Origin of the sequence: Chryseobacterium sp. OSA05B, assembly GCF_019970065.1 — a bacterium.
Lineage (GTDB): Bacteria > Bacteroidota > Bacteroidia > Flavobacteriales > Weeksellaceae > Chryseobacterium.
On the sequence record NZ_JAHXYH010000002.1, the window covers coordinates 922,742 to 1,038,084 of the forward strand.

Genomic DNA, 115,343 nt, shown 5'->3' on the forward strand with positions numbered 1-115,343 from the left:
GATCTGTGTAAACGGTCAGAGACATGAGTTTCTGGACCCGCCTAAATTTAATGATGCAGATCTTACCAAACCAAAATCTTTGCTGGATGAAAATGCACCTGCCGAGATTTTGTACAGATCAGTACATTTTAATATTGATCCTGCTACCGGAAACCTCCGTAAAAGTGTTTTCAGCAGAATTAAAATTTATGATAAAGATAAGGCGGAAGAATGGCTGAACCTTGAAATTCCTCTTTATCTGAGTTCGGAAAGAGAAACATTGGAAAAGATAAAAGCATTTACCTATAACCTTGAAAATGGTGCTTCTGTAGCGACAAAAGTCGATAAGAGCTCAAAATACAAAAGTAAGGAAAGTAAGTATGTTACCATCAATAAATTTGCTTTTCCCAATGTAAAGAACGGGTCTGTTATCGAATATCAGTATGAGATCTTGTCTCCGTTTTTATATTCTGTTCCACAGGTGGTAATCGAAACTGATGCACCCTCTCTATACACGGAATATATTCTGGATACACCTGTGAATATATCCTACAATGTCAATTATACAGGATCATTAGTCCCAAGATATAGAGAAATAGAAGAAAAAGCAATGTATGGGCTGGATTATAAAACATACAGGTTCGGATATGAAAATCTGAAGGGATTCAAAACTGAAAAATTTATTAAAAACGATAAAAACTACAGGACAAAAATAAGTGCAGAACTTCACTCAACCCTATTCTCAAAGCTACAAATGTATTCTTCATCATGGGATGAAATCAAGGATAAACTGTACCTCAGTAATGATTTCGGAGATGAACTGAAAAGAACAAAACTGGCTAAAGAACACATTCCTGTTGCAGTTTCAGGAATGAAATCTGAAAAAGAAAAGGCTGATGCCATTTTTGAATATGTAAAAAATGCATTTATCTGGAATAAAGACAGAGGGATTACTACAGATGAAGGAATCAAAAAGCTGTTGGAAACCAAAACAGGAAATGCTGCTGAAATTAATCTCTTTTTGGTTACCATGTTGAGAGAAGCAGGACTTAAGGCTGATCCGCTTATTATTTCCACGGTAGACCATGGTCTTATCAATTTGGCTTCTCCAAGTGTGAATAGTGCCAACCTTGTGATTGCTGCTGTTAAAATAAATGACAGCTATCAGCTATATGATGCTACCTCAAAACAGTCCTCTGCAAACAATCTTCCGCCAAGAGACTGGAATGAATACGGTATTTTGATCGCAAAAGATAAAATATTGCATATACAGATGCCCAACCTGTCTTCCAGTTTTAATTATCTTACCGCCGAAGCAAAGATTAATGAAGATGGAAGTATTTCCGGGAAATATTCTGATAAAGATACCGGGACTTATGCGATGTTTGCTAAAGAAAGCTATGATGAAAATGCTGAAAAATACAAAAAACAGTATAAAGACAACTTTTCAATAGATTTTACCGGAATTGATTCGAAAATTATAGAAAACGGAGATTTTGAAAGTACAATGAAATTCTCTTCAGATAATATGATCGATAAAGTGGGTGAAAAAATGATTATCAATCCAATGCTCTTTTTAAGCAAAAACTCTAATGAATTTGACCAGACAGAAGAGAGAAAATATCCTATAGACTTTATATCTGCCTATACTAAAGTTAAAAAAGTAATTCTGGAAATACCGGAAGGCTATGTCATAGAAAGCATGCCTAAAAGTAAAAAGATTGTTACTCAGGATAAAGAAATAGAGTACAGCTATGTTGCCGAGCAGAAAGGAAATAAGCTGGAAGTCACCTCCACAACAAAAATTGTAAGCTCGGATTATCCTAAAGAATATTATCCTGCATTTAAGCAGATTTGGGGAACCGCTTCAAAAAGTGAAAACCAGGTAATCAGTCTGATTAAAAAATCATAAAAGTACGTTTAATATAGATTTTAGATTAAATAAAAAATAATTTTGCAAAACCATTCATTTTTTGAATGGTTTTTGTATTAATATTAAAAAAATAAATTATGAAAAATACGATTGCCGTTCTGGCAGTTTCTTCTTTTCTTACTTTTTCAGCATGTAAAAAGGCAGAAAATACAACTAAACCTTCTGATAAAACTGAAGTGTCACAGCCTGAAAAACTTACAGTGGACTCTGTAAAAGTGAGTGATTCTTCAAAGATTGCAGACTCATTGAGTTTGAAATTCACTTCAAAATTGCTCGTTTTTCCAACGTTGAAAGAAAAAAAACTCTTAGACAGTATCTATTTTCATGAGCAGGGAATCAAGGATTTTTCTGAAAAAGGACTGCAGTCCTATCTTGATAATCAGAAAAATGAGTATTTCAAATCAACGAAAAGCGAAAGCAAAGACTGGATTTCAGATATCTCCTATGCCCAAAGCTGGTACACCAACTCCTCTATGGATTTAATCTCCAATGAAAATGATTATATGCATATCGGATATGTATGGAGTTCATATGAAGGAGGAGCCCATGATAATTTCGGATTTTCAGAAAGAGTTTTTGATCTTAAAAACAATAGAAAACTGGAGCTGAAAGACGTAACTTCCATGCCGAAAGCTAAACTGGAAGCGCTGTTGATGAAGAATCTTAATAAAGTTAAAAGCGGAACAACAGATGCTGAAGGAGAAGTGAAAAACTCAGATATGCTGTTGGTAGAAGTTATTCCGGCTACGAATAATTTCTATTTTGATCAGAAGAATCTGTACTTCCATTACAGCCCGTACGAAATTGCAGCTTTTGCAGCAGGAGACATTGTTATTCCTGTTTCATGGGATGAATTGAAAGGAACTCTGAATACAGAATTTAAAGAAAGAATGAAAATAAAGTAAATTAATGCTTCCGGATCAGGAAGCATTTTCTATTTTTGCGGTAATGGAAAAAGCAGCTTTTATCATTAATCCTTTTTCGGCCAAAAAAAATTATCAGCCGTTTCTTGACGAACTTAAAAAAAAGGTTGACAACCCTTTGTATTACATCTCTGAATCTATTCCGGGGACAGATGATTTTATTAAGGCTAATTTTGACAATGTCGATATTTTTGTAGCCATAGGAGGCGATGGAACAATCTCTACCGTGGCGAGAAATCTTATTAATACGGATAAAATTCTGGCTATATTTCCCGCAGGATCGGGGAATGGTTTTTCCAATGAAACTAAATTCAATAAGAATCTGGATGAACTTCTGGAGAAAATTAAAGCCAAAGCATTCAGAAAGATTGATACTTTTACGGTGAATGACAGACTTTCGATCAACGTTTCAGGTACCGGATTCGACGGAAAAGTGGTAAAAGAGTTTGAAAAAACCACCCGCGGATTCAAAAATTACATCAAAGTGTCTCTGAAGACATTCTTTAATTATAAACCTATCAAGGTTAAGTTTACCGAAGAAGCTTATCAGCAGTACAACGGAAGATATCTGATGCTGAATATTGCCAACACCCGCCAATTCGGAAATAACGCTTACATTGCTCCCAATGCGAGTAAAAGTGACGGATTGGTTGATATGGTACTGGTGAAAAAATTTCCTCTGACCTATTCAGCTCTTTTTGCCTTCAGGATGTTTACTAAAAGACTGAAGGATGATGAATATGTTACCTACCTTCCCGTTTCGGAAATTTCATTCAAAGTAACCACCAAAAACTGGCATCTTGACGGAGAATTTAATAAAATAGAGTCACCGGTTCACGTGAAAGTGTTGCCTGCAAGTCTGAATATTTTAGTGTAAGGTAAAGAAAAGCCTTTGCATTTTTCCAACACCCAAATCCTTAAATCTCCAGCTTCTTCTCAATCTCAGCCGGATGATTCAGACAATATTGTAGCTGTTCCTTATCCAACTGCTTTTCCCAGTTGGCTACGACTACCGTGGCTACAGAATTTCCAACAACATTCGTTAAAGCCCTGCATTCGCTCATAAACTTGTCGATTCCCAGTATTAATGTCATTCCTGCAATAGGGATTTCGGGAACTACAGCCAATGTAGCGGCGAGAGTCACAAATCCGGCTCCTGTAACACCTGCAGCTCCTTTTGAACTTAGCATCGCTACCAAAAGCAACATTAATTGCTTTTCCAAAGAAAGATCAATATTCAGGGCCTGGGCAATAAATAGAGAAGCCAGCGTCATATAAATGTTGGTTCCATCCAGATTGAAAGAATATCCGGTAGGAACTACCAATCCCACAATGGCTCTCGAGCAGCCTGCCTTTTCCAGCTTTTCCATAATTCCCGGAAGCGCCGACTCGGAAGAGCTGGTTCCTAAAACCAGTAGAAGTTCCTCCTTCAGATAAAACATCAGTTTAAAAATACTGAATCCGTTGTACCATGCCACTGCTCCCAAGACCAATACCACGAAAAGAATAGAGGTAATATAGAAGGTTCCCACTAAAAATATCAGATTCAGGACCGAATGAAGACCATATTTTCCGATGGTAAATGCCATTGCCCCAAAAGCCCCGATGGGTGCCAGTTTCATCAGCATATGCACAATTTTGAAGATAGGAGTAGACAGATCCTGTAAAAAGTCGGTTACTTTCTGGCTTTTTTCTTTGGTTAAAACCAGAGCAACACCCATTAAGATAGCTACCAGAAGTACCTGAAGTATATTTTCACCGACAAGTGGACTGAAAAGCGTTTCAGGAATAATATTCATGATAAAACCTGTCAGCGTCGAATCATGAGCTTTTTGCTGATATTGAGAAACATCACCGGATAGAGTAGCAGGGTCGATATTTAAACCGTGTCCCGGCTGCAGAATATTTCCGACGATAAGTCCGATAATCAGAGCTAAAGTCGAAAATGTAAAGAAATAAATCATTGCTTTTACAGCAATACGGCCGACTTTTTTGAGATCGGTCATGTGAGCAATTCCCAAAGTCAGGGTAATAAAGATCACCGGAGCGATGATCATTTTCACCAGTTTGATGAATCCGTCGCCGAGTGGTTTCATTTTTTCACCTAATTCGGGATAAAACCTTCCTAAAAGGATACCCGCTATAATAGCGATAATGACTTGAAAATAAAGCTGATGATAAAATGGTTTCGATTTCAAAGGATTCTTTTTTAGATTTTGAAGACGGAAAATTAAGAATTTTTATCTTAAAACATGACGAAAGTCAGTTAAATTGATGATTTAGGAAAGGATGGAAGTAAGGAAGATGGGAGATGGGGTTCTGAAAGTTTTCAGTTTCGTTTTAAGTATTATAGTTGAATATATAGTTATAGAAATAAAAATGCTTCGACTCCGCTCAGCATGACAACTTAGATAAATACGTCATATCGACGAGAAGAGTCGAAGCATATTGTAATTAGAACAAAATTATTCTACTGCAACAGAATCATCCCCGCGGCCATCAGCCACAGCATGAATATTTCCATTGTCGTCCATCAGAATCAGTTCTGTTTTTCCGATGTATTTTATTTTTTCGATCACGTAATTTTTGCTTTTCAGGGCTGAGATCGTACTTTCGGGGAAATTGTTTTCTACCGTGATTTTTTCCGGAAGCCACTGATGATGAAATTTCGGTGCGTTCACGGAGATATTGGCATTAAGTTTAAAATCTACAACATTCACAATCGATTGATACACAGATGTAGGAATGGTAGTTCCCCCTGGAGTTCCCACCACCATATAAGGTTTTCCATTTTTAAGCAGGATCGTAGGAGTCATGGAAGAAAGCATTCTTTTGTTAGGCTGAATTGAATTGGCCTCTCCACCCACTGCTCCAAACATATTCGGAACTCCGGGTTTGATGGAAAAGTCGTCCATTTCATTATTTAAAAAGAATCCTGCACCCGAAACCACGACTTTGCTTCCATAATATCCGTTAAGAGTAGTGGTCACGGAAGCAGCGTTTCCGTCTTTATCGATTACGGAAATATGGGTGGTTTGTGTAGATTCATTCGGTTGATTGATGATTTTTCCCACTTCAGCGCTTGGCGTTGCTTTATTGAAGCTGAAACTTTTCCATCTGCTTTTTAAGTAAGCATCAGAAGTCAGATAAGTGGTTTTGTCTTCAATGAAATCAGGGTCACCCATATATTCTGCCCTGTCTGCAAAAGCTCTTCTTTCGGCTTCTGCCATGATCTGTACGGCTTCTGTCGAATTTTGCTGGTATTTTTCCAGATTTTCGTATCCGGCCATAGTCAGCATTTGAGCAAGCAATACACCGCCACTGGAAGGCAGAGGCATGGTCACCACACGACTTCCTTTATAATCAAATTCCAAAGGTTTTCTTTCTGCCGCTTTATAATTTTTAAGATCTTCCAGAGTCATTATTCCGTTTCCTTTTTTCATTTCGGAAACCATAAGTTCAGCTGTTTTTCCTTCGTAAAATCCTTTGGCTCCCTGTTTTTGAATTAATTTAAGCGTGGCTGCCAGTTCTTTCTGTACCAGAAGATCACCTGCTTTCCATGGAGTGTCTTTTACGAATGGAATAGATGATGAGTTATGTTTCAGGAATTTTTCTCTGTGGGTATTCAGCATTTCAGCTTCCATTTCTGTGATGGCAAACCCTTTTTCGGCTAAATCAATAGCCGGCTGTATGATTTTGTCCATCGGGAGTTTACAGTATTTCAAAGTAGCATAAAAACCGGCGATACTTCCCGGTATTCCTACAGCAAGCCTCCCATATTGAGAAAGATCTGTATTGGCTTTACCGTTTTTGTCAACGTACATATCTCTGGATGCTTTTTTTGGAGCTGTTTCTCTATAATCCAGCGTAAATTTTTCACCATTATTTTTAACACCCACTAAAAAACCGCCACCGCCGATATTTCCGGCCTGAGGATAAACAACGGCAAGTGCATATTGGGTGGCAACAGCAGCATCATATGCATTTCCGCCCATCTTCATGATTTTGGCACCTGCTTCACTGGCCAGGGGATGTGCCGATACCACGGCACCTTTATTTTTTACTTTTACTTCTTTGATAATGTTGAAATCAGTGAACTGTGCCCAGTAAGCATGACCGGCAAACAGCACTGCTGCAATAAAAAACTTCTTCATAAGATTTTGTTTAGAACAAAAGTAGATAATTTTTTAATGTAAATGTTTGCTGGTTAAACAAATGGAATATCCACGTCCGCAGCTATTGATAGAGAAAAAGAAGATAAGGTCAGGTATTATTTGATGAATTTTTATTGAATGATGAATATGATTGATTTCTCTTACATATTATTTTTTCCTGACAGTTATGCAGAATCTGTTTTTAAGCACACCTTTATTATTATGATAAGCATGATTTTTTTACTTTTGTACAACTCTAAAAAAAATATCTAAAAATGGAATCCTATACGGAAAGAATATTGATTACAGGTGCTCTGGGACAGATCGGCACCGAACTGACAAACAGACTTGTTGAAATCCACGGAGCTGATAATGTAGTAGCATCAGGACTGGACAGATGGCAAAAGGGAATTACTGCTGCCGGACATTACGAAAGAATGGATGTTACCAATACACAGCTGGTAAGACAGGTGATCAAAGATTATGAGATCACTACAGTGTATCATCTGGCATCTCTTTTATCAGGAACTTCAGAAAAGCAGCCTATTTTCGCCTGGAAATTAAATCTTGAGCCTCTTCTTCATTTTTGTGAATTGGCAAAGGAAGGGCTTCTTAAAAAGATCTTCTGGCCGAGTTCTATCGCTGTATTCGGGAAAGGAATCCCAAAACATGATGTAGCGCAGGATGTGGTTTTAAATCCTACTACCGTGTATGGAATCTCCAAAATGGCGGGAGAAAAGTGGTGTGAATATTATTTTGACAAGCATGGAGTAGATGTGAGAAGTATCAGATACCCGGGACTTATTTCATGGAAAACACCTGCCGGAGGTGGGACTACAGATTACGCTGTTGAGATTTTTTACGAAGCTATCGAGGAAGGAAAATACACAAGTTTCATTTCTGAAGATACCGGAATGCCGATGCTTTATATGGATGACGCGATCAACGCAACATTGAAATTAATGGAAGCTCCGAAGGAAAGTCTTACCGTTCGTTCTTCTTATAATTTAGGAGGAATGTCATTTACGCCGAAAGAACTTGCCGAAGAAATCAAGAAAGAAATACCGGAATTTACGATCGATTACAAACCTGATTTCAGACAGGCGATTGCAGATTCATGGCCGGCATCCATCGACGATTCTGTAGCGAAAAAGGACTGGGGACTGACGTATGATTTCGGAATTTCTGAAATGTCGAAGGACATGATCAAGAATCTTAAAGTAAAATTGAATAAAAACTAATTACTTAAAGTTAATGTTTAAATTATTTTTATTTTAACATCTGATTTGTAATTAATTATTAGTATTATCTAAAATTTAATTTAAATGATTTTATTGACTTTTAACATCTTAAATATAGAGGCTGAAGCCAAAAACAGCATGCAGATTTCTGATGAAGAAAGACTGAAGATCACAGAAGATAACACCAAAGCTATTCTTCGGATTTTAGATATTCATGATATCAAAGCCAGTTTTTTTGTGGAGATTTCCATCGCAGAAAAACTGCAGAATTTAATAAAAGCAATTTCATCCAAAGGGCATGAAATTGCTTTTTATAATTTCAATTCAAATCTTCAGGAAATTGAAGAAGTGAAAAAAAATATTCAGGATCTTCTGGAAAAACAGATCAGAGGAATCCGGCAGAAAGATTGTAAGTTGCCTCAGGAAAATCTGAAATCGTTGGAGTTTAATTATGTCTCCAATATCGATAATGCGGATGTTCTTTTTCCGTTCAAACGACTGAAAAGAGATACCGAGATTAATGAGGAAGACGGACTGAGTATTGTACCGGAAAGTATCTCACCATACAGTCAGCTTCCGTATAATGATTTCGTGTTTCAGATCCTTCCAATGAACTATTATCAGAGTATGGTTTTTGAAACGCTGAAGAATGACGATTTTGTTTTGATCTATCTTAACTCCTGGCAATTCACCGACTTTAAAAAATACCGGTTTGACATTCCGTTTTACAGAAGCCTTTTCTCAGGAAAGAAAATGGAAGACAAACTCGATGCCCTTCTTACCTGGATCAATGAGCATGATATGGCGACTTCGCGGATGAAGGATTATATTTTTTAGGTAGCAGGTTGTAGGGATTAGGGAGTGTGCAGAAGGTTGAAGCTATGGTTTTTTGATGCGTGAGAACCAAGAGCCAGGAATCAAGATGTAAGATATCAGACATCAGACGACAACTCATTAATTTAATTACTACAAACCAGTAAACGTTATTTTCGACTAGCAACTAGCAACTAGCAACTAGCAACTAGCAACTAGCAACCAGCAACTGATAACCTTCTTTCTACCTCATTTAGTCTAAAGCCCTCAGACTCTCAAACCCTCTCACTCTCAAACTCAAAACTAACTCAGCTCAAACAAAGTAATTTCCGGCAATACCCCAACTCTTCCCGGATAGCCCAGAACACCGAAGCCTCTGTTGACATACAGCATTTTCCCTTCACTTTCGTAAAGATCGGCCCATTTTGGGTAACGGTATTGAACAGGAGACCATTTCACGTTTTTCAGATCTAAACCGAACTGCATTCCATGGGTGTGTCCCGAAAGGGTCAGGTGAATGTTTCCCGGGTGTTTTTTAACTACGTAATCGAAATGAGTAGGGTCGTGGCTCATCAGGATTTTTGGAGCCGATTCCGGCACGCCTTTTAAAGCATCGTCAATCTTTCCGAATTGAGGGAATGGTTTCAATCCCCAGTTTTCAACGCCGAGGATATATAATTTTTCTCCGTTTCTCTCGATCACTCTGTGTTCGTTCCTCAGCATATCAAAGCCAGCCTGTCTTTCATAGTCGATAAGTGTGTCGAGGTTTTTCTTTTTGGCATCAAGGGAAGTCCATGTTACGTAGTCGCCGTAATCGTGGTTTCCAAGCACTGCGAACTTACCGTCTTTGGCTTTTATCTTTGAAAATAGCGGAATGAACGGTTTGAATTCATCAGAAATATTATTCACCATATCCCCGGTAAAAAGGACGAGATCAGGATTCTGTTCATTGATCAGGTCAATGGCGTGCTGAAGTTTGGATGGATCTGAAAAACTTCCGCTGTGGACGTCAGAGATCTGAATCACCTTATAGCCTTCAAAATTTTTCGAAAGACCTGGAATTTTCATCTTTATTCTTCGTACAGTATGTCTGTATTTTCCGAAAGTAATGCCATCGATGAAAAGAGCAGAAAGAACGCCTCCAAGGCCTAGTCCAACAATACTCAGGAATTTCCTCCTTTCAGGGAAGAAGTTTTCTCTCGGCTGCGTTAATCCGATTAAATATCCTCCGGTTCTAAAAATATCATCAATTAATAAAAACAGAACCACAAAGATTTTGGGCAGTATAAAGATCAGGAATAGTGAAATTGTGATCTGGACTCTAACGGAGCTTTTATCTGATCTTTGGAAATGAGTAAGTTCATAGGCGAAAATCCCGTAAACGGTCAAAGATACAACCCAATACCCAAGCCTGATCCAGAAATTATCTGTTAATGTTCTTATAGCCTGATAGATATAAGCTTCCAGAGCCAGAAAGATAGCGGCAATGATCAAAAAATTTCTCTGCATGATAAATCTAAAAAAAGCACAAAGAATACGTTTCCCTGTGCTTTATATTTTTTTGTTAATTAAATATATTAAGGAAATCTGTAAACGATAGCATTGATGTTCATTCCGGCACCTACCGAAGTCATCACAATGTTACCTTTATCTTTAAACGTTTGACCTGCCATTTTTCCTTTAATTATTAAATCATACATGGTAGGAATCGTTGCTACAGATGTATTTCCAAGGTCCTGAATGGTCATAGGAGAGATCGCATGGTCGTAATCTTTCACATCATACAGCTTGTGAAGTCTTTCGATCATCGCATAATCCATTTTTGCATTCGCCTGGTGGATAAGAATTTTATCAATATTTTCGATAGAGAGTCCTGCATCTTCAATGGTTTCCTTGATGGCTGAAGGAACATTCTTAAGGGCGTACTCATAAATCTTTCTTCCCTGCATTCTTACGTAAAGACGTCTCTGATCTACGTTTGCATTAATGGAAGAAGCATTTTCAAGATAACACAGTTCCGGACCGTTGTCACAGATGGTGTTGTGCGCGATGATACCTACATTTTCTTCATCAGTAGCCTGTACAACCACTGCACCGGCACCGTCAGCAAAAATCATTCTGTTTCTGTCATGCGGATCCGTAACACGGCTTAGTGTTTCTGCACCAATCACAAGAATGGTTTTGGCCGCTTTTGCCTTGATAAGGTTGTCTGCAAGGATCATGGCTTCCACCCATCCCGGACATCCGAAGATCATATCATAAGTGATGCATTTTCTGTTCTTAATGCCCAGCTTATTTTTCACTCTTGCTGCCATATTAGGCATGAAATTCACGTATCCGTCTACAGTAACTTCTCCGAAGTTGCTTGCATAAATGATGTAGTCAAGGTCTTCGCCATCTATTTTCGCATCCTCCAGGGCTGCTTTTGCAGCTTCAGAACCGATCTGTGAGTTGGAAAGATCGTCTTCAATAAATCTTCTGTTTTCTATTTCTGTGATTTCTACAAACTTCGCGATGGTTTCTTCTGCAGGTTTTTCAATCTTAACTCCGTCTTCAGTGTAGAACTCAGAATCCATGAAATAATCTCTACCAATAACTCTGTTAGGAATATAGGATCCGGAACCAATAATGATCGTATTCGGCATTCGTTTATATGATTTTTTAAAGATGCAAAGTTAATAATTAATATTAATAACGGAGAATTAAAAATATTATTAAATTTGCAAAAATTGTACTTTACAATCGTATGAAAAACAACTCGTCTTTAAAAGGCTTACTTATTGCAGCTGTGGTGTTTATCGTTGCCTTTGGGGTCTACTTCTTTTTTTTAGCCAAGAAAAATTATTTTATAGTAGACAACCCTACACCCGATACTTATTATTTTAAGATCAATAACGGTTCTGAGGGAATAATTTCAGCGGGACAGTTTGTTCACGTGGATATCAAAAAAGGAAAAAACTCGATCCAGGTTTTCGACAAAAATAAAAAAATGCTCTATGATTCTGCATTTGAAGTAAATAAGATTCGTGGGCTGATCAACATCGCTCATCAGGATTATTATATTAATGATCAATATTATGGATACAATCTTAAAAAAGATTCATTACTTTTGGCCCTGGACAAAATCACAATAGACGGAAAAGATTATTTCGGAGGAGCGAGACGCTTCAACAAGCTTTATACTGAAGATTTTTATTACAATGTGGATGAAGATTACGACAAAGTGATCAAAAACATTCAGCAGGTGGAATCGAGATCAAAGATTTTCAGAAAGCAGGATTTCCTAAATTATTACAAAGAATATTACAAGTTTTAAGTTTTGACAAAAGATATTACCAAAGTTACTCCCTACAATTCTGAGGCTACCAAAAAAAGCCAGGTAGAGGATATGTTCGACAATATTGCACCGAAGTACGACCTTCTGAATCATGTTTTATCTATGAAAATAGATGTTTTATGGAGGAATAAATTGGTGAAAATGATGAAAAAAGACAATCCGCAGGAAGTGCTGGATGTGGCTACAGGAACGGGAGATTTAGCAATCACGATTGAAAAAGGAACCGATGCAAAAGTAATTGGTTTAGATTTATCACAACAAATGCTGAATGTTGGCGTTATTAAAATAAAAAAACTTAAATTAGACGGCAAAATTTCCATGCAAAAAGGAGATGCAGAAAATTTACCTTTCGAGGACAATAGATTCGATGCTGTTTCCGTTGCATTTGGAGTAAGGAATTTTGAAAACCTTACCAAAGGTTTGGCAGAATTAAGAAGAGTAGTTAAAGATAACAAGAGTGTTTATATACTGGAGTTTTCAAAGGTTGAGGGGTTCTTAGGTCCATTTTATATGTTTTATTTCAAAAACATATTACCTGCCATCGGCAGACTGGTTTCCAAAGATAATAGGGCGTATACATACCTTCCGGATTCTGTAAATGCTTTTCCTTTCGGGGAAAAGATGAAGCAAATTCTTTTAGATACAGGATTTAAGAAAGTAGAATATAAAAAGCTAAGTTTAGGTATAGCCACAATTTATAAAGCAACAAAGTAACCTATGAATAAATTTCTATTAAGAGCACTGGTTTTAGCCTCAGTTAATATTGCAGTTTTTGCAGATGCGCAATTCAGAACCCGAAACAGAATGGATAAGTTGGAAGACTTTGACGAGCAGAAATTCAGTTGGGGTTTTTATTTGAACGGCAACAGGCTAGACTACCGTATCGTCCTTCATCCAAGATATGGTGCGGAAGGTAATCAGAATCTTGTTAAATCCAGAGAAAGCTACAGTTTCGGGGCCGGTTTAATCGCCAAGTGGAGACTGAATGATCATTTGGACTTAAGATTGGAGCCAGGCTTGCAATTTGCTCAAAGGCAGTTAATTTTTAACACCCAGTCCAATGACCAGTATGCTGCCGGAACATTGACTAACCCACCTTTTTTCCCAATTGCTTTAACTGAAAAAGATAAAGTAAGAGAAATTAAATCCACTTTGGTAGATATCCCTGTACTATTGGAACTTCACGGTAACAGATGGTACAATTCAAGACCCTATATTGCAGGAGGGGTGAACTATATAGTAAACCTTCAGTCCAATTCAGATTCTGAAGATGACAACATGCAGCAGGTTTTCAGATCCACTACGCATAATTTTGCATGGTCAGCTGAAATGGGGATCCAGTTTTATTTCAATAAATTCAAACTGACACCGGCCATCAGAGGAACATTCTTTATGAATAACGAGAAAGTAGCGGATAATGCAACTACACCTCCATACTGGGCGACGGCAATGTCTACGCTTCAGACAAGAGCAGTGATGTTTGTTCTGAAATTCGAATAAGAAAATATACATTAAAAATACAAAAGGAGGTGCATCTGCATCTCCTTTTTTCGTATCAAATCAAAATATAGAGACATTTATTTTTGTTACTGTTATTATTTTTTTATTTTTGTTGCTAGTTAGAATATACAAAACCTGAAATGCTTCAAGATTTAGAAAACAATTTTTCAGAATTAGAGAGAAAGATTTTCCTTTTACAAAAGAATTATAAAAATCTTACTGAAAGATTATCAGACTTGACTGTGGAGCATGAAGAACTGAAAACGAAATATGATGAGGAAAGAAGAAGAAATCAGGTATTAGCAGAAGAACAAAAAAATATAAAACTTTATTCAGCAATATCAGGGAATCCTGAACACAACAGATTAATGAAAAACCATATCAACAGATTGGTAAAAGAAATTGATTTCTGTATTGCGCAGCTTCAAAACAGTGGATTATAATGGAGGTAAGAAGAATAACCATCAACATTGCAGGAAGGGTATATCCGCTGAACGTGCCGGCCGCAGAGGAGGAAACTTTGCGTAAGGTTGGAAAGCAGATCGAAAATATGATTAAAGATTTTGAACAGAACTTCGATGTCAGAGACAAACAGGATGCTTTGGCGATGTGTGCCCTTAAACTGGGAACCAACGCAGAGGTAGTTTCTCTGAACTACGAAAAAAATATAAATTCTACCAACGAAAGATTAGTGCAGATTAATCAGTCGTTGAATGAAATCGGGAAATAGAATTCTTTTCCCGCAAAACTGCCTACAATAATTCTAACACATTTAAGGTAAACTCAACGCTAAACAATTACCGAGCAAATGTCCGCTGAATGGCGTGCCGGGTCTCCCGGATTACAGACAGAGGAAATCAGTTCAAATCGTGTTGATTAGGAGTTTACTCTCAATCCCTGAATTGTTGTAGGTTTTTTTTATTTAGATAAGTGTAAGACAATTAAAACTCAATATATATTATGACAACAGCCATTATAGTCGGCGTTATTTGCTTAGTTATTGGCGCAGTGATAGGGATTCTTTTCTCTAAGAGCTCGCTGAATACCAAGGCAAAATTTATTGTAGATGATGCAAAGAAAAATGCCGAAAACCTTATAGAAAAAGCAAATGTTCAAGCTGAATCCATAAAGAAAGAGAAGAACCTACAGGCCAAAGAAAAATTTTTGGAACTGAAATCTCAGCATGATGCGGATATTCAATCCCGTGAGAAAAAAATGCAGGAGGTTGAAAAAAGAACCAAAGACAAAGAACATAAGCTTAACGACGAGCTTAGCAAGACAGGAAAACTTGAAAAAGACCTTGACAAGCAGATTGCAGATTACGCTAAGAAAAATGAAATCTTAGATAGAAAGCAGCAGGAACTTGAAGTGGCGACCACTAAAAAAGTGGAGATCCTGGAGAAAATTGCGAACTATACTGCAGAAGAAGCTAAAGCAGAATTGGTAGAAACCATGAAGGCAGAAGCTAAAACAAGAGCTCAGGCACACGTTCAGAGCATTATGGAGGAAGCACAGCTGAATGCTAAGAACGAAGCTAGAAAAATAGTTGTTCAGACCATTCAGAGAATTGGTACAGAACAGGCCATTGAAAATTCAGTATCTGTTTTCAATATTGAATCAGACGAAGTAAAAGGTAGAATCATTGGTAGAGAAGGTAGAAACATCCGTGCTTTGGAAGCAATGACGGGCGTGGAAATTATCGTTGATGATACTCCGGAAGCTATTCTTCTTTCGTGTTTTGACCCGGTAAGAAGAGAGATCGCAAGATTATCCCTACACAGATTGGTGACGGACGGAAGAATCCACCCGGCAAGAATCGAAGAAGTAGTAGAAAAAACAAAAAAACAGATCGAAGAAGAGATCATTGAAGTTGGAAAAAGAACGATTATTGATTTAGGAATCCACGGATTACACCCGGAACTGATCAAAATCGTAGGTAGAATGAAATACCGTTCTTCTTACGGACAGAACTTACTACAGCACTCTAGAGAAGTAGCGAACATCGCTGCAACGATGGCTGCTGAATTAGGACTGAACGTAAAACTAGCGAAAAGAGCAGGTCTTCTACACGATATCGGTAAAGTTCCTGAGCAGGAGTCTGAACTTCCTCACGCTTTACTGGGAATGCAGTGGGCTGAAAAGTATGGTGAAAATGCAGAAGTCGTTAACGCAATCGGAGCTCACCACGACGAAATTGAAATGAAGTCATTATTATCACCGATCATTCAGGTAGCTGATGCCATCTCAGGAGCAAGACCGGGCGCAAGAAGACAGGTCCTTGAATCTTATATCCAGAGACTGAAAGATCTTGAATCCGCAGCATTAAGTTTCGATGGCGTATCAAGCGCTTATGCGATCCAGGCGGGTAGAGAACTGAGAGTAATGGTAGAAAGCGGAAAAGTAAATGATGAAGTAGCGAACCAGCTTTCTTACGACATCTCTGAAAAGATCCAGAATGAGCTGACCTATCCGGGACAGGTAAAAGTAACGGTAATCAGAGAAACAAGAGCTGTGAATATTGCAAGATAATAACAGATAAAGATATTGTATAAAAACCTTTCAAGAAATTGAAAGGTTTTTTATTTTTATCAAAACTTAAAAATGCAAGAACTGTCCTTGTCTTCAAAACTGAAGTACATCTTTTCAATCCCCGTTATCATTTCCGCTCTGGGCTATTTCGTAGACATCTATGACCTCCTTTTATTCGGTATCGTAAGAATCCCAAGTTTAAAAGCTTTAGGCTTAAATCCCGACGCTGACGGAACCTTTATTCTCAACTGCCAGATGGTAGGGCTACTTATCGGGGGCGTGTTCTGGGGAATTTTTGGAGACAAAAAAGGAAGGCTTTCTGTACTTTTCGGATCCATCCTGGTATATTCCCTAGCGAATATAGCCTGTGGATTCCTGCCTTACTTCCCGAAAGAGCATCTCGTGTACCAATATGCGGGTTTAAGATTTATTGCCGGAATAGGACTCGCCGGAGAGCTGGGAGCCGGAATTACCCTAGTTTCTGAAAGCCTCCCGAAGAGTTTAAGAGCTATCGGAACTTCCGTAGTAGCGGGATTTGGACTAATGGGTGCTGTTGTGGCACAGCTTACTGTAGAACTGGCCGGTGGCTGGAATATTTCCTACATCATCGGAGGGATTATGGGAATTATGCTGCTGCTGTTGAGAATAAGCGTTTCAGAATCCGGTATTTATAAAAATATCGTTCATAAAAGTGTCTCAAAAGGAAATTTTCTCTCCTTCTTTACCAATAAAGACCGCCTGACCAGATATCTCAAATGCATTGCCGTAGGATTGCCTACCTGGTATTGTATAGGGATTCTTGCTGTTTTAGCCAATCAGTTTGCCCCTGAATTAGGCATTAAGGATCTGAATCCCGGAAAAGCCATTATGTGGGCATATATAGGCATTTCTGTCGGTGATCTGATGAGCGGTTTTATTTCCCATGCTTTGAAATCCCGGAAGATGGCTATTTTTTATATGCTGCTGTTCACTATAATCGGTGTGGCGATCATGTTGTTTGGGAATACCAATACAGAAACGAAATATTATATGTTCTGTGTCTGGCTGGGCTTGGGTACCGGATATTGGGCGATGTTTGTGACTCTTGCTGCAGAACAGTTTGGCACAAATATCAGAAATACGGCAACCACTACCGTTCCCAATATGGTAAGAGGTCTGGTGCCGGTGATGATCCTGGCGTTTGATCTGTTGAAAAATAATTTCACGGTGATCATCAGTGCGGCAGTTGTTGGAATTGTTGTTTTTGGACTTGCGTTTTATTCGGCACTTACGATTTCCGAAACGCATAATAAAGATCTTGAATTTGTAGAATAATTTATTTTAATTATTAGATATAATTTAAAATTATACTTATTGTTTTATTATTTATATAATAAAATAAATTTATTATTATTATTTATTTGATTTATTGAATTAATCAATGTGAATTTTGTTTATTTAGATTTGTATTTGTTTAGTTTTGAGATGTACAAAATAAATATCTAATCTTATAAAAAAAATTATTATGAAAAATGCAAAAAAACTTCAAAAAGAAGATTTGAAAAACATTAAAGGAGGAGGTAAAGCTCCGGATTTATCTAAATGTTTTTGTATTTGTGGTACGCTGCATGGTCCTGCATATTGTGACGCATATGTTATATGCAATTAGCGGATATTTTTTTAAAAGGAGTATTAGTTATTAGAAACTTTTTAATCAAAGACCTTTCGATCATCGAGAGGTCTTTATTTTTAATAAAACTTAAAAAGCAGGTATGCTTGTAATTGTCAACAAATAAATTTATGTAGCTTCTTCATTAAATGAGCGAATTAACATTTTGTTGTGCTTTAAATAATTATTATTTACTTATTTTTGAAATAAATCAGATTTAATTCTATTGTTTAATTAAAACCAAAACATCATGTCACAGGAAATTTTAAAAAAAGCAAAAAAGTTAAAAAAGGATGATCTTAAAAACATCGTAGGAGGTGTGCAAGAAGCAACCACTCCGGATCTTTCAAAATGTGGTTGCAGCTGTACGGGAGCAGTAACAGGTCCGTCATATTGTGTAAAGTATAAAAAATGTTTGCAGGTAATAACCTGTTAATAAAAAGAATCAGTAAAACCTTTCGAGTAATTGAAAGGTTTTTTTTTATTAAAGTTTAAGAGTCCTGGAAACATTTCACAACATCTTTCAAAAAATTAGGTTGTCTACCGGGCGGTTGGTAATACAGCTGTTTAAAATAGCCGGATAATATAACTGTTTAAGAAATATTAGAGATCAATATTTCGTTTATAATGTAATAAATACAATGGTATCAGGGAATTATTGAAAATTTATTTAAATTATGTTGCGAATAATTAATATTTGTTTAACTTTGGAGGGTAACAAAACTATATTGTTTAACCCCAAACCAAATCACGTAACACTATGAAAAATGCTAAGAAATTAAGAAAAGCAGACCTGAAGAACATTATCGGAGGAATCAGCGGAAAACCTGATTTATCACTTTGCGGATGCAGTTGTTCTGGTTCTGTAACCGGACCTTGGTATTGCGTACAGCACATCGCTTGTACACAAGGATACAACTGTGGTGAGTCTGCTATTTAAGACATCAGTTCAGTAAGAAAACTAAACATTTCCACATTTAATACGCAAAAGCCTTTTGGGACCTTCCAAAAGGTTTTTGTCATTTAAAAACTAGGGTAGAAATGGCTTAAAAACAAATTTATTTTGTACAATAATGTTTCATATCGGCCTTCCAGCCTTGAATTTTTGGTTCATTTTATTTCAAAACAAAGAATTAGAAAAGTTTTCATCAATTAGGTTATTTAAAAATTTGTACGGTAAGTAATAGACATAAACATCTGTGAAAATCTGTGGTTTAAAAAAAACACAAAAGAGAACTAAAAAAATCAGTTGATAATATAAAGCAAACTCCCCACACTTATCGTAATCCATAAAATAACAGCCACAGCCAGCGGCTTAATTCCTATCGTTTTTAAAGTCCGGATCGAAAGAGTAGAACCTATAAAGAATAAAGTAAGATTCAGACCCGATTTTGCCACGGCAGTGACAGAACTGCTCAGACCATCAAAAACCGGAAAATAAGTGTTTAAAAGAATAGCTAAAATAAACCATCCTATAAACCACGGGATTTTAATTTTCGATTCTTTGTTTTTAAAAATAAACATCGTGATCACAGAAACCGGAATAATCCATAAAGCACGGGCCAGTTTCACTGTTGTGGCTATTTTTAAAGCCTCATTTCCATATTTGCCGGCTGCACCCACTACAGAACTGGTGTCATGAATGCCCACTGCACACCACAGTCCGAACTGTTCCTGAGAAAGGTGCAGTATATGCCCGATAGCCGGATAAATAAACAGTGCGACAGAATTCAATGTGAAAATAATAGCAAGGCCTAAGGAAATTTCCTTCGTACCCGGCTTGATTATAGGAGAAACAGCTGCAATAGCACTTCCGCCGCAGATCGCAGTTCCGGCAGAAATCAGATAAGAAAGCTTTTTCTCAAGCTTAAATACCTTTCCTAAAATATATCCCAGAACCATTACCGTAAAAATACTGACAACCGTTAAAAAAAATCCTGTCTTTCCAGCCTGGAGCGCTTCATTCAGTTTGAGCCCAAAACCCAATCCTACAATAGAGATCTGAAGCAGCAGATGAATATATTTGTGCAAATGCTTTTCAAACGGATTACCAATGAGAACTGCCAGACCAAAACCTACAGCCAGAGCTATCGGAGAAGAGACTAACGGGGTAAGGCATACAGCACTGAGTATAATAAAAATAGTTTTTCGGATCATTTCATTTTGGATAAGCTCTTTCATATGATAAGTTTTGAAATCAGACTCCAAAATTCCGAAATATAGTATTACAAAGTAAATCGTATTTTATTATGATGGATAACTTTTGGTTATGAGTTATGGGTTATGAGTTATGAGTTATGAGTTATGAGTTATGAGTTGCGGGTTTCGAGTTGGGAGAGTTTGAAAGTGGGAGGGGTTTGAGTAAATGATTTGGAAGAGGGTTGCCAGTTGCGGGTTGCAGGTTCGTAGTAATTAAGCTAATGGATAATCGTCTCATGCTTGATATCTATCACCTGAAATCTGACGTCTGGTATCTGATGTCCAGATGTCTTGATTCTTGGCTCTTACAAAAAACCATCCTTTCAAACTGCGTCACCAACCCTAATCCCAACCCTAATCCCAATCCCTAATCCCTAATCCCTACTACCTACCTAACTCCTCACAAACTTCAGAAATAGTCTAATCACGTCCGACTGTTCTCCTTTCGGAAGAATAAAGTGGAAATTTCTTTCAATACTGAAATTCCTGATATCTACGATGGTGAGGGTGTTGTTTTTTAATTCATTTAAAATGGTACTGATCGACAGAAATGCCATGCAATCCGAATGTAAGAGATAATTTTTGATGCTTTCGCTGCTTCCCAGCTGCATAACCGTGTGGAGTTCTTCGATGTTGATTCCTTTTTCCTTTAATCGGTTCTGGATAAATTCCTGGGTCCCGGAGCCCTGTTCCCGGAAAATCAGGTTTAAATCGTAAAGGTCTTTTAAATTCAAGGTTTTCTGAGCCAGCGGATGATTGGCCTTTGCGGTAAGCACAATTTCATCAGCTTTAAAGATTTTATAATCAAAAAAAGACGACTGAGATTCCCCTTCGATAATTCCGAGATCTATTTTCCCTTCTTTTAAAAGGTCGGAAATAATTTCGGTATTATGGGCGATCAGTTCGATCTTAATGTCTCTATAATACATATTAAATTTGGCCAGAATTTCCGGCAAAACATATTGTGCAACGCTGGTGCTGGCTCCGATAATCAGTTTTCCTTTGTGTTTTTCATTCACCTGACTGATCTCAAATTCCAGATCACGGTAAAGATTCCGGATCTTTTCTGCGTATTCATACAAAATTCTTCCACTTTGGGTAAGGTGTACAGAAGTTCCTTTTCGGTCAAACAGTTTTGTACCCAATTGACTTTCAATTTCTTTAATGTGTTTGGTCACAGCAGGTTGGGAAATATAAAGTTCCTCCGCAGCTTTTGTGAAGCTCAGTCTTGAGGCAGCGGTATGGAAAACTTTTAATCTATAGTCAAACATGGGTGGGAGCTTGTGATAACAAATTTAGTGAAATTATACGGGTTGGGGAGTTTGAGAGTGGGAGGGTTTGAGGGTTGGAAATTGCCAGGGTTGGAGAGTTTGAGTTGTATGGAGTTTTAGGAAGAAAAAAGCAAGAGTAAAGAATTAAGATTCTAGATGTCAGACATCAGATATCAGACAATGATTCATTAAATTAATTACTGTGAACCAGCAACTTGCAGCCAATCAACAACCGTAACTCTCATACTCTAAAACCCTCCAACTCCAACTCTCCTACAAATCCGAAAAAGACCTGCCTCCATCACTGTCATACCTCCGGTTTTTAGCTTCACCGATCTTTTGTTTTGAATAAATACTGTTGTGGCCGGAAAGTAAATAGGAAACGATACATGCGATAGCGATATAAACGCCGGATTCTGCTCCGAACAGCTCAATTCCCATCAGCATACAAGCCAGTGGAGTATTGGTAGCTCCGGCAAATACAGCCACAAAACCCATTCCTGCCAGCAAGCCAAACGGCAACGGAATAAACAGAGATAATGCGCTGCCGAGCGTGGCTCCGATGAAAAATAATGGAGTGACTTCGCCGCCTTTAAACCCTGCAGAAAGGGTAACGATCGTAAAGATCATTTTTAAAGCAAAATCGCAGAACGGAAGCTGTTGTTTAAAAGATTCCAGAATGACGGGAATTCCCAGTCCGATGTATCTTGTGGTTCCCATCGCAAAAACTGCCAGAGCAACAATAATCCCACCAACGATGGGGCGAAACGGAGGATATTTAATCTTAGATTTAAAAACAGAACCTGTCCAGTGAATCATTCTGCTGAATCCTGCTGCACAGATTCCAAAGGCAATTCCGGCGACAACACTGTATAAAATGGGCAGAAATTCAAGTTTCGGAATAAGATCTATATGATAATGGGTATGTTTGACATTCCAGAAATTAGTAGTCAAATCTGCGAGAATAGCCGAAGCAAAAGCCGGGAAAATAGCGTTATACCGTATTCTTCCGATCAGGAAAACTTCGAGTGCAAAAACAGCTCCGGCCAATGGTGTTCCGAAAACAGATCCGAAGCCTGCAGCGATTGCGGCAATAAGGAGAATTTTTCTTTCATTTTTGTCAAGTTTAAAGGGCCTGCTGAGCTGGTCTGCAATAGCTCCTGCCATCTGGAGGGCTGTTCCCTCACGACCGGCCGAACCTCCGAAAAAATGGGTAACAATCGTTCCTAAATAAACAAATGGAGCCATTTTAAAAGGAATAATCTCTTTCGGATCATGAATATTGTCGATGAGCAGATTGTTTCCCGCCTCTACGTCTTTTCCGTAATAGTGGTATAGAAGTCCAATGAGAAAACCGGCAACAGGAAGCAAGGCAATGAGCCAGATATGACTTTCTCTGAATTGGGTAGCCCACTCCAGGGACTGTAAAAATCCTGCAGAAGCCGTTCCGGCTAAACCACCAATAATCATACTGATGCACAGCCACTTTAAAATATAGGGCAGGGCAGGGTATTTTCTGAAAAATAATTGGGTATGAAAAACTGCTTTTCTATGAAGGGGCCGTTGTTTTTTTGACATAATAATCCTGATCAGTTATTGGTTAATAATCTCTTAATCAGGCGTCATCAGCTTCTGTAAAGCGGTTGGGTAAGGAAGAGCACCATTTCCTTTTGTGATGCAAATATAGAAATAAGAATTTATTTTCAAAATACTTATTTTTTGTAATGAACAGCTTTGTCTGCTTCTATGGGGTTGTTGTATTTTCTGATTACCTCCTGCATATTTTTAGTTTGGGTATTCAGTTCATCTACTGTGTGAATTTCTTTTCCGTTGATATTAATCTTTAGGTTATTATTCGATTTGTTGAAATTGTTTCTTTCAAATGCAAAAGGATCATTATAAAAATCCATTATAAGTTTGTTCTTCTGCTTTTCATTAATCGGTACCGCTTTATTTCCGAAATTGGATTCTACAAAATTGTCCGTAGAATAAATATCAGGGAGTTTCTGGCTTTTAACCAGATGATAGATGAAATTTTTCGTGGAATCGGAAAGTTCAAAAATCAGCCCAGGAAGTCCCCGGAATTTGTAGGGCCCTTCATTAAAAGGAATATCCTTGCAAAACCAGGCTGTCCATGTCCTGCCACCAAAATGGGTGGATGCTTTTTGAAGGGTATAATTTTCTACTTTCTTTGTTTCATCCGAAATAACCCAGCTGATCTTGTCTGTTGTTTTAAAAGAATAATATCCTTCCTTAATTGCAATATAATTTTCGTTGTCAAAAGTATTGATCTTTCTTTTCACCACCTGTCCGGACATATCGGTATGGCTATTGTTGGTGCCGAATTTTGTATTAATGGAGTCTGTTACGGCTAAATTCTGACCATAAAATTTTACCTCTTTGGGACTTATATCCAGAAGCATATTCAGTTTTTCATAACCGGTTTCCGTAGAATCCATTTTATATTGTAACTCATAAATGAATCTATGGGTCTGAGATTGAACGAATGCCAAACAAAAAAGAGCAGATAGTGCAAAAATACTTTTCATACAGCGATTATTTATGGGAAAAGGTGGTGTAATCAAGTCTATAAGAACGGTTTCATTTCATCCTCAATCTGCGTTCTGAGATCCATCAGGCGTTTCGCATAGCGTTCCTGCTGTTTTTCTTCCTCAGTTTCAGGGACCCATGCAGGGACCGGAAGTTTTTTGCCGTTTTCATCTACCGCAACAAAAACAATGATACAGTGGGTCTTTTTATCGAAAGTAGGCTGTTTCAGATTTCTTGAAAAAACATTGATCGAAATATGCATGCTCGATTTTCCGGTATAAATCACCTGGGCATCCACTCTTACTACTTCCCCGATTTTGATGGGTTCATAGAAGCGTATCCCGCCTACATAAACGGTTACGGAATAATTTCCGCTCCATGTCGTGGCACATGCATAACCTGCCTGATCGATCCATTTCATGACGCTTCCTCCATGTACATTTCCTCCATAATTCACGTCTGAAGGCTCCGAAATAAACTGAAAAGTGATGGGCTTGTTCTGCATCTTTATAAAATTTTAATAAAGTTATTTAATAATTTCCAGAATTTTAGATTAAATCCTACTTTTGAAAGGCGAAACTTCAATGATGAAGGAAATTTAACGAATAACAGATTTAAAAAATAACAATGAAGAAAGTATTCTATCTTAATACATGCGATACCTGCAGAAAAATTTTGGCACAATTTGACCTTACAGATTGGGAACTCCGTGAGATCAAAAAAGAACCCATTACCAAAGAAGAGCTGACAGCGATGTATAAAAAAACAAAATCATACGAAGCCTTGTTCAGCAAGAAATCTACCCAGATCAAATTAAGAGGGCTGGATGCAAAATCTCTTGAAGAAAAAGACTTCAAAGATCTGCTTCTTGATCATTATACCTTTTTAAAACGTCCGGTTTTTATAACGGATAGTGAAATATTTGTAGGAAATGATAAAAAGAATGTGGAGGCTTTAAGAGAATTCTTTGGAGTGAGTGAATGAGGTATCTGATTTCCATACTGATATTTACTTCATTCATTCTCTATGGACAAACGGTTTATAGAACACCTTCGGGTACAAAATATCATTTATCATCATGCAGAATGGTCAAAAATGTTTCTTCAGGTATGGAGGTAAGTAAAGCTGTGGAAACAGGACTTCAACCCTGTAAAATTTGTAATCCTCCCAAAGCATCGGTGTATGGCATAAGTTCCACTTCTAAAAAAGTAAATGGGACCAATAAGGGAAACCAGTGTCTGGGAAGAACTAAAGCAGGAACGAGATGTAAGCACTATACACGAATAGGAAATGATTATTGTTTTCAGCATGTGCCTAAATAGTAGTTTTATCATTATTTTGTGATTTATTTTTAATGGATTCATTATTAAATACTTATCTTTAATATCATCAAAAAATAAAATCATGAAAACAAGCTTTTTAAAAACAAAGAATCTTAAAAGATCAGCATTAAAAGAGATTAACGGAGGCGTAAGACCACCAATTGTTAACTGCTTTACTCTTTGCGGGCCGGGTGGCGGTGTTATTTCCAATACTCCGGGAGTTGGCGATGCCTGCAGTCCGGACAGAAAAGTTTGCTGTATCTGCTATTAATCACAAAAAAATAGGCTGTAATTTATTTTACAGCCTATTCTTTTTATATTTTTTGAACAATTATACGAAAGGAGCTTTCACTACTTTTGCAGGAATGTTCTTGTTTCTTACCTGAATAAAGATTTCAGAACCCAGTTTGAAATGAGGTTTGTTTACATAAGCAAGACCTAAACCGATCTTTTTCATTGGAGACTGTGTCCCTGAAGTTACTTTTCCGATTACATTTCCTTCTGCATCCACTACAGGATAATCATGTCTTGGAACCCCTTTGTCCTGAAGTTCAAAGCCTACAAGCTTTCTCGTAACGCCTTCTTCTTTCTGTTTTGCAAAGGTCTCTTTAGAAACAAAATCTTTATCGAATTTAGTAATCCATCCCAATCCTGCTTCAATAGGAGAAGTTGTATCATCAATATCATTTCCGTAAAGACAGAACCCTTTTTCCAATCTTAAAGTATCTCTTGCAGCAAGACCGGCAGGAACGATTCCTTCAGCTTCACCTGCATTGATGATGGCATCCCAAAGCTCAACAGCATTTTCGTTGTTGAAATAGATCTCAAATCCACCGCTTCCAGTATATCCTGTGTTCGAAATGATCACGTTATTTACACCTGCAACGCTTCCTACGGCAAAATGGTAGTAAGGGATTTCAGAAAGATTGGTCTCCGTAAGCTTCTGAAGGATTTCCGTAGCTCTGGGTCCCTGAACGGCTAATAAAGACATATCATCAGAAGCATTGGTCATCTGAGCACCGAATGTGTTATATTTTGAGATATGATTCCAGTCTTTTTCAATATTTGACGCGTTTACCACTACAAAATATTTGTCGTCTTCCATTTTGTAAACAATAAGGTCGTCCACGATTCCTCCGTTTTCGTTAGGAAGGCAAGAGTATTGAGCTTTTCCGTTTTCAAGAGCATCTACATTATTGGTCGTCACAAACTGTAAAAGATCTTTAGATCCCGGTCCTTCAATAAAAAACTGTCCCATGTGCGAAACATCGAACAATCCTGCTTTTTCTCTTACGGCAAAATGTTCTTCCGTTACACCAGAATACTGTACTGGCATTTCAAAACCTGCAAAAGGTACGATTTTAGCGCCCAAAGAAACGTGTTTATCGTATAAGGCTGTTTTCTTCATATTTAATTTTTATTTCTTTATTTTAAAGCTGTTGAAAGTTTCGTTGAATAGGCTCATATAATTTCCGTTCCAGAACTTCTGGCCGCAGTTGATGGAAACAAGATACAGATCTTTGTCCTTCTGAAAAGCCCTGGTGATCCAGAACAGTTTTTCTTTTTCATCAAAATATTCGTAAAAATATTCTGTATATCCTTTTCTGCCTTTGTTTTCCTTTATTTTACTTTCCGGCTCTTCAGATTTATAAAGTGCCAGGATAAACTTTTTCATATCTGCTTTGGGAAGTTCAAGGCCGTGATATTCCGAAATGGTAATCGCTCCAATCTCATTGGATGGGAAAATATTCACAATATCGCTGTCATTGGTAGATCGCCAGCCCTCCGGAACATTGATGGAGTAGCCGGGACTGTCATAGACTTTTGCTTTCTGGGCAAAAAATAAGCTTGCCGATAAAAAAGCGGATACGAGCAGTATTTTTTTCATCAATTAAAAATGGTGTTTATATTCTTCAAGGATAATTTTAAACCACTCTGTAAAATTGCCGGGATTTTCAGCGATTTCTTTATCCAGATCTTCGGTGGAAATGAATCTTACTTCTTCCACTTCTTCCGGATTTAAATTGAAATCTGCCTCATGGTTTCCTACAAATACGTGGTCGAGTTCGTGTTCCCAAAGACCACCTCCTACATCTGCTTTGTAGATAAAATTAAACTTTTCCGAAAGCTCAGCTTCAATTCCAAGTTCCTCTTTTATTCTACGCTGGGCTCCTTCAAGATAAGTTTCACCTTCTCTCGGATGAGAACATACTGCATTGGTCCATTGATTGGGAGAATGGTATTTTCCGGACGCTCTTTTCTGAAGAAGCATCTCTCCTTTGCTGTTGAACAAAAAGACGGAAAAAGCACGGTGCAGAAGACCGTTGATGTGAGCCTGCTGCTTTTCCATAAGACCCAGAACTTCATCTTCAGGATTTACTAAAACTACAAATTCTTCCATTTCTACAAATGTAAGCCTTATAAATGTATTTTGAAAATTTTTGGAGAAACATCATAGGACTGAAACGAATGTAGAGGTCATGAAAATGAAATAAGCTGAGTTTTGGCTAGATTAATAACTCATCATTTAAAACTCATCACTCTTTAATGATTTACCGATACGGATCAGAATAGCAGACAGCGTCGCAAAAAATAGAACAATCCAGAAAGCATTGATTAAAACCTTCAGGATCCCAAACTGAGAAACATCAATGAAAGGATAAGGATAAAACCCGGAAAACGGGCCCTGAATCAAAATGTATATAAAATAGAGCAGAGGATAGACTGCCCATTTTGGAATCATACGGTAATTCAAGGCGTTCTTATTTTCATAACAGCACCAGTAAACCAACACGAGAACAGGGATGATGGTATGAAGTGTTTCATCTGCGATTCGTTGCATACCCTCAGGATTCCAGGTCTGTCTCAGGAGAATCTGATAGATTAATCCTACCATAAGAATATATACCGTAACTGCAGATAAAATACCTGAATTTTCAGGTTTGGAGGGGGTGTTTCTTAAGGCCTGATAAGTAAAATAAACGGTCACCAGCAAATTGGTAAGAATCGTAAAATAGCTGAAAAATCTGGCAGTAGTTTCCCAAAACGAAAGCTTACTGGTCTCAAGCATTAAATAATATTGAACCGTGAGGGCAAACCAACCCGTAAAACAGAAGAGAAGGGATAAGAATCTTTTCATAAAAAAATGTGTTTTAAAGGTATGTAAAGATAATAGGTGGAATTTAATTTAGACCAATTGTGGAAATGAAATTATAAATGAGAAAATTTTTAACCATAAACGGTCAAATTGCGAATAAATTATTTATATTATACATTAAATACTAGTTTTAGTAGTAAATTTTTAACTTAAACTAAGTTTAATGCTTCGTTTACTTATAAAAGCCTTAACTTTGCATCTTAATAATTACGGATGGAATTAGAATACAAAGAGCATTTAAGTCCTATTCTTAAGGACGGGGTAAAAAATTATTTAATTGACATAGACGGTACCATTACAGACGATGTTCCGAATGAAGAACCGGAAAGAATGGTTACCTGTGAACCTTACCCTGATGCACTTGAAACAGTAAACAAGTGGTATGACGAAGGACATCAGATCTGTTTCTTCACTTCAAGAACAGAAAATCTGAAGCAGATTACCATCGACTGGCTGGACAAGCACGGCTTCAAATACCACAGCGTACTCTGCGGCAAACCAAGAGGAGGCAACTATCACTGGATAGACAACCATCTGGTAAGAGCTACTCGATACAAAGGCAGATTTACAGACCTTGTAGAAAAGCAGGTAACTATTGAAGTTTTCAAAGAAGATTAAGAAAACATATACGAAGATTTAAAAATTGAATGATCAAAGTGTACGCACTGAAATTCTTTAATTTTTAAATCTTTTCACTTTTAATATCAATTGTATTTATGAAAGTTTTAGCAAATGACGGTCTGGATCAATCTGGAATTGATGCCCTGGCTGAGAAAGGGTTTGAAGTGATCACTGCAAAAGTTCCGCAGGAGTTTTTGGTAGATTACATTAATGAGCATAAGATCCGTACCCTGCTGGTAAGGAGTGCTACACAGGTGAGAAAAGATATTATTGATGGATGCCCGTCGATTGAGATTATCGGACGTGGTGGTGTAGGAATGGATAATATTGATGTGGATTATGCAAGAGAAAAAGGAATTCATGTGATCAATACGCCGTCTGCTTCTTCAGAATCGGTAGCTGAGCTTGTTTTTGCTCACTTATTTTCAGGAGCGAGATTTCTACAGGATTCAAACAGAAAAATGCCTTTAGTAGGGGATACGGAATTTGCCGGTCTTAAAAAAGCATATACTGCCGGTATCGAATTAAGAGGAAAAACCATCGGTATCGTTGGAATGGGAAGAATAGGACAAGAGGTTGCAAGAATTGCTCTTGGGTTAGGAATGAGAGTAGTGGCAGCAGATAGCAATGTAGGAAAAGCAAGCATTAAAGTAAAATTCTACAACAATCAGTTCATCAATGTAGATATTGAAACTGAACCTCTTCAGGATGTACTGAAGCATTCAGACTTCATAACACTGCACGTTCCGGCTCAAAAAGACGGATACATGATCGGGAAAAATGAATTTGATATGATGAAAGACGGTGTTGCGATAGTGAACTGCTCGAGAGGTGGTGTTATCGACGAATCTGCTTTGATTGATGCCTTGGATTCAGGTAAGGTAAAATTTGCAGGATTGGATGTGTTCATCAATGAGCCAACGCCTTCTAAAGCTATATTGAATCATTCAAAGATCTCCCTGACTCCTCACACCGGTGCTTCTACGTTGGAAGCTCAGGACAGAATCGGGCTTTCTCTGGCAGAACAAATTTCAAGTATTTTACAGATTCAGTAATCGCTGAACACGATAAAAATAGGAAGCACCTCAATTTGAGGTGCTTTTGTTTTTATATATTGTTTCTACTTTTAAGAAGATCTCTGATCTCCGTCAGCAATTGTTGGTCTGCAGTAGGTCCAGCAGGAGCAGCCTCCTCTTTCTTAATGATCTTATTGGCTCCTTTAATGATCCAGAACAGAACCAAAGCAATACAAAGGAAACTGATCACTGCAGAAAGGAAATTACCGTACGTAACACCGTTCCATGACAGCTTCGAAATGTTTTCTGCCCCTGCAGCTTTCAATGCCGGATTAAGTAAAAGAGGCGTGATAACGTCTTCTACCAGTGAGGAAACAATTTTTCCGAATGCTCCACCGATGATCACACCGACAGCCAGGTCAAGTACATTACCCTTGAAAGCAAAGGCTTTAAATTCATTAACAAATCCCATAATTTATATTTTTTTTAATTAGTATATACACAAAAATATAATTAAAAAATGTAAAAAACGCTACTTTTCAGAGTTTTTTTATTCCATAAATATTGAATTATTCATGACGTTTATTAAGATTTTAGGTGTGAAATTATTCATTCAATTAAATATTTCATAGAGACTATAATATGAGTGGATTTTTATTAATATGATTGGCTTTGAAATAGAACTTTCGTAATTTGGTTAAAAGTTTGAGACCATCTTATGAAAATCTTTACTGCAGAACAAATACGCCGCTGGGACACATTTACGATTTCTCACGAACCCGTTTCCTCCATACAACTTATGGAAAGAGCTTCAGAAGCTTTGGCGGGCTGGATCTCTGAAAATTGCAAAAACCACAAAAAAATTGCTGTATTCTGCGGTAACGGGAACAATGGCGGTGATGGATTTGCCGTTGCACGAATATTATATATGAAAGGTTTCGATGTAGATGTTTTTGTAAAATATACTAAGGGTAAGTTTTCAGATGATGCTTCGGTCAATGTAAAACGATTGCGGGATCTTTCCGGAATTTCGGTCCGAGAATTTAAAGAGACGGAGCAATATAATTTCGACGCTAAGACTGTTATTATTGATGCCCTGTTCGGAACCGGTTTGTCACGACCTTTGGAAGGTATTTTTAAGGAATTGGTTGAAGTGCTGAATGAGGAAAGCTGTATTAAAATTTCTGTTGATATTCCTTCAGGATTGCCTGCCGATCATATGCCTGAAAATGATACGGCGATCTTTAAAGCAGATTATACATTAAGCTTTCAAAGCTGGAAAAAAAGTTTTCTCCATCCCGAAACGGGAAAATACACAGGAAAAGCGATCATTTTGGATATAGGACTGCATTCAGAATATCTGCAGAAAGAAACTACGGCAGATTTTGTCATTAATGAAAAGCTAGTCGATGATATCTTTAAGCCCAGACAGGATTTTTCGCACAAAGGAACCTACGGAAAAGTGACCATTGCCGGTGGAAGCTATGGTACAATAGGAGCAGCAGTACTGGCTACCCAATCTGCCCTGAAAACAGGAGCCGGTCTTACTTTTACATTAGCACCAAGATGTGGGTATGAAATTTTGCAGATATCCTGTCCTGAAGCGATGTTTACAGAAGGCGGGAATGAATTTATAGAAAATTTTGAGACAGAAAATGAGACAGTTTATGGAATCGGGCCGGGATTGGGAACCCATGAAGAAACAGAGAAAGGGCTGCTAAATTTTCTAAAAGGATACAATAAACCGCTGGTTTTGGATGCCGATGCATTGAATATCATCTCAAAAGACCACAAAAATCTAAAACTAATTCCTGAGAAATCTGTGATTACACCTCACCCCAAGGAATTTGAAAGATTATTCGGAAGTACGGAGAACTCTTTTGAAAGACTGAAGTTGGCTAATGAAAAATCTGCAGAATGGAATATCTATATTGTACTGAAAGACCACCACACACAGGTAGTAAGTCCCGAAGGCAATGTATTCTATAATATCACAGGAAATGCAGGACTTGCCAAAGGCGGTAGCGGAGATATTCTTACCGGAATTCTGACTTCACTTCTAGCGCAGGGGTATTCTCAGGAAGAGGCCTGTATTTTAGGAGTCTGGCTTCACGGAAGAGCGGCTGATTTAGCGGCTCAAAAGTATTCTAAAGAATCTATGCTTCCTACGGATGTCATTAATACGTTTGGAAGTGTCTTTGAAGAGTTGAACAGGAGAAACGGCGTGAAACTTTAGAGCTAGAGCGTTTGAGAGTAAATAGTTTTGCTAGTTGCTAGTAAATAATATACTTAATCTCAGTGTAAACTTTTGTCTCAGCCTTAGTCTGATGTCTGAAATCTGAAATCTGATGTCTGATGTCTAGCATCTTGACTCGTATCCTAACAGAAAAAGGGCAAATTAACCGGATGTCAATTTGCCCTTTCATTTTTGTATTTCTTATTATTCAGGTTTTTCGTTTTCTGCTTGAGTGATTTTGAATTTCTTAGAAATAATCATAATAACTACCCCTGCGATCATAAACGGAATGGAAAGTACCTGTCCCGTATTCAGTCCGCCGATCTGGATAAACTCATCGCCCTGAGGTTCTTTAAGGAATTCTACAAAGAATCTGACAGCCCAAAGAATGATAAAGAACAGTCCAAATAGCCATCCCTGCTGATATTTTTTGTTTGTTTTTCTGTATAATATCCATAGCAGTACAAACAATAGGAAATATCCAGCAGCTTCAAGAAGTTGTCCCGGATAGCGGGGAACTGTAGGACCATATTCACTGCTCTGTTGCGGGAACAGTATAGCCAATGGAGAATTAGGATCAACTGCCTTTCCTACGATTTCAGAATTGAAGAAATTACCGATTCTTACAAAGGCACCGCCTAAAGCAACCACAATTCCGATTCTGTCATAAACCCAGAAAGGATTTTTCTTAATGATCTTGAATGAATAATATAAAGTAGTGAAAATCAAGGCTATTGTAGCACCGTGGCTGGCAAGTCCTGAAAATCCTGTGAATTTAAATCCGTTTTTAGTGCTTATCGGTAAAAATACACTCCAGAAATCCTGCTTAAACAATTCCGGCTGATAGAAAATAACATGCCCTAATCTTGCACCAAGAATAGTTCCGATCAGTGTCCATGTGAAAAGAGGCTCCAGATATTTCTGGTTAACATTATCGATTTTGAAGATCCTCAGCATTAAAACATACCCGAAACCAAATGCAAAGACAAACATTAAGCTATAAAAATGCAGTGTAACCGGTCCCAACTGAATACCTTTTGAAGGATCCCAGATTTTGAAAGGCGTTTCCAGCGCTACGGATTCAGATTCTGTGATAGGTTTTGCTGACTTTACGGCATATTTGAAAGCGGTGATATTGTCTTTTGTAGGAGCAGTTTCAATCAGTTTGAAATTTTTATCGAACAACTGATATTTGAATGTCTTGTATTTCGCTAAAGTGATGATGCTTGATTCGAAATAAGCGGGCTCAAAATTGGACTCGTTAAAAATAACCAGAACATTGCTGTCCGTCGTTTTCTCGGGAAAAGCATTAAGATCAATGACTTCTGTGGTGGAATAGATCTTTACCGGAATACCGGCTCCGTTTACTTTCAGAGTTCCGTCCGATAAGCCTCCCGGATATTCCTGGGCCCATGCGAACTGGGTAATTAATGCAAATAAGACGAGATAAATTCTGAAAAATAGGTTACTCATTTCTATTGATTTAATAGTTTATTACTGATTTAAATTTTTCGGTGGAACAGGGTCGTAGCCACTGCCTCCCCATGGGTGACATTTTGAAATTCTTTTAATGCCCATCCACAATCCTTTGAAAATACCATGCACCTGAAGCGCTTCCACCATATAGTGAGAGCAGGTAGGTTCGTAACGGCAGTTTTTGGGAAGTAAGGGCGAAATAAACCACTGGTAAAATTTTATCAAAATTACCAAAGGAAAACTAATGATTTTATTGAGTGTAAGTTTCAAAACAATGCAAAAATAGGGTAAAAAATTTAAAATTAGTTTAATTTTGTTATAAGTTTCAGGGACACAAAACCTGAATCTGTTCATCAAAAAAAATAAAATATCTTGAGCCAGAATACTCCGTTAGCCGAAAAGTTAAGACCAAAAACCCTGGATGAAGTTCTTGGGCAGGAACACCTTACCGGCGAAAAAGGCACGATCAGAAAGATGATCGAAAACAATGCACTGAATTCACTGATTCTTTGGGGACCTCCCGGAACAGGAAAAACAACGCTGGCCGAAATTATTTCTGAAAAATCAGGGCGGAAGTTTTATAAGCTTTCAGCGGTTTCTTCAGGGGTGAAGGATGTCCGGGATGTTATTGAAGATGCTAAAAAACAGAATTTATTTTCAGGAAAATCTCCTATTTTATTCATAGACGAGATCCACAGGTTCAATAAATCGCAGCAGGATTCGCTTTTGCATGCGGTGGAGAAGGGCTGGATCGTTTTAATCGGGGCAACTACGGAAAATCCAAGCTTTGAAGTGGTGTCTGCTCTCTTATCAAGAAGTCAGGTGTATATTTTGAAAGCACTGAGCTACGAAAAACTTGAGGAATTGATTGACACAGCTTCACAGAGATATAATAAAGACGAGGGAACTCATTTTAAAATTATAGAAAAAGAAGCCTTCATCCAATACTCCGGTGGGGATGCGAGAAAACTGATCAACTCAGTGGAACTGGTTCTTAATCAATACATGAATTCAAATAAGGAAGAGATCACCAATGCAGATGTCCTGGATATTCTGCAGGAAACGATGGCGCTCTATGATAAAAATGGGGAGCAGCATTATGATATTATCTCAGCTTTCATAAAATCTATGCGTGGTGGTGACCCGAACGGTGCTGTGTACTGGTTGGCCAGAATGATTGCAGGAGGCGAAGACATTAAATTTATTGCCCGCAGAATGCTGATTCTTGCCGCTGAAGATATCGGATTGGCCAATCCTAATGCTTTGGTTATTGCGAATAACTGTTTCCAGGCGGTGAATGTGATCGGAAACCCGGAATCAAGGATTATTTTAAGCGAAACAGCAGTATACCTGGCCGTTTCTCCAAAAAGCAATTCAACGTATATGGCGATCAATGATGCACTGGCTCTGGTAAAACAAACCGGTAATCTGCCTGTACCATTACATTTGAGAAACGCACCTACCAAACTGATGAAAGACCTGGACTACGGCAAAGAATATAAATATGCCCATTCTTACGAAGGGAATTTTGTAGATCAGGATTTTCTGCCGGAAGAAATTAAAAACGCAAAGCTTTATCAGCCGGGCAATAATGCTACAGAAAAGAAGATTTATGAAGAGCTCAAGAAAAAATGGATCAACAGATATTAAATGACAAAAGGATACCGCAAGAGTATCCTTTTATTATAATGGAGTTGTTTACAATCTATTTGAGGTTGCTTACTGTTAAGAAAAGGGTTTTCTTACCGTTATAATCTTTAACTTCAGTACCACCCATAATGTCACCGTAGATCTTTACGCTGGTGTCAGGAAATTCGTAGCCTTCGATCATAACAGGGGTGTTTTCAGGAAGTCCGTTTTGTTCGTTCAGTTGAGCAAGAGATATTCTGTCCAGACCTTCAAAACCGCTTTTGATTTTTACTTCTGTAAGTCCTCTTTCGGCAAGGAAACTGTATTTTTTTAAACCTTGAGGAAGTCCTGCAGCACTTTTGTAGGCATTTGAACTTTGAACGATGGCTTTTCTTGCATTGAACATGCCAACCGTACCGACAATATCATTGGCAACTGCAAATTTTACAGCAGGATTCTTCTGTGCAGATAAGGCTACAGATGATAATATTAAAAAAGAGTAGAGTATTTTTTTCATAACCGGAATATGTAACTGTTAAAAACTGGATAAATATAATTAATTTTTACAAAATGTGAATGAAATTTTATGATATTTTAAATATTGCTTAGAAATAAAAACTTTTGTTAAGGATTTTCAATTTTGGAGATATGCTGTTTAAGCCTCTGTTTTAAGACAGAATGATGATGGCTGAAAGAGATGAATAGTAGCCAATTGGCCGACAGCTCAATCATTTTCCTCCTTCCAGCTTAATTCTCGTGTTCCTCCCCCTTCTTATCCACTATATTTTTAATAATATTCTTCAGTCTCTGGAATGTAAAGGAGCTTAATAATAAAATAACACCCAGTATAATAAATGCGGTGATTCTTGAGATATTATCCATCTGCCAGACATCATAGCTGTAGAGTTTCAGAATCATGATTCCGAAAAGGATAAACCCGATTCTGCTGTATTCGGGGATGTTCTTTTTTAAACTTATATAAATGAAAATACTGGCCAGAAGAGTCCATATAATAGGAAGGTACAAAATGTTGAAATGTTCTTTAGCTTTATAAAGAAGGGATATGTCATGCACAGAACTTACAAGGTAGGTGTTGTAAAATCCAAAGCTTACTGCAATGACGATGGTCACTGAAATAGCCCAGTACGATAGATTTGTTTTATAAAAATCCGGAATTGAAGAAGCATTCCATACCATATATATAAAAGGAATCCAGTGAAGAAAATTGATCATATAAAAACTGAAATCAAGTTCTTTGGATACAACTGCCGAAGCAACTTCTGATGCAACAAATGAAGCGTTGAAAGCAATCAGAATAAGGAACATATACATAAGCCCTGTCTGGATAGTACTGTCGATATCCAGTTTTTTTCTTAACAGAATCAATACGAAAATATAATAGATGCTGAACAAAAGCCAGATACTGGTGATAGCCGACCACAGCATATGCGAATTATGATAAACGATTTCCAGCAGCAAGGCAAGATAGATGACCCCGTAACTTACAACAGCGAAAACGTTTTCAAAGAAACGGTCTTCCTGTTTTCTGGTCTCATTGATTTTCTTTAATAAAAACAGATTCAGGATTGTAGTAGCAATCGTCACAAGACTCGTTAAAAATACAGGATTGAAAACAATACTCATCTTGTCTGTGTTGAAATATTCCGACCAAGTCATCAGTTGTGCGATGATGACCAAAGGGAACAGAATATAGAAACATGTTTTGAAAATACCCTGTCCGCTTTTTTTCCAGATATAGAGAAGAAGGGAAGCTTCTACTGCCCAAACGCTTGTGATAAGATGGGTTTTGAACTGAAGCGCAACTGATACCGTGATCAGGCTGATCGTCAATGCTGCAAAAATGGAGTAGCTGAAGCCAAAACTTTTCCTTCCGTATTCTCTTGCCAGAAGGACAGCGTTGACTGCAGCAAAAACAAGCGGAAAGACAATCACCGGTTCATAGCTTAATGTTTTAAATATGTAGATCAGCCCGATAATGCTAGAAAAATTGATAAGGACCAGCATTAATGTATCCCAGGGCGATAGAATGTTTTTTTTGAAATAGTCCTGAAGGGCAAATAGGTAGAAAATAATATAATTGATAATATAAAATACAATACTGAGCAATTGAGCCTGCTCCGAAGTCCAGTAAAAAAGATAAATAGTTGTAAAAGCATAAGCCGTCCATCCCACACTTTTCCAGTGTTTAAGAAAGGAAGCTGCAAGCATACCCAAATTGAGAAGGGTGAGATAAGTGAAAAGGAAAGGGTAGTTGCTCTGTCCGGTACTGATCATCAGCGGAGCGGTAAATCCTCCCAGTAAAGCAATAATAATTAATACCTCACTTTTATAATAATAGGCAAGAACGATCGAAATAAGGGTGATCAGAGTGGTAATAAAGAACGCTTTATTCTGAGTAAACAGATGGTATTCCCGGAAAGCGATGGTGGTTGTAAAATACAAAACGGCAATACCACCTCCCGTGATAATAGAAGCAAATACTGCATAATTCTTCCGTAGAAAATGCCCAACGAGCATAATTCCTGCTCCGGCAGCCAGACCAAGCCCTGCCCTCGGGGCTTCTCCGATCCAGTTTTTATCTATAGCATATTTGACAAAATAACCGATACCAAGAACGAGTGTGAAAATTCCAACAATGGTCAGAATGTTTTGCTTTAAAAAGTCAAAAAAAGGTTCCAGCCTGTCTTTTTGAGGCTGAGGTGGTAAGGGTGTTTCTGTGATGATTTCCTCGTGCGCTGTGTGTTGTTCCTGCACATGAAGGGCTGCTGTTTCTATGACAGACGGATGCTCCTGTTCTTTCTGTTGCTGAACAAGAATATTTTGATGAGGCTGATTAATTTTAGAATTCAGATCACCTACTTCCTTCTCCAGTCTTCTGATCTTATTGTTAAGATGACTGAAGATAAAGATGACCGCTATAATTAATATCGTCAGGAGAATTTCACTCATTCTTTAGTTTTTATCAAATATAAAGTAAATGTTTGTAACCCTATAAAAAATTAATCCATCACGTATTCTGTGATGGATTAACTGTGCAGAGCGATTAAATTATGTTCTTAATTAATTTGAAACTTTATAAATGTAGAAAGATCCTACACTGGCCCCTAATAATCCAACATCAAGAGCAGAAGATCCTGTAAGTCCGAATGAGATTTTGTCTCCCGCCTGGAAAGTATACATGGAGTTGATAGAGCTTTCAGAGATGGTTAAACTTAAAACCAAAGGAACCGTAAGACCACTGAATGAACGGCTGTCAAGAAGAGTTCCTACTCCTGCTCTGTTTCTGAATATACCTATTCCCGGAGTATTGGTAAGAATAGCGGCCTGAAGACCTGAACCGTAACGGAACGAGAATGCCACATTATAGATTCCATCCGACGGAATCGTATACGTATTATCCGTATCTGAGAATAATGCAGCAGATCCTACCGATCTTTCAGCAGCCAGAAAGTTAACGGCCCTGAATCCTGCAGGGAAAAGGCCTAAACTCAGAAGATTGATTCCTGTAGTTTTTTTGGCGGCATAAACACTGGTATTCACCGTAGAATTGTAAAGCAACTGGGGATCTACCTTAGCGATCTGTGCACTTCCGGTATTCAATGCAAGAATTTCATAACCTGGAAGAGCCGGGGTTAAAGGAATGTCACGAACCTTCATGGTTCCGTTTACATCTAACGTAGCACTTGGTGCACTAGTATTGATCCCAACTTGTGAGAATACGGGAACGATGGATAAAGCTAAGAATAAGCTGTAAATTTTGGTTTTCATGAGTAAGTTTTTTAATTAGTTTTCAAATTTTATAATGCAAAAATCATGCCTGCGTTATGATTTATTTACTTATAATTTGATAAAGATAAGAATAATTTAATTAAATCTCTATTTATTGATGTTTAATATTTCGTAATATGGTTATGAATCTTTATTTTAAAATTTCAAAAGCAATGTAAAAGTAAATAATTTATTTAATATATCACATGTTAATGATTTAATTCATATTTAAAATGTTTCTATATTGTCGCTTTTTGTGACAGATTGTGCTGCAATTGTGTCACTAGTTTGGGTATTGGCAGGGGGTTTAACGGAAAAACACTGCTGTGGAGCAGTGTTGATTAAGTAAGTCGATGTTTTTATTTTTTAGCTTTCAAGAAGGAATTCCTTGTAGTTTCCCAGGAAATCCACCTCTGCGTTGATTGATTGAAGTTCGAGCAGTGCGTTTCCATGCAGAATATCTTCCCATTTCCCCTGTACATTGATAAAGAAGAAGTAATTCCCGAGTCCGGTTTTCAGGGTTCTGGATTCAATCTTGCTGAGGTTCATTTTTCTCCATGCGAAAACCGAGAGAACCTGATGTAGACCGCCGGGGTGATCTTCCGGAAGATTGATCAGCATTCCGGATTTTTCTCCCAAAACTTCAAGATCCGGGTTGTTGTATTCCGTTTGTTTTTTGGAAATAACAATAAAGCGGGTATGGTTTTGCTCAAAATCCTGAATATTTCTGTGGACAATATTCAACCCATACAAATTGGCGGCAAACTGATTAGCGACTGCAGCTATTTTTAAATCCTTATTCTCAGAAACAAATTTTGCAGCGGCAGCTGTAGATGAAAAGTCCTGTCTGGTGACTTCCCTGAACCGGCTGTCCAGGAAGTGAAAGCTTTGCGCCAGGGCTTGAGGATGTGAATAAATTTTTTCTACCTCTTCCATATTATTTTCCGGATGAATCATCAGGTGGTGAGCAATGGGCATTACGCCTTCCGCTTCAATTTTGATAGAAGGGGTTTTATAGAGATAATCCAGCGTCATGGAAACGGTTCCTTCAATGGAGTTTTCCAGGGGGACCACAGCTTTATCGGCTTCTCCTTTTTCAACGGCATTAAAACAGTCTAAAATATTAGCCTGCGGAAGAAGTTCTTCACCGGGGAAAAGCTGCGTGGTCGCAAGCTGTGTGAAACTTGCATGAGGGCCCAAAAATGCGATCTTCATATGTAGTATATATAAATGTAGATAATAGTATTATTTAATTTGGAAGTGCAAAGATGCAAATTAGTTTAAAAACAACCATCTTTAATGGGTGGATTCCTTGCTCTTACCCGCAACTTTTCACCTGCAATCTCCAATTTATAGCCTGCAACCTGCTACCTAAAGTCTGCCACCTAAAACCTATTCCTTCCAGTGCTTTTCAATCAGCTTCATCAGAAAATCCGGACACCTGATGACCTTATTCGTTTTCGCGTCTAAAAAGAAGAGGGTAGTGGAGGCTTCTGTGATTTTCACCTGCTCCTCATTGAAAATTTCATACTCAAATTCGATTCTTACTCCCGGTATTTTTTTAATATAAGTGTGAATTTCTAATTTTTGATCATACAGCGCCGGGCGGAGATATTTAATTTTATAGTCCGAAACGGGGAGCCAAATTCCTTGGTTTTCAATTTCATCGTATGCCATTCCTATGTTTCTGAACAGTTCAACTCTGCCAATCTCGAAGTACTGTGCATAGTTCCCGTAGTATACATATTTCATGGGGTCTGTTTCTCCGTAACGTACTCGTATTGAGTGTGTTGTGTGTATCATTTTTGGTCGTTATTTATGCATACAAATATATTTTTAAATAATCAATACCTGCAATATTTTTTTTTGAAAAGAAAAAATTGGACCTTTGTCTTCCTTCTACAAAAAGTACTAACAACGAACTAATCGGGGCATAAATATGGATGAAAATTTAATGATGATATGGCAGAAGTGCCTTCAGTTCATGCGGGATAATTTGAACGCAGCTGAAGACAATTCTGATCTAAAGAAGCTTGAAAAATCCTTCGACATGCTATTCGATAAGGTACAGCCACTTTCGTTGGTTGCCAATAACCTTACGCTTATAGTGCCGAGCGATTTTTACAAGGAATATATTGAGGATAATTACCTATCCCTGCTTTCTGCTGCCCTGAAGAAAAATCTTGGAAAAGGAGTTAAATTGTGGTACTCTGTCATGGAAAACAGGCCTGCCGGAGAGGAAAAGCCAATGACTATGAATATGAAGGGGAAAAGCGTTCCCACACCAAAAATGCAGGAAACGATGCCACAAGGATTCTCTGCCAATATTGTTAATCCTTTTGTAGTTCCGGGAATAAGAAAAGTAAATATAGATTCGAACCTGAAGTCTGACTATTCTTTCGATAATTATATAGAGGGAGAAAGTAATAAATTTGCTGCTACCGTAGCCAGATCTATTGCTAAAAGACCGGGAGCAACCGCTTTCAACCCATTATTCCTTCACGGAGGATACGGAGTTGGAAAGACCCACTTGGGACAGGCTGTAGGCCTTGAGGTAAAAAGCCAGTTTCCTGATAAAGTAGTTCTTTATCTGTCTTCTGAGAAATTCATCCAGCAGTTTATTTCTGCTGCGAAAGCCCATAAGCAGACTGAGTTTGCAAACTTCTACCAGATGGTGGATGTTTTGATCATTGATGATATTCAGTTCCTGTCCGGTAAATCTGCGACACAGGACAGTTTCTTCCACATATTTGATCATTTACACCAGAATGGAAAGCAGATCATCCTTACCTCTGATAAGGCGCCTGCTGACATTATGGATATTCAGGAAAGAATTGTTTCCCGTTTCAAATGGGGACTTTCTGCCGAAATCAAATCTCCGGATCTTTCTACAAGAAGACAGATCATCGTAGATAAATTAAGCAGAGACGGAATCGTTCTTCCAGGAGATATGCTTGATTTCCTTGCTGCAGAAGCTAAGACGAATGTAAGAGAGCTTATCGGAGTCATCAACTCTGTGATCGCTTATTCTACGGTGTATAAAACAGATTTAAGTCTTGAATTGCTGAAAGATACCATCAATAAGATCGCAGCCAACCAGAAAAAAGTTATCAACATTCCTTACATTCAGGAGGTGGTGTGCGACTATTTTGGAATTAAAAAAGAACAGCTTCTTTCCAAGACCAGAAAGAGAGAAATCGCTCTTCCAAGACAATTGGCGATGTATTTCTCAAAAGAGCTGACAAATGCTACCTTTACAAAGATCGGTGAAGAAATGGGCGGAAAGGACCACTCTACGGTGATGTACGCTTGCGATACCATCAAAGATGTATCAAAAATCGATAAAGAGGTGAAAAAGTACGTTAAAGATCTGGCTGAAAGAATCAAAAAATAGAAAATAATTTAATCTGAATAAATTGAAATGGAGAATAGTTTTATTCTTCATTTTTTATTTAGTTTTGCTTCTGCTGAACTGTGGCGAAATCTTTAAATTCTTTAATCTTTCAAATAAAAAAAATATATGAAAATACTGATGGTCTGTCTCGGAAATATCTGCAGAAGTCCTTTAGCAGAGGGAATTATGAAGGCAAAAGTCCCCGAGAACTTTTTTGTAGACTCAGCAGGAACAATCTCCATGCATGAAGGAAAACATCCCGACAAAAGAGCGATAAAGACTGCGGCCCATCATAATATTGATATATCCACCCAGAAATCCAGACCGATTACCAAAGCAGATTTTGATACTTTTGATAAGATCTACTGCATGGACATTGATGTATACGAAGATGTGATCTCAAAGACCAGGAATGAAGAGCAGCGTCAGAAAGTTTCCTTATTCCTTGAAGCTGCAGGCGATCATAAAAATGCTGAAGTTCCGGATCCGTATTGGGGAGATATGAAAGATTTTGAAGAGGTTTTTCAGCTGTTGGACAGGGGCTGTGAAGTTATTAAGAAACAAATCCTGGCTTAAATGGATCTGCTTTGGCCAGCGGTATTTTTACACGGAAAAAGAAATTCTTACCTTTGTTAAAATAAACAATGAATGGAAAATTTCAGCCGTAACATTTTCCATTGAACTCGCTCATTATTTCAAACAACCTTCTTTACAAGAAAGAACTAAAAAACAATAAAATGCTTTTTTTACTCCCAGCTTATTTATCCGAGAATACCTCTATCACTCATTTTTCACCTGTTCTGAAAGAGTACATCATGCAGACGGATTACTTCTTTGTAGAAAACGAAAAAACAGCCAGAAAAGTGGTTAAATTCTTTGCTCCCGAAAAGAAGCAGTCGGATTTGAAGCTGTTTCTGCTGGACAAATACACGGAAAATGCTGATATCAAAGAAGCTCAGAACCTGATGCTGCAGGGGCAGGACTTCGGACTCCTTTCCGAGGCGGGTCTTCCATGCATCGCAGATCCCGGAAACCTGATTGTGAAATGGTGTCATGAGAAAAATATCAGAGTGATCCCGATTTCGGGGCCTTCATCTATTATTTTAGCTTTAATTTCCAGTGGATTCAATGGTCAGGAATTTACCTTTCATGGATACCTTCCGATAGATAAAAGTGAGAAGAAAAAGCAGATTCAACGTTTGGAAAGCCTGGTGCAGCAAACCGGATATTCTCAGATATTTATGGAAACGCCATACAGGAATAATCCGTTATTTGAGGATCTGACTAAATTCTTATCTCCGAACACCAAGCTCTGTATTGCTGCGAATATCAACGATTCTGAGCATGAATTTATCCAGACAAAAACCATCAATGACTGGAAAAAAGCCAAGCCGGAACTTCATAAAATTCCTGCTGTCTTTGTCCTGGGAAAATAAAAAGGTAACAAGATAAATCCTACTGGATTCTTTCGCATTTACATTCATCAATTCATCTCTTAACACTGATTAACACTAGAAAAAGTGACGACGATCGGTGGTTTTGTTGTGCTTAAATTTGAATATAATTCTTTTGATATCTTTAAGTGGAATAATTTATTAACATAATTAGTTTATGTTGATTAATATTAATCATAATTATGTTTATTTAGGTTAATTTTTAATTAAATGCATTAATTGTAATGTGTTTTTTTAAATTTGAGTAATACTTAACGAATTCTGTTTACAGTGATTAAATAGCTAATCTCAGAACTTCTACTATTTTTAATTTGTAAACTCTGATAACAAATTCTTTAGGATGTTCAATGCTGCTTTTTGACCAGACAAAGGTTTGAAAATACTGGATTTGTCCCGTTTTTATTAAAAACCCTGGTGATGACAAAATAGAGTCGAGCCTTTTCATCAGATTAGCTAAAATAATAAAACACCTTAAACAATTTAAATATGATTAAACTTAGAATTTTTTTTTCAGCACTATTATTATGTGCTCTGGCATTTTCTTCAGCACGTTTGTCAGCCCATGGATATGTAATGAGTCCGGCCTCACGGGGCTATCAGGGAAGTCTGGATAAGGCTACATTAGGCTATACCGCAGCACTGGGAATATATGGCAGTGTAATTAATGAACCGGGATCTCTTGAAGCCAAAAAAGGATTTCCGGCACTCGGTCCGGCAGACGGAATGATTGCTTCTGCCAATGGAAGTATAGGAGGGAATACCATTCTTGATATTCAGACTGCTGACCGATGGAAGAAAACCAATATCACAACCGGCGTGAATACCTTCATCTGGAAGTATCTCGCTTATCACGCCACAGCAAAATGGCATTATTATATGACGAAACCGGGCTGGAATCCCAATCAGCCGCTTTCACGTCAGAACCTTGAACTGATAGGAGAAGTGGTTCATAATGGTACACCACCACAGGATAATACGCCGCATCATATTACCATTCCGGCTAACCGTCAGGGATATCATGTTATCCTTGCCGTTTGGGATGTTGCAGATACAGCGAATGCATTTTATAATGTAATCGACGTGAATGTACAGTCTACGGTAACGCCTACCCAGCCGGCTACCCCAACGGGATTGGCTAAAATAAGCGTAACGAGCTCTTCTATAAAAATAGGTTGGGCGCCTCAGGGAGATGCTGCATCTTATACGGTTTTTCGTAACGGACAGGCCGTACAGACTTTAAACGTTCCTGAATTTGAAGACCAGGGCTTATCTGCCAATACCAATTATACTTACGAAGTACAGGCGAAAGGTTCTACAGGACTGACTTCACCGAAAAGTGCACCACTTATTATAAAGACGGATGACCAAAATACTCCTGAAAAGCCTGTCGCTCCCTCAAATCTCCATTCGATGGGCGTCACGGAAAACTCTGTTTCGATGATGTGGATGGCTTCAACGCATACATTGGGTATTAAAAATTATCAAATCTTTGAAAACGGAGCCAAGGTTGCAGAAACAACGCAAACCAGTTTCTTACGTACAGGTTTAACCCAAGATACTGAATATCGCTACACGATAAAGGCTGTTGCCCAAAACGACCAAATCTCGGATGCCAGTAATGAACTAAAAATCAGGACTAAAAATATAGAAGGCGGAAATGGACAAGTGTATTGCGGAGCACAGCAATATAACCCGGCTCATGCGTATCCAACAGCCCAGACAAGTGTATTCTATGCCTGTAAAATCTGGAAAAACAAATGGTATGCTAATCCTAATGAACTTCCGGGAAGCAATATGGTTTGGGAGGAAATCAGCGCATGTACTGAAGGTCCGAATTGTCAGACTAGCGGTCCTATTACCTATTGCGGATCGCAGCCATATAATCAGGCAAAGGCTTATTCGACTGCCGGTACAAAAGTATTTTATGCCTGCAAAATCTGGGAAAACAAATGGTATGCTAATCCGGGAGAAGCACCGGGAAGCAATGCGGTCTGGAAAGTGATAAGCAATTGCAGTGAAGGCCCGGAATGTAAAGCTGCAGGCCGAAATAATCAGGAAGAGGGTCTTTCAGTAATTGTATCGGATAACCTGATCAATTTTGCACCGGAAACTTATTACGGAAAAATCAGTGAAGTGAAGGTGTTTAATGCCCAGGGTCTTCAGATGCTTTCTTCAGTAAATGTCTCAAAGAACAGCCTGAACATCAGTACTCTTCAACCGGGAATTTATTTTGTGAAAATTCAATACAAAGATGGTGGAAGCATCACTAAAACGATTAAAAAGTAATTCACGAGAGATAATACATCACCAATAGAAGCCGCCGTCTTCATCGTAAGGCGGCTTTTGTATTAGAGGCTTTTATAGAGAAAATAAATAGGTGTGAAAAATCCTTTTGATATCTTTTTCAACATTTAACAGCCCTTAACATCCGCTTTGCACCATTCTTGTTTTATACAGGATATAACACAAAAAAATAAATTATGTCAGACAAAAAATTAGCAGGACTTTGGATCGATACGGAAAAGGCAGTTGTAGTAAAAAACCACGATGCTCAGAATGCATTCAAGTTTTTCCTTTGCAGCCCGGTAAAAGCGGAAATACAGCATGGAAACTCCAGTGAGAATGCAGCGAATAATGCCGAACGTACCAACAGAGTCAAGTTTTTTAAAGAAGTGGAACATCTTCTGACCAATTCCCAGGAAGTCTACATTACAGGCCCGGGAACCATTCAGGAAGAGCTGAAAAATTATCTTCATGATACAGCTCAATTTAAAAACCTTACGATAACATTAGATACGGCGCAGAAAATGTCAGACGAGCAGGTGCTCGAGACGGTGAAAGATTATTTCAATGCTTAAGTCATTGATAGTGCAGTAAAAATCCGGATATCACTGATATCCGGATTTTTATTTTATGTATGAAAATTACTTTTGTCATTTAATCTGAGTCTGGGATAAGACAATTAAGGGATCGATTAGAAAAGATTGTTTATAATGATGTCTCTCGCAGATTTCTCAGATGATACAGATTTTCATTTCAGATTTTTAAAACATTAAGATCAATGAAGGATGTAAGATTGGTTAAGAAAAAATCAAATGATTTTTTAAGCCGTACGTCATAAAGCGAATCTAAAACTTAATGTTCTTAAAAGCTTAACAGAACCTTAATGGTTTGAATTTTTTCTATCTCAGATGATACAGCTATCGCAAATTAGCAAAAAATCTGTATCTGTTCACTTCACCAGAATCAATGCAATTGATTCCATCTTTGCTTACATTTATAAGTGCGTTAGAAAAATTAATCTTATTTGCTTCACAAGTTTTGCAATTGATCTCAAATCCCGAAACCACGAACCTCGCATCCCGAAACCTCAGACTATTTTGCTCTTCCGGCTCTCCACTTTCTCCACAGATAAATAATGATCGGGATGAGTAATAAGAATGGCCAGAATGAAATAATTCCCAACAGAAAACTTACAAAGCTGTTCCAGCCTTCCGCTACAGAATCTCCGAAACGGCTTCCAAAACCAATTTTTGAGGTGGCAGAGGTTCTTACTTTTTCTTTGTATAAACTCAGATTGAGGGTACTGTAATTCACCCGGTCGTCAATGAAGCGAAGCCTGCCTTCCGCAACGTCTATTTCGTCTTCAAGTTCACGGATTTTCTCCTGGATTTCAATCATATCTTTCGTGGTAGAAGCACTTCTGAGCATGTCACGGTACTTTTCCAGATAGATCCTTTTATTGGCTAGTTTGATGGAGACATCAGTATATTCTTCAGTGACATCATCAGACGAAATATTTTTGGATAAAACTGAGCCTACTCCATCTGAAAAGGAGTTGATCAGCGCATCAAAATTTTTGTGCGGGACACGGATCACAAGATCCAGATTGTCATCAACATCCGTATTTTGAAACTGTTCCGTTTGAATGTAAGCATTATTTTTTTTCAGAATATCTGCCACCTGATTCTGGGCTTTTTTAATATCCCCAACCTGGATTCGCATATTTCCGTTCTTAATGACTTTTTTAGCGATAGTGTCAATCTTTTTATGAGTTGAGGAGGATTGTGCAGACTCATTTTCTTCCGGTAGTAGTTTTTCACTGATCGCATTTGGAGGAGCTACTTGTGGTGACTGAGAAGACTCTTCTTTATATTTAACGATGTCAATTGCTTTATCTGCTGATACGGCTGGAGAGGAATTGGCAACGTCTAGTTCGGATTTCTTGCATCCGCTCATCAAAAGGAGTATACATAAAGGTAAAAATAATTTTCTCATGAATATTTTTTAATAAACTTTATCAAAAATTATGCTTAAAACTTTATTTTATTTAAAGTTCGTATTGTTTTGTGAAAATATTTAGGATTTGTTTATTTTAATGAAGTTTAAATATCATTTGAAATCTAAATTATTTTCTATTTTTAAAGAATGAAAAAAAGTCTTTTAGCATTCGTGTTTTCTCCATTCTTACTATATGCCCAGGAAGTTCCGAAACTTACCGATGAAATGGCAGCTAAACTACTGGAAAAACCACTTCACTGTATTAATCAGGAATATCCAAATAAAACAGCCCATATCATCAATAATGCCGGCGAGGTTGCTTTGACACCCAAAGACCTTCACCCGAGCTTCTATGGCTGTTTCGACTGGCACAGCTCCGTTCACGGACACTGGATGCTTGTGAGATTGCTGAAGACTAAACCTAATCTTGCCAATGCAAAAGACATTGAAAAAATTCTTGACAATTCGTTAAATAAAGAAAATCTACAGGTCGAAGCCGATTATTTTACTAAATACCAACTTACATCCACGTTTGAAAGAACCTATGGCTGGGCTTGGCTGTTGAAGCTTGATGAAGAACTTACCACCTGGGATCATCCCAAAGCTAAGATCTGGCATCAGAATTTAAAACCATTAACAGATAAGATCCTACAGTCATGGAAAGCTTATCTTCCTAAACAAACCTATCCGAACAGAACCGGAGTTCATCCGAATACCGCATTTGGGCTGGCTTTCGCTATCGATTGGGCAAAAGCTAATCATGACGTTGAATTTGAGAGCCAGCTCAAAGAAAAAGCAAAATATTTTTACGGTAAAGATCAGAAAACACCCGCTTATCTGGAACCGGACGGATCTGACTTCTTCTCGCCAAGTCTTGAAATTGCAGACCTTATGAGAAGGGTTTTACCACAGAAAGAATTTGTCCTTTGGCTGAATAATTTTTATGAGAAAAGAAGCTTGGAGAATATTGAAAAAATCCCTGTGGTAAGTGATCTGAGCGATTATCAGACCGTTCACCTTGTCGGGCTTTCTTTTTCCAAAGCGTGGTGTATGAAAGGGATCTCAAAAGCGCTTCCTGACGGACATCCATTGAAAAAAGACTTTAAGAAAACAGCAGATGTATTTTTAGCTAATGGACTTCCTTTGCTGTTCCAGGGGAATTATGGCGGAGACCACTGGCTGGCGAGCTTTGCGGTTTATTCTCTGGAAGATTAAAAGGTTGTAAGCACAGAATATATTGGCTACATTTGTGTTATGTCAGCTTTAGAAAAATTCGGTGTTGAAATTTTCACTCAGCATAATATTTTCGAGAGAATTTCTGCGGATAAACCTTTCCGTCCGGAAAACCCTGCCTTTATTTTTATTAAATCAGGGACGATAAAGCTCCGTCAGCATTTCAGTGATCTGGAGCTTTCTGCCAATATGTTTATGGTTACCGACCCACAGACGATTTATGAGATGGTTTCCGTAAGCGGCGACTTCCAGTCCAGGATGGTTTCTTACAAAAGAGAATTTATTTCCGCTTTATCATTGAAATTCAATAGGTTAATTACATATCGTTATTTCCGCCAGCAGATGAACAAGGGAGTTCCTTTTCCCGAAAATGAAATGGAAGTGGTCTGGAAAAGCGTTAATTTTTTGAAATATATTTTAGATTCAGAAACCGAAATGCTGTATAAAAAGGAAATGGTAGAACATCTTTTCTCCGTTTTTTGTTATCAGATGGCCGGAATTATTTCTAAAGAGGATAATTATTCCATGAACCAGATGTCCAGACAGGAAGAGATCGTTTTTGTATTCCTCACGGACCTTGCGGAACACCATCTGACAGAGAGAACGGTTGAGTTTTATGCGGAGCGGCAATCGATTACAACCAGACATCTTTCCTCGGTAGTAAAATCCATTACAGGAAAGTCCGCCAGCCAGATCATTGCTTTGATTGTGATGAATGAAGCAAAAGTACTTTTAAACTCCTCCAATAAACCGGTTTCTGAGGTTTCATCTATCCTCGGTTTCAGTGATCAGTACGCGTTTTCCCACTTTTTCAAAAAACATCTGGAAGTAAGTCCCAGACAGTACAGACATCAGTTCGAAAACTAGAATCTTACATTTGAACATCTTTTTCCAGAATTCAAACATTTGATTGAATTTGTTGTCGCCGTAACTTTGTATCCGTAAAACAAGGTAAAATGACAAACAACATAAAAACAGCACTATCACTTGTGATAGCTCTATTCCCTGCGCTGTTTTTTTCTCAACAGATTAAACAGATGACCGCAGGTGAAGCCGCCGATCTGGCCGTGAAAAACCATCAGCAGTTAAAAGTGGCTGCGCAGAATATTGACATTGCAAAACAGAATACAAATGTTGTAAAACTTCAGCAGCTTCCCAATATCACAGCTTCTACCAGTCAGTTCTATTTAGGAGACGCGGTAGCTATCGATAAGGATTTTTCGAATTCAACCAACGTTCCGATGCCTCACTACGGAAGTTCTTATGCTGTACAGGCCACTCAATTGATCTTTAAAGGAGGTTTGGTAAGTAAATCCATTGAAATGGCAGGTCTACGAGAGCAGCTTTCTGAACTGGATCTGGAAAAAAATAAGCTTGATGTAAAATTTCTCGTGATTTCCAATTATCTGGACGTTTATAAAATGTTCAATCAGGAAACTGTTTTTGAAAATAACAAAAAACTGGCTCAGGAGCGTCTGAAAAATATTCAGAAGTTCTATCAACAAGGAATGGTAACACGTAATGAAGTTATCCGTGGAGAGCTGGCCATTAAAAACCTTGATCAGGGTATTCTGACACTGACGAATAATAAAAAGATCCTCAATTACAATTTAAATATTGCCTTAGGACTTCCTTCCGAAACACAGATCGTTCCCGTTGAAAGTCTAACGGATAAAGAATCCGGAATCGGTATGGATTACTATATGGATCTGGCCCATGAAAGCAATCCTCAGCTGAAATCGGCAAAGAAAAACATTGATGTCGCCGATAAAAATATTGAGATCATTAAAACAGATCAGATGCCAACATTATCAGGTTTCGGAGGTTATACCTTACAGCGTCCGATTACGAATAGAAATCCTGTTTTGGATATGTATTCAGGCGGATGGCAGGCAGGCGTTTCACTGAGCTATAATATTGATAATTTATATAAGACCAAAGAAAAAGTAAAGCTTGGTGAATTACAGAAAAATCAGGCAGGCGATGCGGTGACACTGGTTCAGCAGAATGTAGATATGGCAGTGAATGCAGCCTATGTAAAATACCAGGAATCGATCCAGCAGGCTGACATCCTGAATGATTCGAAAAGACTGGCGGAAGAAAACTACAAGATCACGGAAGCCAAATATTTAAACCAATTGGCGGTACAGGCTGAAATGATCGATGCACAGAACCAGAAACTGCAGTCGGAGCTGGATTTTGCCAATGCAGAGATCAATGTGCTGTATCAATATTATAACCTGCTAAAGGCTGCAGGAACGCTCTAATTTTAAAACTGAAAATCAAGATAATGGAAAACAAGGAACAAACCACTCAAAATACTCAGGCCGCTCCGGCTCAGTCAGGGGCAGCCGTTAAAAAGAAACAGAATAAAAAAAATAAAATAAGAACCATCATTTCCAATACGGTTGTCTTTCTGGTCATTGGATTCGGGCTTTTCTGGCTGGTTCGTGAATATTTTCACATCGGAGACAAAACCTACACGGAAGCGGCTCAGGTAGAGGAATTCATTAACCCAATCAATACAAGGGTTTCGGCTTATATCAAAGACATCAAATTCATCGAACACCAGAAGGTTAAAAAAGGAGATACTCTGGTTATTCTGGATAAAAATGAAATATTAACCCAACTGGGTCAGGCTGAAGCTGCTTATCAGAATGCGATGGCACAGAGATCGGCAACAAGTTCATCCGTTAATACCGTTTCCAATAACGTAAGTGTGATGGAATCCAATATTGCAGGAGCAAAAGCCAGACTTTGGAACGCTGAGCAGAATTTAAACCGATATAAAAACCTTCTCGCTGCAGAAGCGGTGACCAGACAGCAATATGATCAGATCAAAACTGAATATGATGCTCAGAAAGCGGCGTATGAGACTCTGGTGAATCAGAAGCAGTCAGCTAATCTTTCTACCACTGAGGTGAAAAGCAAATTAGGCATTAATGATGCTGAGATTAAAAGAACGAAAGCAGCACTGGATATGGCAAAAATCAATCTTTCCTATACTGTAATTACGGCACCTTACGATGGAATCATGGGGCGTAGAACGATCTCCGAAGGACAATTGATCCAGCCGGGACAACAGGTGGCAACCATTGTTCTGAATGGTCAGAAATGGGTAACCGCTAATTTCCTGGAAAGACAGATGCCGAATATTAAGATCGGTCAAAAAATGACGATGACAGCCGATGCTTTGGGAGGAAAGACATTTGAAGGGGTAGTCACTGCTATTTCTGCAGCGACAGGTTCAAGATATTCAAGCGTGCCTACAGACAACTCCACAGGTAACTTTATCAAAGTACAGCAGAGAATCCCTGTAAGAATAGAATTCAGTACTTCCAATAAAAAAGAAGATCTGGAAAAACTGAGCGCGGGGATGAATATGAATGTGAATATTAATTAAGACTGAGAGACATCAGATGTCAGATTTCAAACACTTTGGGGTGAAGATTTGAAGACAATTAATATATGTTGTCTGGCGTCTGACAAAATAAAATAAGCTAAGCAAAATTAAGACTAATAGATATCAGATCTCAGGCTTTTAGCTGAAGGAGGAATTGAGAGGAATAATAAAGTCTGTTATCTGAAATCTGACATCTAGTATCTAAAAAAAAATGTACAACAAAGGATTATATAACGACTGGGTACCAAAACCCGTACAGCTGCTGCTCATCGTGCTGCTACTGGCAGTGGTGATGCCGCTCGGTGGGGTATATACCGGAAACATCAGTTATCTGGTGAGCGGTACCGGGGCGATGACAGAATATTTTATGTGGGCGAACTACGCGACCACAATCGGAATGGGTGCGTGTATGCCTATCGTGATCAGACTGAAGATGAGATTTAAGGTCAGGGATAAAATGGCGGTGCTTCTCGTACTTTTGGGGGTGTTGAGCTATATTAATGCTACAACGATGCAGCCGATGATCTTTGTATTTACTGCTCTGGGAATCGGATTTTTGAAGATGATGGTGACCATTGAGTTGTTTCTTCCGTTAATGGTGATGGTTGGAAACAGAGGGATGTTTTACGGACTGTTTTACACCTTTGTTCTGGCGATGAATCAGGTGGCGGCTTATTATGCGGCGGTAGTTTCCATTAATTACAACTGGCAGCATTTTTATGTGATTGCAGCGGTGTTATGTTTTATGCTGGCCCTGATTCACTGGGTTTTTATGCATAATAAATATTTTGCATTAAAAGTTCCGTTGCACTACATTGACTGGATGAGCATTCTGCTGTTCGTTTCTACGTTTATGTTTTCTGCCTATGTCTTTTCTTTCGGAAAACAGCAGGATTGGTGGAATTCGAAACATATTATGAATGCAAGTATTGCTGCTTTTGTAAGCTTTGCTTTGCTGGTGGTTCGTCAGTTTACTTTAAAAAGACCTTATTTATCATTCAAAATTTTCAAAAAAAATAATGTGCAGCATGGCCTGTTTATGCTGTTGTGGCTGGGAATGTTCTTAGGAACGACTTCGCTTCAGAATACCTTTGCGGTTGGAGTTCTCGGATATGATCAGCAGACAAATGCAGGACTGAATCTGCTCATGGTTCCCGGAATTATCCTGGCAGGAGTGATTGCCGTATTCTGGTTTAAAAAAGAAATACCATTGAAAATGTACATCTTCTCAGGGTTTTCGGCGATGATGGGGTATGCATTGATCATGTACTTTTCGATGGTTTTAGAATTCAATTATGAAAACTGGTACCTGCCAATGTTTTTAAAAGGATTCGGAATGTGTTCGCTGTTTATTTCAGTATGGTTCTATACTCTGGATAAACTTGAAATGGATGATATGCTGGCGGCAATCGGGCTGGTTTTGGTATGGAGAACGTTTCTGGCAGTAGGATTCTTTTCAGCACTGTACTCATGGTTTCAATACCGTTTTCAGATTACAGCGGTAGGAGATCTTGCGGTGTATATCGACGGAATGACAGTGACTCCACAAACTTTGGCGGCTAATATGAAAACACTTCAGCTAAATGCCATCATTGTATCCGGTAAAAAGATCTTCGGATACATTATTCTGGTAGGTTTTGGAGTACTCTTTTATGTGATGACACATCATTTCGGAAAAGAAAGATTCCAGTATTTAAGATTCATCAGAGTATTGGGCGGTAAATCTGTCATTGCGAGAAGAAGGCTCCGTGAGCGGAAACAGTTATTAGAAGAAATAAAAGACGCAGCAGGGCCTGCGGTTTAAAGATACCTTGTTTTTCATGAGTAAGATCCTTGGCTTTGCGAAGTCCGGGATCTTACGTTTTTATGACTACAGATAAAATATACCTTTTTAGCCTGAGTTCGGGTTCAGTAAAGTGGGTAATGAGTTTTAAATGATGAGTTATTAGTTAAGAGGTGTGGAATTTGGGATTTGAAAATATATGGGATCACCTGTAAAACTTAGGGGAAATAAAAGCTTTTTTAACGCAAAGCTTCATTTTATTAACGTTCAGTTTTGAGGAAAGCAAAGAGTCTGACTGCGTCACTGATGAAGCTATTGGCATAAAACATCTGCTTAATCGAATCGATCTCTGATCGATTCCGTCTTTCCAACCTTTAAACTATGCATAATTACTGTAAACCTTTGCGTTAAAACAAGGCTTATTTCCCTCCCAAGTTTTGAAATTGATAGATTGTATAGATGTAAAAGGCAGTTGCTCGTTTGAACTACGAAACCATCATACAGAAACTTTATGGTACTAAGATGTATACTTTGATCATCCTTAAATTAATATAAAAACAAATGTCTTATCCCGGATTCAGGCCTTTTTTAATGGAATATGAATAATTTCATACCCTGTTGTTTTTATTTAGAAACAATAAAAATTAAATTTGGAGGTTTATAAAACTTGAGTAGAAGAATGAAAAAGCAGTATGCATTCATAGGTCTGTTAGCTTCGGGAATAGTATTTTCTCAGACAGCAAATGATTCTATAGCCTCTAAAGGTATTGATGATGTGGTGATCGTGGCATCTAGAAAACCTACAAAGATCTCGGATATCCCGGGAACAGTTTGGGTGGTTCAGAAAGAAAAAATCCAGGAACAGGCCAAAAGCGGAGTTCCTATCAAAGAAATGCTGGCAATCCTCATCCCGAGTATGGATATCGGCCCGCAGGGAAGAACCAACTACGGACAGAACATGAGAGGCCGTTCAGCATTGGTGATGATAGACGGTGTTTCGCTGAACAGTATCCGTGCCATCAGCCGTCAGCTGGACGCTATTGATCCTTTTAATATCGAAAGAATTGAAGTGCTTTCCGGAGCCAGTTCTATTTACGGAGGGAATGCAACCGGCGGTATCATTAATATCATCACGAAAACACCTCCTAAAAACGGAATCAGCGGAGAAACGGAATTGGGCGCAAGAAGCGGATTTATGGGTAAAGATGATCACGATTTCCGTGCGGCCCAGGCTATTGCAGTGAAAGGTGAAAAGTTTTTTGGGAGGTTAGGCATTGCTTATCAACAGAATGGCGGTGTTTATGGAGCTGATGAAAAACAGGTTTTAACGGATATTACCCAAACCGACCTTCAGTACAACCAGTCTATTGATGTATTGGCTACAGGAGGTTATAAATTTAACAATAAGCATAAAATTACCGCATCCCTTCAGTACTACAATTCTAAGTTTAATGGAGACAGAAGTCTTTATTTAGGCCAGAATTTAAGTGCTTTTACAACAAAGAATGCAGGACTTCTAGAAATGCGTGACGGTTTTTCATCCGATAAAAATGTAGGAACAGAACGTTTCATGGGAACTGTGGCCTATAACGGAAATAATATTTTAGGCGGTCAGGATCTGTACGTGCAGTTGGCTGCGAGAGGAGAGAAGTTGGGATTTTATCCTTTCCCCGGAAATGTTAATTTAAATAACGTAAACACGGCATATATGTCTTCTTCACAGCAGGATACCTATTATTCGGGGGTAAAAGCATTATTGTCGAAATCATGGAAAAGCCTCAATGTGACGTATGGAGTAGATATTGATCTTGAGAAATTTGAAGGAACCCAGTCGGTATATGATATTGCAAAAACCATGTCAAGCGGTGGCTTGGTCAACGAAACCAAATACAGCCTGGGAAGATATCCGACCAACCACTCCCAGAGTTACGCCGGATATGTTCAGGCTAAATATGACATCTTACCTAAACTTCAGGTGAATGGAGGAGTTCGTTATCAGAATATCAATGTAAAAGTAGATGATTTTGTAGGTTCAGTGCAGCAGACTCAGGTGGCTATGGGATACGGAGCTTCAGCTTCAGCTATTCCGGGTGGAGAAAGTTCATACAATGTGACACTGGCGAATGCCGGTTTGTTGTATAAATTCAATGAACAGCATCAGGCCTGGGGAACTTTTTCCCAGGGGGTAAGTTTAGCAGATCCCTCGAAATATTATGGAATAGGAAACTATGTCCTAAAAGGAACCAACTGGGATGTGACATCAAGCATTAATGTAAAACAACAGCCGCTTCAGGCTATCAAAACCAACCAGTTTGAAGTAGGGTACCGTATCAACAAAGATGGATTGAGAGGTCAGATCGCAGGTTTCCTAAGCAATTCGGATAAAACGGTTACCGTTGACAAAAAGACATTCCAGATTCTTGTGAATGACCTTAAGCTGAGAAATATGGGGATAGAAGCTGAGGTTTCTTACTCCATGAGCAATGGGGTTTATTTCGGAGCCAGCGGACTTTTGATCAAATCGGAAGTTGAGAATAATGGCGAATGGAAGAAGCAGGAAATTTATAACGCTTCCCCTTCAAAACTGGTGACTTACATCGGATATAATGTTAAAAGCTGGTCATTCAGGTTCCAGTCTTTACAGAATTTCAAACTGACGGACGATCTTAAGAATGAAATCGACGGTTACAATACTTCGGATTTAATGGTAGGATACCGTTTCGACTGGGGTAAATTCAATCTGGGAATTCAGAATATTTTCAATACCGATTATCAGACCATCTGGAGCAAGCGTTCCCAGGTTTTATATTCTACCTACGGACTTCCTGAACTGTTCAATTACAAAGGAAGAGGGAGAACGTTTAACCTGTCTTATACCTTTGATTTCTAAAAATTTAAATCGAGCCGTTTAGCCTTGATTTAAATACATCATATAATAACAGATCCGGCTTCTCATCATCAACGGAAGCCGGATTTTAACTTTAAAAATTCAGTTATGGCTAAAATTCAAACAGGCCGCATCGTTGCGGAAATGACGAGAAAGGAGTATATCACTGATCATTATATCAGAGTCTATCTGTATTCTCCGGAAGCTCATTTGTTTAAAAATACCACCATTGGTGACAATAACAAGATCGCTGTACCTCCTGCAGGTATGGATGAAATTCATTTTCCGACACTGGATGAAAACCGCCAATGGGTGTATCCTCCAAAGGAAGTGGCGCCTGCTGTAAGAACCTACACCCACAAAGGAATTGATCTTGAGAAAAACGAACTGATCATTGATTTTGTAGACCATGGCGACGGAGGTCCTGCTTCAAAATGGGCCCGTGAATCCGAAGCCGGTGCAAAACTGGGCATCATGATGAGGACTGAAGCAAAAGAGATGTATCCGGACGTTAAATGGTACCTGTTTGTTGGAGATGCTACTGCCATTCCTGTTCTGAGCGCGATGCTGGAAACCTTGCCCGAAACAGCAAAAGGAGTCTGCATCATTGAAGTTCACGGAAAAGAAGATGAACAGAACCTTGAAACCAAAGCTGATATTGAATTTAAATGGCTTCATAACGCCACTCCGCACATCAGCAGTGAAATGGCGGATACCGTAAAAAAAATCACCCTTCCTGAAACTACAAAATTCGGATATGTGGCCGCAGAATTTTCAAGCGTTAAAGAAATCCGTACCTATCTCAGAAAAGAAAAAAACTGGACTGCACAGGAACTTAATGCCTATTCCTACTGGAAAGCAGGTGTAGCGGAAAATGAATCGGAGAAAGATAGACATAAGGAGAAGGATTCGATGGGGTAGGTGTTTGCGGGTTTCGAGATACGGGTTTAGGGATTTAAAAGTATGGCCTTTGATTTGATTTTTGTGCGAGATAGATGTTAATGGTGAATTTTGCTTCGCAAGTGAATGGTGAATTTTCGGTTGGAAGAGCCAAGAATCAAGAATCAAGATGCAAGACGTCAGATTTCAGACATCAGACATCAGACAATAACTCATTAACTTTATTACTACGAACCGGCAACTGGTAACTAAAAACACTCTCACCCAAAACCCGCATCTCGAACCGCGTATCCCGCACCCCGAAACTTGCAATCCGAACCCGAAACCCTTATCTTTGTACTTTTAAAGACGACAATGAAAGATTTAATGGGTAAGGCAGTCTGGGATTATTTTCACAACGAAAATCCTGAAGATCTGCAGACAGAAACTTCAATCTCAGAACTGGATGAACTTCCGGTAAACTATCTTTTCAGAGATTTTGAAGACATGAATGGGATTGAGCAGAAAGCGCTTGAGCTTGCTCATGGGAAAGTGCTGGACATTGGTGCCGGTGCCGGTTCTCATGCTTTATATCTTCAGAATGAAAGAAATCTTGATGTTTTGGCATTGGACATTTCACCAAAATGTATTGATGTCTGCCAATTGAGAGGAATCAAAAAAGCAATATGTGAAAATATGTTGGACTTCTCAGGAGAAACTTTTGATACGGTTCTGCTTCTGATGAACGGAACCGGGATTTTCGAAAGCCTGAAAAAAATTGATACCTACCTTCAGAAATTGCACACTTTAGTAAACGATAACGGACAGATCCTGATTGACAGTACGGATATTCTGTATATGTTTGACCGTGATGAAGATGGTGGCGTCTATATTCCGGCAGGCGGTTATTACGGTGAACTGGATTATATTGTTCATTATAAAGGAGAATCTGAAGATCCTATCAAATGGCTCTATCTTGATTTTGAAACTTTAAAAAATGCTGCTGAAAATAATGGTTTTGCCATAGAAAAAGTGATGAAGGATGAAGATTCTTACCTGGCAATACTGACTAAAAAGTGACTTGAAAATAAATTTTGATTCGTAAATATGATCACAAGCATTACAAGTGATATCAGAATTGGAAAAATATAGGAAGCTGCTCTGTAGGGCAGCTTTTTAGGTATATAGGTTGCCCATAGCAAAAGCAGAAAGAGCATTCCTAATATGGCTGCAAAAACTTCGGGACTTTTTCTAAAGGAAGAAATGTTTCGAGAATTTATTTTGTGCATGAAGGCGACCAGGAAATACTGAACAGGCAAATAAATAAATCCAAAAATAAAAGTGAAAACAGCAGGAGTGTATTTTTTTAGTTTAATAAAATTGATTCCTAATAATATGGACCCCGGAACGGTTCCCACAATAAAACTGATCAGTAAAATGATATCCCGTGGAAATAGTTTTATCGCATGCGGATCTTCAGTCACATTATCTTTCCACATTTCCTGTTCTTCCTGAAGCTTTAATTCTTCCTGAGTTTTTTTATCCTGAATGAGTTGGTAAATCTGTATTTTTTTCTGCTCACTGAAAGTTATTCCTCTTTCCTCGAGTATTTCAAAAGCCATTTGAACAGCTTCCGGAGTAAAGCGGTTTCCTTCTTTTAAATAATTGTCCAGTTCCGTAGAGGATAATTTTCCCAGAACACTCTTTTTAACCATAGCTGATAAAATAAAATGGGCATAAAAAATGCCCATTTTGTATAATTGTTAGTTGGAAATTATCCTATCTCAATACCGTTTTCTACATTGCTGTCGTCTGGTGTTACGAAAGATAGTTTTCCGTCTGGTTTTGTTGTTAATAAAAACATTCCCTGAGATTCAATTCCTCTGATTTTTCTAGGAGCCAGGTTCAGTAAAATCATCACCTGCTTTCCGATCAGTTCTTCCGGTGTGAAGCTTTCTGCAACGCCTGAAACTACAGTTCTGATGTCAACGCCTGTATCTACTTTGAACTTTAATAATTTATCAGCTTTTTCTACTTTTTCAGCTTCTAAAATGGTGGCTGTTCTAAGGTCTATTTTAGCAAAATCATCAAAAGAAATCTCTTCTTTCATAGGGTTGGCGTTAGGGTTTGTTTTTTTATTGTTTTGTTTGGTCTGCTCCAGTTTTTCAATCTGAGCTTCGATGACACTGTCTTCAATTTTTGAGAAAAGAAGAGAAGCTTCATTGATTTTATGACCTGTTTCTATTAAAACAGATTGGGTCTCAACATCGCTCCAGTTCACCTGTTCAGCATTGAACATTGTCAGTAATTTTTCAGAGCTGAAAGGCATAAACGGCTCGCATAACTGAGCTAAGGCAACAGCCAGCTGAGCACCTACAAATAATGACTGCGCTGCTTTTTCAGGGCTGTCCTTAATCGTTTTCCAAGGTTCTTCAGCCTGAAGATACTGGTTTCCGAAACGGGCAAGATTCATTAATGCAGTCAATGCATTTCTGAACTCATAGTTTTCTAAGAATCCTGAAATTTCTTTAGCCGCTTTATTGATTTCTTCCAATTCAGGACTATTGATGTCTCCCTGAGGAACAATACCGTCATAATATTTATGGATAAGAACGGCCACTCTATTGATAAAGTTTCCGAAAATTCCTACCAACTCAGAATTATTTTTAGTCTGGAAATCTTTCCATGTAAAATTATTATCCTTTGTTTCAGGAGCTGATGAAAGAAGTGCATATCTTAAAACATCTTGCTGTCCAGGGAATTCTTCTACATATTCGTGTGCCCATACCGCCCAGTTTCTTGATGTTGAGATCTTATCGTTCTCAAGGTTTAAGAATTCAAAAGCAGGAACATTTTTCGGCATGATATAATCACCGTGAGCCTTCATCATCGCAGGGAAAATAATACAGTGGAATACAATATTATCCTTTCCGATGAAATGCACCAGGTCACTGCTTTCACTCTGCCAGTAGTCTTTCCAGTCTTTTCCGTTTTTCTCCGCCCATTCCTGAGTGAAAGAAATATAGCCGATAGGTGCATCAAACCAGACATAAAGCACTTTCCCCTCCGCATTAGGAAGTGGAACAGGAACACCCCAGTTCAGATCTCTGGTCATGGCACGAGGCTTCAAACCATCGTTTAACCATGATTTAACCTGTCCGTAAACATTCGGCTTCCAGTCGTCTTTATGACCTTCAATGATCCATTCGTTTAAGAAGTCTTCATATTCATTTAAAGGAAGATACCAGTTTTTGGTGTCTTTAAGAATCGGAACATTTCCGCTTAACATGGATTTCGGATTGATCAGCTCTGAAGGGGAAAGGGTAGAACCACACTTTTCGCACTGGTCTCCGTAAGCATTTTCATTGCCGCAGTTCGGGCATGTTCCTACAATATATCGGTCTGCCAGAAATTCTCCAGCCTGTTCGTCAAAATACTGCTCAGAAACCTCTTCCGTAAATTTCCCCTTTTCATAAAGAACTTTGAAAAAATCCTGGCTGGTTTCGTAATGCTTTTTAGAAGTTGTTCTGGAATACTCATCAAATGAAATTCCCAGATCAGAAAAAGATTTTTTAATGATCTCGTGGTATTTATCTACAATATCCTGAGGGGTTACTCCTTCTTTTTTTGCTCTGATGGTAATAGGAATTCCGTGCTCATCTGACCCGCAGATAAACGCTACATCTTTTCCTAATCTCCTCTGAAATCTTGCGTAGACATCCGCAGGAATATACACACCTGCCAAATGTCCTATATGAACCGGTCCGTTTGCATAAGGCAAAGCTGCCGTAATCATCTTTCTGTTTGACATTTATAGTAAAATTTTAACTGCAAAGATAAGGAATATCTCCTAAAACCGCCTAAACTTCCCGCATAATAAGTTTTTTACACTTCAGAAAGCGTTTGATATTAAGTTTAGTTAAACGGATGTTTAACATTTTGTTCATATTTTACATATATTATGCTAAGCATATGTTAATGTAATATTGTGAAAAACAGACATTTGGTTTTAAATAGTCAAACAATTTACATAAAATTATCCAAATTTTCAATAATATTATAATAATTCTATTTTTTTTATAAATTGCAAAACTGTTAACACAGCTTTTTAAAACGAAACTAAAAAAACGATATTGTGAAAAATTTTACAACGGTATTAAAAATTGCACCGGCTTTTTTACTGGCCAGTTCAATAATACATGCACAGACACAAGATTCTCTCACCAAGGAGAAAAAAATCGAGGAGGTGGTGCTGATCGGGTATGGAAAGCAGAAGAAAACCGATTTAACAGGTTCCATCACTGCTTTGTCTACTGCAGACTTTAACAAAGGGGCTGTAACTACGGCCGAAGGTCTTATCAACGGTAGATCTGCCGGTTTAACGATTACCCAATCAGGTACACCGGGAAGTGAAGCTACGATCAGAATCAGGGGAGGATCCTCTCTGAATGCCAGTAATGATCCATTGTTGGTTGTAGATGGTTTACCGCTCGACGGGGTTTCATTGTCAACCATCAATCCAAATGATATTGAGTCTTTTTCTATTCTGAAGGATGCAGCATCTACTGCTATTTATGGTTCAAGAGGTTCCAACGGGGTTATCCTGATTACCACCAAGAAAGGAAGTAAAAAACTTCGTGTCTCATTGAATGCCTTTACAACAGTTAATACATTGGCTAAAAAAATTAAGGTGTATTCAGGAGATGAATTCAGAAGTATTGTTAATCAATATGCCCCTGGAAAAGCCAATTTGCTGGGCACGGCTAATACAGACTGGCAAGACGAAATCTTCAGAACTTCAGTGACTTCAGATATTAATGCTTCAGTTTCAGGAAGTCTGTTTGGAAAAGTTCCTGCACGTTTTTCCGTAGACAATATGGATAATTCAGGATTATTGATTACATCCAGATTCAGAAGAACTACAGCTAATGTTGCATTGAGTCCGAGCTTCTTTGATGATCACCTTAAATTCAATATTACAGGGACTTATTCTTATACTTTTCAAAATAAAGGGAATGAGGATGCTATAAAAAATGCAATTTCTTATGATCCGAGCCAATCAGTTTATGATGAAAATTCCCCTTATGGAGGGTATAGAGAATGGATTGCTGCTGCTACCAACAGACCGGTAGGGGTGTCTAACCCTGTCAGCATGCTTAGAAACAAAAGTGATGTTCAGAATTTCAAACGATTTTTCGGAAACATCAATATGGACTATAAATTTCATTTCCTTCCGGATTTAAGATTGATCGTCAATGCAGGTCTTGACAGTAAAGAGCTGGACGGGCATGTTACCACCAATCCATATTCAAGAAACGGCTATTATTCCGTTAAAAATGTATTCGGATTTTATGGAGAAGATTCCTATTCTGATGAAAGTATTCTGAACAAGAATGCAAACGTTCAGTTAAACTATACCAAAACTTTCGGGAAATTCAATCTGGAGGCTATGGGAGGTTATGAGTATCAGAACTATCATAAAGTAAGCTCTGCATCAGGGAATACTTTATTATACAGCTTTGATCCTGAAAATAACTTTTATAATCCTGATTCCAAGCCAGATGTAAACTTACAGGCTTTCTTCGGAAGATTAAATCTTGGATTCGCTAATAAGTACTTGCTTACCATTAACTACAGAAGAGACGGATCTTCCCGTTTCAGTAAGGATAATAGATGGGGTGACTTTGGAGGCGTTGCGGCAGCTTGGAAAATTTCGGAAGAAAATTTCTTACATGGAAACAGTACCATTTCAGATTTAAAGCTTAGAGCCAGTGTTGGAAAAACCGGGCAGCAGGATATTGGAGTGTACCGATATGATTATTTTAAAACGTATAATGTTTCCTCAACGCTTTACTATCAGTTTGGAAACACGTTTTATGAAATTGCCAAAGCAAACGGATACAATCAAAACCTTAAATGGGAAGAAAGTTTAAAATATAATCTAGGACTGGATTTCGGATTCGTAGGAAATAGAATTAAAGGAACACTGGATTTTTATATGGCAGATACAAAAGATCTGTTATCTATAGTACCGGAAGGACCTTTGGAGAATTTAAGAATCATCGGACCTAAGAATATAGGTAAACTTCAGTCTAAAGGGATTGATCTTGGATTGGACGTAAAAGCCATCCAGAAAGAGAATTTTACCCTAAACTTCAACTATAATGTATCCTACAATAAAATAGATATCAAACAGCTTGAAGTGAATGGTATTGATAAAGGAGGAGTTGGTTTAGGAGGTTTTGTACAGACGTTCAGAGAAGGCTATTCTCCATACGCATTCTGGGTATATCAGCAGATTTATGATACCAACGGAAGGCCGGTAGAAGGAGCCTATGTAGACAGAAATGGTGACGGAACCATAACTTCTGCGGATAAATACAATTACAAAAAACCTCAGGCAGATGTAACAATGGGATTAATGACCAATGCGACTATCGGCAAAAACTGGGATTTTTCAATGGGCTGGAGAGCAAGTATCGGAAATTATGTGTATGATCAGATTTCTGCAGACAGATCTCATGTAGGGAATATCAACAACACGGTAGACAATACAATTAATAATGCTCCTGTAGATTTCAATTCCACACATTTTATAACAGCAAATAAAATGTCTGATTATTACGTGAAGAACGGAAGTTTCCTGAAACTGGACAATGTTACCGTAGGATATACCTTTAAGAATTTTATAGGAAATAATGCATCCCTAAGGGTGTATGGTGCAGCACAGAATGTCCTTATTATTACGAAGTACAAAAACCTTGATCCGGAAATCTTTAACAACGGGGTTGATAATTCGATCTATCCGAGAGCAAGAATGTTTACTTTAGGTATTAATGCTAATTTTTAATCCGCTTTTACAATGAAACTTAACAGAACAAAAATATTTAAATTAAGAAATTTAGCCATTGCGGGTTTATTTCTTTTTACAACTTCATCTTGCTTAAACGATCTGGATGTTGAAGTAAATGACGACGAATTATATACATCAGAACAATTCTATGCCAATCCGGCTTCCTATAAACAATTCCTTGCTAAAATATATGCAGGACTGGCTGTAACAGGGCAGAAGGCAGGAAACGGAGAATCTGATTTGGGTGCGGAAGATGACGGAGGTCCGAATGAAGGTTTTTCACAATACTTAAGAGGATACTGGCAGCTGCAGGAATTGACCACAGATGAGGCTATTATTGCCTGGGGAGAAAGTGATAACCCCACCATCAAGGATCTGAATTTCAATAACTGGAATGCAGATAATGTTTTCAACGAAGCTTTTTTCGCAAGAGTATTTTTCCAAATAAGCCTTGTTAATGAATATCTAAGAGAAACGACCGATGAAAAGCTGGCCTCAAGAGGAGTTTCAGAAGAGTTAAAGGCCCAGATTAAAACGTACAGAGCTGAGGTAAGGTTTTTAAGAGCTTTATCCTACTACCACGCGATAGATATTTATGGGAAAATGCCTTTTGCTACAGAAAATGATGCTCTGCTTACGAAACCCATTATGCAGACAAGAGATTTCATGTTCAATTATGTAATCAATGAATTGAATGCTATAGAAGGTGAATTGCCTGCTCCGAGAACGAATGAATATGGAAGAGCGGATAAAGCAGCAGTCTGGATGCTTAAAGCCAAATTATATCTGAACGCCAAAGTATATACCGGTACAGATAAAAGTACTGAAGCACTGGCGGAAGTAGAAAAAGTAATTGGCTCCACTTATAAAATAGCCCAGATTCCGTATGCCAACTTATTTAAAGCAGATAATCATATCAATGGTGCTCAGGAGGAAATCATTTTTCCTATCGCTTTTGATGGGGTTAGAACACGAACTTATGGAGGAACTACATTCCTTGTGCATGCCAACTGTACCAATGAAGTTGGAGTAACCTTAGGGGTAGACTTCGGATGGCAGGGATACAGAGTGAGACAGGAATTTATGCAGTCAGCCGGAAGTACAGACCCGAGAATCATGAAAGTAGCCGGAAATACTGATCCAGCTTCCATTTCCGATTATCTGAAATTTGATCAGGGAACAAAACTGACCAAATTCTCCAATAAGACTTCTACAGGAGCCAATGGAAGTGATGCTAATTTTGTAGATGCAGATTTTCCTCTATTCAGAATGGCAGATGCTTATTTGATGTATGCTGAACTTGCAGTAGTTAATGGAAAAGGAAGTCCGGCAACAGCTTTAAACTACATCAATGCACTTAGAACAAGAGCTCTTGCACCTACAGTACAGCAGTCAGCACTTACACCTGATTTTATCCTGAACGAAAGAGCAAGAGAGCTATATTGGGAAGGATACAGACGTCAGGATCTGATTCGTTTCGGAAAATATCTGTCAGGATATACATGGCAATGGAAAGGAGGAAGTATGAGCGGAGGAAATCTGCCGGAATCCAGATTACTTTTTCCGATACCGAACAAGTATCGTAACTTAAATCCTAATTTATCTCAGAATCCTGGTTATTAAAAAACAACAAAATGAAGAATCTTTTTAAAATATGGATAGCTCTTTTCGTAGGAGTGTTGGCTGTTTCTTGTGAAAAAGACGAGGATCGTGCCGTAATCAGTGAAACAACAGCTGCAAAAGTATCGGCAGACAAAAATGTTGTGGTACTCGATGAGCTTAAAGGAGCCGAAACTGCCATCTCATTTGCATGGACAAAAACTGGTTTTAACATTGCTTCTGTTCCGGTACAGCAGGTAGAATTTGCCTTGAAAGGAACGGGATTCAAAAACAGTACGACGTTTAGTTTTGATAAAGATGCAGTTTCAGGAGGAATTACACATGCTGCACTGAATACCATCATGTTTAATATTGGAGCTGTTTCCGATATAGCTAATGATATTGAAGCAAGGCTTAAAACTTCAGTGGGAACTGCTCCGTTTTATTCCAATGTAATAGATATTAAAATAACACCGTTTACCCCTAATCCGGATATTATTTATCCTAAAATCAATGTTCCAGGTGCCTATGCAGGTGCTGCAGGTTACGCAAGCTGGACTCCGGCTAACTCTCCTAACCTGTTTTCCCCTGAAAAAAATGACAGTTACAGAGGATTTATCTGGATTAGCAATCCAACAGGTGATAACGGGAAGTACAAATTTACGATCAATCAGGATTGGCCGGGAAATAAAGGTGATGACGGAACAAAAACCGGAAAACTAGTTGCGGACGGGTCAGATATTGTGCCGGCTTCAGCAGGAACCTTCTACATGAAAGTTGATTGGGCTGCCAACACTTATTCTTCTGTGCTTGCCAATTTTGGAGTAATTGGTGATGCTACGCCTACAGGATGGGGATCGGATACAGATTTTGTATACAGTCCGGCTACAAAAACATATGTCATCAATTCCATTATGCTGAGCAATTCAGGAGTCTTTAAATTCAGAGCTAATGATGATTGGGCCATGAAATTCCAGCCTAAAAAAGATGAGCAGACTCTGATTTCAGGAAAAGCTGTACAAAGTTATTTCAATGCTGAGAATACAGTAGAAGGTGATCCTGGCTACAAAGTATCCGAGGCAGGAAACTATAAAATAGAGCTGGATCTTCATAATTCAGCGTATTACAAATTAACCGTTACAAAGTTGTAAAATATACCAATTAAGTTGATAAAGTGTTGCTTTACCGCAGCACTTTATCTATTTTTAAGTTTATAAATAGTCATTATGAAGAAAATTACAGTTGGAGCAATGCTGCTCTCAATGATGTTCGTGGGGGTGAAAGCACAGTCTTTGAAATCACCGGATGGAAAGTTTGAAATGAACTTTCAGCTTAAAGAAGGAGTTCCTTATTACAATCTGAAGTATAATGGAGCTGTGGTGGTAGAAGATTCTAAGTTAGGATTAAGATTATTTAAAGACTCAGCCATCAAATTTGCGTCTGAAATTGCCAAACCGGACGATGCCAAATTTGATCTGAACAACGGATTCACGAAAACAGATGAAAAACGTGATTCCAAAAACGAAACCTGGCAGCCGGTTCTAGGTGAAAAGAAAAATTATATCAATCATTATAACGAGCTGGCCGTTACGCTGGATCAGGCTTCTACAAGCAGAAGTATCGTTGTAAAGTTCAGACTGTTTAATGACGGTCTTGGATTCAGATATGAATTCCCACAACAGAAAAATCTGAACTATTTCGTCATCAGAGAAGAAGATTCTGAAATCGATTTCCCAACGGATATGAAAGCCTGGTGGATGGTAGCAGACTATGATTCTCAGGAATATCAGTACCAGGAAACAAAGATCTCCGAAATTCCTGCTAAATGGGACAAAGCATTCGATGCCAATGCTTCACAAAGATTGGTGAAAAATGCAGTTCAGTCTCCGTTAATGCTTAAAAAAGAAGGTAAGGAGCCATTGTATGTGAACGTGGCGGAAGCAGCCGTTTTGGATTACCCGGCATCCCATCTTGAGGTGGATGCTCAGAATTCTAAATTCAAAACACATCTTACTGCTGACAGACAGGGAGCAAAAGGATATATTCAGACCCCATCTGTGACGCCTTGGAGAACCATTATTGTCTCTCCGAAAGCAGAAGAGGTGATGGAGTCCAAAATGATTTTTAACCTGAATGAACCTACAAAATATACCGATACATCTTATATTCATCCTACAAAATATATGGGAGTCTGGTGGGAAATGATCATCGGGAAATCCCAGTGGGCTTATTCTACCGCGGAAAACGTTCATGTAGATAAAACAGATTTTTCAAAGCTTACTCCGAATGGAAAACACGCTGCAAACAATACAAAAGTTAAAGAATACATCGATTTCGCAGCTGAAAACGGGTTCCAGGGATTATTAATTGAAGGCTGGAATATCGGTTGGGAAGATTGGTTCGGACATTCCAAGGAATTTGTTTTCGACTTTATCACTCCATATCCGGATTTTGATATTAAAATGCTGAATGATTATGCTCATTCCAAAGGGATTAAGCTAATTATGCACCATGAAACTTCCGGTTCCGCAACGAACTACGAAAGATGGTCGGATAAAGCCTTTGAACTCATGAATAAATACGGTTATGATGCTGTGAAAACAGGATATGTAGGCGATATTATTCCTAGAGGAGAACATCATTATTCGCAATGGACAATTAACCATTATTACAGAATTGCAGAAAAAGCAAACAAGTATAAAATCATGGTCAATTCCCATGAATCTGTACGTCCTACAGGGGAGAGCCGTACTTATCCGAACTACATTTCGGCAGAAGCTGCAAGAGGAACAGAGTATGAAGCATTCGGAGGAAATAAACCCGATCATCAAACTGTTCTTCCTTTCACAAGATGGATGGGTGGATCTATGGATTATACGCCGGGAATTTTCCAGACCAAACTGGATTATTATTTCCCTGGTGATACACGTTTCGTTAAAACCACACTGGCAAAACAGCTTGCATTATATGTGACGATGTATATGCCTCTTCAGATGGCGGCAGACCTTCCGGAGAACTATAAAAAGCATATGGATGCCTTCCAGTTCATCAAGGACGTTGCGGCAGACTGGGATGATACCAAAATTCTTTCCGCTGAGCCGGGAGATTATGTCATCACGGCCAGAAAAGCAAAAGGGACTGAAAACTGGTTCGTAGGTGGTATTACCGATGAAAATAAACGTGAATACACCGTAGATTTCTCTTTCCTGGATAAAGGGAAAAAATATGAGATAACCGTTTACGAAGATGGAAAAGATGCAGATTACATCGATAACCCTCAAAGCTATAACATCTATAAAAAACAGATCACCAGCAAATCTAAATTGAATTTCAAGATGGCAAGAAGCGGCGGTTTCGCTATTTCTGTTAAGCCTTTGAATTAAGATTTAAATTCTAAATTTGTTATGCCCCGACTCATTATACATTCTGAAATGGGCCGGGGCATTAACTTTTTATCGTATTAACTATTGCCATGAAAAACTTTAGCATCCTGATTTGTATTTTTTCAGCTTGTATGATCAATGCACAGAAAAAACTTCCGGTCATAAAAGCGAATTCCAACCGTATGACCATTCTTGAAAAAGATAATGGATTGACAACGGACTGGAATGCAGATCCAAAAATTAAACTTGATGTCTACACCACATCCAAACTTGATACAGAAAAAAAGACCATAAAAGTAAAAACAGATATAGATTCTGCAACTTTCACCATTAAAAAAGGACAAAACAAAGACTTTATAGTGCTATTAAAAGGAAAAGATTCCTGCATGACCCGAATAACAAGTCTGCCTCCAAAGAATTTCAGCAAGGTGAAACCTGTTTTTCATGATACCATAAAGCTTTCTATCAACGAACAGAATACCATGTTCGTAAAAACAGTATTGAATAAAACAGATACCCTGATACTCAATTTTGATACCGGTTCAAGCGATCTGACCCTGACCAGAGAAAACTTAAAAAATAAAATTAAAAGTTCCTTAACGTCAGGATCTAATGTATTGGAGATCGGGAACAGAGTCTATCAGGACTTCCGGATTTATCCTGCTGATCTTGCGGGACACGGTACAGAAGGGCGTTTCGGATGGGATCTTTTTGACGGTATGATCGTAGAACTTAATTATGATAAGGGAATTATGGCTGTTCATTCACAGCTTCCCAAAGAAGTAAAAAAAGATAAAAGCTATTCAAAACTGACTATAAAGTATTTTAACAATGTTTTTTTTGTAGAGGGCAGTATAAAACAAGGGAAAAGCACCAATACTGACTGGTACCTTTTTGATACGGGATATCAGAGAACCATAATGCTGGATGGTCCGATGCTGAAAGAACAAGGCTTCCCTGTTCACACCATGAAAGAAATAAGGAGGGTAGTCATGAGAGGTGGGCAGGGAAATGAAGTACCCGTGATCACATCCGGACTGGAGTCTTTCACTTTAGGGAAATATACCCTTACCAATATTCCCGTTCAGGTTTTGTCCCAAAGCAGATTGGTAAGCAGATCGAGAATGCATATTCTGGGCAATGAAATTTTAAAAAGATTCAATGTTTTTTTTGATTTTCAAAACAATGTGGTATACCTGAAGCCTAATAAACTGATGGATGAAAAATATATTGAACATAGTTAACCTGACTTTTCAAAATATAATTATTAAATTGAAATCTGATTCCGAATCATGAAAAAAATCTATGTTGTATTTGCGCTTTCAATAGCTTCCGCAGCTTTTTCCCAGACGAGGCCTTTAGAAAAGGTAGAGCCTGCATTCTGGTGGAAAGGAATGAAAAATCCTGAACTTCAGATCCTGGTTTATGGAAAAGATGTGGCGAAAAATGAAATTGAACTTTCAGAGGGTATTCAGGTAAAAGACATAAAAAAAGTAGAAAATCCGAACTACGTCTTTATTACCGTTAATACCAATGAGATCAATGTTCCGAAGTTTAAAATCAATATTAAAAAAGGAAACAAAAATATAAGTTCATACGATTATGAGCTTAAACAGAGAGCTGCCGGATCTGCAGACCGCGAATCTTTTACCTCAAAAGATGTCATGTATCTCATCATGCCGGACCGTTTTGCCAACGGCGATGAAAAGAATGATTCCAGACCCGATCTGATCGAAAAAAATGACCGTAGCTTACCAAACGGAAGACATGGCGGTGATCTTCGCGGAATTATCAATAACCTGGACTATATCCAAAACCTTGGAGCAACATCTGTCTGGCTGACACCCGTGAATGAAGACAATGAAAAAGTATATTCCTATCATGGATATGCGCAGACCGATCTGTATAAAATTGATGGCCGGTATGGAACCAATGAAGAATACCGCGAGCTTTCACAAAAACTGAACAAACGAAATATGAAGCTGGTCATGGATTATGTGACCAATCATTGGGGAGTATCTCACTGGATGATCAAAGATCTGCCTTCAAAAGACTGGATCCATTGGTTTGACGAAGGGAAAAACGGTTTTTACCGCTCCAATTATAAAACAACTACTCAGTTTGACACCAATGCCTCAGAAATCGATAAAAAATATGCACTGGATGGCTGGTTTGATACAACAATGCCCGATATCAATCAGAAAAATCCCCTGGTCTTAAAATACCTGACCCAAAATGCCATCTGGTGGATAGAATATGCCGATCTCGGAGGGTTGCGTGTAGATACTTATCCTTATAATGATAAAGAAGCTATGGCCAGTTGGGCAAAAGCCATCACAGACGAATACCCAAAATTCAATATTGTAGGAGAAACATGGCTGTATACCGCGGGACAGATCTCTGCGTGGCAGAAAAATTCCAAAACAGGAGAAGCTGCAGGTTATAATTCAAATTTGCCTTCCGTGATGGATTTTATGCTCTTTGCCGATATGCCGAAAGCCCTGAAGGAAAAAGAAGGCTGGGATAGCGGAATGACTAAACTTTACAATGTTTTTACCAGCGATTTCCTGTATCCCGATATCAACAATCTCCTCGTTTTCTTTGAAAATCATGACACCGAAAGATGGAATGAGATCTTCAATGCAGATCCGAAAGCCTACAAAATGGCAATGACCATGATTTCTACGGTCAGAGGTATTCCACAGATCTACTATGGATCAGAAATAGGCATGAGAGGGGATAAGAATAAAGGCGGTGATGCAGATATCCGGAGAGATTTTCCGGGCGGCTGGAAATCGGATGTAAATAATGCGTTCAATCAATCTTCACAGACCTCTGAGCAGAAAGAATTTTATCAGTTTACCCAGAAATTACTGAACTGGAGAAAAGGTAAAAATGTGATTCATAACGGAAAAACTAAAAATTACGTTCCTCAGGACGGTGTTTTTGTGTATTTTAGATATGATGGTAAGGAAAATGTAATGGTAATTATCAACAATAATGAAAAAGATCAGACGTTAGACTTAAAACGTTTTACAGAATCGCTGAATGGGGTGACAAAAGGGAAAGATGTCATTTCAGGGCAGATATTCTCTATGAAAAACAGCCTGTCCGTGCCGGCAAAAACTCCGCTGATCATTGAACTCCAAAACTAAATTAATTATATAATGAAAAAAATAACAATTATCTGTACGCTTGTACTTTTCATGCTGGGTTTTACAGGAATGAATGCCCAATCCGGCAGTTCCAAATTTGACAAAGATAAAACGGCCATAGGAACCATGCTGGATGGTTTCAATACAGCCGCTGCAAAATCAGATTTCGATACCTATTTCAATTATTTCGCGGATCAATCTACATTCATCGGAACCGATGCTACAGAAGTTTGGGACAAGAAAGCCTTTATGGTGTGGGCAAAACCTTACTTTGATAAAAAGAAAACCTGGAATTTCACATCACTTAAAAGGAGTATCTATTTCAGCAAAGACGGAAAATTAGCATGGTTTGACGAAATTCTTGATACTCAGATGAAAATCTGCAGAGGTTCAGGTGTTGTCGAAAAAATAAACGGAAGCTGGAAAGTGAAACAGTACGTGCTTTCTGTAACTGTTCCTAATGATGTCGTGGATAAGGTGGTCTTAGAAAAAGCAGCCATTGAGGATATCTTAATCAAAGAATTGAAAAAATAATGGAGCCACCACACAGTTCACTTTCAAGAAGAATAAAACCGAATCTTTCCATGCCTCAGATCATCAATATGAGTATGGGCTTTTTGGGCATCCAGATGGCTTTCGGGCTGCAGAACGGAAATGCGAGCAGGATTCTGGCCAATTTAGGTGCCGATGTTCATGAGCTGTCATGGTTCTGGCTGGTAGCACCTGTTACCGGACTCATTGTGCAACCAATCATCGGACACATGGGTGACAATACCTGGAGTCCTTTGGGCAGAAGAAAGCCGTATTTTTTAATTGGAGCTGTTTTATGTGCGCTTGGGTTGGTTCTTCTTCCCAATGCGGCTACTGTTACTCATCTTTTTGCGGCTAATGCATTACTCTTAGCTGTATTATTTCTGGCGATGATGGATGCTTCCGTTAATATTGCTATGGAACCCTTCAGGGCTTTGGTAGGAGATATGCTTCCAAAACATCAGGGAACTCTGGGGTTTTCAGTGCAGACTATTCTGATCGGAATCGGAGCGGTAGTGGGATCTTATATTCCTGGAATACTGACCTCGGTGGGAGTCTCCAATGAAGCGCCGGAGGGGTTTGTTGCCGATAACGTGATTTACTCGTTTTATGTGGGAGCCGGGATATTATTACTGACGATACTGTATACTATTTTTACCACTAAAGAATATTCTCCGGAAGAATTTACTGCATTTGAGGACGGGAAAGAAGCCCCGCAGGAACCTTCAAAATTCCTGGATATTTTTAAAGATTTCGCAGGAATTCCTTCACAGATGAAAAAACTGGGTGCCGTACAGTTTTTCTCATGGTTTGCGCTGTTTACAATGTGGGTATTTACGACAAGTGCTTTAGCAACCCATCATTTCGGACTTTCCCCGGAAGATACCCATTCCAAAGCATTCAATAATGCGGGAGATCTGACTGGAAAACTATTCGGAATGTATAATCTGTGGGCGATACCGTTCGCGTTTTTATTAACCCCGATCGCGAAAAAGATAGGAAAGAAGCAAACCCATGCACTGGCACTTTTGTGTGGAGGTTTAGGTCTTATTTCCATGTATTTTATTAAGGACACCAACCTTTTGTGGATCTCTATGATAGGACTGGGCTTTGCCTGGGCGAGTATTCTTGCTATGCCTTACGCAATGCTTATTGAAGTGATTCCTCAGCGGAAAATGGGCGTGTATATGGGAATATTCAATTTCTTTATCGTTGTTCCCCAGATCATCAATGGATTATTTGGGGGCCCTATTGTGAGCAACTTTTTCGGAAACCGAGCCATAGATTATATTGTAGTCGGAGGTGTGTGTATGCTTATCGGAGCTGTTGTCACCATGATCTTCGTGAAATCTGAAGACGAAACGCCTAAGGAAATTGAGGGGGAGATTAAGCAGGTGCATTTTTAGGGGAGAGAAGTTAGAAGTGGGAAGATGGAAGATGGAAGCGCGAAGAACTCGAATGGAATTATTTAAATTGATCACAATAAAATTCAATAGGAGCGGGCTTTAGCCCGTTTTTTTATAACACACATCAATTATGGCTTTAGCCAAAACTTAAAATATTCCGCTAATTTGGTTCAATATATTCTTATCTCTATTTTACAGCTAACGTAAATGTCCACATTTTAAAAATCTGCTCCATCCGCAAGATCCGCGAGAGCTAAAAAAATAATATATTTCAAAACTAATTTATATGCTCAATCAATTTTATCTCAGATAAAATCCTTGCGCCTTAAAACATATAAACAGAAACTAATCTTTGCGTCATTGCGTTTTCCAACAAATACAAGAGTGCAATAAAAATCACAAAAAAGCCGCCCCAAAAATGAGACAGCCATTTTTAATTGACTGAAAGTCAAATGTGATATCTTAACAACTAAAACGTACTTAAGCCAAAACCGTTTCGATTTCCGCTACCGTCTTCGAGAAATTCTCATCTTTTAACTGAGGAACCATCATCCCCTGAGATTGGAAAACTTCCACATCCGTAATCCCAATGAACCCGAATAATGTTTTTAAATAATGCTCCATATTCTCAATAAGCCCGTTTTCATAAACGCCGCCAATAGCAAAATTTAAGTATAATTTTTTGTTTTGTAGAAGACCTTTTGGAGTTCCGTCTGCATAAGAGAATGTTTTTCCGGCAACAGCAATACTGTCGATCCATGATTTTAAAGTGGACGGAAAAGTGAAGTTGTAGAAAGGAACACCAATAACAATAATATCAGCTTCCTGAATTTCCTTTAATGCTTCATCAGAATATTTTGAAGCTTCCTTCTGTTCATCATTCTTTTCTTCATCCGGAATTCTGGAGGCACTGAAATGATGAATTTCCATATGTGGGATTGGGTTTAAAGCCAGATCACGGATGACCACTTTGCTGTTTGGGTCTTTATCTAATAACTGATTAATTACAGCTTGAGAAAGCTTATTGCTTACGGAGTTTTCTCCGCTGATGCTGGTTTGGATATTTAAAATATTTGCCATTTTGTTTTGAATTTTTTCGTTTTTATTAATGACAAAATTATTGTAAATTTACTTTCCAAAGTATAGCAGTTACCTAAAGGAAAGTGAAAAAAATGGAAAAAAAGCACAACCATAAAGATTGTATGCAGGCATTAAAGCCGGTTCGCGATACATTAGATGTGATCAACGGCAAATGGAAATTGCAGATTATTATTTCTTTAAATGCAGGAAACAAACGCTTTACAGAAATTGAAAGAAGCATTCCGAAGCTGACCTCAAAAGTTTTAGCCAAAGAATTAAAAGAACTCGAGCAAAACGGTTTGGTGGAAAGAATCGTTAAGGATACTTATCCTGTAAGCATTGAATACTGTCCTACACAATATACAAAAACCCTACACCCTGTTGTAGAATCTTTAAAAGACTGGGGCGAAAATCACCGTAAACATATTTTCGGAACTCCCGGGGAAACTGAAAAAGCTAAATAAAGACTCATTAAGATTTAAAAGTCTGCTCAATCAGCCAGATCCGCGAGAAAAAATATAATGCAGTCCAAAACTAATCTATCTCCTCAATCAATTTTATCTTTGATAAAATCCTCACGCCTTAAAACGAATGAAGAGGAATACAACTTGCGCCTTTTGAGTTTATCGAAAACAATCCAAATTAACCGATCAAAATCCTTTCTTAACCTACATCAACACTTTCAAACACCTCTATCTCCTACATTTGTACCATAAAATAATCACAGTATGAAAACAGTATATCATAAAGCAGATTCAAGAGGTCACGCAGATCACGGCTGGCTAAACAGCTACCACACCTTCAGTTTTGCCAACTATCAAAATAAGGACAGAACGAATTTTGGAGTGCTGAGAGTATTGAACGACGACACCGTTTCACAGGGAATGGGATTCGGAACGCACCCGCACAGAGATATGGAAATTATTTCAATTCCTTTGGAAGGTGATCTGGAACATAAAGATTCAATGGGTACTACTGCTGTTATCAAAAAAGGGGAGATCCAGGTATTGAGCGCAGGAACCGGAATAATGCACAGCGAATACAATAAGAATAAAGATGAAGCGGTGAAGTTTCTTCAGATCTGGGTTTTTCCGAAAGAATTAAACGTTGAACCGAGATATGATCAGAAAAGCATTAAGGAAGGCGAAAAGATCAATGGATTCCAGCAGATCTTATCTCCCAATAAAAATGATGACGGCGTTTGGATCCATCAGGATGCATGGTTTAATTTGGCTAATTTTAAAGCAGGAAACGGCAAAAATTATATGCTTAACAAAAAAGGAAACGGAGTCTATGCTTTTGTTTTAAAGGGAAGCGCTAAAGTTGGAGACAGAATCCTGAGCGAAAGAGACGGATTGGGAATCTGGGACACCCAGAGCTTTAATATCGAAGCTGTAGAAGATGCTGAGATCTTATTAATGGAAGTACCGATGGAACTGCCGGCTTATTTGAAATAGCAAATAGTAATCAAATACATTAAACAGATAAACAATAAATGAAAGTTTTAGCAATAGCAGGAAGCAATTCGGATGCTTCAATGAACAGACAGTTAGTAGCCTATGCATCATCTTTATTTGAGAATGCAGACGTAGAAGTAGTAGACCTGAATCCTTTTGAAATGCCGATTTATAAGCATGAAAGAGAATTGACAGGCGGTGTTCCTCAGGAAGCAAAGGATTTTGCAGCAAAAATTGACGGGGCAAATCTCCTTTTGGTTTCATTACCTGAGCACAACGGAACGTACTCTACAGCCTTTAAAAATGTATTCGACTGGGTATCGAGAATCAAAGACAGAACAGTATGGAATGAAGTACCGATGTTGTTGATGTCAACATCTCCCGGAGGACGAGGCGGAGCTGGAGTTTTAGAAGCTGCATCGAAGCGTTTTCCTTCCCACGGAGGAAATATTGTAGAAACTTTCTCACTTCCTTTCTTTAATGATAACTTTGATAAAGCTGAACAGAAGATTTCTAACGGCGAGAAAGACAGTGAATTAAAAGAGAAAATAAAGAAGATTGCAGCCATTGAAACCATCCTTGAAAAATAGAATTTGAATATTAATTTAAAATTACTATTTTTGCAAAAAGAAATAAGATGAAAATTCAGACCACTTTTAAAGAATGTTTCTCAGAGAAAGGGAAAACTGTGGGCTCTGAAATTCTGAGATAAAATAACGGCCGATAATCTACCAAGATTGTCGGCTTTTTTATTTTCTAAAATCTGAATAAAAAGTAATTATAGAAATAAAATGTACCAATATACCAATGTATCAATATACCAGTTTTTTGGTTTTCCAAACAAGATGATTGTTACATTGTTAAACTGATATATTGCTACATTAATAAAATTATTAAACATGAGCAACACTTACAAATCAGCAGGCGTAGACAAAGAAGAAGGGTACAAAACCGTTGACAAGATCAAAAAGGCAGTAGGCGAGACCCACAACTCAAATGTATTGAACCATTTGGGAAGTTTTGGAGCTTTCTATGAGATCGGGGGATATAAAAATCCTGTGCTGGTTTCTGGAACAGACGGTGTAGGAACGAAGCTTAAAGTAGCTTTGGATACCAAACAATACGATTCTATCGGTGTCGACTGTTTCGCAATGTGTGCCAATGATATTCTTTGCCACGGTGCAAAACCATTATTCTTCCTGGATTATCTGGCTTGTGGAAAGCTGGATTCCGAAATAGCTGCTGAGATCGTTCTTGGAATGGTAAAAGCATGTAAGGATAACAACTGTGCATTGATTGGTGGTGAAACTGCTGAAATGCCGGGAATGTATCAGCCGGGAGATTATGATGTTGCAGGATTCTGTGTAGGAATCGTTGAAAAAGATCAGATCATTGACGGTTCTACGATCAAGGCTGGAAATAAAATCATTGCCCTTCCAAGCTCAGGATTCCACTCCAACGGATTTTCACTGGTAAGAAAAGTATTCCCGAATTTTGAAGAAGAATTTGAAGGAAAACCATTATATGAAACTTTATTAGTACCTACAAGACTATATTATAAAGACATTCACAGAGTATTAGAAGAAGTAAAAGTTTCCGGTATTGCTCACATTACAGGAGGTGGTCTTTATGAAAATGTACCAAGAATTATTCCTGAAGGACTTTGTGCTTCCATCGATGCGGCCAAAATCAAAATTCCTAGCGTAATGCTTGAACTGGAGAAAAGAGGTGGTGTATCCCGTGAAGAAATGTACGGAACGTTCAATATGGGAGTAGGAATGATTATCGTTGCTGATGCTGACCACGCTGAAAAAGTATTACATCTTTTAGATGATGCTTACGAAATCGGAGAGATCACGGAGGGAAGCGAGAAGATTGATTTGACGATCTGATGATTTGATGATTCGACGATTTAGCCGATAGGCAAAATTATCATCATATTAACATATCATCACATCATCATATTATTATCACATGAAAAATTTAGTTATACTCGTTTCAGGCTCCGGCACCAATCTGCAGAGAATCATAGATACTATTGACAGCGGAGAAATCCAAAATGCAAAAGTATCTCTGGTAGTGGCAGACAGAGAATGTTACGGACTTGAAAGAGCAAAAAATCATCATATAGACCAGATTCTGATCCCAAGAGGAAAGAATTTCAGCAGTGAACTGGCGAATGTAATTCCAAAAGATACAGATCTTATTGTATTGGCAGGATTCCTATCCATTTTAAAACCTGAATTCTGTGAAAACTGGACCGGAAAGATTATTAATATACACCCGGCACTGCTTCCGAAATTCGGAGGAAAAGGAATGTGGGGAATGCATGTTCACCATGCGGTTATTGAAGCTAAAGAAAAAGAAAGCGGAGCTACTGTACATTATGTAACTCCGGGAATCGATGAAGGGGAAGCTATTCTTCAGAAATCATTTGAGGTGACCCCTGAAGATACTCCTGAAACGGTTGCAGAGAAAGTACATCATATTGAATATGAAATATTTCCAAAGGCGATCAATAAAGTTTTAGGAAATCAATAGATAATGTACCAATATAACAATGTACCAGTTTACCAATTAAATTCATTGTTACATTGTTAGACTGATACATTTTTAAGAAAAAATCTAAGTAAATAAAAGTAAGTCCGGGGGTGAAAGACCGGGCTACAGTTTGAAATAGCTGTAAAAAGTAAAAATTGAAAGTAAAAAGTCCCGAAGGGACGATTTAACCAAGCGTAGGATGAAAATCCTATGCGAAAAAAAATCAAACATAGGATGCAATCCTATGGGAAAAAATCAAAAGTAAAAATGAGTAAAAAGAGAGTTTTAATCAGTGTTTCTGACAAAAGCGGATTGATCGAATTCGCCCAGTTTTTGGAAGCCCAGAATTATGAGTTGATTTCTACAGGAGGAACGTTCAAACATTTGAAAGACGCTGGTTTAAGTCCGATTCAGATCGATGAGGTAACCAATTTTCCTGAAATGCTGGATGGAAGAGTAAAAACCCTTCACCCGAAAGTTCACGGAGGTCTTTTAGCAGTACGTTCCAATGAAGAGCACATGAAAACTGTTCAGGAGCACGGAATTGACCTGATCGACATGGTGATCGTAAACCTTTATCCTTTCTTTGAAAATGTAAACAAAGATATTTCTTTACATGAGAAAGTGGAGTTTATCGATATCGGAGGTCCTTCAATGCTTCGTTCAGCGGCTAAGAACTTCGATTCCGTTACCGTAATTACCGATGTGGAAGATTATGCAACAGTAAAACTAGAAATGGAACAGAACGGTGATACGTACATCGAAACACGTAAAAAGTTGGCAGGAAAAGTATTCAACCTTACTTCAGCTTATGACGGGGCTATTTCAAGAATGCTTTTAGATGAAGAATATCCTGCTTATCTTAATGCTTCTTACAAAAAAGCATCAGATTTAAGATATGGCGAAAACCCTCACCAAACTGCTGCTTACTACGTTTCTACGTTTGAGAACGGTGCGATGAAAGATTTCGAACAGCTTGGCGGTAAAGAACTTTCTTTCAACAACCTTCGTGATATGGACCTTTGCTGGAAAGTAGTGACTGAGTTCAAAGAAGAAATGGCCTGTTGTGCGGTGAAGCACTCTACACCTTGTGGAGTAGCCATCGGAACTTCTGCACTGGAAACCTATCAGAAAACTTTCGAATGTGACCCGATTTCTATTTTTGGCGGAATTGTTGCAATGAACTACAAGATCGATGCGGCAACAGCTGAAGAGCTGAACAAAACGTTCCTTGAGATCGTAATGGCTCCGGATTTTGATGAAGCAGCTCTTGAAGTTTTAAGAAAAAAGAAAAACCTTAGAATTATAAAAATCGTTAATCCTGTTTCTGATAAGCAAACGTGGGTGAAAATTGACGGAGGAATCCTGGTTCAGGATAATGACTCCCATTTCTCAGACGATATCAAAGTAGTAACTGATGTACAGCCTTCAGAAGAGCAGAAAAAGGCCCTTCTTTTCTCTCAGAGAGTAGTGAAGTATGTAAAATCAAACGCTATTGTTGTTTCCAATGGTATTCAGGCTTTCGGAATCGGTGGCGGACAGGTCAACAGAATCTGGGCTACGGAACAGGCCATTGAAAGAGCAAAAGAGAAATTCTCAGGAGATCTTGTTTTGGCTTCAGACGCATTTTTCCCTTTCCGTGACGTAGTAGATTTTTGTGCTAAAGAAGGAATTAAAGCTATCATCCAGCCGGGTGGAAGTGTAAAAGATCAGGACAGTATTGAAGCTGCCAATGAGCACGGTATTCCAATGATGTTTACCGGAGTTAGACACTTTTTACACTAATTAAAATAGAATTAAAAAATAATTTGAGATTGTTTTTATAGCATTCAAAATTATATATTTGTAAATTAGACTAGATAATAAATAAAGTATGAGAATATTAATCATAGGTGAAGGCGGTAGAGAATCTGCTTTAGCAGCAAAGCTTCAGAATGACCCAAGAATTTCTAAAATGTTTTTTGCTAACGGTAATGCTACCACCGATGTAATAGGAAAAAATGTTCATTTATCAGAGATTAAAGAACTGAGAGATTTCGCGATTAAAGAGAAGGTAGATCTTACTATCGTAGGCCCTGAGGCTCCTCTTGTAGCGGGGTTGAAGGATGAATTCAAAAAGCATGATCTTAAAGTTTTTGGTCCAAACCAAAAAGTAGCAAGTCTGGAAGGAAGTAAAGCTTTCTCTAAGAAATTTATGCAGACCTATGATATCAAAACAGCGAAGGCTGTCGTATTTGATTCATACAATGATGCTAAAGAATATGTTCAGACACAGCAGTATCCTTTAGTGGTTAAGGCTAGTGGATTGGCAGGTGGAAAAGGAGTTGTCATCTGTGACAATCTTGAAGAAGCTGAAGCTACCATCCACGACTTCATGATCAGAAGAATTTATGGAGATGCCGGAATCCGTCTGGTTATTGAAGAATATTTAGAAGGTTTTGAAGCTTCAATCATTGCATTCTCAAACGGTGAAAAGATTTTCCCATGTATCGCTGCAAAAGATTACAAAAAAGCTGGAAACGGTGACACAGGACCAAATACCGGTGGTATGGGATCTGTAGCGCCAAGCCCTGATTTCACTCAGGAGCACTACGCTGATTTTGAAAAAAATATCTTAGAAACTACCATTAACGGTCTAAAAGGAGAAGGATTCAGCTTTAAAGGAATCATTTTCTTCGGATTGATGGTCACTAAAAACGGAACTTATCTTCTTGAATATAACATGAGATTCGGAGATCCGGAAACTCAGGTGTTAATGGCACTTATGGAAAACAATCTTCTTGATGTGATCCAGGATTGTATGGATGGAAAAGATATCGAGCTTAAGTTTAAAGACGAAAAAGCAGTATGTCTTGTAATGTGCTCAGGAGGTTATCCAAGAAACATTGAAACAGGATACGAAATTGTAGGAGAAGACAAACTGAAACATTCTAAACTTCTTTATGCAGGTGCTGTAAGAAAAGGCGACAAAGTGGTTTCCAACGGCGGACGAGTTCTAAACGTGGTGGCTACCGGAGCAACTTACGACGATGCCCGCAAGAAAGTGTACGAAGATGCAGCCCACATTCATTTCGATTACGGATTCTACAGAGAAGACATCGGAAAGTTTTAAAATAAATCACGAAAAAAGATTTGGAACGTTTCCAAGTCTTTTTTTGTAGAAAAGTTGAAGAGCAGTAAGTGATACAAAGCCTATTGCTTATGCTTATAGCGTATAGCCTTTTGTAACTAGTTAAAAAAGCAAGAAGCCAATCGCCATAAGCCACAATCTTATCATTAATCAATCATCAATTATCATTTATAACATAAAATGAACAACGGTATTATCATATTAGATTTCGGATCACAGTACAACCAGCTTATCGGAAGAAGAATCCGTGAGATGGGTGTATATTCTGAAATCCTTCCTTTCAATACACCTTTACAGGATATTTTAGCAAAACAGCCAAAAGGAATCATCCTTTCCGGTGGACCAAGTTCTGTGAATGCAGAAAATGCTCACCTGGTAGAAAAAGAGCTTTATGAGCAAGGGATTCCTGTGTTGGGAATTTGTTACGGGATGCAGCTTACGGCTCACCTTTTAGGCGGAAAAGTAAACAAAGGAGAAAAAGGAGAGTACGGAAAAGCGCACCTGGATATCATCAAAGAAAATGCTTTGTTAAAAGGCGTTACTCAGAATTCTATTGTATGGATGAGTCACTTTGACGAAGTAGGAGAACTGCCTGCAGGTTTTGAATTAAACGCAAAATCAGGAGTTATTGCTTCTATTTCCAATGAAGACAGAAAGATCTACTGCGTACAGTTCCATCCGGAGGTTTCTCACACAGAAGAAGGCGGGAAGATGCTTGAAAACTTCGTTTTTGCCATCTGTAATGCTGAGAAAAACTGGAAACTGACGAACTATATCGAAAAAACAGTTGAAGAAATCCGTGAAAAAGTAGGAGACAGCAGAGTAATCCTGGGACTTTCAGGAGGAGTTGACTCTTCTGTAGCGGCGGTTTTAATTCACAAAGCGATCGGTGATCAGTTGACTTGTATTTTTGTTGATACAGGACTGTTGAGAAAGAATGAAGGCCAGAAAGTAATGGACAACTATGGAGAGCATTTCCATATGAACATTAAAATGGTTGATGCTAAAGAAAGATTCCTTTCAAAACTGGCAGGAGTAGACGATCCGGAACAAAAAAGAAAGATCATCGGAAACGAATTTATTCACGTTTTCGATGAAGAATCCCATAAAATTGAAGGCGCTAAATTCTTAGCTCAGGGAACCATTTATCCTGACGTTATCGAAAGCCAGTCTGTAAACGGACCATCTGCAGTGATCAAGTCTCACCACAACGTAGGAGGACTTCCTGAAGATATGGAATTCGAATTGTTAGAGCCGCTAAGAGAGCTTTTCAAGGATGAAGTAAGAAAAGTAGGTGAGGAGTTAGGTATTCCGCATCACTTGGTACACAGACACCCTTTCCCGGGTCCTGGATTAGGGATCAGAGTATTGGGCGCTGTAGACGCTGAAAAAGTTAAAATCCTTCAGGAAGCTGATGATATTTTCATTGAGGAATTATATAAAAATGACCTATATGAAAAAGTATCTCAAGCTTTCGTAGTGCTTCTTCCTGTGAAATCAGTAGGAGTAATGGGAGACGAAAGAACGTATGAATACACTGCTGTAGTTCGTTCTGCCAATACCATCGACTTTATGACGGCAACGTGGAGCAGACTTCCATACGAGTTTTTGGATACAGTATCCAGCAGAATCATCAACGAAGTAAGAGGAATCAACAGAGTAGCTTACGATATTTCAAGTAAACCGCCTGCAACGATTGAGTGGGAATAATCTTACTCTACTTCTTTAAAATAAAAAAATCCTGTTTATATCTTTATAAGCAGGATTTTTTGTTAGTATTAAATGATATTCCTATTTGTTGTGTCTATTATTAGCGATGTCACACTGAGCGAAGTCGAAGTGTGTTTGAGTATGTATTAAAGCCTTTGTTTTCAGTATATAAAGAAAAAATAAATTAAAAACTGTTTATCCTCAGAATTATTATACAGAAGCTGTTTAAACTTATAAAAAGTGTAGGATGTATATTAAAACTATCAAGAAGGATTTAAGAAATAAAGGGTAGCAAAGATGAATCATTCTGATTTTTAAGCTTAAAGTGAAACTTATCTTAATACGCCCAACATCTTGATACAATCTTACTATTTCAAAATATAAAGTTCAATAGTAATGAAACTCATTAATATTGAATTTGTTTAAACAAAGAAATTAATTATTCAATCCTTTTAATATTTCATTTGTCAGCTTACAGAGGTTTTTTAAAGTGCTGTATATTCATATTTGCTTTACCCCAATTATAATTTTGTCCTGAAGTAGAAAACATATTAAACCTAACATTACAAGGATTAGAAATTGTTGAAGGAAAGATTTCTAAATAACCGTTCAAAGAATAAGTTATAGTAAGATCAGAAGGGGCATTATTCGTAATAATTTCAGTATATGCACTTGATATTGTTGATACTTTTGCTGTATTTAAACCATCACTAGGAAAAGAATACTTTCTTGATCCTGCAGGCATCTCAACACCATCTTTTAAAAATCTTATTCCATAATATGCCAATCCATTATTAGCGCAAGAAAAAGAATTAGCTCCATTACCATTATCTGCCATTCCTATAGGAACAGAGTAGTTTATGACAAGCATGGCTGAAGAATTAGCAGGAATAGTGATGGTTTGACTCATTTGTATATTTACATCATTTATAAGAGTAGAGGGATTAGTATAAATTCCTGCAATATTTCTATCAAATACATTTGATGCTGTTATTGAATAAATATTATCTAATGCGAATTTTTCAGGAGACTGTAAAGAGCTCACTGGAACTTTTTTGGCTGTTCCATCATCTTGTAAAACCATTACTTTATCTGTAGAAAGCATATTGTTGTTGTCGGGTACATTTCTAAATCTGACATTTCCATTTACATCTAACTGTTGGGTGGGAGCTGATGTATTAATTCCCATCTTTCCAGTATTATCAATTACCGTTCTTTCCAGATAGTTTCCACCATTAGACCAGCCTATAAAAAACTTAGAATCAGAAAAGTTGGCACTTAATTGTCTTGTACCTATTCCCCATGTAGCGCCGCCGCCATTATATGAATTAAAGCCTAAAATACTGGTGTTTCCTGCCGCTACGGGTGAGGTATTGACCAATCTAAGGATAACACCTTCTGCAGTATTAGCAGGCGCTGCAATATCATGCCATCCATTGTTTAACGGGATAGCAGGATTATCTCCAGCAGAAATAATCATTTGCCCATTCATCATATTAAATTTTGATGCAGGTGCTCCTGTGTTAATCCCTACCCGACCAGTTGAGACTGAAGAATTTTGAAGGATTAGATTTCCTGAACCTTTTCCATTGATATTCAAAGTATTATTCGTAATTGAACCAATAGCCTGTATTCCATTATTTCCTATTCCTACTCCGGTTGTCTTATCATTTGACAATACAGATACAATACCATTATAAACATTTGTATTAAGGGCATCCGTAACTACAAGTTTCTGCCCGGGAGCTGAAGTATTTATACCCAAATTTCCATTATCTAGAACTGTAACCATTTCTGTGGTATTGGAATTATTAATTTCAAATGCTTTTGTAGTATTTGTATTTCCTTTGCTCACGACATCAAGAGCAGCGGAAGGCATAGGTGTATTAATACCCGTCTGGGCATTAATTGTTATAGAAGCCAAAAGAGCTCCTAGTGTTTGAAAATAATGTTTCATCATAATTGAATGTTTTTTTATTCGGGGGCAAATGTATAATGTTTATTTGATGAAATCAGCATTTTAGTATTAAAAGTTATTATCGGACATTTATTATTGATATAAAATCCTTATAAAAAAGCTAAAATATTAGAATTCAGAATACTGAACATTATCTATTTTTAATTACATTGCAAATAAATATTTTGTTTTCGTAATGAGTATTTCTGATAAAGAAAACCTATGCACATGAAAATTAACTTGATTTACCTCTGAAATTTTATGAAGAAATGCCATTGAAAATTTGTTTGAGAATAATTTATTCTCAAAAGCTGTTTAAATTTACATTTATTAACCAAACTCATATTCCGGAAAATGAAAATAAAACTTCTGCTTATAATAATAGGCCTTAGCTGGGTTTTGACTGGCTGTACAGCTGCTAATAAAAATATTTCTTCTGCCGACAGTTATCCATGGTTTCCTTTTTCATGGTACGCCGCGAAAATTTCAGGAAAGAACTTTGATAAAGTAGCCATGCTGGTTCCGGTGAAAGTGAATGATTTAAATGCAGATTTTACCCTTCAGTTCGACCTTGGAAGCGATGCAACCCTCATCTACGGAAATACAATAGACAGCTATTATAAAGAAAGTGAAATAAAGAACTTCCTCATAGAAAGCTCAAAATCTACGGATAACGGAGGGAAAAATGTGTACAAGACGAAAGGACTGATCTATCACTTAGGAAAACTGTCAAAAGATAATCTGGTCTATAAAGAAGGTTACGGAGATAAAATCGCCAAAGATTCCTTATTTACCAAGAAACCCAAACATATTGGAACTTTGGGAGCAGATGTGTTTAACAATAAAATCCTGATCATCGATTATCCTAACAAAAGAATGTGTGTCCTTGATTCATTGGACAGCTATTGGAAAAAAGTGACCACGTTTGTAGATGCCAAATCCAATAATGGCAGACTCCATATTCCACTGACTATTGCAGGCAAAACCCATTGGTTCCTGTTCGATACCGGAGCCAGCTTATTTCCGATCAATACGAACAAAGAACTGTGGACTTCATTGGTAGATCAAACCGCCAAAACAGATACGATTATTGCCAACTCATGGGGTGAGAAAGTAAAATTTTATGGGAGACCGATCAAAGAAAAAGTATATTTGGGAAAAAGAAAACTGGAAAATGATTATGCCTGGTATAATGATAACAAAAGACTTCAGGAATTCAATACCACCGAGAATATAGACGGTCTTACCGGAAATGCATTTTTTGTCAATAATGTTATTGTCCTGGATTTTAAAAATAAAAAATTCGGAGTCGTGAACTAATCAAGACTTGTATACAATAAAATAATCCTGCCTGTTTATAGGGGGGATTTTAATTTTTTCAATACATACTCTAAGTAATTGAACCCTCCAATTTCTTCCCATTCTTTCTCTTCCTCAAATTTTTCAATGGCATCAATGAAATTCTTTCTATCCTTCCACTTTGAAAGATTTCGGATATCAATATTCATGAAGTTGAAAGAGTAGAGTGTATCCTTTTCATCAGATGTTAATAGATTTGTAAATAGATAGTTTTCAGGAAGATCTATTATATTCCCACCAATATCGCAGAATCTGTTTTTGGGTCTTGTTTTAAATATCATTGTCTCCAGAAAAGCTGAAACTTTACTACCCAAAGGATGTTTTGCCAGGCAGGAATGATGTACACCAGCATCGTTGAAGAGATACAATGAATCTTTCACATTGGGTATAAAAGCTGGAAACATAACGCTATTCTGATGATTATACAAAATGGTATGACAGATCGGACATTCGGATTGATTTTGTATGATAATAGCCATTATTTTATCATTCTATGGTTTTTTATTGGGGGCTTATTTTTGAGTTTAAAATTGTTTTAGAGAAAATAGGATAAAGACAATACTTATTGAGATTAATAAAAAATATATTCCTTTAAATATCTTGTTCTCACCAACAATAAAATAGCCTATCAATATGGATAATCCTGAAAAAAAATAAAGAAAATTTTTCCCATCACGGCTATTGAGATTTGAACTGAATAATAAATTTAAATTATGAGAAACGTTACTTGCTGAGGCTGAATTAAAAAAAAATAGTACAAAAATTATTAGAACTGATATAGAATGAACCAGACGATATATTTTCATTTTTATGGATGTGTTTTTGGCAAGAAGTTTCTCTGCTGATTATTTTTCCTTAAATTTAAGTAAAATTACGTCAAATGCAAATAGAAACAAGAGCCCTGAGTCTTCAGGATTATGATGAACTGGTAATAACAATGAAACGCGCTTACCCGCAGATGTCCGAATCTATTTGGTCTAAAAGAAGCATAGAAAAACTCACCAGAATATTTCCTAAAGGTCAGATCTGCATCACAGTAGACGGAAAACTGGCCGCCGTGGCACTCTCCATTATTGTGAATTATGACGAATTCGGAGATGATCATACCTATGTGGATATAACCGGAAATTATACGTTCAATACCCATCTTTCAACAGGAAATGTATTGTATGGAATTGAGGTTTTTGTAGATCCTGAATTTCGTGAGCTGCGTTTGGGAAGAAGGCTGTATGATGCCCGAAAGGAATTATGTGAATTGCTTAATCTGAAATCCATCATTCTGGGCGGAAGAATCCCGAACTACCATAAATACAGCGAAGAGCTTTCCCCAAGAGAGTACATCAGAAGAGTCAGAGACAAAGAAATTTACGATCCCGTGCTGTCTTTCCAGCTTTCAAATAATTTCCTTCCCATAAAAATCCTGAAGAAATACCTTCCCGAAGATGAATCCTCACTGGAAAATGCCGTTTTGCTGCAGTGGAACAACATCTATTACAGCAAAAAGCCCAATACAATGCAGGACAGCATCATCCGTTTGGGACTGGTGCAGTGGCAGATGAGGCATTTTAAAAACATCGATGCTTTTTATGAGCAGGTTGAATTTTTTGTCAATGTAATGGGTGATTACAAATCAGACTTTGTCTTGTTCCCGGAACTATTTAATACGCCGCTGCTGGCTCCTTTCAACAAGCTTTCAGAAAGAGACAGTATGATCGAATTGGCTAAATTAAGTGAGGATATTAAGAATAAAATTTCCGAACTGGCCATCAGTTACAATGTCAATATTATTTCAGGAAGCATGCCTGTTTTTGATCCTGATAACAATGATTTGTACAATGTGAGCTACCTGTTGCACCGTGACGGACGAATTGATGAATACCGGAAGATCCACATCACGCCGAATGAAAGAAAATACTACGGAATGAAAGGCGGAAACGAGATTAGAGTGTTCGATACCGATTGCGGAAAAATAGGTCTTGTGATCTGTTACGACGTAGAATTTCCCGAACTGCCAAGGATTCTCGCGGATCAGGGCATGAAAATCCTCTTTGTACCTTACCTTACGGATACTCAAAATGCTTATATCAGGGTGCGTCATTGTGCCGCTGCGAGAGCTATCGAAAATGAATGTTATGTTGCCATTGCCGGCTGTGTAGGAAACCTTCCGGGTGTTAACAATATGGACATCCAGTTTGGGCAGGCTGCCGTATTTACGCCTTCAGATTTTGCCTTTCCATCCAATGCGGTGAAAGGAGAAGCTACCCCGAACACGGAAATGACCCTTATTGTGGACGTAGACCTTAATCTGCTGAAAGATCTTCATCATAACGGCTCGGTTCAGGTGATGAATGACCGTAGAAAAGACCTTTATGAAACCTATCTTAAGTAGGACCTGAGACAACCTGTTATTAGCGATTTCACACTGAGCGAAGTCGAAGTGTATAATTGATATTCAATATTGAATGACTTCTAAATAAATGAAATTCTAATAAAAAAATATCCTGTCATGTGGCAGGATATTTTAAATTTCAGAACCTTACAGCTTAAAATGCAGAGAAGAAATCCAGATCTGGTCCCGGTCTCTGTTGTTTTCAAAATTCCTGAGCATCAGTTTCCGGTCGTACTCTATTTTTCCATTGAAATACAGCTTTCCATTGATAAAGATCTTCAATTTTTTATCAGGATTAATCATTTCCGGAGAAATATTAATTGAAAACGATTGGATACATGATGTCTCTATCTTAAAAGTATTATCGGCATAGACAGCCTTTATCTTCCCTGATTTTCTTGGAAAATCAAAAGCATTTCTATTGACATTTTCAGTGATCAGACTGTCTTTTTTATCATATTTTAGCCATTTTGTGATTTTAAAATTCAAAGTTTTGTGCCACTTTGCTTTGGATTGAAGTGTATCAAGTTTTATATCAGAAATCCAATCGATATTTCCATACTTTTCATCATCATATTCCCAGGAAATTTCTTTCGGAAACGGATTCCTTTTGCGGCTTTTTAAATCATTAAAGACAGTCTGGACTGCCGGCTCCGATTCGTCAAACTTAGGAAACCAATGCGGAAATCCTTTGTAACGCTGTTCCTTATAATCGGCCTTAATTTCTTTCATCAGTTGGGTGAAATCATCATTGGCATTCGGGGGATAATAATAATCCTGATCTGTAGAAAAGTTAACGAAAGAACGGTTTTTAATGTTTTCAATAAACGTTCCGCCTGTAAAAACTTTAGGAAATGTATTAAAGCCATAGAAGCCCGCAAATAAGGTAGGCTGCTTCATAAGATACGAAAACGAACCGGTGGCTCCGTTGGAATGCCCGGAAACAAAAACTTTATTATCATCCACATTGATAGCCTTTTTGATCTGTTTCAGCATTTCAGGAATCATGAAAAACCCGTCATCGGGAGTCATCCAGTTGTATTTCTTACCACCTTTTGGGAAAACCAGAATGACATGATTCAGAGCTGCATATTTCGTGTAAAACCTGTTCCATCCACCAAGATTTTCCGCAGGCATCTGATAATCGGTAAGAACATTGTTGCGTACGGCACCATGAAGAAAAAAAAGAACCGGATATTTATTGCCAGGATCATAGTCTTTGGGAAGATGAACGAGATAAGAGGTGTTCGTGGAATCATTTACTTTAAATAAAACGGAATAATTCTGTTGCTTTTTCGGTAAATGAGCAGAAGAATTCTTTATTTGGGAATAGAGCTTAGCAGCATTTTCCCTTTCGTCAAAAGAATAATGCTTTGTTTTGAAAAATTCATCCTGAACTTCCTTTAAATCTTTATAAAATAATTCTTTATCCTGTAGTGCACTTTGGACAAGTGTTTTCCATCTGGGATCATCAAGTAAATTTTTATATTCACTTTTGGAAGATTCGCCGATTATATAATCCCAGCCGGGATAGCCGTCTTCATCAGCTTTCATTTTTGCAAGAGGGGTAAGATATTTAAAAGCTTTATCTGTATTTTTTAATTCTGAAGCCAGAACCGAAGCTTTATAAAGTCCTGTTCCGTTAATACTGTCAGGATACATTTTAAAAGCCTCTTCATACAGGGTCAGTGCTTTTTGGTAGCCTGCCTCATCTTTGGCTTTCCACATCGTTTCCAATGCCTTTTGTGTCAAAGTTGAATAATTTTCCTGCCCATTGACAAAAAGGCACACCAGAAATAAACTCAATGTTATATAATATCTCATACCATCTAAAATTCGATGAGACAAAGCTATTCATCACAGATTGGAAAAAATTGTAAAAATGGAACATTTCGGATTATGGCTGCAGACACCAGAACGTATCCTGATTTCCGAGGATTGTTCCCTTATCAAAAAAGCTTTTGGGAGAATTTTCAGTAAAATTTTTATAGGCTTTGTTAAAATGAGACTGGTCATTGTAATTGAATTCATGCGCCAGTTCCGTGAAATTTCTGTCCGGATTTTCAAACAGTTTCCTGTTGACGGTTTTTCTGAAAAGCACAATTTCATGGAATTTTTTTACCGAAACCCCTAAATGAGCTTGGAAATTCCTGTTCAGGTGCTGTCTGCTTATGCCTAATTTGGAGGAAAGTTCTGCAACCGTAAAATCGTCACACTGACTGAAAATATAATCAATAGATCGCTCAAGAATAGCATTTTCAAAACTTTTAAATCTTTTTTCTAGACAACCATCCAAAAGATTGGTGAAGACTTCCGGATCCTCCGTTGAAAAAAGTGCATTCAGCTCTTGTTGACTGAAGAATTCAAAATCTGTGATATAATCTGCAAAATTCAGATGTCTGTAAAACTGCTGTATTCCCAAAGGTTGAAAAACGATAACGATTCTGTGTACTTTCCCTGATTGTATAATATGGAGGACTTTTTCTCTGATGGGAGTGAAGATCTGGAATGGTTTTGCAGTTTCATCGAAGATGACATATCCTTTTTCTTTTTGGATATGGGATTGATAAAGAGAAACCGTATTGTTGAAATGAGGAAAACACTGAAATTCAGTGATCACATTATCTGGTTTTATATCCAGATAGTAATAATCAACATAGGATTTGATCAATGAATTTTTAGGTTTGAAAGTTTCAAATGTATTGTTCATTTTCTATGATTTGTAATTTTTCTCATTTCAGACTCAATATATACAATTTAAAGATCTTTCCTGTGTAAAAATAAAAAAAGAGCAGATGGATTTCTGCTCTCTATTGAATATTTGTTCAAAGTTTTATGCCAGCTGAGGACATACCACAGCAGGGCAGATCAGTCTTGGGCATCTTGGTCTTCCGTCATCCGGGCAGCACTTGTTTGAGCAGTTGCCGATAACGATACCGCTTCCTGAAATTCCTTTTAATTGTTCTCTTGAAAGTTTGCTGTTACGTAAATTTTTCATTTTTTTAAATTTTATGGGTTAGTTGGTAATTTGTTAAGGATAAAGATAAAAAAATCCCTTTTAATAACAATGCAAACATTTTTTTTCATTTTTATTTATTTTATTTTGTGGACTTTACGAAAAAAAATCAAAGAAGAATGGTATTTTTTTTTCAGGATATTCATGAAATTACTATCTTCACTGATCAATTTAAATATAATATAATGACAGGAACAGTAAAATGGTTTAACGAAACAAAAGGTTTTGGTTTTATTACACCAGACGGAGGCGGAAACGATATTTTTTGCCATCATTCAGCCATTCAGTCTTCAGGCCTTAGAACTTTGAAAGAAGGACAGGCAGTAGAATTTGATATTAAAGAAGGTAAAAAAGGACCTGAAGCAGACAATGTTAAAGTAGTAGGATAACAACTTATTAAGATATTGTTTAAAATAAAGCTGCCCATTTCAGGTGGCTTTTTTTGTGGTTTTTAAAGTTGTAAAAAAGCATCAGGACTCATTTTTTAACCATTAAGATCAGTGAAGATAAGATCTAAAGATTTTTTAAGCTATATTTTTATCATAAAGTTTAAGAAATTTATCAACTAAAATTTGCTAAAAAAACCAGCCACAAAGTGGCGATTTAGCCGAAGATAGGATGCAGTCCTATCAGATTCTCAAGTTACTCACTTAATCTTTTCTCTCGCAGATAATACAGAGAGAGCAGATTAAAAAAGTAGAAACCAGCATCATCTGATTAATATTTGTGGATTTTTCAAATCCTTATATCTCCATTCCCTTCATCAGAATCAATGGAATTGATTCCCTCTTTGCATCCTCAAAATATGCACTGGGAAAATGAAACTTTGCATTAAAAATAGTTTTAAAATCCCATCATTTAATCCAGACCAAAAGACAATTCTGAGTCTGCTTCACCCTAAGATTTACCGTTCAAATAAAAATTAAAATAGCAATAGGAACAATTTTTGGAGTAATTTGCACCAACTATTGAGAAACATATGTTTGACAAGCAGCAAAGAAAACTGAAAAGATCGGCCAGGCTTATTTCCGTACTGAGCAAATACGGATTTAAAGATATGCTGGCGAGAATGAATACAGGAAATAAGCAGGAACAGATCTCTGCTGATCCGGATGAGGTGATTTCTAAAGGAACGGTATACGAAAGAATCAGGCTGGTACTGGAAGAGCTTGGACCTACCTTTGTAAAATTGGGACAGACATTCAGTAACAGGGAAGATCTTCTTCCGCCGGAACTCATTCAGGAGCTGCAGAAACTTCAGGACAAAGTGGATACCGTAGATATGGATGTGGAAGAAATTCTGGAAAATGAATTCAACATATCCGTCAAAGACCATTTTCAGGAAATTCAGAAAGAACCTTTGGCCACGGCATCTATCGCGCAGGTATATAAAGCGGTTTTGATGGACGGTAGTCCTGTGATTCTCAAGCTTAAAAAATCTGACGTACAAACAGTTATCGAAGATGATTTGCTTCTGATCAAAGACTTGGAAAAATTGGTGTCCGCATACTCCGAAATCGGAGAAAAACTCAATCTGAAACAGGCGATTTCTACTTTTGAAAAATCTTTACTGGAGGAAGTTTCCCTGATCAACGAAAAGGAAAATATCCTGCATTTTGCCCGAAATTTTAAGAACCATAAAGAAACCTATGTTCCCAAGATCTATGAAGAATATTCCAATAATAATATTCTCTGCATGGAATTTATTGACGGAATTAAGGTGACAGATAAGGCTGAACTTTTAGCCAATAACATTGATCCTGTAAAGGTTTCTGAAGTAGGATTAAGACTATTTGTTTCACAAATTCTTGATTACGGATTTTTTCATGCCGATCCGCATGCCGGAAATATTCTGGTCAAAAAGAACGGGAAAATTGTTTTCATCGATTTTGGTGCGGTAGGAAAAATTCAACCGAATGATAAGGAGATCCTTGAAAATCTTATTGTGAGCTTTGTAGCCAAGAATCCCCATAAAATTGTACGTTATCTCAAAAAAATGGCTGTCAGCTATGAAATTCCGGACGAGAGACGATTCGAAAATGACGTAGAAGACATTCTGAATTTCGTTCACAGTTCCTCGCTACAGAATATCAATGTGCAGGTGATCATCAATAAAATGAAAGATATTCTGAAAGACAACAGGCTGTATATGCCGGACTATTTTTATCTTTTATTTAAAGGAATCAGCCTTATTGAAGGAGTAGGAAGAACGATCAATCCGGATCTTGATATTGTAAAAAGTCTTCATCCGTACACCAGAAAAATATTAACCAACAAGATCAAACCTAAGAATCTTTTAAAAACCGGAATGGACAGGATGCTCAATTTCACCGATAATGTGGATGAAATTCCTAAAGAACTCAGATCCGTTCTCCAGAAACTGGATGACAATAAATTCACAATATCCAGCGAAATTAAAAATATTGAAAAGACCAACCAGCTGATCAAATCGAGTATCATTAATTTGATTTTAGCCATGATTCTGGGAGCCAATATTATTGCCACGGCTATTGTTTTCGTGTCAGAATCCGGACCCAGAATAGGTGAGCTGTCTGTTGTAGGTGTTTTAGGCTTTATGTTTTCTATGATATTGGTCGTGATACTTTTATTGAGAGTAGCCAGGAAATAGAAGTTAGATACTAGAAATTAGAAATTAGAAGTTAGTTTGGTGAACTTACCAATACTCTCCCAAACACACGGCACCGAAACCCGAAACAAAAAACTATGAAAAAACTAATCTTAACCACCCTTACTTTCTGCAGCGCCTTGTTCATGGCTCAGGAATCCGATGAAAAAGGTATTCTTGGTGATTATGACGGCAATGGAACAAAAGAATATGCCTACACCAAAGTCAGTGACTGTACCGATGAATGCGATGGAAAATGTGAAACCACCATTTATTTCAGTGATAAAAAAATAAAACCATTTACGATTTCACCTGCCAATAATGGAGGAGTATACAATCTCGGAGATCTTAATGAGGATGGAAAAGATGAAGTGGGTTTTTATCCGGGATGGTGTACAAGCTGCTGGCATGGCTTTCATGTCTATACATTGACTAAGATCGGCTGGAAACCTTTGGTGCCATCCATTTCTACACACTGTTCACAATGGGAAGAAGAGAAATTTCCTATTAAAAAAGATCCAAAAAAGAAAGGATACGTGATCATCACATCAAGCGAATGGGAGGATGATGATATCAGGATTAAGAGTACGAGTGTAAAAGTGAATTGAGTTTTGAGCTTGAGAGTAGCAGGGTTTAAGAGTCTTAGTGTAAATTGGGTTTATAGGTGATGGTGACTGAGGAACTCGAAGCCACTATTCCTATATCTGAAATTTGATGTTTGGCATCTGAAATCCTGTTTCTTAGCTCTTGACTAAAATTGAAAGACCATAATTTCAACCTTCGGCACAATCCCTAATCCCTACAACCTGCTACCTAATATCTGCCACCTAAAATTCACCATTCACACAAGATTAACCTCTAAATTTAAATACCTATCTTTGCACCATGGAAAAACTCACTTTTGCGGATTTTGACCTGCCGGTTAAAATTCTTGATGTTTTAGCGGATCTGGAATTATTCGAGCCTACACCTATTCAGGAAAAGAGCATTGGGCCTATACTTTCCGGGAGAGATGTAATGGGGATCGCGCAGACCGGAACCGGGAAAACATTAGCTTATCTTCTGCCGGTTCTTAAAACATGGAAATACAACAAAACCGGGAATCCTACTGTTTTGATCCTTGTACCTACAAGAGAATTGGTGGTGCAGGTAGCTGAAATTGTTGAGAAACTTACAGAAAATATTACCGCAAGGGTGATCGGAATATATGGAGGAAAAAATATCAATACACAGAAGCTGTTATTTAACAACGGATGTGATATTCTGGTAGGAACTCCGGGTAGGGTAATGGACCTTGCCATTGACAATGCCATTTCATTGAGAGAAGTTCAGAAGCTGATCATTGATGAGTTTGATGAGATGCTGAACTTAGGATTCAGACCACAGCTTACCCATATTTTCGAAATGATGAAGCCGAAGAGACAGAATATTCTTTTCTCGGCTACCATGACGGAAGCTGTAGATGAAATGCTGGACCAATACTTTGCAAGCCCGATAGAAATTTCATTGGCAAAATCAGGGACGCCTCTTGAAAAAATTGAGCAGACCGGTTATAAAGTGGAAAACTTTAACACAAAAATCAACCTTCTTGAGCATTTACTGAAGACCAATGAAGATGAAATGTCTAAGGTGTTGATTTTCACAAATAATAAGAAGAATTCAGATCTTCTTTTTGCTAAAATTGATGAACTTTTCCCTGAACAGTTTGATGTGATTCACTCAAACAAATCTCAGAATTACAGGCTTAAAGCCATGAAAAGATTTGAAAATGAAGAGATCAGAGGGTTGATTACGACTGACGTAATGGCCAGAGGTCTGGATATTTCAGATATTACCCATGTTATCAATTTTGAAACTCCTGAAATCCCTGAACAATACATTCACAGAATAGGTAGAACGGGTAGAGCAGATAAAGACGGTAAAGCAATTACGTTCGTTACTAAAAAAGAAGAAGCTTATGTTCTTGACATTGAATTATTGATGGATAGAGATCTTAAGTTTACTGATTTCCCTGTAGAGGTGAAAATAAATCCTAAGAAGATCGCTTCCGAAGAAGATGTGATCATTATGAAAAATCCGGCACAGGTAAAACTGTACGAAGGAGGTGGAGCATTCCACGAGAAAAAGGATAAAAACAAAAAAGAAAACTGGGGCGGACCTTCAAAAAGAAAAGCACCCAAGAAATTTGGAGCGAACAGAGCTCAGCAGAAATCCATATCTACATCAAAATCTAAGAAAAAGAAATAAAAAAAATCCCGTCAGGGATTTTTTTGTTTATACAGTTTATTATTTCATATAAGGTTTCATAACCTTCGTCCAGACTTCATATCCTTCCGGAGTCAGATGAAGCATATCTTCCACGAAAAGATCTCTTCTTACCTTTCCATTGGAATCTTCCATGGCTTTTGTAATATCGATGAACTCTGCATTAGGTTCCTTTTTCATGAAAGCTGCAATTTTTTTATTCGTTTCTTTCATCTGTGGCCATAGAATTTCGCGGCTCGGAGAAAATTTGATGGAAATGAAATCCACTTCAATGTCCGGAAATCTTTGACGGATCTTTTTGTAGAACGTTTTAAACCTTTCAACCACTACCTGGGCCTTAAGGTCATGATTGTCTGCGAAATCATTATCACCGCAGTAGATGATGATCTGTTTAGGCTGATAAGGGTCTAAAAGATCGTCTGCAAAATCATTCAGATCCGTCATTCTCGAACCTCCGAAACCCCTGTTGATGATTGTCTTATCAGGGAAATAGCGGGCAACGTCCGTCCATTTTGTGAAAGAGGAACTTCCTATTAGAAGAATAGCATTTTTGGGCGGGGTGTTTTCCTGATCGGCTTTTTTGAAATTCTGAATGTCCTGCCAGAACATTGGCTTTTTATCCTGAGAAAAGGCTAGGGCAAAGTACAGCAATAGGAATGCTGAAAAAATCTTCTTCATTATAATCAATTTTAAAATATCTGATAAAAGTAATAAAAAAACTCCCGATTGTATTGGGAGTCTGTGTTTATCTTTTGTAGGTAATGTAGATCAGATCGTCAGTACCGTCGTTGTTGTAATCATAAGCTCCGAACAGTTGAGCCAGTTTCAGATCCTTGCTTGTCAGGATTTCAACTCTGTACCATCTTTCGGTATCATTGGTATTTTTGATACTCAACAGCTTAGACTCTTCATTATAAGTAAACTGCCCTTCATTTTTTCCGCCAATCTGGCAATTAGCACCAGTTCCGGAGTAATACGTGTAGCTTGTGTAATAATCACTTCTGAAATATAGCGTATTCTTAGCTTCACAGTCGGAAGGTGTTTCAGTTAAAAGTACTGTTTTATTGTCTTTTCCGGAAATAGTCTGGATTTTGCTTACCTTCCAGTCTCCGCTCATCATCTCTAACTCATAAGCTTCGAGGTTGTCATCTTTACAGGAAGTGAGTGCCAAAGCAGAAAAGGCAAATAAAAGTAGCTGTTTTTTCATTTTCACAAATTTTATAATATGCTAAAATATAAATAAATTTGAAATATCTATAATGAAATCCTGCTTTTTTAAACGAATGTTTATAAATAACAGAATTTTATATTATGAAGCTTGGAAAATAATAGGTTTTGTAGGTGGCAGGAGAGATCGTGTCAAAGTGAATGGTCAATTTTGCCTCGCAAGTGAATGGTGAATTTTCAGTTGGAAGGGCCAAGAACCAAGATACAAGACGTCAGATTTCAGACATCAGGTAATACTCCAAACAAGCAACCAGCAAACTTTCAACACATTTACTTTCAAACTCAAAATCCCGCATCCCGAACCCCTAATAACTCATCTCTACAATCTTATATGCATCCTGAGGCGTCAGCTTTTTATACTCGCCAAGACCGGACCAGTTTCTGTCGGTAAATGCTTTTTCCACTCTTTCAGCAGTTCCTTTGTATTCTTCAGTATATTCAGAAAGTTTGGTTTTGATATCCAGGCTGTGGAAGAATTCCTCCATTTTTTTGATGCCCAACTCAGCTTTTTCTTCCAGAGTTCCTTCTTTGATTCCCCAGACTCTTTCAGCGTACTGAGCCAATTTTCCTTTCTTCGTTTCAAAATTATAACGGTAATGGGAAGGAGCGATTACGGCTAGCGTTCTTGCGTGGTCGATTCCAAAATAAGCAGTCAGTTCATGTCCCATGGCGTGTACCGCCCAGTCTGTTATCACTCCTTTCTGAATCAGTCCGTTTAGAGCCATCGTACAACACCACATGAAGTTTCCGGCCGCATCATAATCAAAATCACCTTTAAGTACTTTAGGAGCGGTTTCCTGAAGGCTGATCAGGATACTTTCAGCGATTCTTTCCTGAAGATCTGCAGAAGATGGTGCAGTCATATACTGTTCCAAAACGTGCGTATAAGCATCGGTGATCCCATTTACAATCTGGTTTTTAGGAATCGTTCTGATCACTTCCGGATCTAATACTGAAAATTGTGGGAAAAGACCGGGACCTCCTGAAGATAGTTTCTCGTTGGTTTCCCTTCTTGAAATAACATAGCCTGAATTCATTTCAGAACCTGTTGCCGGTAATGTAAGAATACTTCCGAAAGGCATTCCTTCTCCTTCAAAAGTTCTCACTGAATTTCTAAGAATATCCCACGGCTCACCATCATAGTTGGCTGCTGCTGAAAGGAATTTAGTTCCGTCTATGACAGAGCCACCGCCTACAGCAAGAAGATAGTTGATATTTTTTTCTTTGATAAAACTTAAAGCGTTGATCAGTACTTCATATTCAGGATTTGCGGGAACACCTCCGAATTCGTATAGATCATGATCTTTCAGAGCTTCTTTTACCTGATCGTAAACACCATTGCTTTTGATGCTTCCGCCTCCGTAGATCATTAATATTTTGGCATCTTTCGGAACCTCACGGGAGATCTTAGCGATTTCACCTTTTCCGAAAAGTATTTTTGTTGGATTTTTAAACTCGAAATTAAGCATTGTTCTAAATTTATTGGATTCAAATTTACGGAAAGCAATACGAAAACTGAGTTAATGAAATTTTAAAATTACTATTACAGAGTTTTATAATAACGATTTTGATGAGGGCAGGGATTAGAATCAAGAATCAAGAGCCAAGATGCTAGACATTAGATTTTTAGGTTAAGACTCAGGTTGATTTGAGAAGATGTCAATGGTGAATTTTAATTTGTAAGAACCAAGATTCAAGACGTCAGAAAATAATTTATTAGCTTAATAACTCCAAACCAGCAACCAGGAACTAGCAACATCATACACTCTCAAACTCTCAAACTCTCAAACCCGAATCCCGTACCTCGTAACTTCCCATCCTTTAACTTCCCTCCGACAGATAGATCTTAGCATCCCGGATAAACTTCTCCTTGTCTTTCTTGATGTTTTCGACCATCTTTTTTCTTTCCTCGGGAATGCTCATGTATTTTTCGCCCCAAAGATTGATCTCGACGATCAGCGGAATCAGGTCAATTCCCTTTTCAGTAAGATGATAGAGAATCTTCAGTTTACTGTCCGGGTGATCTTTCTTAGCAATGATTTTTGCTTCCAGTAAATGCTGCAGCCTTGAGGCGAGAATGTTCGTCGCAATCTTTTCATCTGCTTTAAGGAATTCTCCGTACGTACATTCTCTTTTTAACATTAGGTCGCGGACAATCAGCAGAGACCATTTATCACCCCATATTTCCAGGGAAGAACTGATAGGGCAGTCCGATCTTTTTTTACTCATAGCCATATATTGTAAATAACGCTTGCAAAATGAAAGTATTTGTTTTAAATTTACTTTTATTTTGCAAGTAAATTTAAACATAAAAAATTATAAATCAAATGGAAAATTTTGATGTTGCCGTGATCGGATCCGGCCCCGGTGGTTATGTTGCCGCCATAAGAAGTGCGCAGCTTGGTTACAAAACCGTGATCATAGAAAAATATGATACTTTGGGTGGTACCTGTACCAATGTTGGATGTATCCCCACAAAAGCACTGCTGGATAGTTCCCATCATTATTTGGAAGCTTTCCATCAGTTTGAAGAACACGGGATAAAGGTGAATGATTTGAAACTAGATTTTCCTCAGATGTACAAAAGAAAATCTGAAGTCGTTTCCAAAAATACAGTCGGCCTCGATTTCTTAATGAGAAAAAATAAAATTACCCGTTTAAAAGGCACGGCAGGCTTTGTTAATGATTCAGTCATCAAAGTGACGAACGGTCTTGAAATCACTGAAATTACCGCTAAATACTATATCATTGCCACAGGTTCGAAGCCGTCATCAATTCCGGGAGTAGATATTGATAAACAAAGGATCATTACTTCTACAGAAGCTCTGTCGTTACAGGCACATCCAAAATCTATGGTGATCATCGGCGGTGGAGTGATAGGGGTGGAAATGGCATCCATATTCAGCCGCATAGGAACTCAGGTAACCATTCTTGAATATGCAGACCATCTGATTGCCGGAATGGACCATGAATTGGGAAAAAGTCTTCATAGAATCCTGAAGAAGGAAGGAATTGATATCCGTCTGGGCCAATCTGTTTACAAAGCAGAGAATTCCGGTTCTTCGGCCAAAGTCTTTTTTAGAGATAAAAATAATACAGATCAGGAACTGGAAGCAGAATACGTTTTGGTAGCTGTAGGAAGAAGTCCCTATACAAATGGATTAGGATTGGAAAATACAGGTGTACAGCTTGATGACCGTGGATTTATAAAGATTGATGAAAACAGACAGACATCCGTTTCGCATATCTATGCCATTGGAGATGTGGTAGGTGGTGCAATGCTTGCCCATAAAGCTGAAGAAGAAGGCGTCCTGGTTGCAGAAACGATCAACGGACAAAAACGCCATATCCATTACGAACGGATTCCTTCGGTAGTGTATACATGGCCTGAAGTAGCTTCTGTAGGTTTTTCCGAAGAATATCTGAAGAAAAATAATATCGCTTATCATATCGGAAAATTTCCGTTTTCTGCCAGTGCCAGAGCAAGGGCATCTATGGATACAGATGGTTTTGCAAAAGTTCTGGTAGATCCGAAATACGGGGAAGTGCTGGGTGTTCACATCATTGGAGCCCGAGCAGCGGATCTTATTGCACAGGCTGTCATTGCACAGGAATATGAGGTAACGGCGGAAGATATGTTCCGTATATCGTATGCGCATCCTACGTACTCTGAAGCCCTGAAAGAAGCTTATTTAATGGCTTCCGGTCAGGGAGCAATCAATATTTAATTTGATAAAGAGGTTGTTTCAAAAGGTAAATGGAAATTCTGCATGAGTTTTAATCTGTAAGCATTTTTCAGTATAAGAATCTGTGCAATCTGCTTGATCTGCGCGAGTTTTTTATCTTTTGAAACAGCTTTTTTATTTGGAAGCGGTCTGTGCCGAAGTATCGCAATTCTCACTTTTAAAGTAAACGCCATTATTTTTCGATTCCAGTTTACCATTTTTTCTGTTGATCTTTATCAAGTAAGATTCCCTGATTTCAGGACAACCTTTAGACTTTGAAAGATAAAGAGCAATATGTCTGTCCTCCATTTTATATGAACTGCCTGCTTTATTGCTTATATCTACGGAAAAACCATACGTTTGAGCCAATAATAGAGCTTCCGGAAGATTATCAACTGTTCCGATGAAATCCCTCAATTGTTGTTCACTGGAAAAATAAACGGATCTTTCTTTTTTACAGGCAAGAATGTATGAAAAACATCGGTTACCTATACATTTCTGGAAGAAGCCTTTTTCAGGAAGAGGCTCATTGATGGTCATGAAATCCGGCATCTGGCTTTCATAGATCACTGCTTTTTCAGGATCGGTGTCATTGGTAAGGATTCTCCAGTAGCCATAGTCTTTATCCGGAACAATAAACGGATACAAATATTCCGTAGTATCCAGAATATCAGGGATCTTCCTGTAATCATCGGGAACCGTGGTCTGTGCAAAAAACAGATTGGATAGGATCATGGAAGCGAAGACGATGATTTTCATAAAGGAAGTGCTTTGGGGCAAATTTACGAAAATGGATGAAGATTTATTTTTTATCCTTTAAATAATTAGCCGCATTGGTATTATCGGGATTAAGCTTTAATGATTTTTTATAATTCGCAACGGCTTCTTCTTTACGTCCCAATACATCTAATATTTCTCCATAACTGTCAAAAACATTGGAACTGTTGGGAAATAATTCTGTATTCAATCTGAAAACAGCCAATGCTTCGTTTTTAAGATTACGGTTCACCATCTGATAACCCCATGAATTGATCTCATCCTCAGACACTGTGAAGATTTTGTTTTTCTTTTTGATTTTCTGATAAACCGAACCTACATTTTGATACCCGTCTGTACGAGTTTGTAAGTACAGCATTTTCATGTTGGTACTGAGTCCAAAACCATTTTCAGTTTTCATATCGGGAATATAATATCCTGCAATTTCATCAATGAACCATTCAGGATTTGACCCCTGAAGGTTGGTTAAAACTACAATAGACAGGTGATCCTGAGGATACACAAATAGGGCGGAACGCATACCGCCCACAGGGGCAACGGCAGGATGTTCAGTTCTGACAACGGTAGGCCATCCCAGGGCATAACCATTCGTGAGTTTATTAAAACCGCCTACATCACCGTTATTGAGTTTTATAGTTGTGAATAGTTCTGTGATGCTCTTTTTATCCTTAAGCAGTTTTCCTTCCTGTAAAGCGAGAAGCCACTTGCTTAAATCCTCAGCCGAAGAAAGAATTCCCGTAGCCGTTCGGAAAAAAAGTGGGAAAGTGGCGAAAGCGTTGTGAAGCTTTCCGTCGTTGATCCATTGGCCATCGTTATTGATAATGGTGGAATAGGCGCCTGCATTGTTCTCAACGATATCGTTGGAATCTCCAAATTGAGTAACAAGCAGCTTGGACGGTTTAAATTGATAATCTTCAATAAATTTTGTGAAATGTACTCCGCTCAGCTGCGTAATTATTTTTCCTAAGATAAAGTATCCCGTTTGGTTATAACTGAATTTGTCACCGGGTGAAAACTCCATCGGAAGGGTTTTAACGATTTCCCAGTTTTTACTTTCAATGCCTTCGCCCAAAACCTGCTCTTTCTGATCTATATTATTGGGAAGACCGGATGTATTGCTTAAAAGCTGTTTAAAGGTTATGCTCTTCCAGTTGTCGGGAATATCAGTGATATATTTGGAAATAACATCGTTGGTTTTTAATTTTCCTTGTTCCTGCAGCTGCATAATGGCAACACCAACAAATGCTTTTGTCATTGAGTTGATCGAAAATACAGTATTGTTTTTTGTTGGAATCTGATGTTCAATATTAGCCAGGCCATAACTGGTGAGCTGATCAATTTTATCATTTCTGATGATGGCCAATTGAAGTCCCGGGATCTTCATTTCCTGCATTTTATGCCTGATGAAAGTATCAATGCTGTCAGAACGTTTTTGTGCGGTATAATCTTTTGGGAAAATAACAAGGATAATCAGTAGAAATGATTTTAACAAGATTTTCATGGAACTGTTTGTTATAAGACATGGTAAGATAGCTTTTTATTACATGCCTATAGAGTCTTTTGCCTGAAAATAAATCAGGTTGGAAGAGGTTGTCAGTTAAGCCGATGGATAATCTTCTCATATATGATCTGAAATCTGATGTTTGGCATCCGTCATTTTGTTTCTTAGCTCTTGACTAAAATCGAAAGGCTATAATTTCAATCTTCGGCATAATCCCTAATCCCTACAACCTGCCACCTAATATCTGCCACCTGCTATCTAAAATTCTCTACTGCAGTACAATTTTATAGTATCCTTTTTCGTCTGTGACATCAATACCTACGCCCGTAAACGTTAATTTATTGATCTGATAACCATCACAACCTCCTTTAAATTCTGACGAATGTATCGAAAAATTAAAAGTTTTAATATTGGAGGAGAAAATGTAATTTTTTGTACCATTATAAGCCCCGACATTTTCTAAAATGATCATGTCTTCGGATGTTTTGGTCAATTGTACCCCAACCTGATTTTCATCCTTAATTGAATAAGTAACCAGTGTTCCGTTCGTGATGAGATTTTCATTATTAGAATCTACAAACTTGAAAGCTATCGTTTGGGGGGCATTATAGCAATCTTCACCACAGGCTGTTAAAATACAAGCCATTAAAAGGAATATAAATATATTTTTCATTGGATTAATTTCTGTGAAAAGTAAAATTAATCATTAAATGGTTGTATTCAAAATTATTGTAAACCTGAATGTGATGACGACTCCTGAATATTCCGGAATAGTTTACTGATTGTCGTTTACTGTCGAGGGAGTATATAACATATGTTCCACAAACGGAACAATTTTATTATGCTCTATCTTTCCTTTGATATAGACAGAATCTCCATTTTTGAATACATATTCTTGCACTAAAATATTTTTCAAACCTTTATAAGAATGATAATAATTCTTGATCCACGGATGAACATTTCTAAGTGCATCCATTTTTAGGTTTTCTGAAGTTTTATAAACCCGTATATCGTATTTTTCATGGGCTTTTGCACTGTAGATATCTTTAGTGAAATGCGTTTCTCCGCCGCCAAGACTGTCCATAATGCAGAGTTTAAAATCAATGGGGTATAATTTACCGTTGATAGAAAGCTTTGTCCCTTTTGGATAGCCCGCAACCATATTGTAGTCGAAATTTTCATAAGTTCTATACTGGCCGTAATGGGCCTCAGATGAGGCTATATAGGATTTTACATTACCAACACGCAGGAGATAAAGGGCTGCCTCTTCGCCGGATGCAGGGGAAGTTATTGTCTGATCCGCATAGACTGCACATTTCAAAACAGGAAGAGCAGCGATAGCTTTTTTCTGCTCGTACCGCTCCACGTTTGCGTTTTCTATATAATCGATCCTACTGAAGGCAAAGGACCAGAAGCCCACAAACATAGCTATACCCACTAAAATAAATAGCGAAAAAACAATTAAGGTGATTTTTAAACCTTTCTTATCGATTTTATTCCCGTTTGTATTGATATTGGCGTTGAAATTGAATTTGATCATGGAAACAGAAAACTTAGGCGCCAAAACTAATTAATTTTCTTATAAAAAAGTAGAATAATTTTATTCATGGCACTTTATTTTTTTGTCATTTGTCAATTCATTTAAAACCAAAATCCATTACATTTGTTATATGATACACGACCAACGAGCAGAAAAATTCAGGCAGATCGTGGAGAATAAGTTCCAGATCTACAATTCATTATTTATGAGCCTGCCTTATGATAAAATGACCAATATCGGAATGCTTCTTCCGTTCCTTTACGAGGAAAGCCGAAACGGATATGAGGAAGGGAAAACCCCTGAAGGAATTGTCGAAGAATTCTTTAAAAACCATACCGATCTTCAAACGGAAGAGCAGAAACTTGAACTGCTTTTTAAGATCATTCAGTACATCGAAAGACAGGTGGTTTTATTTGACAGTATTGAAGATGCGGCATTTCCAAATCTTCACTCCGAGAGTGACAGCGGAACGGTGACGAATCTTTTTGAACGTTCCTACCAGGACCATAAGCTTGAAAAAGTGCGTGAAAAGCTGAAAGATTTTACAGTGAAAGTGGTATTCACAGCACACCCAACCCAGTTTTATCCAAGCTCGGTACAGAGAATTATTCAGGACCTGCGCGGAGCAATTACCAGCGATTCCGTGACACAGATCGATATGCTTTTACAGCAGTTGGGAAAAACTCCTTTTGTCAATAAGGAAAAACCAACTCCAATAGATGAAGCGCTTAGTATCATTTCCTATTTGAGATATGTGTATTACGACACGATCGGAGAACTGTTTACGAAGATCAGAAAGACCTTTGGAAACGGACATTTCCATCTGCATGAAGATATTATTCAGCTTGGGTTCTGGCCAGGCGGTGACAGAGACGGAAATCCATTTGTGACGGCTGATGTTACAAAAAGAGTCGCAGAAGAGCTCCGTTCCGCGATCCTGAAATCCTATTACAGTCATTTGAAATTTATCAGAAGAAGACTGAGTTTCAGAGGAGTTTCTGAAGTTTTAACGCAATTGAGCGATGAGCTGTATGGAGCTATATTTAACGGAAAGATAATCACGGCAGATGATATCCTGAAAAAAACGGATGAAGCAGAAAAAATCCTCGTGAATGAGCACAATTCCCTTTTTTTAGATCTTCTGGCTAATTTCAGAGACCGAGTGAAAATTTTCGGGACTCACTTTGCCACGCTGGATGTCCGCCAGGACAGCAGGATTCATCAGAAAGTGATCGATGAGGTTTTTGCTAAAGTATTTGAAGGGGCAAAAGCTTCTGAAGAAGAAAAATTCAATAAACTGATTCAGTTTGGTGAAAAGGTGAATGCGGATCAGTTTGAAGATATTGTTAAAGATACCTTACTGACCGTTTCACAGGTTTCCGAAATTCAGGATCTGAATGGGCAACGAGGAATGAACCGCTACATTATTTCCAATTCCGATGCCGTAAAAGATGTCATGAATGTCTATGCATTTTTTAAGATCTGCGGTTATCAGGATGAAGACATTAAAATGGACATTGTTCCACTTTTTGAAACCATGGAAGGTTTGGCCAATTCTGAGAATGTCATGAATGAGCTTTATCAGAATCCTGTTTATAAAAAGCACCTTGAACGCAGAGGAAACCAACAGACGATTATGCTAGGTTTTTCAGACGGAACAAAAGACGGTGGATATCTGAAGGCCAACTGGGAGATTTATAAGGCTAAAGAAGTCTTAACTAAACTTTCCGTTCAGAATGGAATTAAAGTCGTATTCTTCGACGGCAGAGGTGGGCCACCGGCAAGAGGCGGTGGGAAAACCCACGATTTCTATGCTTCACAGGGAAATACCATTGCCAACAATAAAATCGAGCTGACCATCCAGGGACAGACTATTACCAGCATTTTCGGAAATAAAGAACAAGCCAAATACAATTTTGAACAGCTTCTGACCGCCGGAGTAGAAAATGATGTCTTTAAAAATTCAAAAAAAGACCTGACAGAAAAAGAAAGAAAACTGATCGCAGAGCTGGCTGATATCAGTTATAAAAAATACTCCGATCTGAAAGCTCACCCTATGTTTGTGCCATATCTTCAGGAAATGAGTACCCTGGAATATTATGGTAAAACAAATATCGGAAGCCGCCCGTCAAAAAGAGGAAACGGTAGTGAACTGAAATTTGAAGATCTCAGAGCGATTCCGTTTGTCGGTTCATGGTCGCAGCTGAAGCAGAATGTTCCGGGATTCTTCGGGTTCGGATTTGCGATGCAGCAGATGAAAGAACAGGGAAGGCTGGATGAGGTAAAAGAGCTGTATAAAGGTTCTGATTTCTTTAAAACCTTAGTGCTGAACTCTATGATGAGTATGAACAAATCGTATTTTCCGTTGACTTATTACATTAAAAACAATCCAAAGTTCGGTGCATTCTGGAATATATTATTTGATGAATATACGCTTTCAAGAGATATTATGCTTGAACTGACCGGATTTAAAATGCTGCAGGAAGAAGATCCGCTGTCCAGAAAATCAGTGAAGATTCGGGAGAAGATTGTGCTTCCGCTGTTGAGTATTCAGCAGTATGCGCTGATGAAGATCCAGAAGGGAGAAGGCAATAAAGAAGCTTATGAAAAGCTGGTGACCAGATCATTATTTGGAAATATTAATGCGAGTAGAAACTCTGCTTAATTGATAACAACAACGCCTTTCGATTGAGAGGCGTTTTTTTGTTTAAACACACATGTACTCACCATTGAGCACAATGATTTTGTGGATGGTTTTAGATTTTGGCTGAAGCCGTTGGTTGATTATTAAAGATAAAACGGGCTAAAGCCCGTTCCTATTGAATATATTGGGTGCAGTAAAAATCTGTGTCATCTGAGCAATCTGTGGGAGATAAAAATAGCATTGTTAGCTTTTATTACCATTAAAAATGGAATAAATTTCATTTTCTGTAACTTCTGTGACAGGTTCAAATTTGCGATATTTGTGCAAAATATCAGTGGAATTTGTGTTTAAAAAAAACTATTCCTTAAGGAATTTCTCATAAAAAACCCGATCCTTCATCTGAATTTTCAGATAATACGTTCCTTTCGGGAAATCTTCTACTTTTATAGATTTCAGTCCGGTATTTTTTCTGATCAGTTTTCCTAAATTATCATAGACTTCCAGCGATTGGATCTCCTCTTCAGAAGCAATGTTCAGAATATTTTTTACTGGATTCGGGAAAATGGCAAATTTTTCTTTTTTCACGATATCAGAAGTATTCAGCACCTGGTTGTAAACGCTTCCAAAGTTCAGAATACCATAGCCCATCTGGTCCGTATGACCCGGATAAAGAGAAGCGGTCTGTCTCAGTTTCGTTCTCATCTGTTCCCTGTTCATAGAAGGAAAAGCCTGGATGAAACATGCGACACCACCTGCAGCAATTGGAGTGGCAATGGAAGTTCCGTTGACAGAGGTTAATGTGCTGTTATTAACGGTTGCAGAAGCTGTTCCTCTTGCACTTGCATCCGGTTTTACTACACCTACGGAGTTCGGGCCATACGATGAAAACCCGGATGAATTTCCTGCAGAGTCTACTGATCCTATTGTGAAAACTTTGACATTGTCGGCTGGGGTCAGCAGGTAGTGCCATGGCTGTACGCCAGAATTTCCTGCAGCGGCGAGAACAAAAATTCCTTTATTGGCAGCTATTTCAGCGGCTCTTGCGATGAAAGAAGTGGTTCCGTTCAAATCGGAATAGGTATAGCTGTATCGGGGGTCATCAAAAATATTGTAGCCAAGAGAAGCTGTGATAATATCAACACCTTTTCTGTCTGCTTCTTCGGCTGCTTCTATCCAGTACAATTCCTCTTCAGGGACTTCACCTACAGCGTTTTCACTGCGATAAAGATAAAAATCGGCATCAGGAGCGGATCCTACAAAAATATCTTTAATATAGCCTCCAATGGCACCAAGAACTGCAGATCCATGATTGCTGATGGAGGTATCATAGACATTATTGGTTTTGGTCACAAAATCATACACCGCTTTGATCTGATTATTGGTACGTATTCTTTCAAAAGCGGATCCTGTATTCACATAGGGAAATCCTGCATCAATAACCGCGATGGAAACGCCTGTTCCTGTAAATCCTGCCAGATGAAGAGGCCTCACATTGATCTGATCGATCTGTGCAGAACCGGAGCCGTAATCAAAAACGGTAAGGTTTTTTTGTGTTTCGGAAGAGGTATTCCATTTGCCATGGGGGGCTGTTTTGGTAACGGTCGAATTGTTTCTGGCAAAACGTCCTACTGATGACACGTAGGGCTGTGCCTGAAGAATAGTTATCTGTGCCGGAGTGGCATTGACCGCGGCACCATTGAGCCATTTGGAGTAATCAGTAACGGTAAAACCAAGATTCTGAAGGTTCTGAATATAGGACTGTTCGATGGGAGCATCCTGATCATTGAGCGGAATACCCAGCGAAGTACGTCTGTTAAGGGATTTTTGGGTCAGTTCTGAAAGCGGATTGGCGTAAAAAGCAGCTTTGTTCGGTTTGCCTGAAAAATAAACAAAAACAAGCTCTGTCTGCGCATTTGCGGCTGAGTAACCCGCTAAAAGACAAAAGAGTAAAAGTTTTTTCATAAAGTTATTTTGTATAAAGATAAAACAAAATCAATAAAATTTTTGATAGGATTTTAAATTCCTTATTTTTACACAAATATTTATTTATGAAAAAAATTCAGATGGTTGACTTGCAAAGTCAGTATTACAAAATAAAGAATGATGTAGACAATGCAGTTTTAAATGTAATGGATTCTGCGGCTTTTATCAACGGCCCTGAAGTAAAGTCTTTCCAGAATGAATTGGAATCTTATTTAGATGTAAAGCATGTGATCCCGTGTGCAAACGGAACGGATGCTTTGCAGATCGCGCTGATGGCTTTGGATCTTCAGGAAGGAGACGAAGTAATCACGGCCGATTTTACTTTTGCCGCTACAGTAGAAGTTATTCATTTGCTTAAACTGAAATCAGTGCTGGTAGATGTAGATTACGATACATTCACAATCTCTACAGAAGAAATTAAAAAAGCGATTACGCCAAGAACCAAAGCGATCATTCCTGTACACATTTTCGGACAGTGTGCCAATATGGAAGAAATCCTTAAAATTGCAGAAGAGCACAATCTGTTTGTGATTGAGGACAATGCCCAAGCCATAGGTTCAGAATACACATTCTCAGATGGAACTCAAAAATATGCAGGAACAATGGCGACTGTGGGAACGACTTCATTTTTCCCTTCAAAAAATTTAGGATGCTACGGTGACGGAGGTGCCATTACCACAAACAATGATGAGCTGGCGCACCGTTTAAGAGGTATCGTCAACCACGGAATGTATGAAAGATACTACCATGATGAGGTAGGAGTGAATTCAAGACTGGACAGCATTCAGGCTGCGGTTTTAAGAAAAAAACTACCCAATCTTGATTCTTACAACGATGCAAGAAGAAAGGCAGCTGATTATTATGACGAAGCTTTTGCAGGAAACGAAAATATTTTAACGCCAAAAAGAGCAGAAAATTCTACCCACGTATTCCACCAGTATACCTTGAGAATTCTGAACGGAAAGCGTAACGAGCTTCAGAAGTTCCTTACAGAGAAAGAAATTCCGGCTATGATTTATTATCCTGTAGCATTGAGAAAGCAGAAAGCGTATTACCAGGAAAGCAATGATGCTGATTTTGTGAATACAGATAAGCTTCTTGAGCAGGTGATTTCTCTGCCCATGCATACTGAATTAGACGAAGAGCAGCTAAAGTATATTACGGATGCGGTGCTTGAGTTTATGAGATAGGATATGCTTCACGACGAGAGAATACTAAAAAATAAGTTTGCTTATTTTTTTACAATTGGTTTTGTTTTAGGTTGGATTATCTATTACGGAGTATTCGTAATTAATGTTTTACTTAAAGGTTATAGACTTTTAGAAAAGTATACTCAATTTAGAATTCCCATCTATTTTTTTAATTTTATAGTATTTACATTACTGATTGTGACATTTGTTCATATTTTTAAAGAATCAGCAAAAATGTTTATATATTTAAATATGACAGGGGTGTCGATCATATTTTTAGGCTCGTTGAGCTTTTATATTAATTATGATGGGAGATGGGAACGGTATATTTATTCTTTTTCATTGGGACTTACTTTGTTTTTAATAGCACCAATATTGTTTATAAATTATTCTAGACATCGACCCGCAAAAAGCGAAATAGACAACATAGGAAAACACACAGATTAAAAAAAATATAACAAAAAATGGCAGTACTTGTTACGGGCGGGCTCGGATACATCGGTTCCCATACAGTAGTTGAGCTTCTTAACGATGGTTTTGAAGTCGTTATTGTAGACGATTTATCCAACTCGGAAAGATTTATTTTAAAGAATATCGAAGAGATTACAGGCAAAAAGCCGTTTTTCTATCCTTTCGATTTAAGACGCAGAGAACTCCTGACTCAGGTTTTTGATGCCCATCAGATCGAAGGTTGTATCAATTTTGCAGCTTCCAAAGCAGTAGGAGAGAGCCAGGTAAAGCCGGTGGATTATTATGAGAATAATTTATTCACGCTGATCAATATTCTTCAGGAATTTAAAGAAAGAGGTCTTTCTAATTTTATATTCAGTTCATCGTGTACGGTTTATGGGCAGGCGGAAAAAATGCCGATCGATGAGAATACACCGCTGAAGCTTCCGGAAAGCGTTTACGGGAAGACCAAGCAGATGGGAGAGCAGATTTTAACTGATTTTGCGAAAGCTTACAACAGAAGAATTTCCCTCCTGAGATATTTTAACCCGATTGGAGCTCATCCTTCAGGAAAACTGGGCGAACTTCCAATGGGAGTTCCCAACAACTTGGTTCCTTACGTCATGCAGACTGCTGCAGGAATTCGTGAGAAACTGAATATCTGGGGCGATGATTACGATACGGCAGACGGAACTCCGGTTCGTGATTATATTTATGTTGTGGATCTTGCCAAGGCTCATGTAAGTGCCCTGAAAAAGCTGATGCAGAGCGGAGATGAAGCAATGATTGATATCTTTAATCTGGGAACAGGAAAAGGAGTATCGGTGCTGGAAGTGGTGAAAGCTTTCGAAACGGCTAATGATGTGAAGGTTCCTTACCAGATCTGTGAAAGAAGAGAAGGTGATATTACGGTTGCTTATGCCGATGTCCACAAAGCTGAAAAGGAGCTTCACTGGAAATCGGAGACGTCATTGGAGGAATCTTTGAGAACAGTCTGGAAATGGCAGCTGTATCTGGATTCTCAGACCGTTTAAAAGAAGAACTTAAAAAACAGATTATAAAACAAATTACAAAATCATTTCCTTCAGTCTTCGCTTTTTTATTAAAGTAAAGAAATGCTGACTGTCACGAAATATTAATTGAAAATAGTATGAAAACACAAAAAATAGGTATTACATTTTCCTCATTTGACCTGCTTCATGCGGGACACAT

Annotated in this window: 101 protein-coding genes and 1 riboswitch (2 of these 102 running past the window's edge); of the genes, 62 read left to right on the top strand and 39 right to left on the bottom strand. The window is 38.0% G+C overall.

All coding sequences use genetic code 11. The features are described 5' to 3' along the window. The 3 genes from LC419_RS11550 to LC419_RS11560 all read left to right on the top strand — a co-directional run. Positions 1-1,891, top strand: partial view of a transglutaminase-like domain-containing protein gene (locus tag LC419_RS11550; RefSeq protein ID WP_223607476.1) — the 3' portion only. 41 nt of this gene lie to the left of the window's left edge; the window shows 1,891 of its 1,932 coding nt (coding positions 42-1,932); its start codon lies beyond the left edge, outside the window; its stop codon occupies positions 1,889-1,891. A gap of 98 nt (positions 1,892-1,989) precedes the next feature. Next, on the top strand, positions 1,990-2,817 hold the full coding sequence (locus tag LC419_RS11555) for an RsiV family protein (RefSeq protein ID WP_223607477.1): 828 nt from the start codon (positions 1,990-1,992) through the stop codon (positions 2,815-2,817). Positions 2,818-2,860: 43 nt separating this feature from the next. Further along, positions 2,861-3,712: a diacylglycerol kinase family protein gene (locus tag LC419_RS11560; RefSeq protein WP_223607604.1), complete on the top strand. Its 852-nt coding sequence runs from the start codon at positions 2,861-2,863 to the stop codon at positions 3,710-3,712. 40 nt (positions 3,713-3,752) lie between these two features. On the opposite strand, the gene LC419_RS11565 is transcribed toward LC419_RS11560, so the two are convergent. Together LC419_RS11565 and ggt are read right to left on the bottom strand one after the other, a co-directional pair. Continuing rightward, positions 3,753-5,033: a dicarboxylate/amino acid:cation symporter gene (locus tag LC419_RS11565; protein ID WP_223607478.1), complete on the bottom strand. Its 1,281-nt coding sequence runs from the start codon at positions 5,031-5,033 to the stop codon at positions 3,753-3,755. 267 nt (positions 5,034-5,300) lie between these two features. Beyond that, positions 5,301-6,989, bottom strand: coding sequence for a gamma-glutamyltransferase (ggt, locus tag LC419_RS11570; RefSeq protein ID WP_223607479.1), 1,689 nt, complete (start codon positions 6,987-6,989; stop codon positions 5,301-5,303). Between the two features lie 275 nt (positions 6,990-7,264). Here ggt and LC419_RS11575 point away from each other — a divergent pair, with 275 nt between their 5' ends. Together LC419_RS11575 and LC419_RS11580 are read left to right on the top strand one after the other, a co-directional pair. After that, entirely contained in the window at positions 7,265-8,230 is a 966-nt protein-coding gene (locus LC419_RS11575) for an NAD-dependent epimerase/dehydratase family protein (RefSeq protein ID WP_034726333.1), read from the top strand. An 84-nt stretch (positions 8,231-8,314) separates the two neighbouring features. After that, positions 8,315-9,067, top strand: coding sequence for a polysaccharide deacetylase family protein (locus tag LC419_RS11580; RefSeq protein ID WP_223607480.1), 753 nt, complete (start codon positions 8,315-8,317; stop codon positions 9,065-9,067). Between the two features lie 279 nt (positions 9,068-9,346). On the opposite strand, the gene LC419_RS11585 is transcribed toward LC419_RS11580, so the two are convergent. Both LC419_RS11585 and LC419_RS11590 read right to left on the bottom strand, forming a co-directional pair. Continuing rightward, positions 9,347-10,552, bottom strand: coding sequence for a metallophosphoesterase (locus tag LC419_RS11585; protein WP_223607481.1), 1,206 nt, complete (start codon positions 10,550-10,552; stop codon positions 9,347-9,349). A gap of 68 nt (positions 10,553-10,620) precedes the next feature. Further along, complete coding sequence (locus tag LC419_RS11590; RefSeq protein ID WP_223607482.1) at positions 10,621-11,688, bottom strand: 3-oxoacyl-ACP synthase III family protein; 1,068 nt, start codon at positions 11,686-11,688, stop codon at positions 10,621-10,623. Between the two features lie 101 nt (positions 11,689-11,789). Here LC419_RS11590 and LC419_RS11595 point away from each other — a divergent pair, with 101 nt between their 5' ends. The 9 genes from LC419_RS11595 to LC419_RS11635 all read left to right on the top strand — a co-directional run bounded on the left by LC419_RS11595 (position 11,790) and on the right by LC419_RS11635 (position 18,997). Further along, on the top strand, positions 11,790-12,359 hold the full coding sequence (locus tag LC419_RS11595) for a hypothetical protein (protein ID WP_223607483.1): 570 nt from the start codon (positions 11,790-11,792) through the stop codon (positions 12,357-12,359). 3 nt (positions 12,360-12,362) lie between these two features. Further along, positions 12,363-13,094 (top strand): bifunctional demethylmenaquinone methyltransferase/2-methoxy-6-polyprenyl-1,4-benzoquinol methylase UbiE, encoded by a 732-nt coding sequence (gene ubiE / locus LC419_RS11600; RefSeq protein WP_223607484.1) that lies wholly within the window; start codon positions 12,363-12,365, stop codon positions 13,092-13,094. Between the two features lie 3 nt (positions 13,095-13,097). Next, complete coding sequence (locus tag LC419_RS11605; RefSeq protein WP_223607485.1) at positions 13,098-13,880, top strand: porin family protein; 783 nt, start codon at positions 13,098-13,100, stop codon at positions 13,878-13,880. A 140-nt stretch (positions 13,881-14,020) separates the two neighbouring features. Then, positions 14,021-14,323, top strand: a complete 303-nt coding sequence (locus tag LC419_RS11610; protein ID WP_223607486.1) for a hypothetical protein — start codon at positions 14,021-14,023, stop codon at positions 14,321-14,323. Beyond that, entirely contained in the window at positions 14,323-14,610 is a 288-nt protein-coding gene (locus tag LC419_RS11615) for a cell division protein ZapA (protein WP_034726323.1), read from the top strand. The genes LC419_RS11610 and LC419_RS11615 overlap by 1 nt, the downstream gene beginning before the upstream one ends. A 230-nt stretch (positions 14,611-14,840) precedes the next feature. After that, complete coding sequence (rny, locus tag LC419_RS11620; RefSeq protein ID WP_223607487.1) at positions 14,841-16,409, top strand: ribonuclease Y; 1,569 nt, start codon at positions 14,841-14,843, stop codon at positions 16,407-16,409. Positions 16,410-16,481: 72 nt separating this feature from the next. Further along, on the top strand, positions 16,482-17,723 hold the full coding sequence (locus LC419_RS11625) for an MFS transporter (RefSeq protein ID WP_223607488.1): 1,242 nt from the start codon (positions 16,482-16,484) through the stop codon (positions 17,721-17,723). A gap of 190 nt (positions 17,724-17,913) precedes the next feature. Then, on the top strand, positions 17,914-18,057 hold the full coding sequence (locus LC419_RS11630; RefSeq protein WP_223607489.1) for a hypothetical protein: 144 nt from the start codon (positions 17,914-17,916) through the stop codon (positions 18,055-18,057). Between the two features lie 760 nt (positions 18,058-18,817). After that, positions 18,818-18,997 (top strand): hypothetical protein, encoded by a 180-nt coding sequence (locus LC419_RS11635; protein ID WP_047448256.1) that lies wholly within the window; start codon positions 18,818-18,820, stop codon positions 18,995-18,997. A gap of 305 nt (positions 18,998-19,302) precedes the next feature. On the opposite strand, the gene LC419_RS11640 is transcribed toward LC419_RS11635, so the two are convergent. Then, positions 19,303-20,238, bottom strand: coding sequence for a YeiH family protein (locus tag LC419_RS11640; RefSeq protein ID WP_223607490.1), 936 nt, complete (start codon positions 20,236-20,238; stop codon positions 19,303-19,305). A 239-nt stretch (positions 20,239-20,477) separates the two neighbouring features. Here LC419_RS11640 and LC419_RS11645 point away from each other — a divergent pair, with 239 nt between their 5' ends. Continuing rightward, a complete protein-coding gene (locus LC419_RS11645; protein WP_223607491.1) occupies positions 20,478-20,627 on the top strand; it encodes a hypothetical protein in 150 nt (49 codons plus the stop codon). 21 nt (positions 20,628-20,648) lie between these two features. Here the strand turns inward: LC419_RS11645 and LC419_RS11650 are convergent, their stop codons facing one another. The 4 genes from LC419_RS11650 to LC419_RS11665 all read right to left on the bottom strand — a co-directional run bounded on the left by LC419_RS11650 (position 20,649) and on the right by LC419_RS11665 (position 24,582). After that, positions 20,649-21,527 (bottom strand): LysR substrate-binding domain-containing protein, encoded by an 879-nt coding sequence (locus LC419_RS11650; protein ID WP_223607492.1) that lies wholly within the window; start codon positions 21,525-21,527, stop codon positions 20,649-20,651. A gap of 273 nt (positions 21,528-21,800) precedes the next feature. Beyond that, positions 21,801-23,105: a voltage-gated chloride channel family protein gene (locus tag LC419_RS11655; protein WP_223607493.1), complete on the bottom strand. Its 1,305-nt coding sequence runs from the start codon at positions 23,103-23,105 to the stop codon at positions 21,801-21,803. A gap of 31 nt (positions 23,106-23,136) precedes the next feature. Next, a riboswitch (Fluoride riboswitch) is annotated at positions 23,137-23,204 on the bottom strand. Positions 23,205-23,239: 35 nt separating this feature from the next. Then, a complete protein-coding gene (locus LC419_RS11660; protein ID WP_223607494.1) occupies positions 23,240-24,076 on the bottom strand; it encodes a GLPGLI family protein in 837 nt (278 codons plus the stop codon). 38 nt (positions 24,077-24,114) lie between these two features. Continuing rightward, positions 24,115-24,582 (bottom strand): acyl-CoA thioesterase, encoded by a 468-nt coding sequence (locus LC419_RS11665; RefSeq protein WP_223607495.1) that lies wholly within the window; start codon positions 24,580-24,582, stop codon positions 24,115-24,117. A gap of 122 nt (positions 24,583-24,704) precedes the next feature. On the opposite strand from LC419_RS11665, the gene LC419_RS11670 reads away from it, so the two are divergent. The 3 genes from LC419_RS11670 (at position 24,705) to LC419_RS11680 (ending at position 25,670) form a co-directional block, all read left to right on the top strand. Beyond that, on the top strand, positions 24,705-25,061 hold the full coding sequence (locus LC419_RS11670; RefSeq protein ID WP_223607496.1) for an arsenate reductase family protein: 357 nt from the start codon (positions 24,705-24,707) through the stop codon (positions 25,059-25,061). Between the two features lie 125 nt (positions 25,062-25,186). Then, positions 25,187-25,399: a hypothetical protein gene (locus LC419_RS11675; RefSeq protein WP_223607497.1), complete on the top strand. Its 213-nt coding sequence runs from the start codon at positions 25,187-25,189 to the stop codon at positions 25,397-25,399. An 82-nt stretch (positions 25,400-25,481) separates the two neighbouring features. After that, positions 25,482-25,670: a hypothetical protein gene (locus LC419_RS11680; protein WP_223607498.1), complete on the top strand. Its 189-nt coding sequence runs from the start codon at positions 25,482-25,484 to the stop codon at positions 25,668-25,670. 60 nt (positions 25,671-25,730) lie between these two features. On the opposite strand, the gene gcvT is transcribed toward LC419_RS11680, so the two are convergent. From gcvT to LC419_RS11700, 4 genes are all read right to left on the bottom strand, one after another. Next, entirely contained in the window at positions 25,731-26,807 is a 1,077-nt protein-coding gene (gcvT, locus tag LC419_RS11685; RefSeq protein ID WP_223607499.1) for a glycine cleavage system aminomethyltransferase GcvT, read from the bottom strand. A 9-nt stretch (positions 26,808-26,816) separates the two neighbouring features. Beyond that, on the bottom strand, positions 26,817-27,287 hold the full coding sequence (locus LC419_RS11690) for a hypothetical protein (RefSeq protein WP_223607500.1): 471 nt from the start codon (positions 27,285-27,287) through the stop codon (positions 26,817-26,819). A gap of 3 nt (positions 27,288-27,290) precedes the next feature. After that, positions 27,291-27,800 carry an isopentenyl-diphosphate Delta-isomerase gene (idi, locus tag LC419_RS11695; protein WP_223607501.1) on the bottom strand — a complete coding sequence of 170 codons (510 nt, stop codon included), beginning with the start codon at positions 27,798-27,800 and terminating at the stop codon, positions 27,291-27,293. 126 nt (positions 27,801-27,926) lie between these two features. Next, positions 27,927-28,538: a Pr6Pr family membrane protein gene (locus LC419_RS11700; protein ID WP_223607502.1), complete on the bottom strand. Its 612-nt coding sequence runs from the start codon at positions 28,536-28,538 to the stop codon at positions 27,927-27,929. A gap of 231 nt (positions 28,539-28,769) precedes the next feature. Here LC419_RS11700 and LC419_RS11705 point away from each other — a divergent pair, with 231 nt between their 5' ends. Further along, positions 28,770-29,174 carry a phosphoheptose isomerase gene (locus LC419_RS11705; RefSeq protein WP_034726304.1) on the top strand — a complete coding sequence of 135 codons (405 nt, stop codon included), beginning with the start codon at positions 28,770-28,772 and terminating at the stop codon, positions 29,172-29,174. Positions 29,175-29,272: 98 nt separating this feature from the next. Then, the gene (locus LC419_RS11710; protein ID WP_223607503.1) at positions 29,273-30,232 is read left to right on the top strand and encodes a D-2-hydroxyacid dehydrogenase; all 960 of its coding nucleotides are present in this window, start codon (positions 29,273-29,275) and stop codon (positions 30,230-30,232) included. Positions 30,233-30,284: 52 nt separating this feature from the next. On the opposite strand, the gene mscL is transcribed toward LC419_RS11710, so the two are convergent. Beyond that, entirely contained in the window at positions 30,285-30,665 is a 381-nt protein-coding gene (gene mscL, locus LC419_RS11715) for a large conductance mechanosensitive channel protein MscL (protein ID WP_223607504.1), read from the bottom strand. A 246-nt stretch (positions 30,666-30,911) separates the two neighbouring features. Between mscL and LC419_RS11720 the strand changes: the two genes are divergently transcribed. Next, positions 30,912-32,429 (top strand): NAD(P)H-hydrate dehydratase, encoded by a 1,518-nt coding sequence (locus tag LC419_RS11720; protein WP_223607505.1) that lies wholly within the window; start codon positions 30,912-30,914, stop codon positions 32,427-32,429. Positions 32,430-32,633: 204 nt separating this feature from the next. Here LC419_RS11720 and lgt read toward each other — a convergent pair whose 3' ends face one another. Continuing rightward, the gene (lgt, locus tag LC419_RS11725; RefSeq protein ID WP_368734495.1) at positions 32,634-33,482 is read right to left on the bottom strand and encodes a prolipoprotein diacylglyceryl transferase; all 849 of its coding nucleotides are present in this window, start codon (positions 33,480-33,482) and stop codon (positions 32,634-32,636) included. A gap of 441 nt (positions 33,483-33,923) precedes the next feature. Further along, entirely contained in the window at positions 33,924-34,175 is a 252-nt protein-coding gene (gene yidD, locus LC419_RS11730) for a membrane protein insertion efficiency factor YidD (protein ID WP_223607506.1), read from the bottom strand. A gap of 102 nt (positions 34,176-34,277) precedes the next feature. On the opposite strand from yidD, the gene LC419_RS11735 reads away from it, so the two are divergent. Next, positions 34,278-35,555: a replication-associated recombination protein A gene (locus tag LC419_RS11735; RefSeq protein ID WP_223607507.1), complete on the top strand. Its 1,278-nt coding sequence runs from the start codon at positions 34,278-34,280 to the stop codon at positions 35,553-35,555. A gap of 55 nt (positions 35,556-35,610) precedes the next feature. Here the strand turns inward: LC419_RS11735 and LC419_RS11740 are convergent, their stop codons facing one another. The 5 genes from LC419_RS11740 to LC419_RS11760 form a co-directional block, all read right to left on the bottom strand. Further along, complete coding sequence (locus LC419_RS11740) at positions 35,611-36,051, bottom strand: hypothetical protein (protein WP_223607508.1); 441 nt, start codon at positions 36,049-36,051, stop codon at positions 35,611-35,613. Between the two features lie 230 nt (positions 36,052-36,281). Further along, entirely contained in the window at positions 36,282-38,504 is a 2,223-nt protein-coding gene (locus tag LC419_RS11745; RefSeq protein ID WP_223607509.1) for a DUF2339 domain-containing protein, read from the bottom strand. A gap of 111 nt (positions 38,505-38,615) precedes the next feature. Next, on the bottom strand, positions 38,616-39,323 hold the full coding sequence (locus LC419_RS11750) for a hypothetical protein (RefSeq protein WP_223607510.1): 708 nt from the start codon (positions 39,321-39,323) through the stop codon (positions 38,616-38,618). Between the two features lie 366 nt (positions 39,324-39,689). After that, positions 39,690-40,538 carry a prephenate dehydratase gene (gene pheA, locus LC419_RS11755; protein ID WP_223607511.1) on the bottom strand — a complete coding sequence of 283 codons (849 nt, stop codon included), beginning with the start codon at positions 40,536-40,538 and terminating at the stop codon, positions 39,690-39,692. 177 nt (positions 40,539-40,715) lie between these two features. After that, positions 40,716-41,126, bottom strand: coding sequence for a thioesterase family protein (locus tag LC419_RS11760; protein ID WP_223607512.1), 411 nt, complete (start codon positions 41,124-41,126; stop codon positions 40,716-40,718). Positions 41,127-41,262: 136 nt separating this feature from the next. Here LC419_RS11760 and dnaA point away from each other — a divergent pair, with 136 nt between their 5' ends. From dnaA to LC419_RS11785, 5 genes are all read left to right on the top strand, one after another. Then, complete coding sequence (gene dnaA / locus LC419_RS11765; protein ID WP_223607513.1) at positions 41,263-42,717, top strand: chromosomal replication initiator protein DnaA; 1,455 nt, start codon at positions 41,263-41,265, stop codon at positions 42,715-42,717. 126 nt (positions 42,718-42,843) lie between these two features. Further along, entirely contained in the window at positions 42,844-43,293 is a 450-nt protein-coding gene (locus LC419_RS11770) for a low molecular weight protein-tyrosine-phosphatase (RefSeq protein ID WP_223607514.1), read from the top strand. Positions 43,294-43,454: 161 nt separating this feature from the next. Next, positions 43,455-44,153 carry an SAM-dependent methyltransferase gene (locus LC419_RS11775; protein WP_223607515.1) on the top strand — a complete coding sequence of 233 codons (699 nt, stop codon included), beginning with the start codon at positions 43,455-43,457 and terminating at the stop codon, positions 44,151-44,153. Between the two features lie 504 nt (positions 44,154-44,657). Beyond that, a complete protein-coding gene (locus LC419_RS11780) occupies positions 44,658-46,457 on the top strand; it encodes a lytic polysaccharide monooxygenase (RefSeq protein ID WP_223607516.1) in 1,800 nt (599 codons plus the stop codon). Between the two features lie 194 nt (positions 46,458-46,651). Next, complete coding sequence (locus tag LC419_RS11785) at positions 46,652-47,029, top strand: hypothetical protein (protein WP_223607517.1); 378 nt, start codon at positions 46,652-46,654, stop codon at positions 47,027-47,029. 517 nt (positions 47,030-47,546) lie between these two features. Here LC419_RS11785 and LC419_RS11790 read toward each other — a convergent pair. Continuing rightward, on the bottom strand, positions 47,547-48,449 hold the full coding sequence (locus LC419_RS11790) for a DUF4349 domain-containing protein (protein ID WP_223607518.1): 903 nt from the start codon (positions 48,447-48,449) through the stop codon (positions 47,547-47,549). A gap of 150 nt (positions 48,450-48,599) precedes the next feature. On the opposite strand from LC419_RS11790, the gene LC419_RS11795 reads away from it, so the two are divergent. The 8 genes from LC419_RS11795 (at position 48,600) to LC419_RS11830 (ending at position 59,717) form a co-directional block, all read left to right on the top strand. Beyond that, on the top strand, positions 48,600-49,667 hold the full coding sequence (locus LC419_RS11795; protein WP_223607519.1) for a DUF2891 domain-containing protein: 1,068 nt from the start codon (positions 48,600-48,602) through the stop codon (positions 49,665-49,667). A 39-nt stretch (positions 49,668-49,706) separates the two neighbouring features. Next, entirely contained in the window at positions 49,707-50,552 is an 846-nt protein-coding gene (locus tag LC419_RS11800) for an AraC family transcriptional regulator (protein WP_223607520.1), read from the top strand. A gap of 89 nt (positions 50,553-50,641) precedes the next feature. Further along, the gene (locus LC419_RS11805; RefSeq protein ID WP_223607521.1) at positions 50,642-51,952 is read left to right on the top strand and encodes a TolC family protein; all 1,311 of its coding nucleotides are present in this window, start codon (positions 50,642-50,644) and stop codon (positions 51,950-51,952) included. A 23-nt stretch (positions 51,953-51,975) separates the two neighbouring features. Beyond that, positions 51,976-53,088, top strand: a complete 1,113-nt coding sequence (locus LC419_RS11810; protein ID WP_223607522.1) for an HlyD family secretion protein — start codon at positions 51,976-51,978, stop codon at positions 53,086-53,088. Between the two features lie 211 nt (positions 53,089-53,299). Then, positions 53,300-54,892, top strand: coding sequence for an MFS transporter (locus LC419_RS11815; protein ID WP_223607523.1), 1,593 nt, complete (start codon positions 53,300-53,302; stop codon positions 54,890-54,892). A gap of 658 nt (positions 54,893-55,550) precedes the next feature. Continuing rightward, positions 55,551-57,761, top strand: coding sequence for a TonB-dependent receptor (locus LC419_RS11820; protein WP_223607524.1), 2,211 nt, complete (start codon positions 55,551-55,553; stop codon positions 57,759-57,761). Between the two features lie 105 nt (positions 57,762-57,866). Continuing rightward, positions 57,867-58,679, top strand: a complete 813-nt coding sequence (locus tag LC419_RS11825) for a siderophore-interacting protein (RefSeq protein ID WP_223607525.1) — start codon at positions 57,867-57,869, stop codon at positions 58,677-58,679. A 333-nt stretch (positions 58,680-59,012) separates the two neighbouring features. Next, positions 59,013-59,717, top strand: coding sequence for a bifunctional 2-polyprenyl-6-hydroxyphenol methylase/3-demethylubiquinol 3-O-methyltransferase UbiG (locus tag LC419_RS11830; protein WP_223607526.1), 705 nt, complete (start codon positions 59,013-59,015; stop codon positions 59,715-59,717). On the opposite strand, the gene LC419_RS11835 is transcribed toward LC419_RS11830, so the two are convergent. Both LC419_RS11835 and metG read right to left on the bottom strand, forming a co-directional pair. Then, positions 59,690-60,388, bottom strand: a complete 699-nt coding sequence (locus tag LC419_RS11835) for a hypothetical protein (protein ID WP_223607527.1) — start codon at positions 60,386-60,388, stop codon at positions 59,690-59,692. The two genes, LC419_RS11830 and LC419_RS11835, sit on opposite strands and share 28 nt — an antisense overlap. 23 nt (positions 60,389-60,411) lie before the next feature. Then, the gene (metG, locus tag LC419_RS11840; RefSeq protein WP_223607528.1) at positions 60,412-62,448 is read right to left on the bottom strand and encodes a methionine--tRNA ligase; all 2,037 of its coding nucleotides are present in this window, start codon (positions 62,446-62,448) and stop codon (positions 60,412-60,414) included. Positions 62,449-62,772: 324 nt separating this feature from the next. Here metG and LC419_RS11845 point away from each other — a divergent pair, with 324 nt between their 5' ends. The 8 genes from LC419_RS11845 to LC419_RS11880 all read left to right on the top strand — a co-directional run bounded on the left by LC419_RS11845 (position 62,773) and on the right by LC419_RS11880 (position 75,564). Then, on the top strand, positions 62,773-65,487 hold the full coding sequence (locus LC419_RS11845) for a SusC/RagA family TonB-linked outer membrane protein (RefSeq protein ID WP_223607529.1): 2,715 nt from the start codon (positions 62,773-62,775) through the stop codon (positions 65,485-65,487). A 12-nt stretch (positions 65,488-65,499) separates the two neighbouring features. Further along, positions 65,500-67,113, top strand: a complete 1,614-nt coding sequence (locus LC419_RS11850; RefSeq protein WP_223607530.1) for a RagB/SusD family nutrient uptake outer membrane protein — start codon at positions 65,500-65,502, stop codon at positions 67,111-67,113. Positions 67,114-67,124: 11 nt separating this feature from the next. Next, positions 67,125-68,240, top strand: a complete 1,116-nt coding sequence (locus LC419_RS11855; protein ID WP_223607531.1) for a SusE domain-containing protein — start codon at positions 67,125-67,127, stop codon at positions 68,238-68,240. Positions 68,241-68,315: 75 nt separating this feature from the next. Further along, a complete protein-coding gene (locus tag LC419_RS11860) occupies positions 68,316-70,472 on the top strand; it encodes a glycoside hydrolase family 97 protein (protein ID WP_223607532.1) in 2,157 nt (718 codons plus the stop codon). 89 nt (positions 70,473-70,561) lie between these two features. Further along, positions 70,562-71,716, top strand: a complete 1,155-nt coding sequence (locus LC419_RS11865; RefSeq protein ID WP_223607533.1) for a hypothetical protein — start codon at positions 70,562-70,564, stop codon at positions 71,714-71,716. A 48-nt stretch (positions 71,717-71,764) separates the two neighbouring features. Next, on the top strand, positions 71,765-73,627 hold the full coding sequence (locus tag LC419_RS11870) for a glycoside hydrolase family 13 protein (protein ID WP_223607534.1): 1,863 nt from the start codon (positions 71,765-71,767) through the stop codon (positions 73,625-73,627). 12 nt (positions 73,628-73,639) lie between these two features. Next, on the top strand, positions 73,640-74,161 hold the full coding sequence (locus LC419_RS11875; RefSeq protein ID WP_223607535.1) for a nuclear transport factor 2 family protein: 522 nt from the start codon (positions 73,640-73,642) through the stop codon (positions 74,159-74,161). Beyond that, positions 74,161-75,564: an MFS transporter gene (locus LC419_RS11880; protein WP_223607536.1), complete on the top strand. Its 1,404-nt coding sequence runs from the start codon at positions 74,161-74,163 to the stop codon at positions 75,562-75,564. The genes LC419_RS11875 and LC419_RS11880 overlap by 1 nt, the downstream gene beginning before the upstream one ends. A 480-nt stretch (positions 75,565-76,044) precedes the next feature. Here LC419_RS11880 and LC419_RS11885 read toward each other — a convergent pair whose 3' ends face one another. After that, the gene (locus tag LC419_RS11885; RefSeq protein ID WP_223607537.1) at positions 76,045-76,644 is read right to left on the bottom strand and encodes an FMN-dependent NADH-azoreductase; all 600 of its coding nucleotides are present in this window, start codon (positions 76,642-76,644) and stop codon (positions 76,045-76,047) included. Between the two features lie 92 nt (positions 76,645-76,736). Between LC419_RS11885 and LC419_RS11890 the strand changes: the two genes are divergently transcribed. From LC419_RS11890 to guaA, 8 genes are all read left to right on the top strand, one after another. Next, positions 76,737-77,108, top strand: coding sequence for a helix-turn-helix domain-containing protein (locus LC419_RS11890; RefSeq protein ID WP_223607538.1), 372 nt, complete (start codon positions 76,737-76,739; stop codon positions 77,106-77,108). A gap of 264 nt (positions 77,109-77,372) precedes the next feature. Further along, positions 77,373-78,101, top strand: a complete 729-nt coding sequence (locus tag LC419_RS11895; protein WP_223607539.1) for a pirin family protein — start codon at positions 77,373-77,375, stop codon at positions 78,099-78,101. Positions 78,102-78,139: 38 nt separating this feature from the next. Then, positions 78,140-78,691 (top strand): NADPH-dependent FMN reductase, encoded by a 552-nt coding sequence (locus tag LC419_RS11900; RefSeq protein WP_223607540.1) that lies wholly within the window; start codon positions 78,140-78,142, stop codon positions 78,689-78,691. Positions 78,692-79,000: 309 nt separating this feature from the next. Next, on the top strand, positions 79,001-79,993 hold the full coding sequence (purM, locus tag LC419_RS11905) for a phosphoribosylformylglycinamidine cyclo-ligase (RefSeq protein WP_223607541.1): 993 nt from the start codon (positions 79,001-79,003) through the stop codon (positions 79,991-79,993). Positions 79,994-80,075: 82 nt separating this feature from the next. Then, positions 80,076-80,642 carry a phosphoribosylglycinamide formyltransferase gene (gene purN, locus LC419_RS11910; RefSeq protein ID WP_223607542.1) on the top strand — a complete coding sequence of 189 codons (567 nt, stop codon included), beginning with the start codon at positions 80,076-80,078 and terminating at the stop codon, positions 80,640-80,642. Between the two features lie 267 nt (positions 80,643-80,909). After that, positions 80,910-82,427, top strand: coding sequence for a bifunctional phosphoribosylaminoimidazolecarboxamide formyltransferase/IMP cyclohydrolase (gene purH, locus LC419_RS11915; RefSeq protein WP_223607543.1), 1,518 nt, complete (start codon positions 80,910-80,912; stop codon positions 82,425-82,427). Between the two features lie 88 nt (positions 82,428-82,515). Beyond that, positions 82,516-83,754: a phosphoribosylamine--glycine ligase gene (gene purD / locus LC419_RS11920; RefSeq protein WP_223607544.1), complete on the top strand. Its 1,239-nt coding sequence runs from the start codon at positions 82,516-82,518 to the stop codon at positions 83,752-83,754. A gap of 198 nt (positions 83,755-83,952) precedes the next feature. Then, positions 83,953-85,482, top strand: coding sequence for a glutamine-hydrolyzing GMP synthase (gene guaA, locus LC419_RS11925; RefSeq protein ID WP_223607545.1), 1,530 nt, complete (start codon positions 83,953-83,955; stop codon positions 85,480-85,482). A 472-nt stretch (positions 85,483-85,954) separates the two neighbouring features. Here guaA and LC419_RS11930 read toward each other — a convergent pair whose 3' ends face one another. Further along, positions 85,955-87,442 carry a hypothetical protein gene (locus tag LC419_RS11930; protein WP_223607546.1) on the bottom strand — a complete coding sequence of 496 codons (1,488 nt, stop codon included), beginning with the start codon at positions 87,440-87,442 and terminating at the stop codon, positions 85,955-85,957. Between the two features lie 351 nt (positions 87,443-87,793). Between LC419_RS11930 and LC419_RS11935 the strand changes: the two genes are divergently transcribed. Continuing rightward, a complete protein-coding gene (locus LC419_RS11935; RefSeq protein ID WP_223607547.1) occupies positions 87,794-88,759 on the top strand; it encodes a retropepsin-like domain-containing protein in 966 nt (321 codons plus the stop codon). 35 nt (positions 88,760-88,794) lie between these two features. Here LC419_RS11935 and LC419_RS11940 read toward each other — a convergent pair whose 3' ends face one another. Next, positions 88,795-89,202 (bottom strand): hypothetical protein, encoded by a 408-nt coding sequence (locus LC419_RS11940; protein WP_223607548.1) that lies wholly within the window; start codon positions 89,200-89,202, stop codon positions 88,795-88,797. Positions 89,203-89,678: 476 nt separating this feature from the next. On the opposite strand from LC419_RS11940, the gene LC419_RS11945 reads away from it, so the two are divergent. Next, positions 89,679-91,187 carry a carbon-nitrogen hydrolase family protein gene (locus LC419_RS11945; protein ID WP_223607549.1) on the top strand — a complete coding sequence of 503 codons (1,509 nt, stop codon included), beginning with the start codon at positions 89,679-89,681 and terminating at the stop codon, positions 91,185-91,187. A 147-nt stretch (positions 91,188-91,334) separates the two neighbouring features. Here LC419_RS11945 and LC419_RS11950 read toward each other — a convergent pair whose 3' ends face one another. The 3 genes from LC419_RS11950 to LC419_RS11960 form a co-directional block, all read right to left on the bottom strand. Further along, positions 91,335-93,011: an alpha/beta hydrolase-fold protein gene (locus LC419_RS11950; RefSeq protein WP_223607550.1), complete on the bottom strand. Its 1,677-nt coding sequence runs from the start codon at positions 93,009-93,011 to the stop codon at positions 91,335-91,337. A gap of 73 nt (positions 93,012-93,084) precedes the next feature. After that, a complete protein-coding gene (locus LC419_RS11955) occupies positions 93,085-93,897 on the bottom strand; it encodes an AraC family transcriptional regulator (RefSeq protein WP_223607551.1) in 813 nt (270 codons plus the stop codon). A 123-nt stretch (positions 93,898-94,020) separates the two neighbouring features. Continuing rightward, positions 94,021-94,185 carry a hypothetical protein gene (locus LC419_RS11960; protein ID WP_167375270.1) on the bottom strand — a complete coding sequence of 55 codons (165 nt, stop codon included), beginning with the start codon at positions 94,183-94,185 and terminating at the stop codon, positions 94,021-94,023. Positions 94,186-94,385: 200 nt separating this feature from the next. Between LC419_RS11960 and LC419_RS11965 the strand changes: the two genes are divergently transcribed. The 4 genes from LC419_RS11965 (at position 94,386) to LC419_RS11980 (ending at position 99,076) form a co-directional block, all read left to right on the top strand. Continuing rightward, positions 94,386-94,592, top strand: a complete 207-nt coding sequence (locus LC419_RS11965; protein ID WP_034726756.1) for a cold-shock protein — start codon at positions 94,386-94,388, stop codon at positions 94,590-94,592. Positions 94,593-95,182: 590 nt separating this feature from the next. After that, positions 95,183-96,832: an AarF/ABC1/UbiB kinase family protein gene (locus tag LC419_RS11970; protein ID WP_223607552.1), complete on the top strand. Its 1,650-nt coding sequence runs from the start codon at positions 95,183-95,185 to the stop codon at positions 96,830-96,832. Between the two features lie 95 nt (positions 96,833-96,927). Beyond that, positions 96,928-97,437: a hypothetical protein gene (locus tag LC419_RS11975; RefSeq protein ID WP_223607553.1), complete on the top strand. Its 510-nt coding sequence runs from the start codon at positions 96,928-96,930 to the stop codon at positions 97,435-97,437. 277 nt (positions 97,438-97,714) lie between these two features. Beyond that, on the top strand, positions 97,715-99,076 hold the full coding sequence (locus tag LC419_RS11980; protein ID WP_223607554.1) for a DEAD/DEAH box helicase: 1,362 nt from the start codon (positions 97,715-97,717) through the stop codon (positions 99,074-99,076). Positions 99,077-99,115: 39 nt separating this feature from the next. Here the strand turns inward: LC419_RS11980 and LC419_RS11985 are convergent, their stop codons facing one another. The 4 genes from LC419_RS11985 to LC419_RS12000 all read right to left on the bottom strand — a co-directional run bounded on the left by LC419_RS11985 (position 99,116) and on the right by LC419_RS12000 (position 102,550). Beyond that, positions 99,116-99,772, bottom strand: coding sequence for a GDSL-type esterase/lipase family protein (locus LC419_RS11985; RefSeq protein WP_223607555.1), 657 nt, complete (start codon positions 99,770-99,772; stop codon positions 99,116-99,118). Between the two features lie 67 nt (positions 99,773-99,839). Continuing rightward, positions 99,840-100,301: a lipocalin family protein gene (locus tag LC419_RS11990; RefSeq protein ID WP_223607556.1), complete on the bottom strand. Its 462-nt coding sequence runs from the start codon at positions 100,299-100,301 to the stop codon at positions 99,840-99,842. Positions 100,302-100,626: 325 nt separating this feature from the next. Next, positions 100,627-101,790, bottom strand: a complete 1,164-nt coding sequence (locus LC419_RS11995; RefSeq protein WP_223607557.1) for an iron-containing alcohol dehydrogenase — start codon at positions 101,788-101,790, stop codon at positions 100,627-100,629. A 352-nt stretch (positions 101,791-102,142) separates the two neighbouring features. Further along, entirely contained in the window at positions 102,143-102,550 is a 408-nt protein-coding gene (locus tag LC419_RS12000; protein ID WP_306666575.1) for a helix-turn-helix domain-containing protein, read from the bottom strand. A 98-nt stretch (positions 102,551-102,648) separates the two neighbouring features. Here LC419_RS12000 and lpdA point away from each other — a divergent pair, with 98 nt between their 5' ends. Further along, entirely contained in the window at positions 102,649-104,049 is a 1,401-nt protein-coding gene (gene lpdA / locus LC419_RS12005) for a dihydrolipoyl dehydrogenase (protein WP_223607559.1), read from the top strand. Between the two features lie 132 nt (positions 104,050-104,181). On the opposite strand, the gene LC419_RS12010 is transcribed toward lpdA, so the two are convergent. From LC419_RS12010 to LC419_RS12025, 4 genes are all read right to left on the bottom strand, one after another. Next, positions 104,182-104,805 (bottom strand): hypothetical protein, encoded by a 624-nt coding sequence (locus tag LC419_RS12010; protein WP_223607560.1) that lies wholly within the window; start codon positions 104,803-104,805, stop codon positions 104,182-104,184. Positions 104,806-104,848: 43 nt separating this feature from the next. Then, the gene (locus tag LC419_RS12015; RefSeq protein WP_223607561.1) at positions 104,849-106,324 is read right to left on the bottom strand and encodes a serine hydrolase; all 1,476 of its coding nucleotides are present in this window, start codon (positions 106,322-106,324) and stop codon (positions 104,849-104,851) included. 268 nt (positions 106,325-106,592) lie between these two features. Then, positions 106,593-106,997: a hypothetical protein gene (locus LC419_RS12020; protein ID WP_223607562.1), complete on the bottom strand. Its 405-nt coding sequence runs from the start codon at positions 106,995-106,997 to the stop codon at positions 106,593-106,595. A 102-nt stretch (positions 106,998-107,099) separates the two neighbouring features. Then, entirely contained in the window at positions 107,100-107,888 is a 789-nt protein-coding gene (locus LC419_RS12025; protein WP_223607563.1) for a hypothetical protein, read from the bottom strand. Between the two features lie 106 nt (positions 107,889-107,994). On the opposite strand from LC419_RS12025, the gene LC419_RS12030 reads away from it, so the two are divergent. Further along, positions 107,995-110,529, top strand: a complete 2,535-nt coding sequence (locus tag LC419_RS12030; RefSeq protein ID WP_223607564.1) for a phosphoenolpyruvate carboxylase — start codon at positions 107,995-107,997, stop codon at positions 110,527-110,529. A 336-nt stretch (positions 110,530-110,865) separates the two neighbouring features. On the opposite strand, the gene LC419_RS12035 is transcribed toward LC419_RS12030, so the two are convergent. Further along, on the bottom strand, positions 110,866-112,470 hold the full coding sequence (locus LC419_RS12035; RefSeq protein ID WP_223607565.1) for a S8 family peptidase: 1,605 nt from the start codon (positions 112,468-112,470) through the stop codon (positions 110,866-110,868). 86 nt (positions 112,471-112,556) lie between these two features. Between LC419_RS12035 and LC419_RS12040 the strand changes: the two genes are divergently transcribed. The 3 genes from LC419_RS12040 to LC419_RS12050 form a co-directional block, all read left to right on the top strand. Next, entirely contained in the window at positions 112,557-113,681 is a 1,125-nt protein-coding gene (locus LC419_RS12040; protein ID WP_223607566.1) for a DegT/DnrJ/EryC1/StrS aminotransferase family protein, read from the top strand. A 464-nt stretch (positions 113,682-114,145) separates the two neighbouring features. Continuing rightward, a complete protein-coding gene (gene galE, locus LC419_RS12045; RefSeq protein ID WP_223607567.1) occupies positions 114,146-115,165 on the top strand; it encodes a UDP-glucose 4-epimerase GalE in 1,020 nt (339 codons plus the stop codon). Between the two features lie 116 nt (positions 115,166-115,281). After that, positions 115,282-115,343 carry the start of an adenylyltransferase/cytidyltransferase family protein gene (locus tag LC419_RS12050; protein WP_047448080.1) on the top strand. It continues 391 nt past the right edge of the window, so 62 of the gene's 453 nt are visible here — the first part of the coding sequence; it begins with the start codon at positions 115,282-115,284; the stop codon falls past the right edge of the window.

Bases quoted from the DNA above. Each gene is read 5' to 3' on its own strand.
- LC419_RS11555 (WP_223607477.1), top strand. From the start codon at position 1,990: ATGAAAAATACGATTGCCGTTCTGGCAGTTTCTTCTTTTCTTACTTTT.
- LC419_RS11560 (WP_223607604.1), top strand. From the start codon at position 2,861: ATGGAAAAAGCAGCTTTTATCATTAATCCTTTTTCGGCCAAAAAAAAT.
- ggt (WP_223607479.1), bottom strand. From the start codon at position 6,989: ATGAAGAAGTTTTTTATTGCAGCAGTGCTGTTTGCCGGTCATGCTTAC.
- LC419_RS11575 (WP_034726333.1), top strand. From the start codon at position 7,265: ATGGAATCCTATACGGAAAGAATATTGATTACAGGTGCTCTGGGACAG.
- LC419_RS11580 (WP_223607480.1), top strand. From the start codon at position 8,315: ATGATTTTATTGACTTTTAACATCTTAAATATAGAGGCTGAAGCCAAA.
- LC419_RS11585 (WP_223607481.1), bottom strand. From the start codon at position 10,552: ATGCAGAGAAATTTTTTGATCATTGCCGCTATCTTTCTGGCTCTGGAA.
- LC419_RS11590 (WP_223607482.1), bottom strand. From the start codon at position 11,688: ATGCCGAATACGATCATTATTGGTTCCGGATCCTATATTCCTAACAGA.
- LC419_RS11595 (WP_223607483.1), top strand. From the start codon at position 11,790: ATGAAAAACAACTCGTCTTTAAAAGGCTTACTTATTGCAGCTGTGGTG.
- LC419_RS11605 (WP_223607485.1), top strand. From the start codon at position 13,098: ATGAATAAATTTCTATTAAGAGCACTGGTTTTAGCCTCAGTTAATATT.
- LC419_RS11610 (WP_223607486.1), top strand. From the start codon at position 14,021: ATGCTTCAAGATTTAGAAAACAATTTTTCAGAATTAGAGAGAAAGATT.
- LC419_RS11615 (WP_034726323.1), top strand. From the start codon at position 14,323: ATGGAGGTAAGAAGAATAACCATCAACATTGCAGGAAGGGTATATCCG.
- rny (WP_223607487.1), top strand. From the start codon at position 14,841: ATGACAACAGCCATTATAGTCGGCGTTATTTGCTTAGTTATTGGCGCA.
- LC419_RS11625 (WP_223607488.1), top strand. From the start codon at position 16,482: ATGCAAGAACTGTCCTTGTCTTCAAAACTGAAGTACATCTTTTCAATC.
- LC419_RS11630 (WP_223607489.1), top strand. From the start codon at position 17,914: ATGAAAAATGCAAAAAAACTTCAAAAAGAAGATTTGAAAAACATTAAA.
- LC419_RS11635 (WP_047448256.1), top strand. From the start codon at position 18,818: ATGAAAAATGCTAAGAAATTAAGAAAAGCAGACCTGAAGAACATTATC.
- LC419_RS11640 (WP_223607490.1), bottom strand. From the start codon at position 20,238: ATGAAAGAGCTTATCCAAAATGAAATGATCCGAAAAACTATTTTTATT.
- LC419_RS11645 (WP_223607491.1), top strand. From the start codon at position 20,478: ATGGATAATCGTCTCATGCTTGATATCTATCACCTGAAATCTGACGTC.
- LC419_RS11650 (WP_223607492.1), bottom strand. From the start codon at position 21,527: ATGTTTGACTATAGATTAAAAGTTTTCCATACCGCTGCCTCAAGACTG.
- LC419_RS11655 (WP_223607493.1), bottom strand. From the start codon at position 23,105: ATGTCAAAAAAACAACGGCCCCTTCATAGAAAAGCAGTTTTTCATACC.
- LC419_RS11660 (WP_223607494.1), bottom strand. From the start codon at position 24,076: ATGAAAAGTATTTTTGCACTATCTGCTCTTTTTTGTTTGGCATTCGTT.
- LC419_RS11665 (WP_223607495.1), bottom strand. From the start codon at position 24,582: ATGCAGAACAAGCCCATCACTTTTCAGTTTATTTCGGAGCCTTCAGAC.
- LC419_RS11670 (WP_223607496.1), top strand. From the start codon at position 24,705: ATGAAGAAAGTATTCTATCTTAATACATGCGATACCTGCAGAAAAATT.
- LC419_RS11675 (WP_223607497.1), top strand. From the start codon at position 25,187: ATGGAGGTAAGTAAAGCTGTGGAAACAGGACTTCAACCCTGTAAAATT.
- LC419_RS11680 (WP_223607498.1), top strand. From the start codon at position 25,482: ATGAAAACAAGCTTTTTAAAAACAAAGAATCTTAAAAGATCAGCATTA.
- gcvT (WP_223607499.1), bottom strand. From the start codon at position 26,807: ATGAAGAAAACAGCCTTATACGATAAACACGTTTCTTTGGGCGCTAAA.
- LC419_RS11690 (WP_223607500.1), bottom strand. From the start codon at position 27,287: ATGAAAAAAATACTGCTCGTATCCGCTTTTTTATCGGCAAGCTTATTT.
- idi (WP_223607501.1), bottom strand. From the start codon at position 27,800: ATGGAAGAATTTGTAGTTTTAGTAAATCCTGAAGATGAAGTTCTGGGT.
- LC419_RS11700 (WP_223607502.1), bottom strand. From the start codon at position 28,538: ATGAAAAGATTCTTATCCCTTCTCTTCTGTTTTACGGGTTGGTTTGCC.
- LC419_RS11705 (WP_034726304.1), top strand. From the start codon at position 28,770: ATGGAATTAGAATACAAAGAGCATTTAAGTCCTATTCTTAAGGACGGG.
- LC419_RS11710 (WP_223607503.1), top strand. From the start codon at position 29,273: ATGAAAGTTTTAGCAAATGACGGTCTGGATCAATCTGGAATTGATGCC.
- mscL (WP_223607504.1), bottom strand. From the start codon at position 30,665: ATGGGATTTGTTAATGAATTTAAAGCCTTTGCTTTCAAGGGTAATGTA.
- LC419_RS11720 (WP_223607505.1), top strand. From the start codon at position 30,912: ATGAAAATCTTTACTGCAGAACAAATACGCCGCTGGGACACATTTACG.
- LC419_RS11740 (WP_223607508.1), bottom strand. From the start codon at position 36,051: ATGAAAAAAATACTCTACTCTTTTTTAATATTATCATCTGTAGCCTTA.
- LC419_RS11745 (WP_223607509.1), bottom strand. From the start codon at position 38,504: ATGAGTGAAATTCTCCTGACGATATTAATTATAGCGGTCATCTTTATC.
- LC419_RS11750 (WP_223607510.1), bottom strand. From the start codon at position 39,323: ATGAAAACCAAAATTTACAGCTTATTCTTAGCTTTATCCATCGTTCCC.
- pheA (WP_223607511.1), bottom strand. From the start codon at position 40,538: ATGAAGATCGCATTTTTGGGCCCTCATGCAAGTTTCACACAGCTTGCG.
- LC419_RS11760 (WP_223607512.1), bottom strand. From the start codon at position 41,126: ATGATACACACAACACACTCAATACGAGTACGTTACGGAGAAACAGAC.
- dnaA (WP_223607513.1), top strand. From the start codon at position 41,263: ATGGATGAAAATTTAATGATGATATGGCAGAAGTGCCTTCAGTTCATG.
- LC419_RS11770 (WP_223607514.1), top strand. From the start codon at position 42,844: ATGAAAATACTGATGGTCTGTCTCGGAAATATCTGCAGAAGTCCTTTA.
- LC419_RS11775 (WP_223607515.1), top strand. From the start codon at position 43,455: ATGCTTTTTTTACTCCCAGCTTATTTATCCGAGAATACCTCTATCACT.
- LC419_RS11780 (WP_223607516.1), top strand. From the start codon at position 44,658: ATGATTAAACTTAGAATTTTTTTTTCAGCACTATTATTATGTGCTCTG.
- LC419_RS11785 (WP_223607517.1), top strand. From the start codon at position 46,652: ATGTCAGACAAAAAATTAGCAGGACTTTGGATCGATACGGAAAAGGCA.
- LC419_RS11790 (WP_223607518.1), bottom strand. From the start codon at position 48,449: ATGAGAAAATTATTTTTACCTTTATGTATACTCCTTTTGATGAGCGGA.
- LC419_RS11795 (WP_223607519.1), top strand. From the start codon at position 48,600: ATGAAAAAAAGTCTTTTAGCATTCGTGTTTTCTCCATTCTTACTATAT.
- LC419_RS11800 (WP_223607520.1), top strand. From the start codon at position 49,707: ATGTCAGCTTTAGAAAAATTCGGTGTTGAAATTTTCACTCAGCATAAT.
- LC419_RS11805 (WP_223607521.1), top strand. From the start codon at position 50,642: ATGACAAACAACATAAAAACAGCACTATCACTTGTGATAGCTCTATTC.
- LC419_RS11810 (WP_223607522.1), top strand. From the start codon at position 51,976: ATGGAAAACAAGGAACAAACCACTCAAAATACTCAGGCCGCTCCGGCT.
- LC419_RS11815 (WP_223607523.1), top strand. From the start codon at position 53,300: ATGTACAACAAAGGATTATATAACGACTGGGTACCAAAACCCGTACAG.
- LC419_RS11820 (WP_223607524.1), top strand. From the start codon at position 55,551: ATGAAAAAGCAGTATGCATTCATAGGTCTGTTAGCTTCGGGAATAGTA.
- LC419_RS11825 (WP_223607525.1), top strand. From the start codon at position 57,867: ATGGCTAAAATTCAAACAGGCCGCATCGTTGCGGAAATGACGAGAAAG.
- LC419_RS11830 (WP_223607526.1), top strand. From the start codon at position 59,013: ATGAAAGATTTAATGGGTAAGGCAGTCTGGGATTATTTTCACAACGAA.
- LC419_RS11835 (WP_223607527.1), bottom strand. From the start codon at position 60,388: ATGGGCATTTTTTATGCCCATTTTATTTTATCAGCTATGGTTAAAAAG.
- metG (WP_223607528.1), bottom strand. From the start codon at position 62,448: ATGTCAAACAGAAAGATGATTACGGCAGCTTTGCCTTATGCAAACGGA.
- LC419_RS11850 (WP_223607530.1), top strand. From the start codon at position 65,500: ATGAAACTTAACAGAACAAAAATATTTAAATTAAGAAATTTAGCCATT.
- LC419_RS11855 (WP_223607531.1), top strand. From the start codon at position 67,125: ATGAAGAATCTTTTTAAAATATGGATAGCTCTTTTCGTAGGAGTGTTG.
- LC419_RS11860 (WP_223607532.1), top strand. From the start codon at position 68,316: ATGAAGAAAATTACAGTTGGAGCAATGCTGCTCTCAATGATGTTCGTG.
- LC419_RS11865 (WP_223607533.1), top strand. From the start codon at position 70,562: ATGAAAAACTTTAGCATCCTGATTTGTATTTTTTCAGCTTGTATGATC.
- LC419_RS11870 (WP_223607534.1), top strand. From the start codon at position 71,765: ATGAAAAAAATCTATGTTGTATTTGCGCTTTCAATAGCTTCCGCAGCT.
- LC419_RS11875 (WP_223607535.1), top strand. From the start codon at position 73,640: ATGAAAAAAATAACAATTATCTGTACGCTTGTACTTTTCATGCTGGGT.
- LC419_RS11880 (WP_223607536.1), top strand. From the start codon at position 74,161: ATGGAGCCACCACACAGTTCACTTTCAAGAAGAATAAAACCGAATCTT.
- LC419_RS11885 (WP_223607537.1), bottom strand. From the start codon at position 76,644: ATGGCAAATATTTTAAATATCCAAACCAGCATCAGCGGAGAAAACTCC.
- LC419_RS11890 (WP_223607538.1), top strand. From the start codon at position 76,737: ATGGAAAAAAAGCACAACCATAAAGATTGTATGCAGGCATTAAAGCCG.
- LC419_RS11895 (WP_223607539.1), top strand. From the start codon at position 77,373: ATGAAAACAGTATATCATAAAGCAGATTCAAGAGGTCACGCAGATCAC.
- LC419_RS11900 (WP_223607540.1), top strand. From the start codon at position 78,140: ATGAAAGTTTTAGCAATAGCAGGAAGCAATTCGGATGCTTCAATGAAC.
- purM (WP_223607541.1), top strand. From the start codon at position 79,001: ATGAGCAACACTTACAAATCAGCAGGCGTAGACAAAGAAGAAGGGTAC.
- purN (WP_223607542.1), top strand. From the start codon at position 80,076: ATGAAAAATTTAGTTATACTCGTTTCAGGCTCCGGCACCAATCTGCAG.
- purH (WP_223607543.1), top strand. From the start codon at position 80,910: ATGAGTAAAAAGAGAGTTTTAATCAGTGTTTCTGACAAAAGCGGATTG.
- purD (WP_223607544.1), top strand. From the start codon at position 82,516: ATGAGAATATTAATCATAGGTGAAGGCGGTAGAGAATCTGCTTTAGCA.
- guaA (WP_223607545.1), top strand. From the start codon at position 83,953: ATGAACAACGGTATTATCATATTAGATTTCGGATCACAGTACAACCAG.
- LC419_RS11930 (WP_223607546.1), bottom strand. From the start codon at position 87,442: ATGATGAAACATTATTTTCAAACACTAGGAGCTCTTTTGGCTTCTATA.
- LC419_RS11935 (WP_223607547.1), top strand. From the start codon at position 87,794: ATGAAAATAAAACTTCTGCTTATAATAATAGGCCTTAGCTGGGTTTTG.
- LC419_RS11940 (WP_223607548.1), bottom strand. From the start codon at position 89,202: ATGTTTCCAGCTTTTATACCCAATGTGAAAGATTCATTGTATCTCTTC.
- LC419_RS11945 (WP_223607549.1), top strand. From the start codon at position 89,679: ATGCAAATAGAAACAAGAGCCCTGAGTCTTCAGGATTATGATGAACTG.
- LC419_RS11950 (WP_223607550.1), bottom strand. From the start codon at position 93,011: ATGAGATATTATATAACATTGAGTTTATTTCTGGTGTGCCTTTTTGTC.
- LC419_RS11955 (WP_223607551.1), bottom strand. From the start codon at position 93,897: ATGAACAATACATTTGAAACTTTCAAACCTAAAAATTCATTGATCAAA.
- LC419_RS11960 (WP_167375270.1), bottom strand. From the start codon at position 94,185: ATGAAAAATTTACGTAACAGCAAACTTTCAAGAGAACAATTAAAAGGA.
- LC419_RS11970 (WP_223607552.1), top strand. From the start codon at position 95,183: ATGTTTGACAAGCAGCAAAGAAAACTGAAAAGATCGGCCAGGCTTATT.
- LC419_RS11975 (WP_223607553.1), top strand. From the start codon at position 96,928: ATGAAAAAACTAATCTTAACCACCCTTACTTTCTGCAGCGCCTTGTTC.
- LC419_RS11980 (WP_223607554.1), top strand. From the start codon at position 97,715: ATGGAAAAACTCACTTTTGCGGATTTTGACCTGCCGGTTAAAATTCTT.
- LC419_RS11985 (WP_223607555.1), bottom strand. From the start codon at position 99,772: ATGAAGAAGATTTTTTCAGCATTCCTATTGCTGTACTTTGCCCTAGCC.
- LC419_RS11990 (WP_223607556.1), bottom strand. From the start codon at position 100,301: ATGAAAAAACAGCTACTTTTATTTGCCTTTTCTGCTTTGGCACTCACT.
- LC419_RS11995 (WP_223607557.1), bottom strand. From the start codon at position 101,790: ATGCTTAATTTCGAGTTTAAAAATCCAACAAAAATACTTTTCGGAAAA.
- LC419_RS12000 (WP_306666575.1), bottom strand. From the start codon at position 102,550: ATGAGTAAAAAAAGATCGGACTGCCCTATCAGTTCTTCCCTGGAAATA.
- lpdA (WP_223607559.1), top strand. From the start codon at position 102,649: ATGGAAAATTTTGATGTTGCCGTGATCGGATCCGGCCCCGGTGGTTAT.
- LC419_RS12010 (WP_223607560.1), bottom strand. From the start codon at position 104,805: ATGAAAATCATCGTCTTCGCTTCCATGATCCTATCCAATCTGTTTTTT.
- LC419_RS12015 (WP_223607561.1), bottom strand. From the start codon at position 106,324: ATGAAAATCTTGTTAAAATCATTTCTACTGATTATCCTTGTTATTTTC.
- LC419_RS12020 (WP_223607562.1), bottom strand. From the start codon at position 106,997: ATGAAAAATATATTTATATTCCTTTTAATGGCTTGTATTTTAACAGCC.
- LC419_RS12030 (WP_223607564.1), top strand. From the start codon at position 107,995: ATGATACACGACCAACGAGCAGAAAAATTCAGGCAGATCGTGGAGAAT.
- LC419_RS12035 (WP_223607565.1), bottom strand. From the start codon at position 112,470: ATGAAAAAACTTTTACTCTTTTGTCTTTTAGCGGGTTACTCAGCCGCA.
- LC419_RS12040 (WP_223607566.1), top strand. From the start codon at position 112,557: ATGAAAAAAATTCAGATGGTTGACTTGCAAAGTCAGTATTACAAAATA.
- galE (WP_223607567.1), top strand. From the start codon at position 114,146: ATGGCAGTACTTGTTACGGGCGGGCTCGGATACATCGGTTCCCATACA.